The organism is Bowmanella sp. JS7-9 (assembly GCF_004329715.1).
GTDB lineage: Bacteria > Pseudomonadota > Gammaproteobacteria > Enterobacterales > Alteromonadaceae > Pseudobowmanella > Pseudobowmanella zhangzhouensis.
On the sequence record NZ_JXSY01000018.1, the window covers coordinates 229,131 to 344,473 of the forward strand.

At 48.9% G+C, this 115,343-nt stretch carries 87 protein-coding genes (2 of these 87 cut by a window edge); 56 read left to right on the top strand and 31 right to left on the bottom strand.

The features are described 5' to 3' along the window. Both TK45_RS10615 and TK45_RS10620 read left to right on the top strand, forming a co-directional pair. A protein-coding gene (locus TK45_RS10615; RefSeq protein ID WP_131258630.1) for a hypothetical protein crosses the window boundary here: on the top strand, positions 1 to 431 show its end. Its footprint begins 961 nt before the window's first position; the window shows 431 of its 1,392 coding nt (coding positions 962-1,392); the start codon falls outside the window, past its left edge; its stop codon occupies positions 429 to 431. Positions 432 to 447: 16 nt separating this feature from the next. Further along, on the top strand, positions 448 to 13,953 hold the full coding sequence (locus tag TK45_RS10620) for a PLxRFG domain-containing protein (RefSeq protein WP_131258631.1): 13,506 nt from the start codon (positions 448 to 450) through the stop codon (positions 13,951 to 13,953). Here the strand turns inward: TK45_RS10620 and TK45_RS10625 are convergent. From TK45_RS10625 to TK45_RS10650, 6 genes are all read right to left on the bottom strand, one after another. Continuing rightward, entirely contained in the window at positions 13,950 to 15,302 is a 1,353-nt protein-coding gene (locus TK45_RS10625; protein ID WP_131258632.1) for a tyrosine-type recombinase/integrase, read from the bottom strand. The genes TK45_RS10620 and TK45_RS10625 overlap by 4 nt on opposite strands. 15 nt (positions 15,303 to 15,317) lie before the next feature. After that, complete coding sequence (locus TK45_RS10630; protein WP_131258633.1) at positions 15,318 to 16,076, bottom strand: hypothetical protein; 759 nt, start codon at positions 16,074 to 16,076, stop codon at positions 15,318 to 15,320. Between the two features lie 14 nt (positions 16,077 to 16,090). Further along, positions 16,091 to 16,498, bottom strand: coding sequence for a hypothetical protein (locus TK45_RS10635; RefSeq protein WP_131258634.1), 408 nt, complete (start codon positions 16,496 to 16,498; stop codon positions 16,091 to 16,093). 267 nt (positions 16,499 to 16,765) lie between these two features. Then, a complete protein-coding gene (locus TK45_RS10640; protein ID WP_131258635.1) occupies positions 16,766 to 17,077 on the bottom strand; it encodes a hypothetical protein in 312 nt (103 codons plus the stop codon). 5 nt (positions 17,078 to 17,082) lie between these two features. Next, the gene (locus TK45_RS10645; RefSeq protein WP_131258636.1) at positions 17,083 to 19,209 is read right to left on the bottom strand and encodes an AAA family ATPase; all 2,127 of its coding nucleotides are present in this window, start codon (positions 19,207 to 19,209) and stop codon (positions 17,083 to 17,085) included. A gap of 17 nt (positions 19,210 to 19,226) precedes the next feature. Beyond that, the gene (locus TK45_RS10650; protein ID WP_131258637.1) at positions 19,227 to 19,469 is read right to left on the bottom strand and encodes a hypothetical protein; all 243 of its coding nucleotides are present in this window, start codon (positions 19,467 to 19,469) and stop codon (positions 19,227 to 19,229) included. Between the two features lie 260 nt (positions 19,470 to 19,729). Here TK45_RS10650 and TK45_RS10655 point away from each other — a divergent pair, with 260 nt between their 5' ends. From TK45_RS10655 to TK45_RS10700, 10 genes are all read left to right on the top strand, one after another. Next, positions 19,730 to 20,485 carry a hypothetical protein gene (locus TK45_RS10655; protein WP_131258638.1) on the top strand — a complete coding sequence of 252 codons (756 nt, stop codon included), beginning with the start codon at positions 19,730 to 19,732 and terminating at the stop codon, positions 20,483 to 20,485. A gap of 309 nt (positions 20,486 to 20,794) precedes the next feature. Then, positions 20,795 to 21,256 carry a hypothetical protein gene (locus tag TK45_RS10660; RefSeq protein WP_131258639.1) on the top strand — a complete coding sequence of 154 codons (462 nt, stop codon included), beginning with the start codon at positions 20,795 to 20,797 and terminating at the stop codon, positions 21,254 to 21,256. A 27-nt stretch (positions 21,257 to 21,283) separates the two neighbouring features. Then, on the top strand, positions 21,284 to 22,078 hold the full coding sequence (locus tag TK45_RS10665) for an ATP-binding protein (protein WP_131258640.1): 795 nt from the start codon (positions 21,284 to 21,286) through the stop codon (positions 22,076 to 22,078). A gap of 5 nt (positions 22,079 to 22,083) precedes the next feature. Continuing rightward, positions 22,084 to 22,635 (top strand): hypothetical protein, encoded by a 552-nt coding sequence (locus TK45_RS10670; protein ID WP_131258641.1) that lies wholly within the window; start codon positions 22,084 to 22,086, stop codon positions 22,633 to 22,635. 51 nt (positions 22,636 to 22,686) lie between these two features. Further along, positions 22,687 to 23,271 (top strand): hypothetical protein, encoded by a 585-nt coding sequence (locus tag TK45_RS10675; RefSeq protein WP_131258642.1) that lies wholly within the window; start codon positions 22,687 to 22,689, stop codon positions 23,269 to 23,271. Further along, complete coding sequence (locus tag TK45_RS10680) at positions 23,264 to 24,337, top strand: hypothetical protein (RefSeq protein ID WP_131258643.1); 1,074 nt, start codon at positions 23,264 to 23,266, stop codon at positions 24,335 to 24,337. Before TK45_RS10675 ends, TK45_RS10680 begins: the two co-directional genes overlap by 8 nt. A 250-nt stretch (positions 24,338 to 24,587) precedes the next feature. Further along, on the top strand, positions 24,588 to 26,213 hold the full coding sequence (locus TK45_RS10685; RefSeq protein ID WP_131258644.1) for a DEAD/DEAH box helicase: 1,626 nt from the start codon (positions 24,588 to 24,590) through the stop codon (positions 26,211 to 26,213). Next, on the top strand, positions 26,194 to 26,478 hold the full coding sequence (locus TK45_RS10690; protein WP_131258645.1) for a hypothetical protein: 285 nt from the start codon (positions 26,194 to 26,196) through the stop codon (positions 26,476 to 26,478). The genes TK45_RS10685 and TK45_RS10690 overlap by 20 nt, the downstream gene beginning before the upstream one ends. Next, positions 26,471 to 26,992, top strand: coding sequence for a phage N-6-adenine-methyltransferase (locus tag TK45_RS10695; RefSeq protein ID WP_131258646.1), 522 nt, complete (start codon positions 26,471 to 26,473; stop codon positions 26,990 to 26,992). Before TK45_RS10690 ends, TK45_RS10695 begins: the two co-directional genes overlap by 8 nt. Next, positions 26,989 to 27,306: an AlpA family transcriptional regulator gene (locus TK45_RS10700; protein WP_131258647.1), complete on the top strand. Its 318-nt coding sequence runs from the start codon at positions 26,989 to 26,991 to the stop codon at positions 27,304 to 27,306. Before TK45_RS10695 ends, TK45_RS10700 begins: the two co-directional genes overlap by 4 nt. A 308-nt stretch (positions 27,307 to 27,614) precedes the next feature. Here TK45_RS10700 and TK45_RS10705 read toward each other — a convergent pair whose 3' ends face one another. After that, positions 27,615 to 28,529 carry an AraC family transcriptional regulator gene (locus tag TK45_RS10705; RefSeq protein WP_131258648.1) on the bottom strand — a complete coding sequence of 305 codons (915 nt, stop codon included), beginning with the start codon at positions 28,527 to 28,529 and terminating at the stop codon, positions 27,615 to 27,617. Positions 28,530 to 28,708: 179 nt separating this feature from the next. Between TK45_RS10705 and TK45_RS10710 the strand changes: the two genes are divergently transcribed. The 9 genes from TK45_RS10710 (at position 28,709) to TK45_RS10750 (ending at position 44,486) form a co-directional block, all read left to right on the top strand. Then, positions 28,709 to 30,229 (top strand): aldehyde dehydrogenase family protein, encoded by a 1,521-nt coding sequence (locus TK45_RS10710; protein WP_131258649.1) that lies wholly within the window; start codon positions 28,709 to 28,711, stop codon positions 30,227 to 30,229. Positions 30,230 to 30,472: 243 nt separating this feature from the next. Continuing rightward, a complete protein-coding gene (locus tag TK45_RS10715; protein ID WP_131258650.1) occupies positions 30,473 to 32,176 on the top strand; it encodes a bifunctional diguanylate cyclase/phosphodiesterase in 1,704 nt (567 codons plus the stop codon). Between the two features lie 220 nt (positions 32,177 to 32,396). Then, complete coding sequence (malQ, locus tag TK45_RS10720) at positions 32,397 to 34,454, top strand: 4-alpha-glucanotransferase (RefSeq protein ID WP_131258651.1); 2,058 nt, start codon at positions 32,397 to 32,399, stop codon at positions 34,452 to 34,454. Beyond that, positions 34,447 to 36,654 carry a 1,4-alpha-glucan branching protein GlgB gene (gene glgB / locus TK45_RS10725; protein WP_131258652.1) on the top strand — a complete coding sequence of 736 codons (2,208 nt, stop codon included), beginning with the start codon at positions 34,447 to 34,449 and terminating at the stop codon, positions 36,652 to 36,654. Before malQ ends, glgB begins: the two co-directional genes overlap by 8 nt. Next, complete coding sequence (gene glgX / locus TK45_RS10730) at positions 36,641 to 38,725, top strand: glycogen debranching protein GlgX (protein WP_131258653.1); 2,085 nt, start codon at positions 36,641 to 36,643, stop codon at positions 38,723 to 38,725. Before glgB ends, glgX begins: the two co-directional genes overlap by 14 nt. After that, complete coding sequence (locus TK45_RS10735; RefSeq protein WP_131258654.1) at positions 38,718 to 41,165, top strand: glycogen/starch/alpha-glucan phosphorylase; 2,448 nt, start codon at positions 38,718 to 38,720, stop codon at positions 41,163 to 41,165. Before glgX ends, TK45_RS10735 begins: the two co-directional genes overlap by 8 nt. 40 nt (positions 41,166 to 41,205) lie before the next feature. After that, a complete protein-coding gene (gene glgC, locus TK45_RS10740) occupies positions 41,206 to 42,474 on the top strand; it encodes a glucose-1-phosphate adenylyltransferase (RefSeq protein ID WP_131258655.1) in 1,269 nt (422 codons plus the stop codon). Next, positions 42,474 to 44,054 carry a glycogen synthase gene (locus TK45_RS10745; RefSeq protein ID WP_131258656.1) on the top strand — a complete coding sequence of 527 codons (1,581 nt, stop codon included), beginning with the start codon at positions 42,474 to 42,476 and terminating at the stop codon, positions 44,052 to 44,054. The genes glgC and TK45_RS10745 overlap by 1 nt, the downstream gene beginning before the upstream one ends. Positions 44,055 to 44,072: 18 nt before the next feature. Beyond that, the gene (locus TK45_RS10750; protein WP_131258657.1) at positions 44,073 to 44,486 is read left to right on the top strand and encodes a TIGR01244 family sulfur transferase; all 414 of its coding nucleotides are present in this window, start codon (positions 44,073 to 44,075) and stop codon (positions 44,484 to 44,486) included. Here the strand turns inward: TK45_RS10750 and yacG are convergent. The 8 genes from yacG to TK45_RS10790 form a co-directional block, all read right to left on the bottom strand. Beyond that, entirely contained in the window at positions 44,483 to 44,725 is a 243-nt protein-coding gene (gene yacG / locus TK45_RS10755) for a DNA gyrase inhibitor YacG (protein ID WP_131258658.1), read from the bottom strand. The two genes, TK45_RS10750 and yacG, sit on opposite strands and share 4 nt — an antisense overlap. Before the next feature lie 9 nt (positions 44,726 to 44,734). After that, the gene (zapD, locus tag TK45_RS10760; protein WP_131258659.1) at positions 44,735 to 45,487 is read right to left on the bottom strand and encodes a cell division protein ZapD; all 753 of its coding nucleotides are present in this window, start codon (positions 45,485 to 45,487) and stop codon (positions 44,735 to 44,737) included. A 41-nt stretch (positions 45,488 to 45,528) separates the two neighbouring features. After that, a complete protein-coding gene (coaE, locus tag TK45_RS10765; protein ID WP_131258660.1) occupies positions 45,529 to 46,149 on the bottom strand; it encodes a dephospho-CoA kinase in 621 nt (206 codons plus the stop codon). After that, positions 46,146 to 47,021, bottom strand: a complete 876-nt coding sequence (locus TK45_RS10770; protein ID WP_131258661.1) for an A24 family peptidase — start codon at positions 47,019 to 47,021, stop codon at positions 46,146 to 46,148. Before TK45_RS10770 ends, coaE begins: the two co-directional genes overlap by 4 nt. A 64-nt stretch (positions 47,022 to 47,085) precedes the next feature. After that, the gene (locus TK45_RS10775; protein ID WP_131258662.1) at positions 47,086 to 48,303 is read right to left on the bottom strand and encodes a type II secretion system F family protein; all 1,218 of its coding nucleotides are present in this window, start codon (positions 48,301 to 48,303) and stop codon (positions 47,086 to 47,088) included. Positions 48,304 to 48,398: 95 nt separating this feature from the next. After that, positions 48,399 to 48,818 carry a prepilin-type N-terminal cleavage/methylation domain-containing protein gene (locus TK45_RS10780; RefSeq protein ID WP_131258663.1) on the bottom strand — a complete coding sequence of 140 codons (420 nt, stop codon included), beginning with the start codon at positions 48,816 to 48,818 and terminating at the stop codon, positions 48,399 to 48,401. A 236-nt stretch (positions 48,819 to 49,054) separates the two neighbouring features. Further along, positions 49,055 to 49,897 carry a carboxylating nicotinate-nucleotide diphosphorylase gene (nadC, locus tag TK45_RS10785; protein ID WP_131258664.1) on the bottom strand — a complete coding sequence of 281 codons (843 nt, stop codon included), beginning with the start codon at positions 49,895 to 49,897 and terminating at the stop codon, positions 49,055 to 49,057. Continuing rightward, positions 49,875 to 50,414, bottom strand: coding sequence for a TIGR02281 family clan AA aspartic protease (locus TK45_RS10790; RefSeq protein WP_131258665.1), 540 nt, complete (start codon positions 50,412 to 50,414; stop codon positions 49,875 to 49,877). Before TK45_RS10790 ends, nadC begins: the two co-directional genes overlap by 23 nt. Positions 50,415 to 50,488: 74 nt before the next feature. On the opposite strand from TK45_RS10790, the gene ampD reads away from it, so the two are divergent. From ampD to TK45_RS10835, 9 genes are all read left to right on the top strand, one after another. Continuing rightward, positions 50,489 to 51,043: a 1,6-anhydro-N-acetylmuramyl-L-alanine amidase AmpD gene (gene ampD, locus TK45_RS10795; protein WP_217350829.1), complete on the top strand. Its 555-nt coding sequence runs from the start codon at positions 50,489 to 50,491 to the stop codon at positions 51,041 to 51,043. Next, positions 51,040 to 51,861: a beta-lactamase regulator AmpE gene (gene ampE / locus TK45_RS10800; protein ID WP_131258667.1), complete on the top strand. Its 822-nt coding sequence runs from the start codon at positions 51,040 to 51,042 to the stop codon at positions 51,859 to 51,861. Before ampD ends, ampE begins: the two co-directional genes overlap by 4 nt. A gap of 157 nt (positions 51,862 to 52,018) precedes the next feature. Continuing rightward, the gene (locus tag TK45_RS10805; protein WP_131258668.1) at positions 52,019 to 52,765 is read left to right on the top strand and encodes a GntR family transcriptional regulator; all 747 of its coding nucleotides are present in this window, start codon (positions 52,019 to 52,021) and stop codon (positions 52,763 to 52,765) included. An 89-nt stretch (positions 52,766 to 52,854) separates the two neighbouring features. Then, entirely contained in the window at positions 52,855 to 55,527 is a 2,673-nt protein-coding gene (gene aceE, locus TK45_RS10810; protein ID WP_131258669.1) for a pyruvate dehydrogenase (acetyl-transferring), homodimeric type, read from the top strand. A gap of 21 nt (positions 55,528 to 55,548) precedes the next feature. Further along, on the top strand, positions 55,549 to 57,489 hold the full coding sequence (aceF, locus tag TK45_RS10815; RefSeq protein WP_131258670.1) for a dihydrolipoyllysine-residue acetyltransferase: 1,941 nt from the start codon (positions 55,549 to 55,551) through the stop codon (positions 57,487 to 57,489). Between the two features lie 114 nt (positions 57,490 to 57,603). Then, a complete protein-coding gene (lpdA, locus tag TK45_RS10820) occupies positions 57,604 to 59,025 on the top strand; it encodes a dihydrolipoyl dehydrogenase (protein WP_131258671.1) in 1,422 nt (473 codons plus the stop codon). A 298-nt stretch (positions 59,026 to 59,323) separates the two neighbouring features. Then, positions 59,324 to 61,714, top strand: coding sequence for a S8 family serine peptidase (locus TK45_RS10825; RefSeq protein WP_131258672.1), 2,391 nt, complete (start codon positions 59,324 to 59,326; stop codon positions 61,712 to 61,714). A 149-nt stretch (positions 61,715 to 61,863) separates the two neighbouring features. Then, positions 61,864 to 65,031: a DEAD/DEAH box helicase gene (locus TK45_RS10830; protein ID WP_131258673.1), complete on the top strand. Its 3,168-nt coding sequence runs from the start codon at positions 61,864 to 61,866 to the stop codon at positions 65,029 to 65,031. Between the two features lie 224 nt (positions 65,032 to 65,255). Continuing rightward, complete coding sequence (locus TK45_RS10835) at positions 65,256 to 65,462, top strand: cold-shock protein (protein WP_131258674.1); 207 nt, start codon at positions 65,256 to 65,258, stop codon at positions 65,460 to 65,462. A 72-nt stretch (positions 65,463 to 65,534) separates the two neighbouring features. Here TK45_RS10835 and TK45_RS10840 read toward each other — a convergent pair whose 3' ends face one another. Then, positions 65,535 to 66,818 (bottom strand): DUF3300 domain-containing protein, encoded by a 1,284-nt coding sequence (locus TK45_RS10840; RefSeq protein WP_131258675.1) that lies wholly within the window; start codon positions 66,816 to 66,818, stop codon positions 65,535 to 65,537. Between the two features lie 131 nt (positions 66,819 to 66,949). Between TK45_RS10840 and TK45_RS10845 the strand changes: the two genes are divergently transcribed. The 12 genes from TK45_RS10845 (at position 66,950) to TK45_RS10900 (ending at position 81,060) form a co-directional block, all read left to right on the top strand. Further along, on the top strand, positions 66,950 to 67,795 hold the full coding sequence (locus tag TK45_RS10845) for an HDOD domain-containing protein (protein ID WP_131258676.1): 846 nt from the start codon (positions 66,950 to 66,952) through the stop codon (positions 67,793 to 67,795). 176 nt (positions 67,796 to 67,971) lie between these two features. Then, positions 67,972 to 70,584 (top strand): bifunctional aconitate hydratase 2/2-methylisocitrate dehydratase, encoded by a 2,613-nt coding sequence (gene acnB, locus TK45_RS10850; protein WP_131258677.1) that lies wholly within the window; start codon positions 67,972 to 67,974, stop codon positions 70,582 to 70,584. A gap of 218 nt (positions 70,585 to 70,802) precedes the next feature. Then, positions 70,803 to 72,002, top strand: coding sequence for a saccharopine dehydrogenase family protein (locus TK45_RS10855; RefSeq protein WP_131258678.1), 1,200 nt, complete (start codon positions 70,803 to 70,805; stop codon positions 72,000 to 72,002). A gap of 60 nt (positions 72,003 to 72,062) precedes the next feature. Further along, a complete protein-coding gene (nspC, locus tag TK45_RS10860) occupies positions 72,063 to 73,199 on the top strand; it encodes a carboxynorspermidine decarboxylase (protein ID WP_131258679.1) in 1,137 nt (378 codons plus the stop codon). A 111-nt stretch (positions 73,200 to 73,310) separates the two neighbouring features. After that, on the top strand, positions 73,311 to 74,309 hold the full coding sequence (msrP, locus tag TK45_RS10865; protein ID WP_131258680.1) for a protein-methionine-sulfoxide reductase catalytic subunit MsrP: 999 nt from the start codon (positions 73,311 to 73,313) through the stop codon (positions 74,307 to 74,309). After that, positions 74,309 to 74,923 (top strand): protein-methionine-sulfoxide reductase heme-binding subunit MsrQ, encoded by a 615-nt coding sequence (msrQ, locus tag TK45_RS10870; protein WP_131258681.1) that lies wholly within the window; start codon positions 74,309 to 74,311, stop codon positions 74,921 to 74,923. Before msrP ends, msrQ begins: the two co-directional genes overlap by 1 nt. A gap of 79 nt (positions 74,924 to 75,002) precedes the next feature. After that, positions 75,003 to 76,166, top strand: coding sequence for a tetratricopeptide repeat protein (locus tag TK45_RS10875; protein WP_131258682.1), 1,164 nt, complete (start codon positions 75,003 to 75,005; stop codon positions 76,164 to 76,166). Between the two features lie 82 nt (positions 76,167 to 76,248). Continuing rightward, positions 76,249 to 77,046, top strand: a complete 798-nt coding sequence (locus TK45_RS10880; protein WP_165490762.1) for a M28 family peptidase — start codon at positions 76,249 to 76,251, stop codon at positions 77,044 to 77,046. Positions 77,047 to 77,230: 184 nt separating this feature from the next. Next, a complete protein-coding gene (glnK, locus tag TK45_RS10885; protein ID WP_131258684.1) occupies positions 77,231 to 77,569 on the top strand; it encodes a P-II family nitrogen regulator in 339 nt (112 codons plus the stop codon). A gap of 14 nt (positions 77,570 to 77,583) precedes the next feature. Next, positions 77,584 to 78,837, top strand: a complete 1,254-nt coding sequence (locus tag TK45_RS10890; protein WP_131258685.1) for an ammonium transporter — start codon at positions 77,584 to 77,586, stop codon at positions 78,835 to 78,837. Between the two features lie 112 nt (positions 78,838 to 78,949). Continuing rightward, positions 78,950 to 79,864, top strand: a complete 915-nt coding sequence (locus TK45_RS10895) for a Dyp-type peroxidase (RefSeq protein WP_131258686.1) — start codon at positions 78,950 to 78,952, stop codon at positions 79,862 to 79,864. Between the two features lie 14 nt (positions 79,865 to 79,878). Beyond that, the gene (locus TK45_RS10900; RefSeq protein WP_131258687.1) at positions 79,879 to 81,060 is read left to right on the top strand and encodes a dipeptidase; all 1,182 of its coding nucleotides are present in this window, start codon (positions 79,879 to 79,881) and stop codon (positions 81,058 to 81,060) included. Positions 81,061 to 81,101: 41 nt separating this feature from the next. On the opposite strand, the gene TK45_RS10905 is transcribed toward TK45_RS10900, so the two are convergent. From TK45_RS10905 to udk, 4 genes are all read right to left on the bottom strand, one after another. Next, positions 81,102 to 82,730: an alkaline phosphatase family protein gene (locus tag TK45_RS10905; RefSeq protein ID WP_165490763.1), complete on the bottom strand. Its 1,629-nt coding sequence runs from the start codon at positions 82,728 to 82,730 to the stop codon at positions 81,102 to 81,104. Between the two features lie 90 nt (positions 82,731 to 82,820). Beyond that, positions 82,821 to 83,660 carry an isopenicillin N synthase family oxygenase gene (locus TK45_RS10910; RefSeq protein ID WP_131258689.1) on the bottom strand — a complete coding sequence of 280 codons (840 nt, stop codon included), beginning with the start codon at positions 83,658 to 83,660 and terminating at the stop codon, positions 82,821 to 82,823. A 100-nt stretch (positions 83,661 to 83,760) separates the two neighbouring features. Then, the gene (locus TK45_RS10915; RefSeq protein ID WP_131258690.1) at positions 83,761 to 84,969 is read right to left on the bottom strand and encodes a NupC/NupG family nucleoside CNT transporter; all 1,209 of its coding nucleotides are present in this window, start codon (positions 84,967 to 84,969) and stop codon (positions 83,761 to 83,763) included. A 9-nt stretch (positions 84,970 to 84,978) separates the two neighbouring features. Beyond that, positions 84,979 to 85,608, bottom strand: a complete 630-nt coding sequence (gene udk, locus TK45_RS10920; RefSeq protein ID WP_131258691.1) for a uridine kinase — start codon at positions 85,606 to 85,608, stop codon at positions 84,979 to 84,981. A 298-nt stretch (positions 85,609 to 85,906) separates the two neighbouring features. Here udk and TK45_RS10925 point away from each other — a divergent pair, with 298 nt between their 5' ends. Further along, positions 85,907 to 89,107: a TonB-dependent receptor gene (locus TK45_RS10925; RefSeq protein ID WP_131258692.1), complete on the top strand. Its 3,201-nt coding sequence runs from the start codon at positions 85,907 to 85,909 to the stop codon at positions 89,105 to 89,107. Positions 89,108 to 89,211: 104 nt separating this feature from the next. Further along, on the top strand, positions 89,212 to 90,342 hold the full coding sequence (locus TK45_RS10930; protein WP_254426591.1) for an endonuclease/exonuclease/phosphatase family protein: 1,131 nt from the start codon (positions 89,212 to 89,214) through the stop codon (positions 90,340 to 90,342). On the opposite strand, the gene argR is transcribed toward TK45_RS10930, so the two are convergent. Continuing rightward, entirely contained in the window at positions 90,339 to 90,803 is a 465-nt protein-coding gene (gene argR, locus TK45_RS10935; RefSeq protein WP_131258694.1) for a transcriptional regulator ArgR, read from the bottom strand. The genes TK45_RS10930 and argR overlap by 4 nt on opposite strands. Positions 90,804 to 91,008: 205 nt before the next feature. On the opposite strand from argR, the gene mdh reads away from it, so the two are divergent. Further along, positions 91,009 to 91,944 (top strand): malate dehydrogenase, encoded by a 936-nt coding sequence (gene mdh, locus TK45_RS10940; RefSeq protein ID WP_131258695.1) that lies wholly within the window; start codon positions 91,009 to 91,011, stop codon positions 91,942 to 91,944. Positions 91,945 to 92,009: 65 nt separating this feature from the next. Here the strand turns inward: mdh and ispB are convergent, their stop codons facing one another. Beyond that, positions 92,010 to 92,981 carry an octaprenyl diphosphate synthase gene (gene ispB / locus TK45_RS10945; RefSeq protein WP_131258696.1) on the bottom strand — a complete coding sequence of 324 codons (972 nt, stop codon included), beginning with the start codon at positions 92,979 to 92,981 and terminating at the stop codon, positions 92,010 to 92,012. A gap of 201 nt (positions 92,982 to 93,182) precedes the next feature. On the opposite strand from ispB, the gene rplU reads away from it, so the two are divergent. The 6 genes from rplU (at position 93,183) to TK45_RS10975 (ending at position 100,906) form a co-directional block, all read left to right on the top strand. After that, a complete protein-coding gene (gene rplU, locus TK45_RS10950) occupies positions 93,183 to 93,494 on the top strand; it encodes a 50S ribosomal protein L21 (RefSeq protein ID WP_131258697.1) in 312 nt (103 codons plus the stop codon). 17 nt (positions 93,495 to 93,511) lie between these two features. Further along, positions 93,512 to 93,769: a 50S ribosomal protein L27 gene (rpmA, locus tag TK45_RS10955; protein WP_131258698.1), complete on the top strand. Its 258-nt coding sequence runs from the start codon at positions 93,512 to 93,514 to the stop codon at positions 93,767 to 93,769. A 141-nt stretch (positions 93,770 to 93,910) separates the two neighbouring features. Next, on the top strand, positions 93,911 to 95,077 hold the full coding sequence (gene cgtA / locus TK45_RS10960) for an Obg family GTPase CgtA (protein ID WP_131258699.1): 1,167 nt from the start codon (positions 93,911 to 93,913) through the stop codon (positions 95,075 to 95,077). Between the two features lie 14 nt (positions 95,078 to 95,091). Beyond that, a complete protein-coding gene (gene folA, locus TK45_RS10965) occupies positions 95,092 to 95,586 on the top strand; it encodes a type 3 dihydrofolate reductase (RefSeq protein WP_131258700.1) in 495 nt (164 codons plus the stop codon). 162 nt (positions 95,587 to 95,748) lie between these two features. After that, the gene (locus tag TK45_RS10970; RefSeq protein WP_131258701.1) at positions 95,749 to 98,916 is read left to right on the top strand and encodes a TonB-dependent receptor domain-containing protein; all 3,168 of its coding nucleotides are present in this window, start codon (positions 95,749 to 95,751) and stop codon (positions 98,914 to 98,916) included. A 76-nt stretch (positions 98,917 to 98,992) separates the two neighbouring features. Next, a complete protein-coding gene (locus tag TK45_RS10975) occupies positions 98,993 to 100,906 on the top strand; it encodes a S9 family peptidase (RefSeq protein ID WP_131258702.1) in 1,914 nt (637 codons plus the stop codon). Positions 100,907 to 100,957: 51 nt separating this feature from the next. Here TK45_RS10975 and TK45_RS10980 read toward each other — a convergent pair whose 3' ends face one another. The 7 genes from TK45_RS10980 to TK45_RS11010 all read right to left on the bottom strand — a co-directional run bounded on the left by TK45_RS10980 (position 100,958) and on the right by TK45_RS11010 (position 109,606). Then, the gene (locus tag TK45_RS10980; protein WP_131258703.1) at positions 100,958 to 102,979 is read right to left on the bottom strand and encodes a methyl-accepting chemotaxis protein; all 2,022 of its coding nucleotides are present in this window, start codon (positions 102,977 to 102,979) and stop codon (positions 100,958 to 100,960) included. A 173-nt stretch (positions 102,980 to 103,152) separates the two neighbouring features. Continuing rightward, complete coding sequence (locus TK45_RS10985; protein ID WP_131258704.1) at positions 103,153 to 103,959, bottom strand: symmetrical bis(5'-nucleosyl)-tetraphosphatase; 807 nt, start codon at positions 103,957 to 103,959, stop codon at positions 103,153 to 103,155. Then, on the bottom strand, positions 103,959 to 104,321 hold the full coding sequence (gene apaG / locus TK45_RS10990; RefSeq protein ID WP_131258705.1) for a Co2+/Mg2+ efflux protein ApaG: 363 nt from the start codon (positions 104,319 to 104,321) through the stop codon (positions 103,959 to 103,961). The genes TK45_RS10985 and apaG overlap by 1 nt, the downstream gene beginning before the upstream one ends. Then, positions 104,318 to 105,133, bottom strand: coding sequence for a 16S rRNA (adenine(1518)-N(6)/adenine(1519)-N(6))-dimethyltransferase RsmA (gene rsmA, locus TK45_RS10995; RefSeq protein WP_131258706.1), 816 nt, complete (start codon positions 105,131 to 105,133; stop codon positions 104,318 to 104,320). The genes apaG and rsmA overlap by 4 nt, the downstream gene beginning before the upstream one ends. Beyond that, a complete protein-coding gene (gene pdxA / locus TK45_RS11000; protein WP_131258707.1) occupies positions 105,130 to 106,107 on the bottom strand; it encodes a 4-hydroxythreonine-4-phosphate dehydrogenase PdxA in 978 nt (325 codons plus the stop codon). The genes rsmA and pdxA overlap by 4 nt, the downstream gene beginning before the upstream one ends. 3 nt (positions 106,108 to 106,110) lie before the next feature. Next, a complete protein-coding gene (gene surA / locus TK45_RS11005) occupies positions 106,111 to 107,394 on the bottom strand; it encodes a peptidylprolyl isomerase SurA (protein ID WP_131258708.1) in 1,284 nt (427 codons plus the stop codon). A 7-nt stretch (positions 107,395 to 107,401) separates the two neighbouring features. Then, complete coding sequence (locus TK45_RS11010) at positions 107,402 to 109,606, bottom strand: LPS-assembly protein LptD (protein ID WP_254426592.1); 2,205 nt, start codon at positions 109,604 to 109,606, stop codon at positions 107,402 to 107,404. A gap of 160 nt (positions 109,607 to 109,766) precedes the next feature. Between TK45_RS11010 and djlA the strand changes: the two genes are divergently transcribed. Continuing rightward, positions 109,767 to 110,588, top strand: coding sequence for a co-chaperone DjlA (djlA, locus tag TK45_RS11015; protein WP_131258709.1), 822 nt, complete (start codon positions 109,767 to 109,769; stop codon positions 110,586 to 110,588). Between the two features lie 2 nt (positions 110,589 to 110,590). Here djlA and TK45_RS11020 read toward each other — a convergent pair whose 3' ends face one another. After that, complete coding sequence (locus tag TK45_RS11020) at positions 110,591 to 111,187, bottom strand: peptidylprolyl isomerase (protein WP_131258710.1); 597 nt, start codon at positions 111,185 to 111,187, stop codon at positions 110,591 to 110,593. A gap of 14 nt (positions 111,188 to 111,201) precedes the next feature. Further along, positions 111,202 to 112,338 carry a methyltransferase gene (locus TK45_RS11025; protein ID WP_131258711.1) on the bottom strand — a complete coding sequence of 379 codons (1,137 nt, stop codon included), beginning with the start codon at positions 112,336 to 112,338 and terminating at the stop codon, positions 111,202 to 111,204. 10 nt (positions 112,339 to 112,348) lie between these two features. Here TK45_RS11025 and TK45_RS11030 point away from each other — a divergent pair, with 10 nt between their 5' ends. From TK45_RS11030 to TK45_RS11045, 4 genes are all read left to right on the top strand, one after another. Then, the gene (locus TK45_RS11030) at positions 112,349 to 112,948 is read left to right on the top strand and encodes an alpha-ketoglutarate-dependent dioxygenase AlkB (RefSeq protein WP_131258712.1); all 600 of its coding nucleotides are present in this window, start codon (positions 112,349 to 112,351) and stop codon (positions 112,946 to 112,948) included. 178 nt (positions 112,949 to 113,126) lie between these two features. Next, positions 113,127 to 113,450, top strand: coding sequence for a BolA/IbaG family iron-sulfur metabolism protein (locus TK45_RS11035; RefSeq protein ID WP_131258713.1), 324 nt, complete (start codon positions 113,127 to 113,129; stop codon positions 113,448 to 113,450). Positions 113,451 to 113,650: 200 nt separating this feature from the next. Further along, on the top strand, positions 113,651 to 114,103 hold the full coding sequence (locus TK45_RS11040) for a TRAP transporter small permease subunit (protein ID WP_254426593.1): 453 nt from the start codon (positions 113,651 to 113,653) through the stop codon (positions 114,101 to 114,103). Next, positions 114,103 to 115,343, top strand: the 5' portion of a protein-coding gene (locus TK45_RS11045) for a TRAP transporter large permease subunit (protein ID WP_131258714.1). Its footprint extends 130 nt past the window's final position; 1,241 of the gene's 1,371 nt are visible here — the first part of the coding sequence; it begins with the start codon at positions 114,103 to 114,105; its stop codon lies off the right edge, out of view. Before TK45_RS11040 ends, TK45_RS11045 begins: the two co-directional genes overlap by 1 nt.

Consider the following 115,343-nt stretch of genomic DNA (forward strand, 5'->3'; position numbering starts at 1 on the left):
AGTTTGGTACAGCAATTCAGGGTATTCGTACCCGTGAACAGGCCGCACTTAGCCGCAGCAGCGCCGTACCAAGTCAGGTGCGCTCGATGCAGATGCTATCGACCTTATCAAACATCCCGATTGAAGATTTGGTAAGGGCTAAATATCTGGTCGGCAAAGCACCTAACCCGCAAACCATACATACACAGGCTGTCAAAATGGCGCAAACCGATATGCGATGGATGCGCGCCGATGAAGCGCAACAGCAAGCCTTAATTGATGGTTATAAATCGTTCCTGATGCAAGGCGATAGCACAGGCTATGGCCTGACGGGTGGCGAAAACCCGAATGGGGCAAGCCCAGATCAGCGTGAACTTATCGAAGCGTGGCTTAAAGGCATTCAAGACGCCAATAAAAGCAAACCTACCAGCGCCACTCAACAACCAGAATAAACAGGGTTAACCGCACATGCCGAACAAAGCCAATCCGTTTAAAGATTACGATTTGACTAACCCTTACGACATTATTGCGTCTGGGCGAAAACTGGGGTTAAGCGACGAGTTGATGCAACAGCTTGCGCCTGAAATCTGGGCCGCTGCAAACCCAGATAACGGGGGCTTTCTGGAAACGAAAGCACGCAACCTGGGGAATGCGGCAACTGACTTCGTAGGTAACTTATCCAAGATTACCGGTAATGCGTTGGGCGGGGCTATTCGAGCGTTGCCAGAATCGTTAGGCGGCGGCGATGAGCGTGCGGATCGGGTATCTGCCAGCCTGAACCGTTGGGGTGATAAGGCCCGTGATTTGGTGGACTACCAGCCTGAATACTCTCCTGAATTGCTCGAATCAAAAGGTGGGGTAACGTTTGGCAACGTTTACGGCTTTATCAATGAGCAGATGATTCAGTCACTGCCTGAAATGGCCGCTGCCGTCTATGCCCCTCATGCGTTTGCCGCGTCAACCGAACAGCGATTGGCAGAAGATCGGGCGAGAAATAACAACCGTGTCAATCCGACTGGGGAAGATTACTTGTCGGTTGCGCCGTTTACCGCTGGTGTCATGGCACTGGAACGCTTGGGCGCACATAAAGCCTTTGGATTGGACGATGGACTTCGCGCATCCGATATTGCCCGTGTCACAGACGACTTGGTTGACGGTGGTTCTAAGCTGGCAATTGCGAAAAACGCGAGTCATAAAGTTGGCGCGGCGGCGAGTGTCGAAGCGGGAACGGAATTCTTGCAAGAGGGCTTAGAATACACTGCCGGTACTTTGGGAACCGTAGAGGGCTTTGACGGGTGGGACGCATTTAAGCAAGGCGGCTATGGTGCGTTAGGTGGTGCCGGTACGGGTGCGCAGCTACGCGGTGCAGCTAACGTGTGGCAAGGTGTTCAGCACAAGCGCACGTTGGACAAACTGGCTGACGAGGGTTTAGCGTTTGATTTGCTGACCTTGCAGAACGAAGAAAAGCGTCTTGCGAAGTTGCAGGATGATGTGGCGAACATTAACCAGCCACAACACGATCCTGCCACCCAAGCCCTGCTACAGCGTTACGACCGACTGAATGCGGAAATTGAATCGCTGTTGAATCCTGTTCAAATGCGTGACCCGATGGGTGCGGCCAATGATCCAATGTGGGCAACAGAGGGGGAGCAGACCAGCACTTTGAATATCACGGTGCCAGCTTCGCAACCTAGTGCAGATATGGATCAGTTGGTTGAGCAGGCCACCTTACTTGATCCTGAATATACCGCGCAGGTAATGAAAGATGCAGAGTCCATGCGTGGCAATGTCACTGACGATATGGTGGACGATTACCTGCTTGAAAAATTGACAGGTATTGTTGACCAGTCACCCGCCTATAAATATTCACGCGGCTTGCTGAATATTGAATCCGATCCGGTATTGGACGAGTCCACGCAAGCAAACCAAGCACCACAGCCAGAAGCAAACGCCACTACCACACTACCGGAACAGAACTTTGCACCGTCAGACAGTGACGTTGACACGACTATTACCGATCCGCTGGTTAAAGGGTTGGCAGAGTGGAATACACAAAATGACGTGGATTACATACAGAAAGATCCGGCACATACTGTCCTGCACGGCTTACGCTCTCATTCAAAACAGGGCAGGTCGTTTGATGAAGCGATCAATTTTGATGAAGAAACACAGGCATTTTTTGGTGGATTGACGCCAGATGCGCAACAACAATTGCGTGAGCGCTACGAACAAGGCGCAGATGCAATCAACAGTCTGTATAAACTTTACAATCAGCAAGTGTCTAAACCTGGGCAGCAAAAAGCGCAACGTGCGCTGGATGAAAAACGCTACAGCAAAGATTATCTGGACTACAGCGAACATTACCAGAATCACCCAGAAGAAATCCCTGAACAGGATTCAGCCGGTTGGCAGTTCTTGGCAACCAGCACACAGATGAGTAAACAAGAAGTCGCTCTGTTGCAAAAACAGTTGTACGGCGAAACACCGGCACCGGCCAAAACCCCACCTAAAGCCAAAAAGCTGAAAGAAAACGACACGGAATTTCGCAGCCATACCGGCAATACGTTTAATTCAGTGTCCGAAGCGGAAAAAGCGCGCAAGGAAAACGGCTTAGAAAAAACAACGTTTGTAAGTAAATCGGGTCGTAAATCGTTTGTACTGAAAAAGGTCACGCCTTGGTCTGGTAAGCAGCAGGTTACGGTAGACGATTACACCGATTACAAAGGCACGTTGGGCGCTATCTTCATTCCTGAAAACCAAGCTGCAACGCAACAGCTTTGGGATATTGCGCGCACAGTTGACCCGCAGGCCCGTTTATTGAAAGTCAGCCCAAGCGATAATCGGCAAGGGGTGGTTTTCAGTAGCCAAGAGAAAGCCGAAGCGGCGATAAAGATGCACGGGATTAGTGTCAATGGCGGTGCCATGATAATGCCTAATCTCGATACGAAGTTACCGGCCACTACTGCGAAAACTGAAACCGAGCAAGAAAAGTCAGCGCCTGCCGAAGAAACAAAACCGTTTAACTTTGGCAGTAAGACACAAAATAAATTCGACAGTGAAGCCGACGCTGAAAAAGCCAGGTCAAAACATGATCTGCAAAAGGTGTCGTTTGTCGAGAAGATAAAAGGGAAGCTGCACAAGTGGAAGTTGACCAAAGTGCGCGCATGGAATCCGAAACGTGTTGTGGTGATGCGGGATTTGTTTGAAAAAGGGCATGGTCAGCAACAAGGTGATAAACCGCCCCGCGCTATCTTCTACGTTAAAGACGACAGCATTAAGCATCAAGATCACTTGTGGGAAATTGCTAAAACAGTTGACCCTCAAGCAGAAAAAATCGTTAAAACAGATGCTAAAGATCAGCTTTCTACCGAAAAATATTATGGTGTTGGCTTTAGTTCTCAGGCGCTGGCCGAGAAAGCAATGAAGTTACATGGCATTACCATTGAGGGTGAATCAGATCACTACCCGAACTTTGATGCCAGCCCAGAACTAAGCAACGAACAGGCGGCAGCCAATACAGCCAGTGACTTACTGCACCCGTCAGACCCGCGCAATAAGTTGGTAATTAGTAACTTTTCAGGCAACAACGTTGTACTTTCAGCCAAGGGAAAACCGTTTCCATCCCGTGAAATCGCTTGGAAAGCGCTTGTTGATAATGGGCTGGTTGGTATTGCAGCGGTCATAAAATCAAAGGATGGGTCAAGCGGTAAGCCTATTTACCAATTGCGTTTAGTTAAACCCCTTGAACCACACGAAAATGTGACAGTCCATCGTTTTGATGATCAATACGGTGCAAGTGTTCATTACCTGAAAACGCGCCATCCCTCAGTATCTGATGCACTGGTGTTAGCTGCCCATACCGCAGGGTTAAAAGACGTGCGGATTGGCAAGGCACCTGATGGTAGCCGTACCGTCTTTATTTATACCGCTGATTTTTTAGAACGGTTGATTGCGGTGTCAGGCATTAACGTTCATGTTGGAAATGATGTTCACCACTTAGCGGCTAAAGTTGCCAACGCTGCAACAAGGGAACAGGCCGATCAAAACTATGAACGCCTGTTAGCAAGATGGGAAGCAGTTAAAAACCATAATGAAAACAGCAGAAAATCTGGTAAGAAATCTGTAGCTAAAAAAACCGATAAAGTCAGCACTTTTGGCAAGTTGCAGAAGCTGAAAAATTACTACTTTAGAAATCCTGACTTCAAATTACAGCCGGTTAAAGAATCTGACCAATTAACCCCTGCGGAAGAAGCGGAATTGGCAGAGTATGTTAAGGAACAAAACTACCATTTCCTACTTGAAACGACCCACCCAGATTCAACAACTAATAGCGTAGTAAATGACCTGTTTTCAACCGGTGAACTAAACGGTATTCATGCACTGATAAGTAAGTTGCGCGAGGCATTTAACGACCAAGTAACCGTGTTGGATGACATACTGCAAGACAGTGGCCCTCACCAGCAGGCATTTGAAAATCTTACCGAAGTATCAAAGGATTTTATTCGTGAAAAACTGCAAGAGGGGTCACTTAAAACCTTTTTGATTGCCGCTAAACAACGCCAAAAAGAAGATATTGACAATCAAACCCGTGCGGGACGCCCCCGCTTCGGTACGCGGCCTGAACCAAGAACGGAACTGTTTAACGGCGATAACAATAAAATCTTCACTAAAGATAAGGCGGAAGAAGCCAAGGCGAAGATCCGCGCGATTATGGCTGGTCGCGCCAATAGTGGTATTGACCCTGAACTGTTTACGGCGGGTATGACGCTAACCGGCTACTACGTGGAAGCGGGTATGCGTAACTTTAAAGATTACGCCGCGCAGATGGTGAAAGATTTTGGCGAAAACATTAAGCCTTATCTGTTGTCTTTCTGGGAAGGGACGCGCGCCTATCCTGGGTTAGATACAGCGGATATGACGAAATCTGACGACGCTAAACAGATCCTGACTGATCTGGACTCGATGCTGGAAGATGAAGCTGATGTGGACGGGGAACCTGAAACCGTTGACGACAGTTCAGTGGATAAGCCAGCGATGGAACAGGCGCTGTTTATGAGCCTGTTTGATGATGCCGTCGATACTATGCACGAATCTGCTAAAAGTTTCCTACCGCATGATGCGCTTAGTTTCAAAATGTATATCGCCAAGAAAATGGGTATTAAGTCGAAAGACGTTACCTATGAAATGGAAAAATACGCGCAGGAAATTTTAGAACGGGCCATGTATAAAGCGCTTCGCCTGCAAGTCGTTGGTTCAGGCTGGAACCGTGCAGCGTTTGATGAAGTGATGGAAAAGGCGAAGAACCTTTATAATGCACAACCAAAGTTGAATGTACGCACCGGCAAAAGTCAGCGCCTACAGGCATTCTCAACCCCTCTGCCGCTATCACTTTTGATTAACCGTGCGTTGGGCATGTGGACAGAAGAATTTGGCGGCAAGGTTGAATTTGGTGATGCTGTCAATGAAGAAAAGGTACTGGAGCCGACAGCGGGTAACGGGCTGTTGTTGCCGCTGGTGGAATTGGGTAACAACCTGACCATTAACGAGATCATGCCCGATAGAGTCAATCAGATTGGCAAGGCTGGTCTGAGTGCTGGACGACGCACAGGGGCCACTAACGTACTGTCCAAGGATGCGGTTACTGAGGACTTGGTAGAAGCAGAGTCGCAAGACGTTGTAATTATGAATCCGCCGTTTGGCCCGTCTGATACATCGTACACGGTGACTGGGGTTGATGGACTGGATTACACGTTAACTGATATGGATCACATTATCGCAGCGCGTCAGTTACAGGCGATGGCAGATTCTGGTCGGGCAGCGTTAATCCTGGGCAGTTCGCGCGACGGGAAAATTAAGGGTAAAGGCCGCGTTTTCTTGAACTGGCTCTACAATAATTATATTGTTGCCGACCACTTTGACGTTGACGGTAAAGTTTACGAGCGCCAAGGGGCCGCATGGCCGATTCAGGTCGTGATTATTTCTGGGCGTCGTACTACTGACAACGATAATTATGCCCCCACCAAACTTGACCGCGTAAAGGGCGAAACTGCTAATGATATTTTCAACGCCGTTGAACAGCGACTGGACGATAACGGATTTCTGGATTCCCACGAGTGGGATCACCGAGCCGTCGAAGCTGACTATGTTAGCGATGGAAATGCCAGTATCAGCCCCAATATCGCGCCAGATGATAATGCAGGGACTATTCAGAAAGTTGGAAAAGGAAATAAAGGAAATAAATCCACAAAAGAATCTGGCGTACCTGATACCGGAAGAAATGGAAATGATGGGGCCAATGGAACTGGCGTGGTCGATAGCAGCGGAGATAGAACGGACACTGGTGCCGGAACTGGATCTGTTGCAGGAAACACAAAACTGGATAAACGGGATAACCCCGATTCACAAAAACCTGATAAAGAACCAACTAAAGGCGGTTCCCACCTTGATTCTATTCTTAGAAACCTGCAATCCGTCGAGCGTCTAAACGACTATCAGGCCGCATATAAAACCGGCTCACGCGGTAGCAATAATGGGGTACTCATCCCGTTCAATATGGCAAAACAGAATCAGGCTGCGTTAGCTTCTCTGATTTCCCGCGTAGGCGATCTGGACGAATATGTTGCCTACCACCTTGGCTACAAAGACGTGGACGATATGTTTGCCAAAGCTAATTTCATGGGCTTGCAGGTAGACTCACTCGCACTGGCAATCGACAAATATTTTAACGGCGGCAAAGCCATTATCATTGCTGACCAGACGGGGGTAGGTAAGGGCCGTCAGGCTGCGGGTATGATTCGCTTCGCCATGCAACAGGGATTGTTACCGGTATTTATCACCGCCAAGCCAAACCTGTTTACCGATATGTATTTTGACTTGCTGGAAATCGGCTTAGAACCGAATGAAATCAACGCATACATAATGAACAGCGGTCAACGTATCACCTCTGAAACAGACGGCGGCAAGACGGTTACACACCAAGAATCACCGAAACAGAAAGAACATCAAACCTACCTGAAACGTATGAATGCAGGTCAGGCTGAAATTGGCAGCAGTGCTTTCCCATTCAATATGATCATGGCTACCTACTCCCAGTTTGCAATGCAGTCGGCACGTAAAGGGGCATTGCTTGGCGTGATGGAGAATGCCTTTTTAATTTTGGATGAAGCGCATGAAGCGTCAGGCGAATCGTCTGAAACCGGCAATTATTTCAGACAGGTAGTGCGGGATGCCAAAGGCATTACCTACTTGTCGGCTACGTTTGCCAAACGCCCCGATAACCTGGGCTTGTATTTCCGTACTTCGTTAGGGGATGCGGCTAACTCAATTCAGGAATTGCAAGATGCGTTGTCAGCAGGTGGCATCCAGATGCAAACCCTGTTGGCGGCCATGCTTACCGAATCCGGCGAATTATTGCGCCGTGAACGTTCTTTCGAGGGGATCACGATTGAAGATCGCTTTGATAAGAAAAACCGCGATACGCACGTCAAGCTGTACGACAGTTCAGCCAGAATCCTGCAAGAACTGATTGCCTTTTCTAATAAGTTTAAGGATTTTATCAAAGACGAAAATGACAAGATTAAGGCAGGCGCACAACTCATCGGCACCAGCAACATTGAACAGCTAAACCCCTATAGTTTTGCGTCGGTGGTGCATAATTATATCCGCAACCTGACCATGGCAATTAAAGCGGAAACCGTGGCACAGCGCGCAATTGATATGGTTAACACAATTGACCCGAAAAGCGGTAAACCCTATTCACCGGTTATTGCGCTTGACTCCACGATGGAGTCAATAATGAAAGCGTACATGGACGACAACATGATTTCATCGGGCGAAAGTATTGAGGGCTACAGCTTTTCAACGTTGTTTGAACACGCGCTGCGTTCAACTATGTCAGTGACGGAAAGAAAACCTAACGGCGATACAGAAAAAATCTACTATCACGTTGACGACCTGCCTTATCACTTGCAGGTTCATGTTGAAAAGATCAGGGATATGGTGGCCGCAACAGACTTTGATGCACTGCCGGTTTCGCCTATTGATTATATCCGTAAACGCCTAACTGACGCCGGTATTTCCAGTGGTGAATTAACTGGCCGGACTAATGTGTTGGATTTAGACAAAATGGTGTTTAACACCAAGGCCAACGTATATGGTGATAAGCCGCGCCGTGAAATCGTGGACGACTTTAACAAAGGTAAGATTGGTGTACTCATTCTTAACCGTGCTGGCTCCACCGGTTTGTCGATTCATGCGTCAGAAAAAGAATCCGTTACCAACAAAAACCCCCGCCACATGATTGTGGCGCAACCGTCGCTTGATATTAACGTATTCATGCAGATGCTTGGACGGATCAACCGTACCGGACAGGTGGTGTTACCCAGTTACGAATTATTGTGGCTGGACTTACCCAGTGAAAAGCGTCCCGCTGCGGTACTGCGCGGCAAAAGCCGTTCCCTGAATGCGAACACCAGTGCTAATACCGATTCTGCAACCTCTGTGGATGGGTTGGATATGCTCAACCATTACGGTGATGAAATCATGCGTATGTACCTATCCGAAAACCCAGATATTTTGATTAAGTTGGGGTTAAGTGCCACTGGACTGAATGAACGGGAAGAATTGGCCCGATACATTACGGGCAAGATGGCGGTATTGCCTACAGAAGAACAGGAAGAATTATTTGCCGCAGTGGAACCCATGTATGAAGAATATGTGGCGCAGTTAAAACAAACCGGCAACTTCCAGTTGGAAACAACTGAAATGGATCTGGATGCAACGATTGATGAGCAACAGATACTGGAAGAAGGGGATAACACCAATGCCTTTGACCGTGACATAAAGCTAAACAATGCCGATGTGAAAACACAGGGTAAGCCAATGTCCGGTGAAGAAATGCAGCAGCTTCGCTCGTCACTGGATAGGATAGCAGGGGCTGAACTGTTTGATAGTTTTGCCAACGCATTCCAAACCTATATCTACGAGCGCTATGCACAGCGCATTGCTGATGCGACTAAGGCGATTGAACGCGCACACGGGCAGCCGGATAAGAAAATTAAGGAATTACAGGACGCCTTACGGGAAATCGAAGCGCGCAAGGCTAAAGAAATGAATGCCGCACAGGAACTAAAACACCTGTTACATAACCGTTTGCGCCTTGGCTCTGCGATTAAGCTGGAAATCGACGGTGAAATGGTACATGGGATGGTTACGGATATTAAGCATTCCAATGACGGCAAAGGCAATCCGTATGCCCCTGGTAAATTCAAAATCAAACTGGCACTGGCACACCCTCTGCGCCATGTGAACATTAACGCAAGCCAAGTTATGACAGGCAGCGGCACGTTCAAAGTGGTGGATATGAACCACGTACCGCCAGAGGGCTTGCGAAATATTTTTGATACTGAACACATGAAGCCGCAACGGGGTCAGCGTTACATTCTGACCGGCAACCTGATCAAAGCATTCTCTAAAATCGACGGTGGCAAGGTAATTAACTTCACCACCCAAAAGGGACAGAACGAGACTGGCATTTTGCTGCCAAAAGACTTTGACCCCGCTAATGGCATCAAAGATAAGTTGTACGTCACCGATGCGCCTAGCATGTTCCGTTATCTGAACGAAACTAAAGACGCGACCTTACGTTCCTTTGGTATTCGCAACGCTGATAACTTCGGCTTTGCACGGGTTGAAAAAAGCGGTAGCACACAGTTGGTCATGGTGGTGCCAGTTAGTAACGCGGCATTGCGTAAGCGCTATGCGTCGGAAGAAGTGAGCGCCATTCTCGGACGGGAAGTAGCGTGGCGTAACGGACAGAAAGCCGTATCAATTGAAGTGACCGAAGAACAGGCCACCAAAATCTTTGATTTGTTCCAAGAGCAAACCCCGTTTGCGTTGACTGGCAGTGCGCTCGAAGAATTTGCCCGTATTAACGGTATTGAAGCGCGCGGGGATGATTGGAATACCGAAAACCTATTCTGGGATAAGAATGAGGAAGTAGACCATCAACGCCGCGAAATACTGGGGATGATTGGTCGATTATCACTAATATCGACTGGCTTAATCGGGGCGGGGGTTGGTTCAAAAGCGTTAATACCGGCTGATAATACAAAAACAGGCGAAGTAACACCGCTATCTGTTGACGCGCTGCACGCCAAATTACCTAAAGAAGTGGAAGCGATTTTGCGTGGTGAAGGGAAATTAAAACCCGCCTTACAAGCGCTCATAAAATTAGCCCCACCAGAAATAAAAGCGTTAGTGCAAAAACTTAATTCATTAGTCACATCAAAAAGTAACGCAAACGTGATTATTGATGATGATGGTCACTGGAATGCGAATGGCGCAGTAGACATTAAAGATGGTGAAATTCGTATGCGCCTTTTTAATGCCAAGCTGAATGACGGGACACAGCTAAGAGGGTTGAGTTATGGCACGTTCTTGCATGAAGCGCTGCACACTGTTGTTCTTTCACGATATGCGAAACTTTCAGTTGCCGCGTACCCTGAAAATTTTGGCAAGTTAGGCCAGGGAGATCCTAAAGCGGCGGCAGCGCTGCAACAGTTTACGAATTTGTGGCGGGAATTTAGCCTAGCGTTTGGAACCGTCAAAGATAAGCCAATCTGGCTAAAAGAGGCTTTAAACACTCCAGACGAGTTATTTGTCAGGGCGCTGACCGACCCTAATCTGCAACACCTTATGGCGCAAAAGAAATACAAAGGCCGGACGCTGTTGCAGCGGTTTAAAGACTGGGTGAAACGAATGTTGTTCAGCTTAGAGGGTACGCATCCATCATGGCTGGACGCCGCGCTTGTTGGTGCGAATGACTTGCTGGATGCCATGGCTAACGACCCAGATAACTTGGCTATGATTGAAAACTATATCGCCTTAACGAGTAAGAGTAGTGGCGGCAGCGCGCATTATGATCTTAACGAAAACCCATCAGAGCAGTCCAAGGGTGGCCGCAAACGCTCTAATCATTTGTCCCGTCTAAGTAGCGAAGTGAAATCCTACTTTAAAAAGCTGATGGATAAATACGGGCGTGAAAAGGTACTCAAAGTATTACCGCTTTCTGAAATGGCGGATCTATACGACCACATGACTAACGGTGCATTGCAACGTTATTACGACCTGACAGAAGCCTATGCGGCATACAAAGCCAAGGCATTGCAGTATGCCGAAAAGCACGTAGAAGAACGTTGGGCTGACCTGCAAAAAACCAATCCCGATGAAGAACGCCGTATGTCTCATATTATGCTAAACGCGACTATGAGCCAGTTGTCACCGGATGTTGCATTTGTTGATCAGAAAATCGTTCAGTCGCTAAAGGCACGGATCGCACAAATTGAACTGGATATGCAGGCCCACCCGAAAGGGGGCAGCTTGGGTCAACGTGAATATAAGGGCGATCTTGAACAGAAACTGATTGACCTGAAACGGGTCTACAGGGATTTGCATAAAGAGTGGAAAACACTTGCCAAGAATTCACCGCAAGCGCAGCAGCTTTACCTTGATGTGCGTGAACACTACAAAGTGATGTGGAATAAGACGAAAGAATACCTGATTAAACGCATTACTGAATTAGAGGGTGACAACAAACATAAAACCGCACTGATTGATAAGGTGAAACTTCAGTTTGAAAAAGCGGTGCAATACGGTGATTACTTCCCGCTTTTCCGTACCGGCAATTACATTGTGACTTCGACCAAGGATAAGGGCCGTGACTTTATGGTGACGCGCCACGAAACACTGGAAGAAGCCGAAGCCGAAGTAAAGGCCATGGAAAAAGAGGGGTGGAATTCATCATACAAAGTTGAAGCGAAAGTAAAATCCAGCGGCCAAACGTCAGTATGGCAAAGCGGTAAAGAAATCCTGGGGGCAGTGGAAAGCATAAATTCCCGTGCGCGCTTGGGGCAGTTACCGGAGCATAGCGGTGGACTGGTGTATGAATTCAATGAAATGGAAACGCTGTTTGAAAAACTGTCAGATGGGGCCGCGAAGAATGCGCTTATCGACCAGATTTATCAGGTGATGTTGGATTCATTGCCGGAAGCGTCAGCGGCTAAACACTTTATACACCGTAACCGCGTCAAAGGTGCCAGCGCTGACCAGCGCCGTGCCTACGCGCACACGATTTACCATAGCGTACAACGTGCCGCCAAAATCCAGTACCAACACAAACTGGAAGCGGAGATCATTAACATGCGCAAGTTGGCTGATGATGTGACTGGCCGCGATAATATTCTGTTGCAGCAAGTAGCTGACTCTGTGCAAGAACGTCATGATAAGACAATGAACCCTAATGGCTCTGCGATCTCTGCGTGGCTAAGTGGGTTTGGTTTCCACTACCTGCTAGGTGGCAGTGTGGCCGCTGCCACTGTGAACATGACCCAAGTGCCGTTGGTTTCCGTGCCGTATCTGGGTTCTATCTATGGCTACCGCAATACCAAAAATGCCATGTTTAAAGCCTACGCTGACGCACTGGGGTCTAGCCTGAATTTGGCACAAGGCAAAGGTGTGAAGCGGATATGGAAAACGGTGTCGCAGGTTGACTCGATTATTGATGTGACCAACAACAATAAGAACCTGTCAGAAATGGAAGTGAAGATGATCAAGCTATTGCAGGATCGGGGCAAAATTGACGTAACCCAATCACTGACCATCGGGCAGACAGCCGACACAGACACCAAGGATTACACATGGCACAACCGCCAGCGTGGGCAAGCCATTTTGCGTGCGTGGGGTTCGATGTTCCACAACGCCGAAGTGTTAAACCGCCAAGTAACCGCGTTAATGACTATTCGATTAGAACTGGCGCGCAACCCCAGAGTGTCAGAAGAACGCTTGTATAAAATTGCTGCCAAAGCGATTGATAGCACACAGTTCAATTATGCGGCTCATAACCGTGGCATGTGGACGCGCGGGGATTACAGCAAACTTATCTTCATGTTTAAAACCTACTCGGTGAACATGATTAGTTTGATGGTGAAAAATACCATGCGCGCGCGTAGAGGGGATGAGCAAGCTAAAAAATTCCTGATTGGATTTATTGGTATGCACGCGCTTGGCGCGGGGGTGTTTGGCATCCCGTTGGTCGGTATGTTCTTTGAACTATTATTCGGCCTGTACGATGCTCTGGATGATGATGATGATCCAGACAACTATGTGCGTTTTGTGGATGAATTGATCATGACAGTGGCTAAAGAACTGGGCATGAATGATTACTTTGCGGATAAAACCAGCGTGGCACTACGCAAAGGCATTATTAACGCGACACTCGGCATAGATATGGCAAGTCGCGTCGGGCTGGATTCGATGCTTTGGCGTGCAGAGACTGACCCAGAAGATACCGCATTTGAGCGAATCGCCAAGCAGCTTGCCAGCCTGACACCACTGACCAATATCTTTGGCAATATCGTTGAGGGTGGCTCTATGTTACACGAAGCCATTTGGTATAAAGGTGGCGATCCTGAATTGGCAATGAAAGGGGTAGAAAAATTCCTGCCAAACGGCGCTGGCGATTTGTTTAAGCCAATCCGCCATGGTGTGTATGGGCAGACGACTCGCGCTGGCAACATGGTTATTCCCGCAGACGAGTTTCAGGATTTCACCGGTATTCTTTCACTGATGGTCGAAGCTGGCGGCTTTAATACTGAACGTATGCGCGATGTGTATGAACGCCGGTCGATTCAGTTTAAAGAAAACAAATACCGTGAAAAGCGTCGGGCCTTGTTGATGGATTTAGCGAAGTTTGAAATGCGTCGTAATGATGTTGTGTCGGACGGCACCCTGACTCTGATTGACCGCTTTAACCGTGATAACCCAGATATGAAAATCATTACATCGTCTATTACTAACAGCCTAAAGGCACAGCAGGCTTATGAACAACAAACTGTTGATGGTATTCGCTTGCAGAAGAAACAGGAGTGGCGCAGAGATCGCCGTCAATACTTTGGTAAGGATGAAAAGCAGGACTAATCGAATAGTCCCGCGACTTTACTAAGCAAACCGGTATCAAGTTGGGATTCGTTAGCTGGCACCAGTGCGCGCGGGTCGCGCTCTACGGCGGCTAACAGTTCCTGCCATTTCTCGATCCACTCTTTTTTCAGGTGGTAGAGCGTCCCAAACTGATAACTTTGGTTCACGCCTACCGCCAGTTTGTGATTCAAAATGGCGTCTGTCACCTCTTTGCTTGCCCCCTGGTTCTGCAAATGCGTGGCGATAGTTTTACGGAACATTTTAGCTGTGAAGTGCATCCACCCATGCGCCTTTTGAAACTCTTTTGCGGTCAAGCTGCCACGTAGCGGCAACGGCGTGTAAGGGTCTACATCGAAAAACAGATACATATCCGGTGTGAGTTTGCCGACCTGCTCTTTTATCCGCTGAATATGGATTAACAGCAGTTCGACCACATTCTGCGGTAAATGCGTCCAAGCCGGTTCTTTGTTTTTCATGCACGCGGCAGGATGTTCTATTCGCATCATTTGCCAATTGATATGTTGCATTTGCACGCGCGTCCATTCGTCAGAGCGCACGCCAACCCGTAACATAACTTCGGCCAATACTTTCACCCATGGCTTGAGCCTGTCTTGCTGATGAAGTTCGTTCAGAAAGGTATGCAGTTGCGTCGAGCCAAGATAGTGCTTGGTGGGGTGTAACCGCACTTCGTTTAATACTTTTTTGCGACCGAATGCCGGATTGGCGTTGATAATGTTTAGTTCCACTGCGTAACTGAACACCACGCGCCCCGCTTTATGGGCATTAAGCGCTGCGCCCTTTTTCTTCTGATTATTGGCAATATCCATGATCAGGTTATCCCACATGACCGGTGTAATCAGGTTGATAGGATGGGTGCCATAAACAGGGAATACATGGTTAGTCAGTGCTGCGCTGTAGTCTGCTAGTGTGTCAGGATTGCGACCGGCGTTTTGCCAATCATCCTTAAACCGTTCAAATACGCTGAATAGGCTGTTCTTACTGCTTTTCAGTAATGCCATATTGGTGACGCGGCTTGCAATCAGGCGCTGTTCTAATTGCTCGACTTGTGGATCAACCCCGCTTTTAAGCTGGTTGATGAATGACTTGTAGCGTTGTTCGATTTCAGACAACGGCAGATCAGGGTATTGGCCTATGCGAATAACATTGCGCCCACTGGAAACGGGACGCTGATACCGCAGTTGAAAATGGCGGGACACATTGCCGTCAGCTTTTCGGCTCAATTGCAGTTGCAGACCTGCGAAATTATCAAAGGTATACACCACTTTTTTTGCCAGTTTGGGTAGTAACACCCGGCTAACTTCACTCTCGCTAAATGCTATTTTGGGCATGTGTCCCCCCCTCGATTACATAACGCGCAATGCCTCTAGGTCTTGTCCTGAGTCGCGTAGAAACTTCTTAAATGAAGCAGGCGCGTTACCCTCACCATCCCAATCTGTACCATTCAAACGATACAACGGACGGCTTTTGCTTTTCATGATTGCTTTGTTTTCTTCCTCGGCCTGAACCATCTTTACAAACTTTTCAATTTCAGCGCCCATGTGTGGAATACTAACACCTTGTTGGCGAGAAGTATAAATGTCACGGGCCGTTTTCATCAAGATTGCATTCTTGTTCGCTTCTTTCTCGCGTTCTTCTTTGGTGATCTCGTTGGCGTAGTCCAAACCACGTTGAAGATTCTCGATAACCTGTTCAAAACCATGGAAAGCAATTGCTGATTTAATCGCTACACGTAGCTTTGCCATATCGTTGATGTAGTTAGCCGCCGCACTAGAGCCAACCCTTTCTTTGTTGGCAGCTTGTGAGCCAACATAAGTGGTGCGCTCACCGCCGATTAGATCCATGCGCCCACGCATTTTCAAAAAATCTTCCATTGTAGGCGGTAGCTGCGCTGGCTCCACGTTAAAATCTTTGGCTAGTTCTGTGTTGAAACCATTTACTATGGCCCACGCTTTTTTCAGGTCGGGTACTTTATCCAGACTGATTTGACGTGACCGGTGCATCTTGGTGCCTTTTTTCAAAGACTCGACAGCTTGCACTTGAATGCAGCGACCGTTTGACGCTGAATTGACGATTGATAGTTTAATTTGAATCTTGTTGTTCATGGTGTTAAGTCCCTCTATTTATGGTTAGGTAGTGTTACTTTAATTGCCGTGCATCCATCTTCCCCAACAGCGGGTAAGGTCTTGCCGTCCCACTCTTTGAGAAATAACGAAGCAAAGGCTTTTGAAACAAAACAAATTCGACCGCGTTGGCCTGTATGGTCTAGATCGATAAAAACGCCGTGAGTAAATAGCATTCGCATGGTGCCGCACCACATGCCATTAACTTTGCGCAAGTCCTCGTAGCCTTGTTCCATAAGATAGGCAGCAAGACGCAATTCCTTATCGCAATAACCCTCGGTGAACAGCTTTTTCGCTTCATCCAGATATTGTTCTGAGCGTTGCATAGACTTGTTTAATTGCTCGATTGCTCCGTCGATTAAAGTTAGCAATGGATCTGGCATAAAGGTATGTTCGTTACTCATGTTTTTACCTAGTTAACCCCTCAATTTAATGGGCGCTATGATCCGGCAATTCAGCATTCAGCGGTATGGGGTCGTACAAATTGATACCTTTCCCATAAAGCCCGTTTTGAATGTCATCAAAGATGCCCTGGTCACAGTGTCTGAACGCATCAATCCACTGCAAAGCGCGTCGATGCGTTTCGTAAAATTTCAGGTGGTAGTACATATTTGTAATATCGTGTGGTAGATAGTCAGCGTGCTTGCTGCCACACTCGATGCACCGTTCCATTAGTGCATACCACCTGTAAACGGAACCACGTTATCGTCGATTTCCACGTCTGATTCCTCATGCACCGATTCAAACGCACCCGCACCAGACATAGCAGCCACGCCAGCCATTAGCAGCATAAGCGTGTCACCGCGACCGCCAGCGTTAGACAGTGACAACAACGTGTCCTTTTGATCTGAACCTTCTTCCGTCGCAGCGCCAATAACCAACGAAAAACTAGCGTCCGATAGGCCCAGTTCATGTGCCAATAAAGATTCAATTTCTTTAACCGCGCGGTGTAGATTGATTTTGTTTTCATACTTCATTGTCATTGGCGTTACTCCTTGTTGTCTTTTTTAGTGTTATGCCGTCTTAACCAAACCACGACATCATTGTTAATAATCTGGTACTTGGTGTGCCGGTTGCGCCCCATTTTTTTAATCACGTTTTCAGCGGTTAACTTTCCAATCGACCGGTTAATGTTCTTGCGCAACGTGTTTTCGTTTGCTTCTGGGTTGAATCGGTACAAGAGGTTGTTTAGTTCAGTCGATTCAACGATGGGTGGGCAGAATCTGGATGCAGCAAATTGCTGTGCTAACAGGTTATCGAATGCGATCAGAATCTGGGCTTCCATGGTTTTGCCCTTGTTAATTTCTGCAATCCAGTCTTTTGACTTCACCGGTTCAGACGGCACCAGCACAACAGACGTTTGCGGATCGCCGTCCTCATCTTCGCCCACGGTCACTACTTGACGATGGAATAACATCGGTTGCATAGGTTCGCCGTCTTTCATTTTGGTATTAACTACCTTGATCACCGGTTGCAGCGTCGGGTCACGCTCCATTTCCGCTTTGTTTTCGACGAACACTTTGAATTCAACATCAACGGCACCTTTGAGTGCTGACGAACCACGGGCGCGGTCTGATTCGCTGTTGCCGCTGTGGTGTACCGGAATCACCATGCAATTGTATTTGCTGTAGACGTATTTCAGATTGTCAATGAAGCGGGTCATATCGCTGGTGGAGTTTTCATCACCGTCACCAAAGTTACGGTTGAGCGTATCTAGCACAATGACTTCTGGTGCTTCGTCCATGCTGGCAATTGCTTTGTCCATAAGGGCATTGATAGCTTGCAGGTCGAGAAATGGCACCGGCTCATTGGTGGTATAGATCGTTGTGCCTTTGCGGCCATGGTGCTTACACCACGCGCGCAAACGCTTGTGTACGCCTGATTGGCCCTCACCGCAGACGTACAGTGTGCGGATTGGTCTTGAAACGCGATGGCCGTGCCAGTCCATGCCGTTTGCCATGTGGCAAAGCATATCCAGCGTGACAAACGATTTGAAATCCCCAGGCGCACCGAAAATCAGACCAATTCGTTCAAACGGTAAGACACCTTTGATAAGCCAGCTTGGCTTGACCGGCGGTTTGTCATATTCAAACTGGGTAACTTCCAAGGATGGGTACGGATCAAAATGACCGTCAGTAAAATTCAATGCTTTACGAATGCGGTTGTGGTCGCGCAAGTCGTTGAAATCGGTTACGCCTGCTTCGACAGGTGGGGCAAAGTAAGGGACGTTAAAATCATCCAGAATACGTTTTGCCACTTCGATGCCAGCATTCTTTTTGCCTTGTGCTTCTTTTTCGTGATCATTGTCAGCGGCCACCACTAAAGCAATGCCTGTTGCGGTCAGCTTTGGCAACATACCTTTGACGATTTCATAAAGGTTATTGGCGTTTCGGCAAACCATGACAGGAACCCGCGTGGCTTCATGTACGCTGGCAGCAGTAGAGTAACCCTCGGCGGCATAGACAAGACGGGTAGTGTGGTCAATGCGGCCTATTAAGTGATATGCGCCTTTGACCTGCCCGTCAGTGTGAACCCACTTTTGCCCAGATGGTGCGATAAACTCTAGTGAACAAAGGTTGCCGTCAAAATCGTGCAGCGGCATAACAATATTGCCTTTGGCATCAACTCGGATGCCATACGCGCCAACCCCTTTTTTAACCAAATAGGGCAAGGCATCAGTATTTATAGGTGAGGGCAGGGATTCAAACAGTTGCCGTGCACTATCGGCGGCGTCTTTTTGGGCTTTGGCTTGGGCCGCTTCACGGATTGCTTTTTGTGCATCCAGTTTAACTTTAATGTCAGCTTTTTCTTGCGCAGAGAGTGGTGAACCCCCCTCTTTTTGTGAAAAGGTATGGGTGACACCCTCGCGCCAATCCCCCCAGGCTCCGTAGCCAAATTCCCGATCTTCTTCATACGAATACCAAAGCGGCGTGTCTTTGCGGTGTTCTGTGCAATAGCAACGCTTTACGTCTGTAAGGCCGGTGATTTCAACATGGTCTATGTCAAAGCCATTGTCTTTTAACAGGCTAAGAAACGACTCGCGCGGCGATTCGACGGGGGTAGACTGCTTGCGATTGGCGTAGGCAATCGGATCGAAGAATGATGATGTGGTCATAAGTCAGGGCTACATAATCATTCTTTAATGAAAAAGTGATCAACAATGTCATTCAGGGAAAAGTTGCCACCCAGTTCATTAAGTGCGGCCTGCACTTCGGCTAATCGTGGGCGGCTGAGTGTCGGACGTTTTTCGATGCGTTTAGCGAAATATCCACCGGACAGGCGCGTATAGCTAACTCCCAGACGTGCAGCCAGTTGCAGCTTTTTATCATGTTCCAGCGACCTGTAGAATTCGCGTGGCGTCACCGACACTTTCATTAACTGTTCCCTTTGTCATTTGATTTACCCTGCAATAGATACTAAATACACACTATCAACAAAATCAATAACTTTTTTGTTGATATTGTGTACTACTGTTGAATAATGCGCGGGAAGATATGCAAATTTATTCATCTATGTGCATAAATTGTGTTTGCGTAACGACTAAATATCTTGCTAGGATTGACGATAAATAGTCACCAACGCTATATAACTTGCTGATTTCAAAGGATTGAATCTTAAAAGGTGAACCAACGAGCATGGTTTTAGACATAAAAAATGTGCGTCACAAAAATGCCAGGTTATTGCTGGCAGAAAAATGCGACGGCGTTTACAAAAACTTCGCTGCCACGATTGACCGGTCGCTTTCGCAAACGTCTGCGTTTCTGAAAGAAGATGCCAAGGTCGGGATCGGCTCTGCGCTTGCGCGCAATATTGAGCGTGGTTTTAACTTGCCTGAACGCTGGCTGGATAAGCCGCAAGCATCGAGCAAAGCGGTTAGTGGTGGTGGCATTGAAGATTATTTGAAGTCAGTCCACGAAGCCTTAGCGGAGCAGAATGTCACCTTTATGGTGAAAAAGTTTTCCGCGTTGAGTAAGTACACTGCGCAGTTTATGAACGCTAAGTCGTTGGTGTCGTTTTCGATTGATAGCACGCTAAAGCAGGCGCTAAGTAATTTCTACTTAATGGCCGAGGGAAAGCAGGAAGCCAAGATCATTACCTGTTTTCTGGACGGTACGATTAGCAGTGGCACTGTTGACGCAATTGTTGCTGACAACTTTGACGCGCTGTTTCGCAATAGCCGAAAGGTTAAGCCAAAAGACTTTTGGTATATGACTGAAAACGACCAACGCCAAATGGTGCTGGTGGCGTTATCTGACGAGTTTAAGACGGATTATCTGGCAACGCGGCCCCAGTCGGTCACGCTGAGTTACCTCAAAGGTAAGCCGGTAATGTGCATGAATGATAAACAATACAAGGTAGCGAATGACGTAGTAGTCGAATCAGCTATTTAAAAAAAGCTGCACCCCGCAGCCTGTTTAGCGTTTCACCGTTCTGGTGAAGCGCCCGTTTTCTTCCCCCCAAAAAAAACTATTGCAATCATATTTTTACGATCTTAATCTAATTCTTCACTGATGTTGATTTCTTGTTGATTTGATGTTTTTCAGCATGAACGTCGGTCGGCTGCACTGCCATGCGGCCAAAAGAAAAGGCCGATAGTTTTACCTATCGGCCCATCACACCAGCAAAGCTGGACAAGTATTAATCAGAATATCAACTACCGGTCTGCCAACCGTGGTTGTAATTGATAGGAGTTCCTGATCGTGTCGATCTTAGATCAGGTTGTTGTTAACGCGCAAGTTAAAAACGTTGCCGTGAACCGCGACCATCCCGAAATGTTATACGGTTCGATAGATTATCTATCCGATTCCATTCTATCCCTGTCCCAACAGATAGCCACGCTTAATGATATGAAGTCCCAACTACAGCGCGAATTGCTTGTCGCGTTGGAAGCGTCAGGCGCTGGTTCACTGGATGCAAATTCCAGTTCCGTGAAAGCTGATACTGGTAAGTACAAAGTGACTGTACGCCAAAATGCTACACGCAAAATCCTCGATGCTGCCGAATTAAGCCGCGTGGCCCCAGAAGTCGTGAAGAACGAACCCAAACTGGACGCACGCAAACTGAATGGCTTGGCGATTAACGCGCCTGAACGCTATCAGCAGGCTTTGAGATACATCGAAACGTCCTATTCAAAACCCAGTTATTTAATCGAAAAACAATAAGGCGGAAACGCCTTTTAAGGATTGACTATGTTTGATCTTGCTTCGCAAGTTATCAAAGGGTCGTCGTCTAACCTGAAAATGCCGATCATGTGTATTCATGGGATCGGCGGGGTCGGTAAATCGACCTTTGGTGCGAGCGCCCCTAACAACTTATTTATCCCCATCGAAGATGGTTTAGGAATGCTTGCGGCTAATCCTAACGTGACTATGACGCCGGTTCCGCAAAGCTATGCCGAAGTTGACCATATCATCGACGCGCTACTGACACAGCAGCACAGCTACAAATGGCTGGTGATTGACTCGATCACCTCGCTGGAAAAGAAGCTGTGGCAAGACCTGTGCAAAAAGTACAACCACGAAAGCATTGAAGCCTTTGGCTATGGCAAGGGATTCAACATGGCACTTGAGATTATGAGCAAGTTTATTCTCAAATTGCGCCAGCTACGTGACCTTAAAGGCATGGGCGTGATCATCATTGCGCACAGCAATGTGACCACCGTTAACAAACCAGACAAAGACCCTTATGACCTGTACGGCATTCAGGTGAACAAGAAGCTGGCGGATTTCATTCATTCGCAATGTGATCTGGTGGGCTTTGCTGAAAAAGAAGTGTGCATTCGCACCGAAGATAACGGATTCAGCCAGCGCGGCAAAGCCATTGAAACCGGTCAGCGCTTGTTGCACTGCTACTCAACTGAGAAGTACAGCAGCAAAAACCGCTACGGCATGGAAGATATGCGCCCAATCCCACTCGACTTTAACGCTCTGATGCAGGCAATCGCATCAAAAATCCCACAACAACCTAAATCAGTACAGGAATAACAATCATGGCATTTTTTGACCCAACTAAATTCGACCCGCAAGCCGCCAAACAGGCAATGTTCAGCGCTATTCCAGAGGGCGAATATCGAATAATCATCACTAAAGCTGAACCAACACGCGGCCAAACCGGCGATATGAGCAAATATCCTGGTCGTTGGTATGACTACCTGCAATTTGAATGTGACGTGTTGATGCCTGACGGCGGTGCGCGTAGCTACTCTGAACGCTTTATGACCAATCACGAAATGGCCGATCACGACTCTTTCAAAGGATTGGTGGCCGGTGGTCAAACGCGCATGTTTGAACTGTATCAGGCGCTTGGTTTGGCTGGCACGGTTGTTCCAGATGATCAGATCAACAGTCGATTGTCAGGCCAAATGCTCATGGCACGAATTGGCTTGAAGAAGAAAGAGACAAACTACCCGAACTACATTGCCCAATTAAAAGCCATGCCCAATACCGGCCACGTTGGCGGTACAACGCCAGCACAACCGGCTATGCAACCTCAACCAGATGCGGGGCTGGCAGCGAATCAAAACCCTTACGGTAATTACTAACTGAAACGGCAGGCCGGATCAGCGCTCCGGCCTTGTCTTGAGGAACCACAAATGAACAACACGGCAAATTACGCTGAAATGATTTTTCAGCGCTTATCAATCATTGAGCAACAGAATAAACAGTTACAACAATCGCTGAATAAGCTGGTGAATCAACTAGCCAGCAATGATGCACAAGACCAACTGAATGCGCAGTTGGCCCTTTTGCCAAAAGTGACGCCTGCGGTAAATGTCACGAAAGCTATCCAAGCGTATGAGCAGATAGAAGCGGCTAACGATGCGGTGTTCGATGAACCCGCCAACGATGAAGTCTTTATGACCGATGAACGCCGTGCCGACTACTTGGTACGGTACGCACACCGCGAAGAATGTTTAATGAACAACCCTAAGATCCTGGTCACGATATGCCGGTTAATTAAAGAGGGTTACACGCAAGAGGATATTGCAAAGCGGATTAACCAGAATTTTCATCCGTTCACGGTGGCGAATGTGGTGCATTCTCTACTGTGGGCAAGGGCTAAGGATTACATTCACGTTGACGATCCGTACAGATGCAAACTGACACCGCAAGCTGACTTCCACATTACACAAAAGTATTTCCTCGATGTGATTTCTAAGAGGAAAGATTATGAATAATAAACTGACCGATCTGATTTACGGGCGCTACGCTGCTAACGATGAATCATTCCGGCCCCATCACGGGGCATCACAAGGCGGTGAACCCTGCCTGCGAAAACAATGGTATTCATTCCGGCATGTGTCCAAAGTCGTGTTTGATGGACGAATGCTGCGACTGTTCGCGCGGGGGCATCGTGAAGAACAGTTTTTCGTGGATGATTTGCGCAGTATTGGACTGGACGTGCAAAACGTTGACCGTGCCGGTAATCAGTTCCGGCTTGTTTGTCCTGACAACAAGCACATAGGCGGTAGTTGTGACGGCTACTTTCGGGCCGGATTCGATATTGATGTTATACCCCGTGGCACGATTGGCCTGTGCGAATTTAAAACATTTAATGCTAAGTCATTTAAAAAGCTGGTGGACGCGCAATCGGTGGCAGATGTGAAGCCATTGCATTACGCACAGATGCAGCTTTACATGGGCTGGTCAAAACTGGGCTGGTGCATTTATCTGGCTGTCTGCAAAGACAATGACGAGCTGTATTGCGAAATTGTCAGGTTTAACCAGTCCGATTTCATGTACCACGAAAACAATATGATTCGCGTGGTTGCAGCGAATGAGCCGCCAGAACGCATCACGGAAAATAAATCAGATTTCTCTTGCCGGTATTGCGACCGCAGCGATGTTTGTTGGGAAGAACAGTTTACACTGAACATTAGTTGCCGGACGTGTGTGTATGCCATGGCGGCTAATGATGGTTCATGGCGCTGCCAGCATGAAGCCGGTGATCCGATTATCGGTGACTTGGGGCATGAGACAACCAAAGGCTGTGACAATCATTTAATCATTCCAGCGCTACTTGCGAAAGTGGCAACGCCAATTGGCAGCGACGTTGAAACCAACTCAATTACTTATGAAACACGGCAAGGTAATCACTTTGCTAACGCACGCGCAGGCGGGTTTACGAGTTGGGAATTGGCAAAGATTATCAGCGTGAATCCATCGCTGCTTGATGCCGGTTCACTGGTCGCAATCAAAGCGGCCTTTGATGCAGAAATTAAAGACGTGCAGGGGGCAGCATGAATTACTTTGTTGCTGTATGTGTGTCATACCTGTTTATTTTTCTGCGTGCGGGTCAGCAAATAAATGTGATTCGTGGCTATTACCGTCGCATACCTCTTTATTCATTCGCTATCGCTTTTTGTGAAGTCACAGCGGTTCACCTGATTGTGCAAGACACGGTTTGGATCGCAATCCCGCTTGGTGCTGGTGGGTGCCTGGGCGCGTGGCACGCAATGAAAATGAATAAAGTTGTCCGGGGGGATCGCACGATATGAAGTTACGCGATTACCAAGATGAAGCGGTGACAGCAATCAATCATTACTTTATTGGTAAGCGCGGTGATAATCCGCTGGTGGTCGTGCCGACCGCTGGCGGCAAGTCGCTTATCATCGGTGAATACATAAAGCGTTGCGTGCAGAAATGGCCGGACACGCGCTTTATGATGATTACCCATCAAAAAGAACTGATTGAACAAAACTTTGAAAAGCTACTTGCGCTGCACAATGAGATCGACGCGGGTATTTATAGTGCAGGGATTGGCCGCAAAGAAACAGATAACCAAGTTTTGTTTGCCGGTATTCAGTCCGTTCATGCCAAGGCGAATGCAATTGGCCGCGTGGATGCCCTGCTTATAGATGAATGCCACCTTGTACCGAAACAAGGTACGGGCCGGTATCTGAAGTTTATCAACGATATGCGCCAAATTAACCCGCGTTTAAAAGTGATTGGCTTCAGTGCTACCCCCTACAGAATGCAAGGTGGGTTGCTGTGGGAAGGAAAAAATGCCTTGTTTGACGGTATAGCCTATGAAGTTCCTGTCAAAAAGTTATTGAATGACGGGTATATCACCCCCCTGGTTACGCCAACGGGCGGAATTAACACTCGCATTGATTTGACCGGTGTTGACGTAAGCAACTTTACCGGCGATTACAAACAATCACAAATGGCAGAACGGTTTAACCGGCCACACTTGGTAGTCGCTGCCTGTCGTGAACTGGTATCGCTCGGCCATGACCGGAAATCATGGATGATCTTCGCTGCCAGCGTTGACCATGGCATTGCGCTGACAAATGAATTGTGTGAACGCGGTATCGACGCGCGATTCGTGGACGGCACCACCCCTAAGCGGCAGCGTGAAGAACTGTTGGAATCATTTAAGGCCGGTCGCTTCCGTGCGATTGTGAATGTTGGTGTATTAACTACTGGTTTTGATGCGCCAAACGTTGATCTGATTGCGCTGTTGCGTGGCACCAAGTCCACAAGTTTGTATATACAAATGTGTGGTCGTGGCGTCAGGTTGTTTGACGGCAAACAAGATACCCTCGTATGTGATTTCGCAGATAACATTCTCACGCACGGGCCTTTCGATGCGCCCCGCGTGTTCAGTCAGCGTGAAAGCACAACGGTTGGTAAGACGCCGACCAAGCAATGTCCCGATTGCGACTTTGCCTGCGCAATTCAGTTATCCACTTGTCCCAATTGCCAATACATTTTCCCGCGTAAGGAACGCGAAGTCAGTCACCATGACCAAGCGGCCAAGGTGTCTATTATGTCGTCGGAAAACAGCACGCAAATTGCGGCTATCAGCCATATAGAAGCGTGTGTGTACCAGAAAAAGGGTAGCCCGCAGTGCATACGCATTGATTACATGAATAGCATTTTCAAAGTGGCAACTGAGTTTGTGGCACCTAACGGCCATGATTTCGCCAAGCGCAAAGCCATGCAGTTTTGGAATGCGCTAATTCCTGAACGCATCATGCCTACTGACATAGCGACCGCTGTTGAACTGTTGAATTTGTATGGCCGCTACAGGGTGCAATCAATCGAAATAACAACCAACACCAAATACCCGCAAATTGTCAGCAGGAGATTAAACAATGACGCTCGCAGTGCATGACCAAGCGATCAATAACATGATCGATATGCTGAAAGACCATGTAGCCAAAGAACAGCTAATGACCTATGTAGGGCTGTACTTTAAGTATGGCCCCGTGCTGAACGAAAAAGATATTTGTGATTTTTTCGGGCTGACCCCGCGTGTAATGAAATACCAAGTCAAACAAAACCAATTCCCGATCCGTGTCGTGCGTCGTGGGCATCAACTGTTTGCGCCTACCGCATCACTAATTGGATTTTTATACCAAGGAACAGACAATGACTGATTATTTAGGCAGTAACACAGCGCTTGAATTGCGCGATTCATACGGCACCCCGCAATGGTTATTTAACGCTGCAAATGATGAATTCTTTTTTGATTTAGACGCGGCAGCCAACGATGAAAACCACAAGGTAGATAAATACCTGACAAAAGAAGTGGACGCATTAAGCATAAGTTGGGTAAACGATATTGGTGCCAAGCGGATATGGATTAACCCGCCATATTCCGATATTGGCCCGTGGACTGAAAAAGCGCTAATTGAAAGTGAATTAGGTGCAACAATTGTTATGCTAATTCCGGCTACCCCTGACGTGCGCTGGTGGCCTAAACGGGTCAGTGAAATACGTTTTATTTCGCCTGGGCGAATCAACTTTATTGATCCTGCCACTGGCCTTGAAAAGAAAGGCAACACTAAACCGTCTGCTTTTTTAATCTGGCGTCCATATTTAAACGACCAAACATTCACCCGATATGTGCCAAAAACACAATTGCAGCGATTAGGTGGGTACAAAAAATGAGCGCAGAACAACAAGTTTATACAATTGATGATTTACGCAAATTGTTTGGGAAAAGTACGCACGGCATTGAAAACATGATCGCGCGTGGTGAATTACCCAAAACGTTAAAGCGTAGGGGATCGCGTTCACCGCGTCAGTGGCGAAAAGTAGATATTGATAAACTGCTCGGTTTGAATTCCCAGACGGCAGCAAACGACCCGTTTTTTAATGGTAGACCGTTTACCATTGAGCAGGAACGGGCGCTAAAAATGATTGTCAGGGAAGCGCTTTTGGCGGTATTATCCGACCCGCATTGGACGCACCAACAACAATAAAAAGTCTACAGAATGGTAGACATCTACCATTGGTCGGTCGTGAAGCCCCTTAGAATGCGGGCTTCGGGCCACCGTCAGCGGATTCAAAATCCGCCGGTGGCGACACCTTGCCGGTTCAAGTCCGGCCTCTGGTACCAAATCTTTTTTTCTTGGTCAGAAAAATGATTTTATAAACCTGCTTCGGCAGGTTTTATTGTTTCTGGGGCAATGGATTCTCTTTTTCAAGCCAGATCTGTAAATCAAGGCACACTCAATAACGTTGGGTGCCCATTTGATGTGAATCAATACAGGATGCTACTTCTTAAGGGTCAGTTTACCCGTAGCAAAAACTGACTGGGACAAGCGCCAAAGTGTAGGTGGAAACGGCGGGTAAAGTGGGCCAGATTAACGAATCCGGCATTCATGCAGGCTTGTGTCACCGACTGGCCGCTTTGTAATAGCGTGCGGGCGCGTTCCAGACGACGGCGCTGAATAAATTCCATCGGGCTGCAGCCGGCCAGATTAGCAAATTGCTGATACAACTTGCTGCGACTCATGCAGGCCAGTTTGCACAAGGTGTCGATGGCAATTGGGTTATGCAGATTATCCTCAATATGTGCCAGCACCGCGGTAAGTGGCGTCTGCTCGCGATTCTGCCGCGCCATGGTTTGTAACGCGTTTACGCCATAATGGCGCATCATGCGCAGTAATAATTCATTTAAACCAAAATTCAGCACAAGATCCCGATCATTGTCACCATGCACGAATGCCTCGACGATGCGCATCAGCAAGTTTTGCGTGGCCTGTGAGTGGCGGGTGTGTAAATAGTCACTGGGTGCGTGCTGCCATACATCCTGCTGGCCAAGCAGCGGAGCCTGTTGCTCCAGACGTTCGCTCATTTGAGTCAGTTGCCGCGGGCTGAACGCTAAAGTTAAACAGGTAGTCGGGGCTTGTTCGGTGGCCTCAGGAAAGTCGATCTCCACCACATCGCCCGGCGACATCACGAATGATTCATTGGGTAAAAACGCACTGTGGTAGTCACCTTTACCATGCAGGACTTTTTTGCCGGTCAGCATGCCGCAATATAACACCTGCTCGGCATCCAGACGCACACGCTGGGCCTGCTCGTAGGTATCATAAATCGCCAGATCCACATTATGCGACTCGTACAGGGTACGGTTTTCCACCAACTGACGAACCGGACGTCCGGCGGTGCTGATCAGCGCAAGGTGTGACATTGCCATGCTGAGTTTCCAACTTGAATTTTGGCCAGTTTATGAGCATTCGCCTGCGCTGGCAAATTGTGAAGAAAATGTAAATTGTGGACGCTCAGCAAACAACTTAAGACGCACAGCAAAGCGCACTCAACGGTGCTGACGTAGTCTGCTCCCCGACAACGCGAAAATTAATCAGGAGAAAAACAATGATTTACGCAAATCCGGGTGAAGCAAATGCCAAAGTGTCGTTTAAATCCCAATATCAGAACTACATCGGTGGCAAATGGGTTGCACCGGTCAATGGCCGCTATATGGACAATGTCAGTCCGGTTAACGGCAAGGTGTTTTGTCAGGTGCCACGCTCTGATGCGGCGGATATCGATCTGGCGTTAGATGCGGCTCATGCCGCGGCGGCGGACTGGGGCAATACCTCGGTGCAGGAGCGCAGTAATATTTTGCTGCGTATCGCCGATCGCATCGAACAGAATCTGGAAATGCTGGCGGTGGCAGAAACCTGGGACAACGGTAAAGCCGTGCGTGAGACACTGGCGGCGGATATCCCGTTAAGTGCCGACCATTTCCGCTATTTTGCCGGGTGCATCCGCGCTCAGGAAGGCAGTATGGCGGAAATCGATGCCACTACGGTGGCCTATCATATCCACGAGCCGCTTGGCGTGGTGGGGCAGATCATTCCATGGAATTTCCCTATTTTGATGGCGGCGTGGAAGCTGGGCCCGGCCTTAGCGGCAGGGAATTGCGTGGTGCTTAAGCCAGCTGAGCAAACCCCTGCATCCATATTGGTGTTGATGGAACTGATTGGCGATTTACTGCCGGCAGGGGTGGTGAATATTGTCAACGGTGTCGGCGAAGAAGCCGGTCAGGCACTAGCCACCAGTAAACGTATTGCCAAAATTGCTTTTACCGGCTCAACCCCGGTTGGTCAGCATATTCTGCGCTGCGCAGCGGATTCATTGATCCCCAGCACAGTGGAGTTGGGCGGCAAGTCGCCAAACGTTTACTTTGCTGACGTGATGCAGCATGAAGATGATTACCTGAGTAAATGTGTGGAAGGATTGGTGCTGGCGTTTTTCAATCAGGGTGAAGTCTGTACCTGTCCGTCCCGCGCGCTGATCCAGGAGTCGATTTATGACGACTTTATTAAGCTGGTGGTTGAGCGGGCAAAGACTATCGTTCGTGGCAATCCGCTGGATACCGATACCCAGGTTGGCGCGCAGGCTTCGCTGGAGCAATATGAGCGGATTATGGGCTACCTGGATTTAGGCAAAAAAGAAGGCGTAGAAATGCTGATTGGCGGCGATGCCTGCCAGTTAAGCGGTGACTTACAGCAGGGCTATTACATTCAACCCACACTGATGCGCGGCAGCAATAATATGCGGGTGTTTCAGGAGGAAATCTTTGGCCCGGTTGTCGGCGTTACCACTTTCAAGGATGAGGCTGAAGCGCTGGCGATTGCCAACGACACCGAATTTGGCCTGGGGGCTGGTGTATGGACGCGGGATATGAACTTAGCTTATCGCATGGGCCGCAGCATTAATGCGGGCCGGGTGTGGACTAACTGTTACCATGCCTATCCGGCTCACGCAGCATTTGGTGGCTATAAGAAGTCAGGCATTGGCCGCGAGACTCACAAACTGGCGCTCGGCCACTATCAGCAAACTAAAAACTTGCTGGTCAGTTACAGCACCAGTCCACTGGGATTCTTCTAATCTTCTGAGCCCCGGTTGCCTGACCGGGGCTGTTCCCCGCGGATAATCCGCTTGCAAGCTGATGTGATTGTGATAAAAAGGATATCTGTTTGGTGTTAATGCACTGATTTAACAAGAAAATCAGCACGAATTGGCACCGGTTAAAGGCAATAATAATAAATAGAATGTCGCCTATGTTGTTGAGCAAGATGTGTTCTCATCGGCTGTGCAGTGTATCGTTGTTAAACAACGGGCAGGTGCACTATGTCTGATTCTGCAGTAATTCAAATTCTGTCCGCACAGGCAGCGGTCATTACCGTCATGCGGGATGCCTGTCTGTCGTTTGGTCACTGTGTTACCGATACTCAGTTGTGCCGTGATGCCGCACTATTTGTGGTGGATGACGCCTGCGTGGTTGACGGTCAAAAAGCACTGAACTGGTTACAGTCAAACACTCAGTATCAGGGGCAACCGATCCTGTGGCTCAATAATGAAGATCCCATTGCACCATGGCCGGAGTCATTGGTGGGGGAAAACGCCGATTTTATTTGTGGGCATGTTGAGCCGTTGGATGTGTCCCGTCGCCTACGCCATTTGCTTACCCAGAGTAAATCCCGCCAACTGGCCGAACGGGATCCGTTAACCGGTTTATTGTCGCGCCAACATTACGCGCAACAAATTCAAAATAGTTTACGCCGTCGCCCGCGCAACCCTGATGGTGGCGCCGTGTTGATGATTGATCTGGATAATTTCAACCGGGTTAACAGTCACTTCAGCTATGACGATGGCGACCGGGTGTTACAGCTAATAAGTAATCGCCTGGCCAGTGGCTTGCGTGCCTCTGATGTGCTGTTAAAAGGCTGTAGCGCCGTCAGTCAGGATCGGCATCTGGCAAGGGTTGGCGGCGATGAATTCACCCTGTTCCTGGATGGTATTGAAGATCAGGCCGATGCTATTCGTGTGGCACAACGCTGTATGGAGCTAATTGCCGCACCACTGGAGATTCAGGGCCAGCAAATCGTGTTGCAGGCCAGCGTCGGTATCGCCTGTTATCCGCTGCATGGAGATAATGTTAACAGTCTGCTGCGTAATGCCGAGCGAGCCATGTATGTGGCGAAGAAAAGCGGCGGCAATGTGTACACCTTGCACGACAGCGCACTGCATCCCCATGAGCAGGATCATTTTAGTCTCGAACAGGCGCTGCGCAGTGCCCTCAGTGATGATCAGTTATATCTATTGTTCCAGCCACAGCTGGACACGCAAACAGGCAAGGTAATCAGCCTGGAGGCACTGTGCCGCTGGCAACATCCTGAGTTAGGGCAGATTTCCCCCGCGCGTTTTATTCCGCTGGCAGAACAAAGCGGCCTGATCGTTCCGATTGGCGAATGGGTATTACGCTCCGCTTGTCGCCAGGCGGCCGACTGGCTCGAGACTGGCCTGGATTTCAAACGGGTGGCGGTTAATGTGTCGGCTTATCAGTTTAACCGCGCTGACTTTGTGCAGAGTGTCCGCGATGTGCTGTTACACACCGGCCTGCCGGCCCGCTGTCTGGAGCTGGAGTTGACCGAGTCGATCATCATGAGCGATGTAGAAGAAAACATCAGCAAACTTGAGCAATTGCGGGTGCTGGGCGTGCATTTAGCGGTGGATGATTTTGGTACCGGTTATTCCTCACTAAGTTATTTGAAACGTCTGCCTATCAATACCCTGAAAATTGACCGTACCTTTGTTACCAATATCGGCAAGGATTACGTGGATAGCGCCATCGTCAGTGCGATTTTAGCGCTGGCACGTCAGTTGGGCCTGCAAGTGATTGCCGAAGGGGTAGAGAATGTGCAGCAACTGAACTTCTTTAAAAAGCATCAGTGTGCCATGGTACAAGGGTACTATTTTAGCCAGGCGGTGGATCCTGTGGCGATTGAAGCCATGTTAAGGGATGACCAGCCGTTGTTGGCTGCACAGCCCTGAGTCACTGCACCAAAATAGTGAAATACATCAATCGAAAGGGCGCGCCAGCGCCCTTTTTTATTGCTCCGCCCAAATTCAACAGAAATAACTAAGCATCTGTTTTAAATAACAAAATCGTATTAAAGAACGGGTTAAAAAATGTGTCATGATGCTGTTACATTAGGCTGGCACGCTCTCTGCTGCTAGTGTTAATCACCGGGATCACCACAGGAGTACCATCTTGTCATTGGATAAACTGCTGTATTTACAGGGCGTGGGTGCAGAGTTTATCGACTGCGATGGGCAACATGTGCACATCAGCTGGCAAGACCGCCTGGGTATATTGCAGAGCATGTGCCGTGATCGGGTGAATACCCCACAACAAGTTCTCGAAGATCCCTTTGTTAGCCGCCGAATTGAAGAATTGGACGCCAGACAATGGACTTTGCCCATATCGGGTTTTATCCATGGCGTCACCGACAATTGCGGTATTTCCGTGTATTTTCCTGCCGGTATTGCCTACCAATTTGAGCTGCAGTTCATCTCAGAACAGCAAACTATCACTGGCCTTGCGGCCAGCACGGTTGAGTTGTCGGTCACCGGGGATTACCGTATTGCTGACCGAGGCTATTTGCGTTATTGGCTGCCACTACAAGCTCTGCAACTGGTAAGTGGTTATTACCAACTGAGCCTGCAATGTGAACTGGGTGAATTTACCGCGACCCTGCTGGTGTCTGAAGGTCGCGCCTATTTACCCGCCAATGCGCAGCAAAAGCATTGGGGCGTGTCTATGCAGCTGTATGCGCTGCGCTCCTCAGGTAAATGGCAGATCGGTGATTTTATTGATTTGTATGAATACACCCAATGGCTGGCCAGCAAAGGCGCCGGGTTTATTTTGCTCAACCCGTTACACGCATTGAGTATTGATAAACCGGATTATCCAAGCCCTTATAGTCCCAGTGACCGTCGCTATATTAATCCCCTGTACATTCGCCCGGAGTCCATCGAGGAGGCAAAAGATATCCCTGAGCTAAGCGCTTTATCCGCGCAATTAAGTGATGGCAACTGGCTGGATTATCCGGCGATATTTAGCGCAAAGTACCAGGCACTGCGCTTGATTTACCAGCAGTTTCTGGAACAGGCCAGTGAACAACGGAATATGCAATGGCAGGCTTATTTACAACGTGAAGGGGCAGCACTGGAGGCATTTTGTGCCTATGAATTGCAGCATGCCCCGGATTATTTGCAGGATGCCGGGAGCGGATTTTTTGCGTGGTGTCAGTTTGTTGCCGATGAGCAACTGGCCGCTTGTCAGGCGTTGGCCAAGGGACAGGGCATGCCGATTGGCTTGGTGCGTGATTTAGCCGTCGGGGCGATTCCCGGCAGCAGTGAAGTCAGTCGTAATCCTGCCGCCTTTTTGCATCATTGCAGCGTGGGGGCGCCACCGGATCCCTTTGCGCCGCAGGGGCAGGATTGGGGACTGGTACCACCGGATCCTATTGCCATGCGCCAGCAAGGTTTTAAAGGTTTTATCGGGTTGGTCAGGGCTAACTTACGTCACTGTGGGGCATTACGTATTGATCATGTCATGGCGCTGCTACGCTTGTGGTGCAGCCCGTTGGATAAGGCGTTTGGGCAGGGCGCTTACATTTATTATCCACTGGATACGCTATTAGCCATTTTGACTCACGAAAGTCAGCGCGCTAAAGCGATGGTGATAGGGGAAGACCTTGGCGTCGTCCCACCGGAAATGCCGACACGTTTGGCCGATGCTCAGATCCTCTCCAACCAGTTATTCTATTTTAATCGTGATGCCCATGGCTTTTTTGCCCCGGAAGCCCAGAAGGTTTTCAGTCAGTTTATGCTGGCCAATCATGATGTACCCACCTGGTCTGCGTGGTGGCAGGAAGCGGATTTAGATATTCGTGAAAAGTTGACCCTTGATCCGCCCGCACAGCAGCAAAAGGCACGCAGCGAGAGACGGCAACATAAGCAGCAATTGCTGGATTGGCTGGCTTACCACGGCAATATAGCGTTAAGTATGCAGGCAGATAGTCGCGAGGTACTGTTGGCGGTAACACGCGTATCGGCGGGAGGTACTGCAACCCTGCTCAGTTTGGCTCTAAGTGATCTCAGTGGACAGATTGAGCCGGTTAATATCCCCGGTACCTGGAAAGAATATCCGAACTGGCGGCGGCGGGATGATTGCTCGCTGGCCCAATTACAACAGCATCCATTCGCAAATGACATGCTGGAAACGTTGCAACAAGCGCGCACAGGGAGACCGTCAAATGAATGAGATGGCTGAATTTAGCCCGGTACAACTGGCGACGATTCCGGTTGGCGAGTATGCCGATTTGTTCTCGGTGTTGGGCATGCATGAAGTAAACGGCAAATTGGTAGTGCGCTGTTATTTACCCGGTGCACTGGCAGTACGCGTGTGTGTACGGAATGACGAGACGGTTCTGGTCAATTTGCAGGACTATGGCAACGGCCTGTTTGCTGCAGTTGTGCCGAGACGACGTAAACGATTCCACTATGTACTGCAGGTCGATTATCCACAGTTAAGCACCACGCTTTACGATCCCTACCAGTACGGTAGCCTGCTAAGCGGCGAAGATATTTATTTGTTTGCAGAAGGCAAGCAGGAACAGGCCTATCGGTTTTTGGGCGCAAACTGGCGTGAAGTAGATGGTGTCGAAGGGGTTTGGTTTGGTGTGTGGGCACCCAATGCCCGTCAGGTATCCCTGCTGGGGGATTTTAATCACTGGAATGGTTCGGTGCATGGATTACGTTTTCATCCGGGGGCAGGGATCTGGGAAATATTTATTCCCGGCGTCGCGCCCGGCGCCCACTACAAATTCCGCATTGTGGGTCAGGATGGCGTGGTGCGCCTCAAAGCCGATCCTTATGCTAAGGCCATGCAACCGGCACCGGATAATGCGTCCCTTGTGCCATCGCCACAGCAATTCGATTGGCAAGACGCCAATTGGCTGGCACAACGCCGCACAACGCCCTGGCACGTCAGTGCGATGTCAATTTATGAAGTGCATCTGCCATCCTGGCGGCGCGGCGACAGTAACCGCTATCTAAATTACGCAGAATTGGCCGATACGCTGATCCCTTATGCATTGGAGATGGGCTTCACCCATTTACAATTTATGCCTATCAGTGAGTACCCCTTCGACGGCTCTTGGGGCTATCAACCGGTAGGTTTGTATGCACCTACTTACCGGCTAGGTGAAGCTAATCAGCTCAAATACTTTATTAATGCCTGCCATCAGGCCGGACTAGGGGTGTTACTGGACTGGGTTCCCGCACACTTTCCTACCGACGAACATGGGCTGGTGCGCTTCGATGGCAGTTGCCTGTATGAGCATGAAGATCCGAGGCTGGGTTATCACCCTGACTGGAATACACTCATCTACAACTATGGGCGTCCTGAAGTATTAAGTTTTCTGTTCAGCAATGCCCGCTACTGGTTGGAAGAATTTCATTTCGACGGATTACGCATCGACGCGGTGTCATCCATGTTATATCTGGACTACAGTCGCGAACCCGGACAGTGGCTGCCCAATGAGTTTGGGGGCCGCGAGAACTTACTGGCGATTCACTTCCTGCGTGAACTGAACGCGCGCTTGTATTGTTCGGTACCGGGCATCTGCATGATTGCCGAAGAATCCACCGCCTGGCCGGGTGTGACGCGCCCAACCAATGAAAACGGACTGGGTTTTGGCTTTAAATGGAATATGGGCTGGATGAATGACAGCCTTAATTACCTGCAAAAAGATCCTATCTATCGCAAGTTTCATCACCACCAGATTACCTTCAGTCTGATGTACTGTTTCAGCGAGCAATTTATTTTGTCGCTCAGTCACGATGAGGTGGTGCATGGTAAAGGCTCGCTGATCAATAAGATTCCCGGTGATCGCTGGCAAAAAATGGCGACATTACGTGCCTTCTATGGGCTGATGTGGGGGCATCCGGGTAAGAAGCTGTTGTTTATGGGCAATGAATTTGCCCAATGGCGCGAGTGGAACCATGACCAAAGCCTCGACTGGCATCTGACCGGTGAGGACGATCATACCGGCATGCAACGCTGGATTGCTGATTTAAACCGATTGTATCGCCAGCATCCGGCCCTGACCGAGCGGGATGACAGCCCGGGCAGTTTCGGCTGGCTGGATTGTGACAATGCCGAACAGAGCATTTTCGTGTTTATCCGTTACGCCCAGGAGTATCAGCAGCATCTTATTTTCGTGGTGAATATGACTCCGCAAACTCACCATGGCTACCGGGTTGGTGTGCCGCTAAATGGCGCGTATCGTGAAGTGCTCAATAGTGACAGTCATTTTTATGGTGGCAGCAATCAGGGCGTCGGGACGGCACTGGAGAGCGAGCCTCATCATTGGCAGGGCATGGCTAACAGCGTGGTGATGGTCGTACCGCCGTTGGGTTGTGTGGTACTGGCACCGGAGTGTGAGCATGCAAGTCGCTGATGGCAAGCCCTACCCACTTGGCGCGACGCTGCAACCCGGCGGCGTCAATTTCGCGCTGTTTTCTGCCCATGCTCAGCAGGTGTGGCTGGTGCTGTTCGATGAGCAGGACTACCAAATTTCCCGCATCGCCCTGCCGCAGCGAACCCGACAGATCTGGCATGGGCTGGTGGAAGGCATCGGGGTAGGGCAACGCTATGGCTTTGAGGTGGAAGGACCTTATCAGCCGCAACTGGGACACAGATTCAACCCGGCCAAATTGCTGCTCGACCCTTATGCACGACAATTAACCGGTGCTCCGGATTACCATCCTGCGTTGTTTGGTTATCCCCGCGAGCAGGGCGATGACCGCCTGCTGTGTGACATGCCAAGTGCCTCCCATATGCCCAAATGCGTGGTGTGCGCACCCCTTGATCGACGCGAACCTCGCCCACCCAGACCGACAACCAGCTTACGGGAGTTGGTGATCTATGAGTGCCATGTGAAAGGCATGACCGCTAACCGGGAAGATATTCCGCCTCATCAGCGCGGTACCTTTGCCGGGTTAGCCAGCCGTCCGGTGCTGGATTATTTGTGCGATCTTGGCGTTAACTGCGTTGAGTTGTTGCCGGTACAGGCGTTTTTTACCGAGGCCTTTTTGCACGACAAGGGGCTGACGAACTATTGGGGTTACAACAGCATCGGTTATTTTGCGCCGCACAATGCGTACTTGAGCGACGGCGATATCCGTGAATTTCGCCATATGGTCGATGCGTTTCATGCCCGCGGCATCAAAGTGATACTGGATGTGGTGTATAACCACAGTGCTGAAGGGGACCATCTGGGGCCAACTTACAGTTTCCGTGGCATCGACAACGCCAGCTATTACCGACTGCATCCCAATGATGGGCGCTTTTATATCAATGACACCGGATGTGGTAACACCCTGAATCTGTCTCATCCACGGGTACTGCAGATGGTGATGGACTCGCTGCGCTACTGGTATCAGGAAATGGGCGTGGATGGTTTCCGTTTCGATTTGGCGGTGTGTCTGGGGCGAGAGTCGGCAGGTTATGATCCGCGCAGTGGATTATTCGACGCCATCTTGCAGGACCCTAACCTGCAGGATGCGATTTTGATCGCCGAGCCATGGGACATAGGCCCGGGCGGTTACCAGCTGGGTAATTTTCCGGTCAATTTTTCTGAATGGAATGACAGGTACCGGGATGTGATCCGGCGTTTTTGGCGCGGAGACAGTGCGATGCTGGCCGAGTTTGCGCGACGCTTTCACGGCTCTGGTGACATTTTCGAACACGCGGGCCGGCCGCCGGCCTCCAGTATTAATTATGTGTGCAGCCATGACGGATTTACCCTGTGGGATTTGGTCAGTTATGAAACGCGCCACAACGAGGCCAATGGCGAGCATAATCAGGATGGCCATAGTGAAAACATCAGTGCCAATTATGGGGTAGAGGGGGTCACCGATGATCCGGCAATCCTCGCTGTGCGGCGGCGACAAGTGCGCAATATGTTGACGACCTTATTGTTCTCCCAAGGGGTGCCCATGCTGCTGGCCGGTGATGAACGGCTCAATTCTCAGCAGGGTAACAACAATGCCTACTGTCAGGATAATCCGCTTGGATGGCTAAACTGGCAGGAAAGCGGCGATGAAGAATTGTATGGCTTTGTACAACGCCTGATCGCAATACGTAAATCGTTTCCGTTGCTGTGTCACTCCCGCTATATCCACACGCCACAAAACCCCAATGACCCAGGTTTGTTCTGGTTTAACGTGCAAGGCCAGCCGATGACTAAGTCGGATTGGGGCGCGGCAAATTCTGCCACGCTGAGTTTACTGTTGAGCGGCGATCTGCGTAACAACGGCCAACGTGGTGCGCTATTGTTAATGCTTAATGCCGATAGCCGGGAAAGGAATTTCCAGTTACCACAATTATCCGGGGTAACCCAATGGCAGACGCTGTTGAGTACCCAACCTGCACCGCTGGCCCAAGTCAGCGCAGGCAGACATATTACCTTAATCGATCGCAGCCTGTGGTTAATGACTGCTAATTTTTCCGGAGAGAGTCATGAGTAGCGAAAGTGCGCCAATTCGCCAGGGCAATTGTGAACCCTGTGAGTCGTTAGCCGCCAATTTTGAGCGCCATATTCGTAACTGGCTGAGTCGTGATGAGAAAGTGCCGGGCGATTTGTATTATGCGTTGGCTTTGAGCGTGAAAGAGCAGCTGTTTGAGCACTGGCGTAGCACCCGGCGCCAGGATCTGAGTTATCAGAAGAAACAGGTGGCCTATTTGTCACTGGAGTTTCTGATGGGTAGAGCGTTGGGCAATATGTTGCTGTGTCTGGATCTGACCGATGAATGTCGCCAATCACTTAATCAATTGGCTATCGATCTGGAAGAGATTCAGGAGCAGGAACATGACGCAGGCCTGGGTAATGGTGGCTTGGGTCGCCTGGCTGCGTGTTTTATGGACAGTTGCGCGACTATGGATATTGCCGCGACAGGCTATGGGATCCGCTATGAGTACGGCATGTTTATGCAACGCATCGCGGATGGTTATCAGCAGGAAATGCCGGATAAATGGTTGCGCATGGGCAATCCGTGGGAGGTACGGGTTAACAGCCATAATGTGAATGTACCGTTTTATGGTCGTACCGAAACCTATCTGGATAAAAAAGGCCGGCGACATATTGCCTGGGTAGATACTCAGGATGTGCTCGCGGTGGCTTACGATATGCCGATACCCGGCTACCGGAATCAGCGGGTTAACACCCTGCGTTTGTGGAAAGCCGAAGCCACCGATGATTTCGATTTAAGCGAATTTAACCAGGGCGACTATGCCGAGGCGGTGGCGCGTAAAAATCTGGCAGAGCAGATCACCATGGTGCTGTACCCCAACGACGCCAGTGAAAACGGCAAAGAGTTGCGTCTGCGTCAGCAGTACTTTCTGTCATCTGCCAGCTTACAGGACCTGTTAAAAAACTGGGTTAATGCATTCGGGGAAGATTTCAGCCGTTTCGCCGAATATAACGTGATGCAGCTAAACGATACCCACCCGAGCATTGCCGTGCCTGAACTGATGCGCTTGCTGGTGGATGTGCATGGGCTGGAGTGGGATGAGGCATGGGACATTACTACGTCCTGTATGGCCTACACCAATCACACCCTGTTACCTGAGGCACTGGAGCGTTGGCCGGTGCGGATGTTAGGTAATATTTTGCCGAGAATTCTCGAAATCATTTATGAGATCAATGCGCGCTATCTGGATAAGGTGGCGCAGTTGTGGCCGGGTGATCATCACAAGTTACGTACTCTGTCGATTATTGAGGAAGGCCATGAACAGTATGTACGTATGGCTTATCTGGCGATTGTCGGCAGTTTTAGTGTGAATGGCGTGGCAGGATTACACACCGAACTCCTCAAACAGGGGCTGTTCAAGGACTTTTATCAACTGTGGCCGGAGAAGTTTAATAACCGTACCAATGGTGTAACGCCCCGCCGTTGGCTGGCCATGTGTAATCCGGGATTGAGTGAGTTGATCACGCAGAAAATCGGCGACCAGTGGGTGACGGATTTGCCACAGCTTAGCCAGCTGCGTCAGTTCGCCGATGATGTGGCATTTGTAAAGCAATGGGCGGCGATCAAGCGTCAGAATAAGGCGCGGCTTGCGCGTCTGATTAAGCGTGAAACCGGTGTGGAATTCGATAACAGTATGTTATTCGATGTGCAGGTAAAGCGGATTCACGAATATAAACGCCAGTTGCTGAATATCCTGCATGTGATTCATCTGTATGACCGCATCTGCCGTGGCGATACGGACGGCATGGTACCGCGCTGTGTATTGATTGGCGGCAAGGCTGCGCCGGGGTACGCCATGGCAAAGCAAATTATTAAGCTGGCCAACAATGTCGCGCACATGGTCAATAGTGATAAAAATATGGCGCCTTGGTTACGTATGGTGTTTTTACCCAACTATAACGTCAGTGCTATGGAAAAGATTGCGCCGGGTACCGACTTGTCCGAGCAGATATCTACCGCTGGTAAAGAGGCCTCGGGTACTGGCAATATGAAGTTTATGATGAACGGGGCGTTGACCATTGGCACACTGGATGGTGCCAATATTGAAATGCTCGAAGAAGTGGGTGAAGAGAACTTCTTCCTGTTTGGGTTAACCGCAGCCGAAGTGGCTGAGCAGCGCAAAGATTACCGTCCCAACGAGATAATAAATAATTCGGCGGCGTTATCAGGCGTAATGCAATTGCTGGAAAGTGGCCATTTTAATTTGCTCGAGCCGGGCATTTTTGACCACATCATCGGAGCCATTCGTGATCCATACGATCAATGGATGACTGCCGCGGATTTTGATGCCTATTGCTCTGCACAGCAGGCGGTGGCTGCGGCATATCAGCAACCCGCCCACTGGTATCGGATGAGTATTCTGAATACCGCTGCCAGTGGTCGTTTTTCCAGCGATGTCACTATTGCCGGATACCGTGATGAGATTTGGCGTGCCTAGCGCGCCACCAAGTTAAGTCAGTAACCAGGGATCGAACTCTATGTCTGCACAATCGCCACGTTATATCAGTAACTTAACCCGTGATACCTATGCGCTAATCCTGGCCGGAGGGCGGGGATCGCGTTTGCATGAATTAACCGATTGGCGGGCTAAACCCGCGCTGTATTTCGGTGGCAAGTTTCGCATCATCGATTTTCCGCTGTCTAATTGCGTAAACAGTGGTATTCGCCGGATTGGGGTGGTGACCCAATACAAGTCTCACTCATTGATTCGCCATATCATGCGGGGCTGGGGACATTTCAAAAAGGAACTGGGCGAGTCCGTGGAGATATTGCCCGCCTCACAACGTTATTCGGACAACTGGTATCAGGGCACGGCTGATGCGGTGTTTCAGAATATCGATATTATCCGCCATGAAATCCCTAAATTTGTCATGGTGTTATCCGGTGACCATGTTTACCGCATGGATTATGGCCATATGCTGGCTGCCCATGAGCAATCCGGTGCGGATATGACGGTGTCCTGTTTAGAAGTACCGCTAGCAGAGGCCGCTGGCGCATTTGGTGTAATGGAAGTTGACGAGAACAATAAGGTGATTGGTTTTGAAGAAAAACCAGCCAATCCCAAGCCGCTCCCGAATAATCCGGGCATGTGCCTGGCGTCCATGGGGAACTATGTGTTCAACACTGAGTTTCTGTTTGACCAGTTGAAAAAAGATGCGGCAAAAGCCGGTTCGGAGCGGGATTTCGGCAAGGACATTATTCCGTCGATTATCAAAACGCACGAAGTCTACGCTTATCCGTTCAGAAGCACGCTGGCTAACGAACAAGCCTACTGGCGCGATGTGGGCACGCTGGATTCTTTCTGGCTGGCAAATATGGAACTGCTGGCGCCATTACCAGCGTTAAATATGTATGATCAACGCTGGCCAATCTGGACCTATCAGGCGCAACTACCGCCGGCCAAGTTTGTGTTTAACGATGATGGCCGTCGCGGTATGGCGACCGACTCCATGGTGTCGGGTGGCTGTATTATTTCAGGCTCGCGGGTCAACCACAGTGTGTTGTTTAATAACGTTGAAGTCTGTTCCTACAGCGATGTGGAAGACTCAGTGATTTTGCCGGACGTAACAGTACTTAGGCACTGCAAAATTAAAAAGGCCATCTTGGATCGCGGCTGCGTGATCCCGGAAGGCACCACCATCGGTTATGACCACGATCACGATCGTGCACGCGGCTTCCGGGTAACCGATAAAGGCGTGGTATTGGTCACCCGTGAAATGCTTGGTCTGCCAGTAGGATACGATTAATGACGAAAAGGGTACTGATGCTGGCCGCTGAAAACGGCGCACTGAAAGGTGCAAAGGTCGGCGGCATGGCAGATGTTATCAGGGATTTACCCGGTGCATTATTGACTCAGAATGTTTGTGCGGACGTGGCGATGCCAGGCTATGGGCATCTGGTGGCGCAGACTCATGCAAAATTGCTGGCAACGCTGTCCGTACCCTTTGCTGGTGGCGTGACCGAAGTCAGTTTGTTCCGGGCACCGCACCCTGCCCATAGTGAGTGTTGGCTCTATTTGTTCGAACATCCAAGCTGGGATGATCCAGAGCAGAAAATCTATACCGACGGTGGGGATCAGCCTTTCGCCGCCGATGCCTCACGTTTTGCACTGTTTTGCGCCGCAAGCGCAGAAGCATTACTGCAGCAGGTCATTCCGTTACCGGATGTGTTGCATTTACACGACTGGCATACCGGCTTTTTTGCCATGCTACGCAGCTGTCAGCGCCGTTACGCGCCGCTACAACTCATCCCGGCGGTATACAGCATCCATAACCTAGCCTTGCAGGGCATTCGCCCCATCAGTGGTGATAGCTCTTCACTGGCTGGCTGGTATCCGGATTTACTCAATGAATTAAGTAGTGAGCAATATCAGCAAATTTGCGACCCGCGCTATCCCAATTGTGTAAACCCCATGCGTGCCGGCATTGTACTGAGTGATCGGGTGCATCTGGTGTCACCGACCTATGCCAAAGAGGTACTGCTGGCCTCACGTCCGGAGCAAGGCTTTTTTGGTGGCGAGGGGCTGGAGGCTGATCTGCAGGCAAAGGCACGTAAACGCAGTCTGTTTGGTATTTTGAATGGTTGTGAATACCCGGGTAAAGATGCGCCGTTGGACGCCTGCTTCGCCGCATTTTTACGATTAGCGGATAGCGTGCTGATCGGCTGGCAGGGCAATAAAGTGCATACGCCATCGCAAGATTTTATCGCCAGCCGGCGCATCAGTGCCATGCAGCAGCAAAGCCTGCAACCTGACTTTTTATTGACCTCGGTGGGGCGTCTGACTGATCAGAAAATGTTATTACTGCGTCAACCCATGCCACAAGGTGGCTTGTTGATCGATGCTGTGCTGAGCAGATTAGCCACGCACTCTGCTTCGGCGCGGTTGATGTTGCTGGGCAGCGGTGATCCGCATCTGGCTGAGGTATTTCGCAAGGTGGCGGCCAGACATGAGAATCTATTGTTCTTAAATGGATATGACGAAGAGCTTTCCGCCTGGTTGTATCAGCATGGGCAATTATTCCTGATGCCCAGCTCATTTGAACCCTGCGGCATCAGTCAGATGCTGGCGATGCGTGCCGGTCAGCCCTGCCTGGTGCATGGCGTGGGTGGCTTACAAGACACGGTTGAACACGCTAAGTCTGGCTTTGTGTTTGGCGGCGACGATCTCGCAGAGCAAGCGGCCGACTTGCTGGTTAAACTGGACGAGGCGTTACGTCTGTATGGCACATCAGGCTGGCAGAAAATTGCCAAAGCGGCCAGGGCCAAGCGATTTTCATGGGCCAAAAGTGCTGCACAATATACTAAAAAGCTATATAAATTCAGCTAGTTATCGGGAGTCAGGCACATGGAACTAAAACAATTAGACGATTTTGTGTATGTGAGTGGACAGATCAACAAAGAGCATGTGGCGCGCCTGGCGGAAATGGGCTTTGGGCACATAGTGTGTAATCGCCCGGATGGTGAAGTTGAAGACCAACCCGGCTACGAACAGATTGCCAGTGAGGCAGATAAGTATGGGATGTCATGCCTGTATGTGCCGATCGTGAGCAGCGATATAACAGCCACTCACATCCGCACCATGAGCCACGCACTTAAAACTTCCAAACTGACCCTGATTTACTGTCGTAGTGGCAATCGCTCTACCATTATGTGGGCGCTTTGCTCGGTGGCGGCCGGCGAGCCTGTGGATGAGGTGATAAAACGCGCCCGCAACGCAGGCTTTGATGTCTCGAAGGCGCTGTCACCTTTTTCCAGTTAAGACTTAAAGAAGTCCTGTTCCTGTTTGGCGAGCAGGGCTTCAATATCTTCGATATCAATATTCGGCAGTTCGCTGGTTTCGGCATCCTGATTAGCACCACAGGGAATGGCCTTTTCTTCAGCGGCCCATTCGCCCAAATCAATCAATTGACAACGCTTACTACAAAACGGACGAAACGGGCTTTGAGCGCTCCACTCAACCGCTTTTTTACATTGCGGACATTGGACAGTTAACGGCATGCAGACCTCCTAACAACAAGCGAGGCGGAAGTTTACATCCTGTTCCTGTGTAACAACACCCTCTTGCTGCGGGGCGAAGCGGAAAAAGCGAATGGCGTAGCGGTATTTGTTACCGCTTAATGTGGGGTAATAACCCTGATCGGTGTGGCACTCAATACGGATTAATTCATTTTTGCTGTCTGCCACCCCCTGAAAAAATCCTTTTTCAGCACTGGTGTCGACAAACCGGCCGCGTTCGCGCAAAAACGACAGGGTAATGCTGATGGCGTCACGGATCAGGGTAAATTCGTTAAGCCATTTTTGTACGTCCTGATGCAGCTGCTGCAATGGTTGCTTTAACCAGAAGTGCAGGCTTGGCAGATCGAAACTACAGGTCGCGCCGGGGATCGAGAAGCGTTGGCGAATGGACGCCAAAAACTTGTCTTCTTTGAGGCTGGTACCCAGTTTGCGTGCCGCTTTGAGCTTGTCACGCAGGTTGACGATTTGTTTTAGCGTGGCCTGCAATGCGTCGTTGTCGATGTTGGGGTGGCGAGACCAGTGCACCAGATTACGTTCGTGGATCTCGATATCACGCAGGATATCGGTGCGGATATCCACCCGTTCGAGCAAGTCTAAAAGGGTAAATAGTGATTCGAAAAAACCGATAAACTGCCAGTCCTGCTGCATCTGTTCGCATTGGAACAACTGATTGAATGACTGCTCTAAGCGCAAATAGGTGCGCACTTTTTCATTGAGCGGAAATTCATAAACAGCCAGTGACATAAGACTCTCAGGTTAACGGTACTGCGCAACTACAGCGCAACTTAACAGGATTTGCAAGTTTTCTGCTCCGCATAGTGACAATATTGCCGATGTAATTCAATAACTTGCTGTGAAACTTCGGTCAATGGTTGACTATTGTCGATGATATCGTCTGCCTGCTGCAAACGAGCCTGACGTGACAGTTGAGCCTGCATAATCGCATCTATCTGGCTATCTGTAGCATTGTCCCTTGCCATCGCCCGTTGGCGCTGAATGTCTTCGGGAACATCGACCACCAATATGCGATCGAGTAACTGATGCAAACCATTTTCAATCAACAGTGGCACCATCAACACAACGTAAGGTGATTGGGCCTGTCGGCACTGATTAAACATTTCCTCGCGGATTAAAGGATGGAGCAGGGCATTTAGCCAGGCTTTGTCTTGTGCATGGCTAAATACGCGCTCACGCAATGCGCGCCTGTCCAGTTCACCATTGGCGAGAATAAATTCTGCGCCAAAGTAATCAATGATTTGGGCAAGAGCGGGGGTGCCCGGCGCGACCACATCACGCGCGACCTGATCGGCATCTATGACATCAATGCCTTCGGCGGCAAATAGAGTGGCAATACTGGATTTACCGCTGCCGATGCCGCCGGTCAGACCGACGATGTAACGACTCATGCTAACAACCAGCGCCAATAGGCCTCGGTGATGACGTCTCCATACAACAGGGTTAACCAACCAGCGATGGCAAGATAGGGACCAAATGGAATCGGATTACTCTGGCTCTGTTTACTTAGTTTCAGATAGGCCGTACCCACAATCGCCCCAACAACGGAAGACAATAAAATAACCACGGTCAGATGCTGCCAACCTACGAAGGCACCGATGGCAGCAAGCAATTTGAAATCGCCATAGCCCATACCTTCTTTGCCTGTGAGTAATTTAAAACCCCAGAAAATGCTCCAAAGCACCAGATAGCCTGCTGCGGCACCTATCAGTGCGGATGCACTGTCGACGAAATAGCCGGGAATACTGGCGAGCAAACCGACCCAAAGTAACGGCAAGACGATATTGTCTGGTAACAGCATCTTATCCATATCGATGGCAGTCAGCGCGACCATACACCAGGTAAACAGCAGCGCCACTGCTGCGGCTGGAGTCGGCCCGAAGTGCCAGGCGACCAGCAACGAAGCGATGCCGGTTAACAACTCCACGGCCGGATACCTTGCCGAAATTGGGGTTCGGCAGTTACCGCATTTACGTCCCAAGATAAGCCAGCTCACAACCGGAATATTCTGCCAGGCTTTGATCTCATGCTGGCATTTAGGGCAGCGCGAGCCAGGAAACATCAGATTAAAGCGTTCCTGCTCCGCTGCGGTTTGGTCTGGGTGGAAATATTGCTGATACTGCTGCTGCCAGTCACGCTCCAGCATGATGGGTAATCGATAGATCACCACGTTTAAAAAACTCCCCACCACTAAGCCAAGCATGGTTACAAGGGAGTAGAAAAACCACGGCAGTTGTTCGAATAAAGCCAATACATCTTGCATCAGACGAGTCCATGTAAAAAAAGCGCCCGTAAAAACGGGCGTCTATTGAATTGAGTTGACGTTATCACACCACACTGGCCATCTGGAAGATAGGCAGGTACATGGCGATAATCAGGCCGCCGATTATGACCCCTAACACCGCCATAATCAGTGGCTCAATCAGGGCGGTTAAGCCATCAACCATATCATCCACTTCGCGCTCGTAGACGTTGGCGATTTTATCCAGCATTTCATCCACCGCACCGGATTCTTCACCAATGGCAACCATCTGCGTCACCATATCCGGAAAGACAGTGGTAGCGCGCATCGCAGTGTGCATTTGGGTACCTGCGGATACTTCGCTACGCATAAACATAATGGCCTTGCGATACACCGCATTGCCCGCAGCCCCTGCCGCCGACTCCAGCGCACTAATCAGTGGCACACCTGCGGAAAAGGTGGTGGATAGGGTACGGGTAAAGCGCGCAATCGCGGCTTTTTTCAAGATCTCGCCAATGACCGGTGCTTTGAGCAGCTTGGCGTCCAGTCCATCGCGCAATTTTGCTGAGCGCTTGTACTGGCGAATAAACATAAATATCCCCACGCCCAGGCCCGCACCAATAAAGGCACCGTAATCCTGTAAGAATCGCGACAAGCCGATCACCATCTGGGTAAAGGCCGGTAGCTCGGCACCGAAGTTACCGAAAATTTCTTCAAATTGAGGCACTACAAAAATAAGCAGAATAGTGGTGACGATAAAGGCCACCACCAATACCGCAATGGGGTAGAACATGGCCTTTTTGATTTTGGATTTGAGTGCTTCGGATTTTTCCTGATAGGTAGCGAGGCGGTCGTAGATAGTTTCCAGCGCACCGGATTGCTCACCGGTAGCGACCAAATCGCAATACAAATCATCAAATTGCATGGGATGTTTGCGCAGCGCACTGGCAAAGGGATTACCGGCTTTTACATCGGCGCCAATTTCGGTCAACATCTTGCGCACACTTTGCTTGGCATGGCCATCGGCGATCATATCGATGGTTTGAATCAAGCTCACCCCGGCCGCCAGCATCGTGGCGATTTGGCGCGACATGACACAAATATCTTCAGCGGTGACTTTGTCATTTTTGCCAAATAACGGTTTGGCGTATTTTTTAATTTTCGTGGTCGACACACCCTGACGTCGCAGCAGGTTTTTCGCCTCGATAATACTCGATGCAGAAATCTGGCCTTTCACTGCCTGACCCTGACGGTTTTTACCTGCCCAATCAAAGGTATCCAGTTTTTTAGATGCGGTCGCCATCGTTACTCTCCCGTGTGCTGCGTTACTTAGTTATAACTCTTTTTGGCAGAGAAAAAAAAACCCAGCCGAAACTGGGTTTTTGTTTAATTCTAGAATTAGCACATTGTGGCTGGGGTACAAGTTGGGGTCCAGGTGATTTTACCAGTACCGTCAACAGCTGGAGTCAGCACATAGCTAGCACCTGCCATAGTGCCTGTTGCATCAGTTGGTGCAGAGATAGTCACTACACCGTCAGCCGTTGCCAGACCGACTACGCCAGCAGCAGCTGCTACGTCAGCAGGGATACCTTGTGCACCGCCGTCACAAGTGGTGATGTCGCCAGTTACCTGAGTACAAATTTCGACAGAGGTTTTCAGACCCGCAGATGCATTGGTCAGCTCGCTGAATTTAGCTTTATCAGTGAAGTTTTGGTAAGCAGGCAGAGCGATTACCGCCAGAATACCGATGATGGCTACTACGATCATCAATTCGATCAGAGTAAAACCTTTGCTGTTGGTCATTTGAGTAGATTTCATGTCAGTCTCCTGTTGCATCACCGATGCAGTCTCTTGGTCAGAAAGTAATTAGGTTGTCAGTCAAGTGGCGATGATAGGTCGTTTATCAGCGGCCTCTCTCCTTCGCACAGTTCCAGTATAGATGGGTTGCTATTCTGAACAAGTATGCAAAAGAATACTCAGGTGTATGCTTTTCCGATCTATCGACAACCAGCCGTCAAAACATTAGTAAAAACATGTGCTTAATACAATGTTATTTACAAAATACGTAATGATAGGTCGATGGCTCTGACATGTTTGGTCAGTGCACCTGAGGAGACATAGTCCACGCCAAGCCCCGCTAGCTCGCGCAATCGGTCGGCCTCAACATTACCCGATACCTCTAATTTCGCTCGTCCCGCGTTGATAGCCACGGCTTGTTCAATCATCGGATTACTGAAGTTATCCAGCATAATAATGTCAGCACCCGCATCAATGGCCTGGGCAAGCTCATCCATATTTTCTACTTCCACTTCGACTTGCTTGTCGCTATGTAGTTGACGTGCAGTAAAAACAGCCTGTTCGATTGAGCCACAGGCGGCAATGTGATTCTCTTTAATCAGAAAGGCATCGTACAAGCCGATGCGATGATTTAAGCCACCTCCGCAGCGTACGGCATATTTTTGTGCCTGACGCATACCAGGAAGTGTCTTACGGGTGTCCAACAGACGCGTTTTACTGCCGGCCAAAATCGCGACATACTCTGCGGTGACCGTCGCAGTAGCCGAGAGGGTTTGCAAAAAATTCAGCGCCGTGCGCTCGCCAGTAAGGATAGTGCGGGCTGGCCCGGTCAGAGTAACAATCGGCGCATTTGCCTGCAGGTGGTCACCATCCTGACATAACCAGTTTAATTGCACCTCACCGCCCATTTGATGAAACACTTCATCCACCCAGGGCCGGCCGGCGATAACACAGGACTCCCGGGTAATAATGGTGGCTGTCGCCGTTTTATCAGCTGGGATTAAACTGGCAGTGATATCGGCATCATGAAAATCGGCACAGCCAAGATCTTCCAGCAGGGCGTGGTGTACGCCGGTTTTAATATGTTGTTGTAGAGTCATAGGGTCGTGGTTGTTTAAGTAAAAGCGTGCGATCACGTTGTTCAAAGTCAAGTTGACGCAACACGCTCATGCCCAGCAGTATTTCGTCACTGCGAAAGCCGGGATTCAAATGTGCGTCAACGTTATGCAGAGTAATGTTACCCAGAGTCAAAACCGGAATCTGAGTATCGTAAACCCGAATATTGCCATTGGCGGTGGACACCGTCGCGGAATAACCCGCCTGCAACTGCAGCTTTTCTTGTAAATGCGCCGGAATGGACACTTCAGTGGCACCTGTGTCCAATAAAAACGTGACTGCTACGCCATTTATCGTGCCGCTGGCCACGTAATGTCCCTGACGGTTTTGTTTAAGCTGCACTTCGATATAGTCACGACTGACACTGGATTGCGGTTGCTGGTTGGGATTAAATTTTTCTGCCAGAAAATCGTCAAAATACAGGGTTAATAAACCCAGGGCGCAGATCCAGCCAATTGCCAACATCCATTTACCGGTTTTCTGGTTTGGATCATGATTCATAATATCTGGTCGTAGTTGCGTCGACGATGAATTGGCAGATAATACCCTAAATTCAAGGACTTTTAAGAATGACAATGCAAATTCGCGGCGGATGGCTGGAGAATGCCCGTCAGATTATCTCGCCTTTTAGTGATGCGAGACCGGTGGCGACGGAGATTTCGTTGCTGGTTGTTCATAATATTTCCTTACCACCCCGGCAATTCGGTGGCCCACATATATTCGAATTATTTACCGGCCAGCTAGACCCTCAGGCGCATCCGTATTTTGCTGATATTTATCAACTGGAAGTGTCGGCCCATGGGTTAATTCGTAGAGACGGGGAGTTCGTCCAGTTTGTTAATTTCGGGCAGCGTGCCTGGCACGCGGGTAAATCAGTGTTTCAGGGCAGGTCGCGCTGTAATGACTATTCGATCGGCATTGAGTTGGAAGGGGCGGATGATGTGCCTTACACTGAAGAACAATATAAACAATTGATTTTATTGAGCAAATGTTTGCAAGGCAGCTTCCCAGCCATCACCATGGGCAGGATTGTCGGGCATGAGGATATCGCCCCGGGGCGTAAAACAGACCCAGGTGTGGCATTTGACTGGGCCAAATTTCGCACAGGACTAACAGAGGCGTCGTTATGATTTTATTGAGTTTATTGCTGGCATTGGCGCTGGAACGGGTCGTGGATAAACCGCGTCTTTGGCAGGCGCGCACCTACATGGGTATGTATGTGCGGGGATTCAGCCAGTATTTGGGTAAAGACGAAAAAAGTTCACTCGGTATGGTATGGGTATGGATTGCCCTACCGGCGCTGCTGACAGCATTAGTAATCTGGCTACTTCCGGGTATTTTTCTGGAGTTTTTATTTTCTCTGGCGGTGCTGTTTGTATGCTTAGGGTGTCCTGAAGAGCGGCAGGAGTATCGTCAATATCTGCAGGCGGTAAACCGGGGCGATACCGAAGCCTGTTGCTTACACGCGGACCAAATGGGCCATGACGAAAATCGTGGGATGAGTTTTGGGCAGACCCTGATGTGGATAAATTATCGTCACTACGCGGCCGTGATTTTGTGGTTCGCTGCATGCGGTGCGACGGGGGCGGTGTTGTACGTAGTGGCAAGGAATTTATTGCAAATTTTCGAACACATAGAGCATCCATATACGCGTCAGTGTCATGACATTGTAAAAATACTCGATTGGATCCCCGTGCGTATCGTGGCGCTGGGCTATGTGTTGATGGGCAATTTTTCCCGCGCGTTTCCGGTGTGGCTTGGCTATTTGGGTGATACGAAAACCAGTGCGTTAACGCTGCTATGTGCAGTAGGTCGCGCGGCGGAAGATCACGTCTCCCCACAAGACACAAGCGTTGAACCGGTTACAATGCTGCAACTGGCTAAACGTACCATGCTTTTTTTACTGGTGTTCATCTCTATTTTGACCATTTCCGGGCTCTTGGGATAATTGGTAAGACCAATTATGTTGGTGATTGTTAATCAATCGTAGAAATATTTGGCGATAAATTCGCCAGATATTTCGCTTTTGGTGGTCGGATTGGATCTTTTTCTTAACATGCCGTAAGCTATAAGGCTAATTGGTAAGACCAATGTAACGCGAGCGCATGGCAAACTTAATCAAACCGCAAAAACTTTCTGATGTGATTCTGCAAAAGCTGGAAGAAATGCTGGCGGCAGGCACATGGCGTGCGGGACAAAAATTGCCATCTGAACGGGAATTGGCAGTACGCTTTGATGTGTCTCGACCGTCGGTACGTGAAGCGATTCAAAAGCTGGAAGCAAAGGGCATGGTGGTGCGTCGCCAGGGCGGCGGTACGTATGTGCAGGAGTCTCAGACGTCGCCGGATAGCCCGTTGCTCCCTCTTCTAAATATGGATCCTGAAACCCAGTTTGACCTGCTTGAGTTTCGTCATACGCTGGAAGGCATGGCGGCCTATTACGCCGCGCTACGGGCGGAAAAAAGTGAAATTGACGCCATAGAGCATGCTTTCGATCAGATGCAGCTTGCCCGGGAAAAGGACTATTGTGCACAGGCTCGGGCGCTGGCGGATTTTTATATGCGCTTAGCCGAAGCGGCACACAATCAGGTATTACTGGGCGTGTTTAAAAGCTTAAAGGCGGCGCTGCAGGACAACATTGAACGTAACTTGCGCATGTTGGAAGCAGAACCTGCCAGTCAGGCCCGGATTGGTAGTCAACGTAAACAGATTTTACTTGCCGTGAAACAGGGGGACCCTGAGGCAGCCCGCGAGGCGAGCAATGCTCACCTGGCATTTATTGAACAAACATTACTGGACATCAACCGCCAGGATTCGCGCATGCAACGTGCATTGCGCCGAATCGAAGTGTGAATATGAAAAGCGCTGGTGCGACAAAGAGAATAACGACGCAATCGACTATCTTTACTGCCAGCAAGCATTAATCAACATAGGAAAGCAACATGTCAGAAATGATGCAAACAGACCTGGATCCACAAGAAACCCAGGAATGGATCGACGCGTTAGAAGCGGTTCTTGACGAAGAAGGACCCGAGCGCGCGCATTTTCTGCTGGAAAGTCTGATTGAAAAAGCGCGCCGCAGTGGCGCGCATTTGCCGTATGACGCCACTACCGCATATGTAAATACCATTCCTGCCGGTCAGGAACCTACGATGCCGGGCGACCAGAGCATCGAAGCACGTATCCGTAGCGCGATTCGCTGGAATGCCATGATGATGGTGGTGCGTGGTTCTAAAAAAGAACTGGACTTGGGTGGTCATATTTCCAGTTTCGCGTCTTCTGCCATGTTGTACGATGTGGGCTTCAACCACTTTTTCCGTGCGCCGAATGATAAAGATGGCGGCGATTTCCTGTTTGTACAGGGCCATGTCTCCCCAGGTATCTATTCACGCGCGTTCGTGGAAGGTCGTCTGAGCAGTGCGCAGCTGGACAAATTCCGTCAGGAAGCCGATGGCCAAGGCTTGTCTTCTTACCCACACCCGCGATTGATGCCTGACTTCTGGCAATTCCCGACTGTGTCTATGGGCCTAGGCCCGATGCAGGCGATTTATTTGGCCCGTTTCCTGAAGTACCTGACCGATCGCGGCATTAAAGATTGTTCCGAACAGCGTGTCTGGTGCTTTATGGGTGACGGCGAGGTGGACGAACCTGAATCATTGGGTGCCATCGGTTTGGCCAGCCGTGAAGGTCTGGATAACCTGACATTTGTGATTAACTGTAACCTGCAGCGTTTGGATGGGCCGGTACGTGGTAACGGCAAAATCATTCAGGAGCTGGAAGGCACCTTCCGTGGCGCTGGCTGGGAAGTGATTAAAGTGGTGTGGGGACGTTATTGGGATCCATTATTTGCCCGCGATACCTCCGGCAAACTGATTGAACTGATGAACGAAACCGTTGACGGTGAATATCAGAACTACAAAGCCAAAGGCGGCAAATACACCCGCGATAACTTCTTCGGTAAGTATCCGGAGTTGAAAGAAATGGTCGCTAATATGTCTGACGAAGACATCTGGCGTTTAAACCGTGGTGGTCACGATCCAGTGAAAGTGTACGCCGCTTATCATAAGGCGAAGAATACTCAGGGTCGTCCACAGGTCATTCTGGCAAAAACCGTAAAAGGTTATGGCATGGGCGCTGCGGGTGAAGGTAAGAACATCGCCCACAACGTTAAGAAAATGGATTTGGAAGCGGTCAAACACTACCGTGATCGTTTTAACATTCCTGTTTCAGATGAAGCGCTGAAGGACTTCCCTTACTTCCGTTTCGATGACGACAGCGTAGAAATGAAATATCTGCGCGAGCGTCGTGATGCGCTGCATGGCTTTATGCCGCGCCGTTTGCCGCAAAGTACCAAGCATTTTGACACGCCAGATTTAAAAGCCTTCGAAGCTATTACTAACGGTTCGGGCGAGCGTGAAATCTCGACCACGATGGCTTTCGTGCGGGTACTGACGGCGATGCTCAAAGACAAAAAGATTGGTTCACGGGTTGTACCAATCATTCCGGATGAGGCGCGTACCTTTGGTATGGAAGGCTTGTTCCGTCAGGTTGGGATCTATTCCAGTCAGGGTCAGAAGTATGAGCCGCAAGACTCAGATCAAGTGGCGTATTATCGCGAAGATAAGAAAGGCCAGGTATTGCAGGAAGGCATCAACGAACTGGGTGCTATGTCATCCTGGTTAGCTGCCGGTACTTCATACTCGACCAACGACGAGCCGATGATCCCGGTCTACATCTATTACTCTATGTTTGGTTTCCAGCGCGTGGGCGATTTAGCCTGGGCAGCAGGTGATAGTCAGGCGCGAGGCTTCCTGGTTGGTGGTACGGCAGGTCGTACAACGTTAAATGGCGAAGGCTTGCAGCATCAGGATGGTCATTCGCATATTCAGGCTAATCTGATCCCGAACTGCATTACTTATGATCCAACCTATGGCTATGAAGTAGCAGTGATAGTGCAAGACGGTATCCGTCGTATGTTTGGCGAACAGGAAAACGTCTTTTATTACCTGACAGTGATGAACGAAAACTATGTTCAACCAGCGATGCCTGAAGGCAGTCAGGAAGGCATTATTAAAGGGATCTACAAGCTGGATACCTTGACCGCCAGCAAAGCCAAACACAAAGTGAAGTTACTGGGTTCCGGTACCATTTTGCGTCAGGTACGCGATGCGGCCGAGATCCTGAAAAACGATTTCAACATCAGTTCTGAAGTTTACAGCGTGACCTCGTTCAATGAACTGGGCCGTGATGGTCTGGATGCGGAGCGTTACAACATGCTGCACCCAACAGCCAAACCACGTAAGGCATATATCACTGAAGTGCTGGAAAAAGGCTTTGATGGCCCAACGATTGCGGCGACTGACTATGTCAAAGCCTATGCAGATCAGGTTCGAGCCTTTGTTCCAGGTCAGTACAAAGTGTTAGGTACGGACGGGTTTGGACGCTCCGACAGCCGCGCTAACCTGCGTCGTCACTTTGAAGTGGACGCACAGTTTATTGTTGTGGCCACACTGCATGAGTTGGTTAAGGCCGGTGAGTTTGATGGCAAAGCGTTGGCAAAAGTCATCAAAGACTATGGCATTGATGCTGACAAGCTCAATCCACTTTACGCCTAACGGACACGAGGAGTTATTAATATGGCTGAATTAAAAGACGTATTAGTCCCGGATGTCGGTGGCGAAGCGGTTGAAGTGATCGAAATCTGTGTTGCGGTTGGCGACACAGTGGATGCAGAAGCGTCTCTGATTACGGTAGAAAGCGATAAAGCAAGCATGGATATCCCGGCACCGTTTGCCGGTAAGGTTGCTGAGATTCTGGTCAAGGTTGGCGACAAAGTCAGCCAGGATACGCTGATCATTAAGATGGAAGCGGGTCAAAGCGCTGCAACGGCAGCCAGTGAAGTAACTGAGCCGGCTGCATCTTCGCCAGCTCCTGCTTCTGCACCTGCTGCCAGCCCAGCTGCATCGCAGGTGATTGAAGTGACCGTGCCAGACATCGGTGATGCAGAAAATGTCGATGTCATCGAAGTGCTGGTCGCCGAAGGCGATCGCATTGAGGCCGAACAGGGTCTTATCACCCTGGAAACCGATAAAGCGACCATGGACGTGCCGGCGCCACAAGCCGGTGTGGTGAAATCGATTAACGTAAAAGTGGGTGACAAAGTGTCGAAAGGCTCACTGGTGCTGATGCTGGAAACCGCTGCAAATGGTGAGACAACCAGTACTGCACCTGCTGCACCCGCAGAGCCCGCTGAGGCCGGTCAGGTAGTCGGTGATGAAGTGATTGAGGTAACTGTGCCGGATATTGGTGATGCTGCCGATGTGGATGTCATCGAGGTATTAGTTGCCTCAGGTGATGAGATCGCAGCTGAGCAGGGCCTGATTACTCTGGAAACCGATAAAGCGACCATGGATGTCCCTGCGCCGAAGGCCGGTAAAGTGGTCGATGTTAAAGTAAAAGTGGGTGACAAAGTGTCCAAAGGCTCACTGGTTCTGACCATGCAGGTCAGTGGCAGTAAACCGGCTGCACCGGCTGCACCAGCGCCGGCGGCAAAGAGCAACGATACGGTGACCGCATCCGTTGCCCCATCTGCACCGAAAGCACCACCAGTACCTCATCATCCGTCCGCGGGTGACAAACCGCATAGCGGCAAAGTGCATGCATCGCCTTCAGTGCGTCGCATTGCACGGGAATTTGGCGTGGATTTAACCCAGGTTAAAGGTACAGGTCGCAAAGGGCGTATTCAGCCAGAAGACGTGAAGTCCTACGTGAAATATGAACTGTCGCGTCCGAAGATGACCGCCAGTTCGTCCGTGGCAGCGGGCAGTGGTGGCTTGCAGGTATTGCCACCACCGAAAGTGGATTTCAGTAAGTTCGGTGAAGTGGAAGAAGTGCCACTGACACGTATTCAGAAGATTTCCGGTCCTAACCTGCATCGCAACTGGGTGACTATCCCTCATGTGACGCAGTTTGAAGAAGCGGATATCACTGAACTTGAGGCATTCCGCAAAGAGCAGAATGATCTTGCTGCGAAGAAAAAGCTGGATGTGAAGATCACCCCGCTGGTATTTATGATGAAAGCGGTGGCCGACGCGTTGAGAGCCTATCCGGTATTCAACTCTTCGCTGTCTGAAAGTGGTGAAAGCCTGATCCAGAAGAAGTTCTGCCACATCGGGATCGCAGTTGATACGCCAGCCGGTCTGGTCGTGCCGGTAGTGCGCGACGTGGATAAGAAAGGTATTCACGAATTATCCCGTGAACTGATGGAAATCAGTGTCAAAGCCCGCGACGGTAAATTAAAAGCCGCGGATATGCAGGGCAGCAGTATGACGATTTCAAGCCTTGGTGGGATCGGTGGAACCAAGTTCACCCCTATTGTAAATGCACCTGATGTCGCCATATTGGGTGTATCGCGCAGCGATATTAAACCGGTATGGAATGGTAAAGAGTTTGAACCACGTCTGATGGTGCCATTATCACTGTCTTATGATCACCGGGTGATCGATGGCGCGGTAGCGGCTCGATTTGCTGTGCATTTACGTAACGTACTGGGCGATATTCGCCAATTATTGCTGTAACTGATACTGGCCGGTGAGATTCACCGGCTTTGTTATATTATTGATTTTACTAATACAGGTGCGCTTGGGTAGAATTTGCGCGTCTGGTTACTCTACAAAATATTGAGGTCACTCATGAGCGAAATTAAAACACAACTGGTGGTATTGGGAGCAGGTCCCGGTGGATATTCTGCTGCTTTCCGTGCCGCTGATCTGGGCATCGATACGGTACTGGTCGATGCGCGCGACACCCTGGGTGGGGTGTGTCTGAACGTGGGTTGTATCCCGTCAAAAGCATTATTGCATGTGGCAAAAGTGATCGACGATGCCAAAGAAATGGCACACCACGGTGTTGTGTTTGGCGAGCCTCAAATTGATTTAGACAAGATCCGTGGTTGGAAAGACAGCGTGATTGGCCAGCTGACTAAAGGTCTGGCGGGCATGTCAAAAATGCGTAAAGTTCAGCATGTACAGGGCTATGGTAAGTTCACTGGTTCTAACACGCTGGAAGTGGACGGCAAAGACGGCAAAACCAAAATCACTTTTGATAATGCCATTATTGCAGCGGGTTCTGAGCCTGTTTCTCTGCCTTTCATTCCGCAAAATGACCCACGTGTTATTGACTCAACTGGTGCGTTGGAACTGAAAGATGTGCCAGCCAAAATGCTGGTGCTGGGAGGTGGTATCATCGGTCTGGAAATGGGCACAGTGTACAAAGCACTGGGTAGCGAGATTGATGTCGTTGAGTTCCTGGACCAATTAGTACCTGCTGCGGATAAAGACATTATCAAGGTTTACCAGAAATACGTTAAAGATAAGTTTAACGTGATGCTGGAAACCAAAGTGACTGCAGTCGAAGCTAAAGACGACGGTCTGTATGTGAGCTTTGAAGGCAAGCAAGCGCCTGCTGAGCCAGTGCGTTATGACAAAGTATTGGTGGCTGTGGGTCGTAAACCAAACGGTAAATTGCTGGATGCAGATAAGGCCGGTGTGGCGGTTGATGACCGTGGTTTCATCGCGGTAGACAAGCAAATGCGCACGAATGTGAATCACATTTTTGCCATTGGCGATTTGGTTGGTCAGCCAATGCTGGCGCACAAAGCCGTGCATGAAGGCCATGTGGCTGCTGAGGTTATCGCCGGTAAGAAACATTACTTTGATCCTAAGTGTATTCCTTCAGTTGCGTACACTGACCCTGAAATTGCGTGGGTTGGTGTGACAGAGAAGGAAGCGAAAGACAAAGGCATTGCTTACGAGACGGCAACCTTCCCATGGGCAGCTTCAGGCCGTGCCATCGCCTCTGGCCGTACCGAAGGTATGACCAAGTTAATCTTCGATAAAGATAATGGCCGCGTGATTGGTGGTGCCATGGTAGGTATCAATGCCGGTGAGATGCTGGGTGAAATTGGTCTGGCAGTCGAAATGGGCGCGGATGCAGAGGATGTGGCATTGACTATTCATGCTCACCCAACGCTTAACGAGTCTATTGGTCTGGCGGCAGAAATTTTTGAAGGCAGCATCACGGATCTGCCAAACCCGAAAGCGAAGAAAAAATAATCTGGTCAGATGACTGATTTAAAAAGGCCCCGCATTCTGCGGGGCTTTTTATTTGCCCAATAAAATTCGGCAGGTAAGCGCTTTCAGAAATTATTGTTCGAGTCTGAGATGTTATTGCTAATTCTTTTTGGGAATATGTTATGTAAAAAAGTAATTATGTTATGTTAAAAGATTGCGTAGTGTGTCCGATGTCTTATCGGTCATATACATCAAATGGAAGATGGAAGTTATTGATAGACAAGGAGAAAAAGTGCTGCTTTGCGGCAGTTAATTAAAATAATAACTAAGTAGAAATAATATGAATAAAAATAAATTGAGTCAGTTCCAGGGCCTGACCAAAACCGCCATAGCCGTTATCACGGCGTGTTCACTATCGGCAGCAGCATCTGCAGGTGAACTCAAAGAAGTCGAACAAATCAAACGAGGTGACTCTGCCGCGGACCAGCATTTCAATGCGTGGTTACAAGCGCAACGTCAACAAGCAGCGGAAATCGAGTCTGACCAATATATTATTGAATTTGACTCGACCAAAGAAGCAAAAAAAGAAACCAAACGTTTGGCCAAAGAGCTTAAAAAAGCTATGCGCTATGAGCGCAAGCTGGCCAAGGGTAAACATGTTCTGAAACTGGAAGAGAAACTCAGTAAAGACGAGAAAAAGGCACTTCTTAACAGCCTGCGAGCAGACAAAAACGTTAAGTTTGTTGAGGAAGATCCCGTACGTTTCCTGATGGCGCAAAGCACACCTTGGGGATACACAGCTGTGCAGGCTGCGCAATTAAGTGATTCAGCTGCAGGTGCATTAACCGTCTGTATTATCGATTCTGGCTATGATGCATCGAATCCGGATCTCAGTGCCAACAATGCCACAGGTACTAACGACTCAGGCACAGGTAACTGGTATCAGGCTGGAGGGTCACATGGATCTCACGTGGCCGGGACGATTGCTGCGGTGAACAATAGCATTGGTGTTAAAGGCGTATTGCCAAATACACAGGTAAATCTGCATATCGTAAAAGTGTTTAACGAATCAGGTTGGGGATATTCTTCAGATTTGGTTACGGCAGTAAACACCTGCGTCAACAATGGTGCCGACGTGGTTAATATGAGTTTAGGTGGCCCGTCTTCAAGCACTTCAGAAAAAAATGGTCTGGAAGCAGCAACCGCAGCAGGCGTTTTATTGATTGCCGCATCGGGTAACGATGGTGACGCCAGCCTGTCTTATCCTGCGTCTTATGACACCGTTATGGCGGTAGCTGCGGTGGATGAAAATGGTCAGCACGCCGAGTTTTCGCAATACACGCCGCAGGTTGAAATCTCAGGTCCTGGTGAGGCTATCCTGTCTACCGTGGCGGGAGACGGTCGTCTTGGTAGTTTAACTGTAGGCACAACCTCATACACAGAACAGGGTGTCGTACCGCAGTCCCGGTATGTACAAAGCGGCAGCAGCTATGTTGTCAGTGATATTAATGGCACCGTGTCAGGCACGTTAGCCTCTTGTAGTCGTTCAGGCAGTACATATAGCTGCGGCAGCATGACTGGCAAGATCTGTGTAGCTGAGCGTAATGCTAATCAAGGTACCAGTTATCCTGAAGTGAATGCAGCGAAGGCGTGTGCCGATGCGGGTGCGGCAGGTGTCGTAGTGTACAGCAATACGGAACGTCCGGGCTTGCAGAATCCTTTCCTTGTGGATGCGACAGGCGCTGTTGATGTGCCCACCGTATCGGTTAACCGCACAGTAGGTCAGGCTTTATTGGCCAAGGCTGGTCAGAGTGCGACTCTGTCTGTGACCGGTAATCAGGATTACGCCTATTACAATGGTACCTCAATGGCGACGCCACACGTGACTGCTGTGGCTGCACTTGCATGGAGTAATAATCTGGATTGTACCGCTGCACAGGTGCGTACTGCACTTAAAGCAACGGCTATGGATCTTGATGTCGCTGGTCGTGATGACCGCACAGGATACGGTTTGGTACAAGCCAAGGCCGCATCTGATTATATGGCGTTAAACTGTGGCTCTGGTGGCGGCAGCGGCGGTGGCTCTGATAATTCACTGGAAAACGGTGTGGCTAAAACCGGCTTATCAGGTAGCCAAAACGAGCAACTACTCTTTACTCTGGATGTACCTGCTGGGGCGACTGGCCTGAGCTTCAATATGTCTGGCGGTAGCGGTGATGCGGATCTATATGTGAAGTTTGGTTCAGAGCCAACCACCAGTAGTTATGACTGTCGCCCTTATAAGAGTGGAAATAGCGAGAGTTGTCCGATTAGCACTGCTCAGGCAGGAACATACTACGTTAAGCTGATCGGCTACAGCGCATTCAGTGGTGTAAGTCTGGTGGGAAGTTTCACGGAAGGTAGCACTGGTGGCGGCGGTGGAGCCACAGGTTACACCACAACCATCAATGATATCGCAGCCAGCAAGGGTACCTGGAAATATTACACTCTCGATGTGCCCGCGGGTATGTCGACGTTTAGTGTAAACACAGCGAACGGTAGTGGAGATGCTGATCTGTATGTGCGTTTTGGTGCGCAGCCTACAACCAGTAGCTATGATTGCCGTCCATATAAGAGTGGTAACACGGAAAGTTGTAGCTTCACAAACCCAACTGCCGGTACATGGCACATTGGTGTTCGTGCCTATAGCACATTCTCCGGTCTGGATATGACGGTATCTTACCAACCATAACGGTGATGTTTGTCGTCGAGGCGCCTTAGAGGCGCCTTTTCTATTTCCAGGGGCGAAAAGTAGTAAAACCCAGTTCCACTATGCTGGTAGACTAGCGAGTTTTGGAAGAAAAGCACGCCAGCTTGGCACGCGAGTAGGATTATCGATACATGTTACAACAAGCACGTCTGGCCAAATTATTTACTCAGCGCAACTGGCAGCGTGGTCAGGCTATTTTTGAAGCCGGACTGGTGACCCATGTATCACTTGACGACCAGCGTCAGGAACTGACCGGACTGGTTACTAATGAACAGGGTGATCGGGAATATGACGTTGCCATCACTGCCCGCGATAAAAAATTACAGTGTTTGTGCAGTTGCCCCGTTGGGCAATTTTGTCAACATGCTGCCGCGATTGTGCATGCAGCCTGGCAAGACTCTACCGAAACGATTGCTGTTTCTGATCAACAGCTGTCTGTTTGGTTGGAACAGCCGACTATTGCCCCTCAACCGACGACAGATTCAGCTAAATGCCTGATGTTCGTGTTGTCGACACGGCCTGGTTTAGCTGGATTGGGCTATGCCGTAAGCGTGTTTGTCAGCCAGTTCAAAAAAAATGGTGAGTTGAGTGAGGCGTCGCGACCTGTGCATTTACCCGAGAGCGGCTTACATTTTGATTGGATGAGTCAGCAAGAGCGTTATTTGTGCGCAGATATCGCCCATTTCCGCCACACGGATGGGTGTTTGTATCATGCTGATTTATTGCAGCGTATTGTCGCCAGTGGGCGAGCATATTGGCAGCAACCCCATACACAGGAGCTCATCTGGAGCGAGGCGCAACCACTTGATTTTCGGTGGGAGGTCACCGAAAACCATTTTATCCAATTGAAACCTGTTTGTGAGGACGTGACACAGATTCTTGCCACGTGTCCGCCCTCCTACTTACGCACAGATGGCAGCATGGGACTATTGCAGTCTGACGTTGCCGCGCAGGCTGCACAATGGTTGGTGAGTTTCCCTCTGATTGAAGCGGCGCAATTAAGTTGGATTCTGCCCAAACTGGCTCAGCGTTTGGGCCAGGACCATCCCCTATTAGCGAAGACGCCTACCTTAGAAACCTCCAGGGTACCCGAGCCTAATGTCTGTTTAAGTATATTTGGTCAGGCAACCAAGCCTAAGCTTGGCGTAGTCAGGGTAGAGTTTGATTATGACGGAATTAGAGTAAACCCTACCGATCCCTCACCAACGTATAAATCACTTGATGGCAAACTAATCTATCGACATACCGATGCTGAACAATCCGCATTGCAGGAACTTAATCGCTGGGGACTGCGGGCGTACGCGCCCGTGAGCAGTCAATGGAAGGTATTGCAGCATTTTCAGATGCATTTACCTGCTGGTGATTGGTTTCGCCTGTTGGCGGAGGCGCTGCCACTATGGAGAAATGCCGGTTGGCAAATCGAGGTAGCGAAAGGTTTTTATTACCGGGTTATCGATACGATCGATGATATTGACCTGACTATTAGTGAGCAAAGTAACCGTTACTTTTCCGTGGCAATGCAGGTAGAGGTGGAAGGACAAAAAATCGCCCTGTTACCTTTGTTACAGGGGGCGTTGCAACAAACCGATATAGCTGACTGGCTGGGTATTTCGCAGACTATCCCTGACAATATTTATGTGCAGTTAGCTCCGGGGCAGGCCATTGCGTTATCGTCTGCAACGCTAAGGCCACTGGTTCAGCAGTTTCTTGAGTTGCAGCTGCCCAACAGCATTGATAAGCATGGTCAGTTAAATTTGCCCGCACATCGGCTTGCCGCGGCGCTGCCTGCCATCGAATCATTGGCTGGCCGTAGCGAAAAAAACAGCAAAATAGAGAAAAAGCTGCAGGCGTTGCAAACCATCCCTGAGGTTGTGTTGCCAACCAAATTGCAAGCCACATTACGCCCCTATCAGAGGGAAGGACTACGCTGGATGCAGTTCCTGTATCAGGCAGGGGTGGGCGGCTTACTGGCAGATGATATGGGATTGGGTAAAACCCTGCAGGTACTGGCCCATTTACTGGCGCTCAAAGAGCAGAATAAATTGACTCAACCGGCACTGGTGCTGGCGCCAACTAGCGTCATATTTAACTGGAAAGCGGAAATTAAACGCTTTGCGCCGGCTCTGAACGTCCAATTGTTGCATGGCCCCAAGCGCGGTGCCGATGCCGATTCGTTGCAAAACAGCGATGTGATTGTGACAAGCTACCCGCTGCTTTTGAGGGATTGGAATGTGTACCAACAACAGCTATTCAGTCTGCTGGTGCTGGATGAGGCACAATCCCTGAAAAATCCATCAACTAAATTGTATCGGGTACTGCAAAGTCTGCGTTTCGAACAAATTATTGCGTTAAGTGGCACACCTATTGAAAACCATCTTGGCGAACTGTGGGCACAGTTTAATTTGTTACAGCCCGGATTGCTGGGCTCGCAAAGCCAGTTTAATCGATTATTCCGTGCACCGATTGAACGACAACGTAATGAAGCCCGCCGCGCGTTGCTGGTTGAGCGAGTCCGTCCATTCATTCTGCGTCGCCAAAAACAACAGATTGCCACTGAATTACCGGGTAAAACCGAAATTTTGCAAAGTATTCCATTGGAAGAAAAGCAAGCTCAGTTATATGAGTCAGTGCGTGTAAGCATTGACGCCTCACTGAACAAAATTATTGCGGCAAAAGGGTTTAAACATAGCCAGATTGAAATTCTGGATGCGATGCTCAAGTTACGCCAGATTTGCTGCCATCCTCAGCTGTTGAATCAGGTTGGCGCCAAGCGATTGTCACAATCGGCCAAGTTAGACTGGTTAGTAAGCCAGTTGCCGGGATTGTTGGAAGATGGTCGTAACATTCTGATTTTCTCCCAATTCAGCAGCATGTTGGGTTTAATCGCTACCACGCTGGACGACATGGGCATTGCCTACAGTAAACTCACCGGCGAAACTCTGGATAGAGAAGCTCAAATCGCGCGCTTTAAGCAGGGTAAAAATCGGGTGTTCCTCATTAGCCTCAAGGCAGGGGGAACGGGTCTGAATTTAACTGAAGCGGATACGGTGATTCATTTTGATCCCTGGTGGAATCCGGCAGCACAGGCGCAAGCCACCGACCGGGCGTATCGCATTGGCCAGGATAAACCCGTGTTTGTATACCGTCTAATAGCGCAAGGTTCTATTGAAGAGAAGATTGTAGAGTTGCAGCAAAGCAAACAGGCACTGGCAGCGGGTATTCTGGACGGTAGTATGGATGCAACGGAAACGCGTCTAAATGAGCAAATGTTGCAGAGTTTATTGGCACCGCTGGAGTGAATTGCAGATTTTTTCTGCAATTCACTATCTAATTAGCATAATTCTGATATAGTGCTCGGGGGCTGGAAAGCTGCCTATTGTTAAGTAAGATCCTTAGTTCGACCGTAAGACCGATTAGGTGAAGGTTATCTTCACCGAATAAGTGATAACTCTCTGATTAATAGCGCTATTTCTTGACCTTTACGAGGGAGCGATCCCTACAACTTATTAATCAGGAGATATTTATGTCTAAAATGACTGGCACAGTTAAATGGTTCAACCAAGACAAAGGTTACGGTTTCATCACTCCAGCAGACGGCGGTAAAGACGTATTCGTACACTTCCGCGCTATCGCTGGCGACGGCTTCAAGACTCTGGCTGAAGGTCAAAAAGTTTCTTTTGACGTTGAGCAAGGTCAAAAAGGTCCACAAGCTGCAAACGTTGTTCTGTAAGACGTTTTCACTTGAGAAAAAGGCGGTTTAATCACCGCCTTTTTTGTTGCCTGAAAAGGTGCTTCCCTGCACTTATTGGCGTTCCCTCTTTGCTTTTCCCTGGTCTCGGGAAGTGTGTCGGCTGACATGTTCTGTTCTATTCGCCCGCTCAGAGGATGGACGTGATTTTATTTCTTTCTTTGGTGTGTCAGATATTTGCCGAGCCCTTTGCTGCTCGTCGCTTTTCACGGAATAACCTTTACTGATCTTGTGTGATGGGTTGGTCACTTCTCTGCGCTCATTCTGGATCCGGCTGTCTTTGTATTGATGTTCGCTAGCATTATCGCGAGCGGTTACCCGAGATTGCGCTGACTTATCATCCATTCTTTTGTGCAGGGCCTGCTGCCAATCTCTCTGTTTAAATTCTTTGCGTTCAGACTTACGTTCATGCATGACCGGTTGGCGATCTCGATGGTGTGCGGTGTTATCGCGTTGTACATTGACTACACGGGGCTTGTTAGCGGTATGTCGCTGATATGCATGGGACGTGCTGGCATAGCGCGCGCCACGGCGGTGCTGGGTGGCGTGTTGCCAGCGGCTGTACTCGGTCACACGAACTTTTTTGTCTCTGGTGTGGTGGCGTGGATAATGATAGACATCGTAATTTACGACTACGTGGCGACGGTGCCAGTGAAAACCACTGAACCAGAAGCGAGGTAGTAACTCGATACCAACGCCCCAGTGGGCATTATGGTGCCAGACAGATATGGCCGGTGAATGCCAATAAACGGGTTCATAGTGATGCCAGTAGTCGTGCCCATAAATCACACGGGTGTCGTAATATGGCACATACACCACACGCTCAATCGGGGTGGCAATTTCTATTTCCTTATCTGCGCTGGTGGTGACGGTCTGATATTCATTGCTATTGATATTACCCAGCGCGACGGCTTTTGTCCGTAGCGATTGAATTCGTTCCAGAACCAGCGTTTCATCGCTTAACACGGCATCGCCCAGTTGTTGCAACCAGTTCAGATCATCCACCAGGCGATCGAGTAGGTCATTAAATGCCACCAGAGCCACCACGCTGGGATCCCAATCGAACTTTTCTGCTTGATCCAGCGCTTGTTGGGGAGTGAGATTTGTATTTTGCTCTCGCCAGCGTTGTGCCTGAACTAACTCCAGAGGATAGGTGCTGGCAACCAGAATATGAGAAAGTAAAGAGTCCGGATACAAGGCAATAGGCGATAGCACGCTATCCAATTGTTCCTGCTCAAGGGTAGTCACGATCTGATTGTCATCATTGTCCGCGGCGAAAGCCGGTGTGATTGGTAATGCAATCAGGCAAACACTTAAAATTAATGGATATAAACGCATGACGCTCTTCCTGATGTTGTGTCGTACTGTCAGGTATACGCGTGCTTTTGTTAACTCAAACTGAATAGCAAGTTTGCCATGTAGTTAAGCTTGGCTATATTCAGATCAGTGGGCTGGAGGAGATGTGAACGATGCAAGCCATAGACTACGCTAAAAGTGTGACTGAATCCTTTGCTTTGCCTGATACCTGCTCGCGGATCCGCGAGATGCTGGATGATGATTACTCTAATATCGACGACATCGCAGAAGTCATTGCTGTCGATCCGTCTCTGGCTGCGAGTTTAATTAAGCTTGCCAACAGCGCCCTGTATAACTTCCCTAACAAGGTCACGACTATTGGTAAGGCTGTTAACGTCATCGGTGGTGAATCGGTTTATTCACTGGTCATGACTGAGACAGCCAGCAGTGTGTTTAAACAGTTTGATGACGTCTCTATTAATCTTGAACGTTTCTGGCAGCAATCGGTGTTTACCAGTCTGATTGCACGTGAATTAGGCAAATTAGCCAAATGCAAGCATGCAGAGCAGCTTTTCCTGACCGGATTGGTAGCTAATTTCGGGGAATTAGCCGTTGCCAGACAAGCGCCCGAACTGGCAGCTAATTGTGAGGATTATCACGCAAAACTCGTGCCCTGGCAGGTGCAAAAGCGGGTGATGGGTTTTACCTACGCCGATGTCAGCTACCACATCATGCGTTTGTGGGGTGTGCCAGAGGAAATATACAGTCCGATCAGACAAAGTTTTAATATTCAGCAAGCATTGGAAATTAAAGAAGCGGCGATTATTAACGGGGCGATTCGCGGTGCACTGACGCTGATTCATCCGGAATTTTATTCGCTGCCGACCCTGATCAATCTGGAGATCCTCAAATCCCACAATATCAGTGAGGAGATGATGGTCGATGCCGTTGCCTTCGCTCGTCAGGAGGCACAAAGCATCCTGTTCCTGATGAACCCGGATTTGTTTTTGGTGTTTTAATTATTCGAATAAATAATGAACAGGGCGTTTGAAATTCATCAAATTTATGCTGGCTATAAACAAATCTGAGCCCTGTTCGTTGTTAATTTTTCCTTTCAGCCTTTATACTTAGGCGGTTTCATTCCTAAACTGTGCGCTCGTTCTGAGTAGTCGCAGATAACAAAGAGGATTTCATAGTGTTAGAAGCATATCGTCAACATGTTGCCGAGCGTGCAGAGCAAGGTGTACCGCCTAAGCCGCTAAGTGCAGAGCAAACTGCCGAGTTGATTGAATTACTGAAAAATCCGCCAGCTGGCGAAGAAGATTTCTTGTTGGAGTTAATCTCTGACCGCGTTCCTCCTGGTGTGGATGAAGCTGCCTATGTGAAGGCAGGCTTCCTGAGCGCAATCGTAAAAGGTGAAACTAATTCGCCGCTGATTTCTAAAGATGCTGCGGTGCAGTTACTGGGTAACATGCACGGTGGTTATAACATCGAAACACTGGTTTCATTATTAGACGACGGCGACCTGGCTGAGTTAGCTGCAGAAGAACTGAAGCATACCTTGCTGATGTTTGATGCCTTCCACGACGTGGAAGAAAAAGCCAAAGCGGGTAACGCTCACGCGAAGGAAGTGTTACAAAGCTGGGCGGATGCCGAATGGTTTACCTCGCGTCCTGAAATCCCTGAGTCGATTAAAGCCACTGTTTTCAAAGTGACGGGTGAAACCAACACGGATGATCTGTCACCCGCACCGGATGCCTGGTCTCGTCCGGATATCCCTCTGCACGCATTAGCCATGTACAAAATGAAGCGCGACGGTCTGGAACCAGATGCGCCGGGCGAAATCGGCCCAATGAAACAGATTGAAGACATCAAAGCCAAAGGCTTGCCAGTCGCCTTCGTTGGTGACGTAGTGGGCACGGGCTCTTCACGTAAATCTGCGACTAACTCTGTACTGTGGTTCTTCGGTGAAGATCTGCCGGGCGTACCAAACAAGCGCGGTGGTGGTATCTGTATTGGTGGCAAAGTGGCACCCATTTTCTTCAATACAATGGAAGATGCCGGTGCACTGGTATTTGAAGCTGACGTCGACAAGATGGAGATGGGCGATACCATCGAAATTCGTCCACTGGATGGTGTTATTAAGAACGCAGACAGCGGCGAAGTGCTGGCGGAGTACAGCTACAAATCTAAAGTGCTGCTGGATGAAGTACGTGCCGGTGGCCGTATTAACCTGATTATCGGTCGCGGTCTGACTGAGCGTGCACGCGAAGCCTTAGGTATGGGCACCAGTGATGTATTCCGCAAACCAGAGCAACCAGTTGACTCAGGCAAAGGTTACACCCTGGCCCAGAAAATGGTCGGCAAGGCGTGCGGCATGCAGGGTGTTCGCCCGGGTATGTATGTAGAGCCAAAAATGACAACGGTTGGCTCTCAGGACACCACAGGTCCTATGACTCGTGATGAACTGAAAGATCTGGCGTGTCTGGGCTTTACTGCTGACCTGACCATGCAGTCATTCTGTCATACCGCGGCTTATCCTAAGCCGGTCGATATCGATACACAGCACACGTTGCCAGACTTCATTATGAACCGTGGTGGTGTGTCACTGCGCCCTGGCGACGGTATCATTCACAGCTGGCTGAACCGTATGCTGTTGCCTGACACCGTTGGTACTGGTGGTGACTCACACACTCGTTTCCCACTGGGTATTTCTTTCCCGGCTGGTTCTGGATTGGTGGCGTTCGCTGCTGCGACCGGTGTGATGCCATTGGATATGCCAGAGTCAGTATTAGTGCGCTTTAAAGGTGAAATGCAGCCGGGTATCACGCTGCGTGACCTGGTGCATGCTATTCCTCTGTATGCAATTAAAGAAGGTCTGCTGACAGTTGAGAAGAAAGGTAAGAAAAACATCTTCTCGGGTAACATTCTGGAAATCGAAGGTCTGGAAAACCTGACTGTTGAGCAGGCGTTTGAATTGTCTGATGCCTCTGCAGAGCGTTCTGCCGCGGGCTGTACAATCAATCTGTCTGAGGAGTCAGTAGCTGAATATCTGCGTTCCAACATCGTCATGTTGCGCTGGATGATCAACGAAGGTTACGGTGATGCGCGTACGCTTGAGCGTCGTGCCCGTAAGATGGAAGAATGGCTGGCCAACCCAAGCCTGATGCGCGCAGATAAAGACGCTGAATATGCCGCTGTGATTGAAATCGATCTGGCCGATATCAACGAACCAATCGTGTGTGCACCAAACGATCCGGATGACGCGCGCACTCTGTCTGATGTGGCAGGCGACAGTGTCGATGAAGTGTTTATCGGTTCATGCATGACTAACATTGGTCACTTCCGTGCGGCAGGTAAACTGCTTGAGCAAACCAAAGGTGAATTGTCTACTCGTCTGTGGATCTCTCCACCGACTAAGATGGACAAAGCTCAGTTGATGGAAGAAGGCTATTACAACATCTACGGCCGCGCCGGTGTGCGTACGGAAATGCCAGGATGTTCACTGTGTATGGGTAACCAGGCTCGTGTGAAAGCGGGAACCACAGTGCTGTCGACTTCAACGCGTAACTTCCCGAATCGTCTGGGTGATGGCGCCAATGTTTACCTGACATCTGCCGAGCTGGCAGCGGTTGGTGCAATCATGGGCAAAATCCCAACGCGTGAAGAGTATATGGAATACGCCAGTAAGATTCAGACCATGAGCGGTGATATCTTCCGTTACCTGAATTTCGACAAAATGGATGAGTTCCTCAAAGCATCTGACAAAGCGAAAGAAACGATTATCCCCACCTTGAGCGTGGCATAATCACTCTTAACTGAAGAAGCCGGGTTTAACCCGGCTTTTTTGTGTCTGCAAGATTGGAAGATTGATCACATGTTGGCGAATATTCGTGTTTCCAAACAGTTGCCTGCGTAATTTGCTACACTGCTTTTTTCGGGTTAAGTCTGTGAAACTATTGCCAAGTTTTGCAATGGTGATAGCATGCAGCGTTTTTTTCATTTGCTAACCGTTGAGGAATATCTATGTCCCGCGTTCTGATTATTGGTGCTGGTGGTGTCAGTACTGTAACTGTTAAAAAATGTGCGCGTTTGCCAGAGTTTTTTGATGAAATTTACTTGGCTAGCCGTACCCTGTCTAAGTGTGAAGCGTTGCAACAAGAATGTGGCGTGGATCGTATTAAAGGGGTTTTTGCAGTCGATGCTGATAACGCTGATGAAGTCATCAAGTTAATCGAACAAGTGAAGCCTGATCTGGTGGTTAACCTGGCATTACCTTATCAGGATCTGCCGATTATGGATGCGTGTCTGGCAACCAAGACACACTACCTGGACACCGCTAACTACGAGCCAAAAGACGAAGCCAAATTCGAATATAGCTGGCAGTGGGCGTATCAGGATAAATTCAAAGACGCCGGTATCATGGCCCTGCTGGGCAGCGGTTTCGATCCGGGTGTTACCAACGTGTATACCGCGTACGCAGCTAAGCACTATTTTGATGAAATTCACTATCTGGATATCGTCGATTGTAATGGTGGTGACCACGGCAAGGCGTTTGCGACCAATTTCAACCCGGAAATTAATATCCGTGAGATTACTCAGCGTGGTCGTTTCTGGGAAAACGGTGAGTGGAAAGAAACCGATCCACTGAGCGTGCGTGAAGATCTGGATTATCAGAACATTGGTGTTCGTGCCTCTTACCTGATGTTCCATGAAGAACTGGAATCCCTGGTTAAGCACTTCCCAACGCTGAAGCGTGCCCGTTTCTGGATGACTTTCGGCGAAGCGTACCTGACCCACCTGCGTGTGTTGGAAGGTATCGGTATGACCAGCATTGAGCCAATCAACTTCCAGGGTCAGCAAATTGTGCCTTTGGAGTTCCTCAAGGCTGTATTACCTAACCCTGGCTCTTTGTCTGATGGTTATCAGGGACAAACCTGTATCGGTACTTACATTACCGGTATCAAAGATGGTAAAGAGAAGACCATCTTTATCTATAACAACTGTGACCACGCTGCCTGCCACGCAGAAGTCGGTGCTCAGGCTGTTTCATACACTACCGGTGTTCCGGCGATGATCGGGGCCGCGCTGATGTTAAAAGGTACCTGGATGAAACCGGGCGTATGGAATATGGAGCAATTCGATCCGGATCCATTTATGGAGCTGTTGAACGTGCATGGCTTGCCATGGCATGTGATTGAATGTGACTCTCCGTTCGCGAAGTAATAAGACACACGCCACCTCCAGGGTGGCGTTTTTCACTCTGTTTATTTGGAGTTATTTGCTGTGACTGATCCGATTTTACATCCTGCCATTCCATCGCCTTGCTATGTATGTGAAGAGAGCCGTCTGGAGGCTAACCTGCAGATTATGCAGCGGGTTCAACAGGAAGCCGGTGTTGATATTATCCTTGCGCTGAAAGGTTTCTCCATGTGGTCGACCTTTCCGCTGGTCAAACAGTATCTGAAAGGCTGTACCGCCAGCTCTGTTTGGGAAGCTAAACTGGCCAAATTTGAATTCGGTAAGGAAGTACACGCTTACGCACCAGCCTATAAGCCACAGGATATAGACGAATTAGTCCAGTTGGTTAACCATATCTCGTTTAACAGTGTTGGTCAGTGGCAGCGTTATCAACAGCAGGTTGCCGATGCTGGTATCTCAATGGGGCTGCGAATTAACCCGGAACATCGAGAAGCGGAAACTGAGTTATATGACCCCAGTGCACCGGGCTCACGTTTAGGTGTTCGTGCGTCGCAACTAGAAGGGTTGGATCTAAGCGGCATCGATGGCTTCCATGTACACAACCTGTGTGAATGTGACTCGTTTGCCGCCGAGCGCACATTGGAGGCAGTCGAAAAGCGCTTTGCCAAATGGTTGCCGCAAATGAAATGGTTAAACCTGGGCGGTGGTCACCTGATGACGCGCAAAGGTTACGATGTAGACCACCTGATTAAGACCTTGAAAGCCTTCCGCGAAAAATATGATCTGCATATTATTCTGGAGCCAGGCTCTGCGGTGGCTTGGCAAACCGGGCCGCTGGTGGCCGAAGTCGTGGATATCGTTGAAAATCGCGACAAAATCGCCATTCTGGATATTTCTGCCACGGCACATATGCCAGATGTACTGGAGATGCCTTATCGCCCAGTCGTGCGCGGTACAGGTGAAGCCGGCGAGAAAGGCCATGATTATAAGCTGGGCGGGAACTCCTGTCTGGCCGGTGATGTGATTGACACCTACAGTTTTGATAAGCCTTTAGCCATTGGTGACCGCATTATCTTTGAAGATATGATTCACTACACTATGGTGAAAACTACCTTCTTTAATGGTGTGCAACATCCGGATATCGGAATTTTACGTAAAAATGGTGAGTTCGATTTGATACGTCACTTTGAATACGAAGATTTCAGGGACCGCCTGTCCTGATTTAGAAAAGGAGCCTCATGGCTCCTTTTTTATTGGCTGATTGAAAGCAAATTGGGCTTATCACTGTCTTTATGCGTAGATGGAAAAGGGTTTAATTGCCGGGGATGTGAATTGTTTACTTTTAAGCGAAAGCAGGATGTAAGTGAAAATCAGGTGACCGACGAATCAGTTTACCGGGGGCGGCGTCAGTTGTTGAAACAGCTCGGCTTTGTCGGTAGCACCGGATTATTGGCGCCCTATGCCACAGCAGGTGTTTTGGACTGGTTTGGTGATAACCAGACCATAGCGCTAAAGCCACTTAGCTATGTAGCCGATGCCAATCGCTCGGAACCCGACCTGACGCCAGAGTCAAAAGTGACCAGCTACAACAATTTTTATGAGTTCGGCACCCAAAAAGACCAACCCGCGGAGAACGCGAAAGACTTTAATCCGGATCCCTGGACCTTGCTGGTGTCTGGTATGGTCAACAAGCCGATAACTCTGGGTTATGAAGACCTGATTAAGCGACGAGATCTGCAGGAACGTATTTATCGACTGCGCTGTGTCGAAGCCTGGTCAATGGTCATCCCTTGGATTGGCTTCCCCTTAGCTTCCTTACTTAAACAGGCTGACCCACAAGGCAGTGCTAAATATGTCGCGTTTGAGTCTTTGGCAGATAAATCCAGGATGCCGGGGGTCGGTAACTACTTTCTCGGTGGCGGTATAGATTATCCCTATGTGGAGGGCCTGCGCATGGATGAAGCGATGCACCCGTTAACCATCTTAGCGGTGGGTTTGTACGGTAAAACCTTGCCAGGGCAAAATGGTGCGCCAGTGAGATTGGTTGTGCCGTGGAAATATGGGTTTAAAAGCATCAAATCTATCGTGTCCATCCGTCTGACGGATAAACAGCCACCTACCACCTGGAATAAGCTTGCTCCTCAGGAATATGGGTTTTACGCCAATGTGAATCCAGCGGTGGATCATCCGCGATGGAGTCAGGCACGAGAGCGACGGATCCTCAGTGGAGGCCTGTTCAATCAAACCTATATCGATACCCAACCGTTTAACGGTTACGCCGAACAGGTGGCCTCTTTATATAAGGGCATGGATTTGAGGCGTAATTATTAATGCTTTCTGCTGGTAAAAAAGTACTGCTGCTAAAGTACCTTATTCATCTGGGTTGCCTGGGAAGCATTGGCTGGCTGTATCAAGCTGCCTGGCAAGATACGCTGGGGCCGGATCCTGTCGAGCGTGTCATTCACTTTTGCGGTATCGCCAGCTTAAACATGCTGCTGTTAACCCTTTGTGTTTCACCATTGGCAAAGCACTTTAAAGCAGGCTGGTTAATGCAAACCAGGCGATTACTCGGCTTGTATGCAGCATTTTTTGCACTACTGCATGTGGTTAATTACTGGGTGTTCGAGCTGGCGCTTAGTGTCGATATGTTTGTTAGTGAGTTAATTAAACGGCCATACATATGGGTGGGCATGCTGGCGCTGAGTATATTCAGTGCGCTATCGGTCACCTCAATAAACAATATTCGCAGACGTATGGGTAGAAACTGGCAGCGCCTGCATAATCTTATTTATCCTCTGCTGCTGCTGGTTATTTGGCACTTTTACTGGTCAGTTAAAGCGAATGTCTCGGAACCCATATTTTATGGGCTTTTTGCGCTTGTGCTTATGCTGATTCGGATTCCAAACAGACTTAACTTTTCGTTGGTAAAGCGACCGAACAAGTAATTTTCAGGATTAGTCTCTGGTGCGATTGTGAAAATATCTGTAATAGTTATCAATAAGCCAAACCAAGGGTGGGTCAATCATGAAACTAAGAGCTCTTCTGGTGTTGCCACTATTATTATTGGGTGCTTGCCAAACAACTCAGGTATCCCGGTTACATGTTGATGAAGTATTGCGAGATGACTTGTTTCCAGATGCATCATCCATTCCCATCGAGTCAGTTGAAGACATATTTGCACTCAATCCAGCCATTATTGAGAAACTCAAACCGATTATTGCAAAGACACCCAATCTAGCAGTAAGACGGGATGCCCTGATTGATGAACTATTCGACCAGTCAGTGTTGAATTTACGTTATGAGAACAGTGCAAATACCACTGCAAGTGAAACTTCGGAGCAGAAACAGGCAAATTGCCTGTCAATGTCTATTCTGGCTTATTCAATGGCTCAGTACATTGGCTTAGAACCAGTTTTTCAAGAAGTTCACATTCCGGAGGCTTGGGTGAGGCGTGATGGGTATTCCATGCTCAATGGTCACGTTAATCTAAAACTCAAAATGCAGGCAGAAAAGAAAAATGTCGATCTGATGATTGTCAATGGTAAAGAAATTGTCATCGATTTTGACCCAGAGATATCTCGCTATCATTTCCCGACCAATAAGATCGATAAAAGTCGAATCGTTGCCATGTTTTACAATAACAAAGGGGCTGATGCGTTAGTTCAAAATAATATATTAGCCGCCTACGCCTATTTCCGTGCAGCAATTCGGGCCGATAGTTCGTTTGTACCAACGTATGGAAATATTGGCATTGCATATAGAATGTCAGGACACTATGACGCTGCTCGTGATAGTTACGAAGCAGGTTTAGTTTATGCACCTAATCATACAAATCTATTGGAAAACCTCGCCGTCTATTACAGTCATATTGGTCAGCCTCAAAAGGCAGAGGCGCTCTATGAAAAGGTTGTACTGAGACGAATTAATAATCCCTATTATCATTTTATTCTCGGCGAAGAAGCGATGAGTAAAGGACGTTATGATGAGGCTCTGGACTTTTATCGGAGGGCAAATAGCTTGAATAACAAAAATCATGCTTTCCATTTCGGTTTAGCAAAGGCATGGGCTATGTTGGGAGACTACGACCGCAGTGAACGGGAATTATTGCGGGCGAGAAGATACGCAGATAACGTAGAAGACGAACAGAAATACACATCTAAATTGCAGTTATTCGCGGGTATACGTTGAGGTGCTGTCAGTTTATTTAATGGTCTCTTTACTGACGGCGATACCAACACAGTTGGACGATAGCTTGTGGCATGATATTGAGATGCTGAGCAGTCCAGCATTTTCAGGTCGGCGGATTGGCCACAATGAAATGGCTATTGAATATATAGCCCATCGATATTCTCAGATTGGTCTCGCTCCAATCAACAGCAATAATTACTTAAAAGCATTTGAATTCCGTGGCAAAGCCGGAGCAAATATTGTCGGTGAGATAAGAGGTAAAAAAAAACCGGAACAGTATTTCGTGCTAACGGCACATTTTGACCATTTAGGTGGGTCTTTACATGATTATTTTCCCGGCGCAGATGACAATGCGTCAGGGGTTGCGGTTATGTTGGCTCTGGCAGACTATTTCGTTATTCATGCACCCGACTATTCGATATTGTTTGTGGCGACCGATGGTGAAGAATCTGGCTTGTATGGCTCCTACGCCTTTTTGCAAAACAGTCCGATTCCGGTGGAAAAAATAAAACTTAATATCAATCTGGACATGCTAGGTGAGCCAGAGCGGGGTTGTCGCTTAGCTGTGTTTCATCGCTTACTAGGCAAAGAACAGCAGCAGGTGATTGAGCAGTACGTGCAACCACAGACGGAATGTGCGCTGCGGGTGCAAGGGCGTATGTTTCGCACGCAGCAAGGACAACAGTTTGATTGGCTTCGAGCAAGCGATCATTACCCATTTTACCGACAAAATATCCCGGTGATCTTTTTCGGCGGTAGCGCACATGAGCGTTATCACACTCCACGCGACAATGCGGCAAACCTTTCCCGGACGTTCGTAATGAACAGCGCAGAATTGGTTTTACAGATTATTCAGCGTCTCGACCAACTTCCTGATTAACTCTGCACGGCTTTAATGCGCGAAGATAATGCGCCGCCCCAAAATGGTGCGTTAGTTTTCTGTAAATTCATTTGTCTATAGCTAACATGCTGAAATTTAAAGACTATTTCTTTTGGCATGGCACTTGTTTAGTTACTGATAAATCTAACCAAAATCAACATCAGTTCCGACAGGAGTGCCACGTATGAAACTAGTCAGTGCCATCATCAAGCCATTTAAGCTTGATGATGTTCGGGAAGCCATCTCAGAGATTGGCATCGACGGGTTGACCGTCACAGAAGTGAAAGGCTTTGGGCGTCAGAAAGGACACACTGAACTCTATCGTGGTGCAGAGTACCAGGTAGATTTTCTACCCAAAGTGAAACTGGAAATTGCCATCGGTGATGATCAGGTAGATCGCTTAGTCGAGGCCATTATGGGTGCAGCGCGCACCGGTAAAATTGGTGATGGCAAAATTTTTGTGTATGACCTGCAGCACGCGGTACGCATTCGTACTGGCGAAACTGACGACGAAGCAGTGTAAGGGGAGGCTGTCTCATGGAAACAACATTTGAATTAAGTTACGCACTCGATACCTTCTATTTCTTGGTTTGTGGTGCATTGGTAATGTGGATGGCGGCAGGCTTTGCCATGTTGGAAGCGGGTTTAGTTCGCGCCAAAAACACTACAGAAATTCTGACCAAGAACGTCGCCTTGTATGCGATCGCCTGTACCATGTATATGATTTGTGGCTACAGCATTATGTATGGCGGCGCGGATTTTGCTTGGTTCTTAGATGGCATTATGGCTGACGGTGCAACCGGTGCTGAAGAGCCTGCAACTTATGCTCCTTCTGCAGATTTCTTCTTCCAGGTTGTGTTCGTTGCCACCGCAATGTCCATTGTGTCTGGTGCAGTGGCGGAACGAATGAAGCTGTGGACTTTCCTGGCATTCTCAGTGGTGATGACTGCATTTATTTACCCGATGGAAGGACGCTGGACATGGGGTGGTGAAGCGGTATTTGGCATGTATACCCTTGGCGATTTAGGTTTCTCCGATTTCGCTGGCTCAGGTATCGTGCATATGGCTGGCGCCGCGGCTGCATTGTCTGGTGTACTGCTGTTAGGTGCGCGTAAAGGTAAATACGCAGCTGATGGCCGTGTAAACGCGATTCCGGGGGCTAACCTGCCATTGGCCACATTGGGTACCTTCATCCTGTGGATGGGCTGGTTTGGCTTTAACGGTGGTTCTGTATTAGCCACAGCCAGCGTCGAAAGTGCCAACTCTGTTGCCGTGGTATTTATGAATACCAACGCTGCCGCAGCGGGTGGTTTGATTGCTGCGCTGCTACTGGCTCGTGTGATGTTTGGTAAAGCAGATTTAACCATGGCGCTTAACGGTGCACTGGCCGGTCTGGTTGCGATTACGGCTGAGCCTTCAACGCCGACACCACTGCAGGCGACGCTGTTTGGTGCTATCGGTGGCGTACTGGTGGTGTTCTCCATCATTACCCTGGATAAGCTGAAAATTGACGATCCAGTGGGTGCGATTTCTGTACACGGTGTTGTTGGTTTGCTGGGTCTGTTACTGGTACCAGTAACCAATCCGTTGACTGAAGACGGCGGCGCGTCGTTCAGCGGACAATTGATTGGTGCATTAACGATATTTGTATGGGTATTTGTTGTCTCGGCTATCGTCTGGCTGATCCTGAAAGCTACCATTGGTCTGCGCGTTAGTGAAGAAGAAGAGTACGAAGGCGTGGATATCAGTGAATGTGGTCTGGAAGCCTACCCGGATTTCACTAAGTCCTAATCAACCAAGCTATTTGAAAGCCTCGCACTCGCGAGGCTTTTTTGTTGCTAACGGCTTTTAGCCAATTCGTGCTAATTTATTTTCTATAACGAAAACAAATGATTACTTAACCATGGCACAACCTCAAAAAGGCATTTGCGCCGAGCCCAATCTGCACAGTCTGTATCTGATGTTTAACGTGGTCGATGATGACTACGCGGCGTTGCGTGAGCGTTTAGCGATGCTGTTAGATCTGTTTTATTACAATGAGCAAGAATATTTTGAGGCGATGTTGTCGGGCATGATTGCTATCGGCAGTAACTTTTGGTCAGAGATTTATCCGCACAACACGCCTGCTGAACTCGCGCCATTTCCTGACACCGGAAAGCGTGAACCGCGTATGCCGGTTATCCCATTCGATTTATTTATTCAAATCAGAGCCGATCGCGCCGATGTCTGTCATCAACTGGGCGTTGAGGTGTGCCGTTTGCTCAGCCCATATACGGAATTGGTTGAACAGATTAAAGGATTCCGCTTTTTAGATGGTCGTGATTTGACTGGCTTTGTGATGGGGTATGACAACCCCAGAGGGATGGCAAAGTTAGATGTGGCGTTGGTGGGTGAGGAAGATCCGGAATTTGCCGGAGGCAGTTATATCCATGTTCAACGCTACCAGCATAACTTAGCCCAATGGGAGCGGTTATCGGTCGCTGAGCAGGAATATATTATGGGGCGTAGCAAAGACACTAATTCAGAGCTGGATGACCATGCCAGAAGTCCGGCTTGCCATGCGACGCGCATCTCTGTAGATAAATTTGGCGAGCCGATAAAATTACTTCAGCAGGGCATGCCCTATGGAGATATGCACGAGCAGGGCATGTATTTGGTTACCTGTGCGCGAACGGTGAAGCCATTTCGGCATATGCTGGAAAATCTGGTCGCGCTGGATAGGGAAGGGCAATACGACCGGCTGCTGGATTTCACCACAGTGCAAACCGGTTGCGCATTCTTTGCCCCTTCAATCAGTTTCATTAAAAAATACGTTTAAATTAAAGGATTAACATGAAAAAGGCATTACTGGCCGTCGTTGTTGCGACCGCCTGCTCAATGGCTGTTCACAGCCAGGAACCGTCAGCAAAAGCCCATCAATTGGCGCAAAAACATATTCTGGTCGATACCCATATCGATGTGCCAATTCGCTTAGTTGAAGGCTGGGAAGATGTGACTAAAGCGACTGCGAAAGGGGATTTCGATTATCCACGCGCATTGGCTGGTGGTCTGAATGCGCCTTTTATGTCGATTTATATCCCAGCCCGTTATGAACAAAGTGGTGGCGGCGATCAATTAGCTAATATGATGATTGATTTAACTGAGGCGATTGTTGCCCGGGCGCCACAAAAGTTTACCATGGCTGCGTCCGTGGATGAGGTAGAGCGCGCCTTCGCTGACGGCAAAATAGCGCTGGCTATGGGAATGGAGAATGGTACTCCCATCGCGGGTGATTTCGCGAAATTGCAGCATTTCTATGATCGTGGCATCCGCTACATTACGTTGGCACACTCAGAGAGTAATCATATCGCTGATTCATCTTATGATTTGCGTCGTCAGTGGAAAGGCTTGAGTCCGTTCGGAAAAGAACTGGTAGCCGAGATGAATCGATTGGGCATGATGGTGGATATTTCCCATGTGTCTGATCAGGCGTTTTACCAGGCTATCGAAATCTCTAAAGCCCCGGTCATTGCCTCGCACAGTTCGTTGCGTAAATTTACCCCCGGATTCGAGCGTAATATGGATGATGATATGCTCAGGGCGTTGGCCAAAAATGGGGGTGTAATTCAGATAAATTTTGGCTCCAGTTTTATCAACCAAACGGCTCGGGACTGGTATAGCAAACGCGATAAAGTGCGTGACAGTGCAGAAGGTGACGCGGCAAAACAGGCGGTTGAGGATTATAAAGCGACCAATCCATTCCCGTTTGCTACTTTGGAAGATGTGCTGAATCATATTGATTATGTGGTGAAGCTGATTGGTATCGATCACGTCGGTATCGGCTCGGACTTTGACGGGGTAGGTGATTCCTTGCCAGAGAATCTCAAAGATGTGTCGTATTATCCTTATTTAATTCAGGGCTTGCTCGACCGCGGTTACAAGGACGAAGAGATTGCACAAATCATGGGGGGGAACACCCTGCGATTATGGCGTCAGGTAGAGCAAATAGCAGAAAACCTGCAGAAATCTTCATAAAAAAGGTCGGCATGTGCCGACCTTTTTGTTTTTACTTTCTGTTAGCGGATGACGATTTCATTTAGCACCTGACCCGTAGCCCGATCCGGTTGCGTGATACCCAATACCGCGGATAGGGTAACTGCCAGATCTTCCGGCGATACCGGACGGGTGTACTCTTTGGCTTTTACTTTCCAGCCAGTGAAGTACAACGGCACGTAAGTATCGTAATTGTATGGAGAACCGTGAGTCGCCGCTGAATAGCTTTGTAGCATGGTAGAACGCTTCTGCACCACGACCACGTCACCTGCGCGACTGGCCACGTAAGAGTTTTGCACTTTTGCTTTGATCGGATCGTATTGCAGATTCTGCTCGGTTAACTCTTTAGCCGTCAGAGCTAATGCGACGCCATTTACCTGCGCCACTTTCTCTGCCAGCTTTTGTGCGACTGTTTCGATGGATGAGGTCGAGGCGGTTATTGTGCTGTAGTTTAGGTAGATATCCGGCAAAGCGATTTTCTCAATCAGCTCTCCTTTAATGCCCAAATCGGCGGCAACTGACAGGGCGGCAGCATTGATATCCTCGACGGCTTTGGCACGCAGTGCCGGGCTGCCACGCAGGGCTTTGTATTCCGGAATCGCGTCCACACCATGGTCGGCGGACAGTGCAATCAGCACATGCTCCAGGCCGATTTTTTTATCCAGATAACTGAACAGATTGGCGAGGGTTTTATCCAGACGAACCAGATTATCTTCTGCTTCCAGGCTGTAAGGACCAAAACGATGGCCTACATAGTCGTTTACTGAGAAACTGATGGATAAGTAATCCGTAATATCATCTGCACCCAATTGTTGGGTTTCCACCACATGTTGTGCGAATTTCGCCGTTAATTCATCACCATAGGGGGTGTAAGTTAGCATGTCATAGTAGGTGGCGGACGCGTCAGCCGGCATGCCATGTGGGAAGCCCAGATTAAAGCCCTTAGGTGGCATCTGATAGGGGCGGTTGCTGGCATCATTATGATACTGACTTTCCTTCAGTGAAAGTGACCAGCTTGCGCCCAGGTAGGCATCTTTGGCATCGCTCTGATTAAACTGTTCAGCAAAGGCAGGCAATTCGGGGTAGTAATAGGTACTGGTCACCATATTGCCGGTCTTTTTATCAAACCAGAATGCTTTGCCATGGTGGCCTCCGGTTAATACCGCCCCGCGATCTTTAATCGAGACTGCATATATTTTTGCCTGACCATTGGTTGCCTGAAACAACTCATCTGAGAAGGTTGAAGCCAGCAAGTTGGCAGCAGAAGAACTGTAGCCCTTGGCACCTAGCAGAGTATTACTGGCATCTGCCACGCAGTACATGGACTTGCCTGTGCTGCGATCATACCAGTCATTGGAAACCAGCCCATGTTGAGATGGAATTGCACCCGTCGCCAGCGTCGCATGGCCTACCGCTGTGAGGGTGGTGGCATGGCGATAATGGGCGTTAGTGTATAGGGTGCCGTCGTCTAAAAAGCGTTTAAAACCTTTGCTTTTACCTGATGCGACGAAATGATCTGCATAGCGTTTGAGTAAATCACCACGTAACTGGTCTACGGTGATCTGCACTATTAGTTTGGGTTGCTCGGTTGCAACAGCGTCCACTGCGGGTAAGGCGCTGAGCAACAGGCTGGTCATGAGAAACTTGTTCATGGCATTCTTCAAAATAACGGGTACAAAAAAGGACCTAACCATAACGGAAAGGTCCTCGCTTAACAATTCACCTTCGATGAATCTGCGCTTTTAGATGACACCTAACTCGCGCAGACGCTCTTGCAGATAGGTACCTGCAGTATGACGCTCAGAGAGTTTAACGTCAGGACGAGGGTGCAGGAATAAAGGCAGTGAAATCCGGCCGCGTGACTGATCCTGACCTTCCGGGTTAATCACACGATGCGTGGTCGATGGGAAATAACCACCAGATGCTTCTTGCAACATATCACCAATGTTTACGATCAGGTTACCAAAGTCGCATGGCACGTCCAGCCAGGTATCTTCTTTAGTCTTAACCTGTAAGCCAGGTTCATTGGCGGCAGGCAAAATGGTGATCAGGTTGATATCTTCATGGGCCGCGGCACGAATTGCCCCTGGCTCTTCATCACCTTTAAACGGCGGGTAATGCAGCACGCGCAACAGGGTCTGATCAGAGTCTTTAACCATGTTTGACAGCGGCTCCGAGTAGTTGGCCGCGACAGCTTCCGGCGAATATTGCTCAATCCAGTTCAGCAATTCTTTGGCCAGATTCATGGCATGCTCGTAATAGCTAGACAGATAAGGCTTAAGCTCTTCCGGGCACTGACCCCACGGGTAGTAATGGAAGTATTCCTTGATATCTTTAACAGTGTGGCCTTTGGCGACTTCCGATACATCTGGTGGGAAGTAGCCATCCTGAGTGCCGACGTTATAGCGGTAATCATATTTTTCGTCTTTGGCGAAAAACGCTTTAGCCGCTTCATAAATGGTATCGACCATTTTCTGTTGAATCGGGTGGTTTTTTAATACACCAAAACCAGTTTGGTGCAGTGACTCAACAAAGTCTTTGGCTGCGTTGTCTGATGCGTAATCAACAGCGACAAGTTTCATATTCAATGTGTCCTAAATATATCTGGTGTAACAATACACGTCGTATTAAGTCTACCGAAAAGCTGCGTGGGCAAATTTGTCCACGATCAGCTTTTTAGTTTTAAATTGATAAAAACAATCCGGCCAGTGCCGCGCTCATCAGGTTTGCCAGTGTTGCAGCTAAAACTGCACGCAGACCAAGTTGAGCAATCTCTGAGCGTCGGTTTGGTGCCAACGCACCAATGCCGCCCATCAGTATGGCAATGGATGAGAAGTTAGCAAAACCACACAAAGCGAAAGTAATAATGGCCTGAGTGGATGCAGATAACTGTGATTGGGCGTCAACAAAGCTCAAATACGCCACGAATTCGTTGACCACCAGTTTCTGACCAATAAAGCTGCCGGCGATATTGGCTTCTTCCCATGGTACGCCCAGTGCCCAAGCCAGTGGTTGAAACACATAACCCAGAATCAGTTCGAACGTCAGGTCCGGCATACCAAACCATGCGCCTACCCCGCCGATGATGCCGTTTAATAAGGCGATCAATGCCACGAAGGCCAACAACATAGCGCCTACGTTCAGGGCAAGTTGCATCCCCGATGCCGCACCGCTTGCAGCAGCTTCAAAAATGTTCGCGTATTTGTCTTCACTGCCCTGCAGTTCGCTAACTTCGTTTTTAGCCTGTTCGGTTTCCGGCATAATGATTTTTGCCATCAACAGGCCAGCGGGTGCCGCCATAAAGCTTGCTGCCAGCAGGTATTTCAGTTCAACACCCATACCGGCATAGCCTGCCATTACGGAGCCAGCGATGGACGCCAGACCGCCGACCATAACCGCGAATAATTCTGAGCGGGTCATGTGTGGAATAAAAGGTTTGACGACCAGCGGTGCCTCAGTCTGACCAACAAATATATTTGCCGCCGCCGACATAGATTCCGGGCGACTGGTGCGTAATACCAATTGCAGGAAACCACCGATAAGACGAATGATCCAGGACATGATGCCCAGGTGATATAGCACGGTGATTAACGCCGAGAAAAATACAATCACGGGTAACACGTTAAATGCGAACATAAAGCCGATGGATTTGTCACCGACCGGGCCGAACATAAATTCGATACCCTTATTGCTGTAGCTAATGATGTTAGCTACGAACCCGGTTAACGAATCCAGTACGCGGGCACCTGCAGGAACATAAAGTACAAATGCGCCTACACAGGCCTGAATAGCAAACGCACCGCCAACGGTGCGCCAGTTAATGTTTTTGCGGTTTGCGGACAGCAGGTAAGCTAAAGCCAGAATAACGGCTATACCGATAATGCTTGTCATGCGTTTTCCTTATTGTTGTTTTAACGCTTGGTGGATGTGCGCTTTAATCACATCCAGTGCAGGGCGATTTTTACCGCCTTGCGTCACCACAATATTAGCTTTGTGGCGGCAGGGTTGGATGAACTGGTGATACATGGGTTTGACTGTTTTTTTGTATTGTTCAGCCACTGACTCAATGGTGCGACCACGGCTAATGATGTCACGCTGAATTCGACGCAGCAGACAAATGTCTAACTCGGTATCCATAAATACCGTTAAATCGAATAGCGGTAACAACTGTTCGCTGGCCAACAACATAATGCCTTCCACGATAATCACCGGTTTGCCACTAATGCGCGTGGTCTCACTCAGGCGAGTATGAGTTTTGTAACAGTAATTCGGGTACTCAATCGCATTGCCTTTTTTAAGCTCATGCAGATGCTTGGCTAACAGGCTGTGCTCAAACGCATCAGGGTGGTCGTAATTGGTTTTTTCACGCTCATCCATCGGCATATTTGATTGGTCGCGGTAATAGTGATCCTCACACAGTACCAACACGTCAGCGCCTGATTCCTTCAGCTCTTGTTGCAACGTTGCAGTGAAAAGTGATTTGCCGGAACCGGATGCGCCGGAGATGGCGATAATATGCGAATGACTCATATACCTGACTACATAAAAAAACCGGCGCTAAGGGTATCAGCGAAGGCCAAAAAAGTCAGTTATTAAATGCGAAAATTTGCGCCCAAACGCCTATATGTAATTGAAATGTAACGGCGTTGTAAAGAGTTTATCTGTCACTTTTTAAACAAAGGGTTTTGGTTTGACATAAAAATGTAATAAAATTCGGGGAAAATTTACCCTATGTAAGTTTTGTAGCATTTAGTAACGTTGCCTTTTAATAAGAGCACGCATTTGCAAAACCGAAGAATAATTCTACTCAAACTAGGAAACACAAAACATGATACACAAGGCTAAGTTAACTCGCGTAGCCGCCGCTGTCGCATTGTCAGTAGGCCTGGCTTCAAGCGCAGTAGCTCAGGAAACTTCTTCCAGCATTACAGGTTCAATCGTTGGCCCTCAAGGCAACGCTGCCGCTGGTACAGTTTTAACTATTCGTCACGTACCTTCTGGTACGGTAAAAGTTGTCGTTGTTAACGACGCAGGTCAGTTCAGCGCTAAAGGTTTGCGCGTTGGCGGTCCTTACACTATCGAAGTTGACTCTGATAAGTTTGAAGACAAGACCATTACTGATGTGTTCCTGACTTTGGGTGAAGCTCTGCCTCTTAACCTGACTCTGGATCCAGAAGCGAATGTAGAGCGTATTGCTGTAACAGCATCACAAATCAGCAATGTTGATTTCGGTAACACCAGCCCGGGTTCTACTTTTAGCCTTGAAGATCTGGAAACTGCGCCATCTTCTGATCGCGATATCAAAGATCTGGTTCGTATCGACCCGCGTGTCAGCATTTCTGAAGACAATGGTGACGAGTCTATTATCTGTGCTGGTAGCCACCCGCGTTTCTCTAGTTTAACTGTTGATGGCGTTCGCATGAACGATAGCTTCGGTCTGAACTACAATGGCTACCCAACTACTCGTATGCCATTTTCTTTCGATGCTATCGACCAGGTGGCTATCGAGGTAGCACCTTTTGACGTTCAGTATGGTGGTTTCACTGGCTGTAATATCAACGCTGTAACTAAGTCTGGTACCAACGAAATTCACGGCGGTGTTTTCTACGATTACACCAACGATAGCCTGGCTGGTGATAAGATCGAAGGCAATAAGATCGCACGCGGTGATTACTCAATTAAGCGTTATGGTTTTAATGTAGGCTTCCCAATTCTGAAAGATACCCTGTTCGGTTTCGTTTCTTACGAGAAATTAGACGGCGTTCAGGTATTTACCTATGACGCACTGGAAAACGGTCGAGTATCAATTGACGAAGTTAACCGTGCAATTCAAATCGCGCGTGACGTATACGGCTACGATGCAGGCGGAATGCCAACTTCTGCACCAGTTGAAGACGAAAAATTACTGGTTAAATTTGACTGGAACATCAACGACCGTCACCGTGCATCGGTTGTTTACAACTACAACGATGGTTACCTGATTGATCAGTCTGATGAGAGCAGCAGCACACTGACTCTGTCAAACCACTTCTACAAGAAAGGGGCAACTTTAGACTCACTGGTTGCGTCTTTGTACTCTGACTGGACTGATAATTTCTCAACTGAAGTTCGCGTTGGTCATATCAAATTGGATAACCTGCAACGTTCTGTTGATGCAGACAGCGGCTTCGGTGAAGTACAAATCAGCTCACTTGCTAACGGTGGTTCAATTTTCTTAGGTCCGGATGACTCTCGTCAATCTAACGATCTTGACTGGGAAAACACCACGTTCAAGGTTGCAGGTACTTATTACCTGGATGACCATACAATCACTGCTGGTTTTGAAACTGAAAAACTGGACATCTATAACCTGTTTATGCAGCACACGATCGGTGAATACCGTTTCGGTGGTGACTCTCGCCATAACGTAAATGGTGTGTCTGGTCTGGACGACTTCGAGAATGGTTGGGTAGATGATATCTACTACAACAACTCAGCCGGTACTAATAACCCAATCGATGCAGCTGCTAACTTCTCTTATTCAACTTACTCTGCCTATGTGCAGGATGAGTGGATGATGGATGACTTCACTTTCATGTTGGGTCTGCGTTATGACTGGATCAGCAGTTCTGACAAGCCTAACTACAACTCTCTGTTCGAAGAGCGTTATGGTTTTGCTAACACTGCGACGTTTGACGGTAAAAACCTGCTGCAACCGCGTTTCGGTTTCAACTGGGCGATGGCTGACAACATGGAATTGCGTGGTGGTATCGGCCTGTACTCAGGTGGTAACCCTAACGTGTGGCTGTCAAACAGCTTCTCTAATGATGGTGTAACCAACATCGATACTTATCGTGCAAACGTAAGCAATTTGTTCGACCGTGATCTGGTTGACTCATCTCTGGGTTATATCTACTCACCTTTACAAGAGATGTATGACCAAGTTACCACTGGTGATGCCCCTCTGGGTCAAGAGCCATCTACGAATGCTATCGATCCAGATTTCGAAATCCCTGCAGAGTGGAAATATAACATTGGTTTCACTTTAGAAACTGAAGACAGCTATGTGTTCTCAGCAGACGTGTTGTATACCAAGAAAGTAAACTCAGCTTACATCCGTAACTTGGCAATTTACGATACAGGTGCCGACGCGGTTGATGGTCGTACTATTTACGACAACATCATTCTGGGTTACGACGAATCAAATGGCCGTGCAATCACTCGTAACAGCCGTTACAGTGACCTACTGCTGACCAATGCACCAGATGATGGTTCTGCAACTACTATCTCTTTGGCTGTTAAGAAAGAGTTCGACTTTGGTCTGGACGCACAGTTTGGTTATGCTTATAACCGTGCAAAAGAATTCAGCCCAATGACCAGCTCAGTGGCGTATTCAAACTTCACTAACTTCTCAGTAGTGGATCAGAATAACCCTGGTGTGACGACTTCTAACTATGAAATCCCACACAACTTTACTCTGAATCTGCGTTACTCAACTGAGCTGTTTGACGGTTACAAAACTCGTTTCTCTCTGTTTGGTTCACGCAAATCAGGTCGTAACTACTCATACACGTTCAACAGTTTTGAACCAGGTACTGACCTGAACGATTTCCGCTCACTGATGTATGTACCTTCACACGATCAGTACGGTGTTGATGTGTTCTTCAGCACTCCTGAAGTTCAAGCACAGTTTGACGAGTTCGTTCAAGAAGCCGGTCTGGAAAAATATCGTGGTCAAATCGTTCCTCGTAACTCAGCGTCTTCTAGCTGGAATACGCGTTTCGACCTGCGAATCGACCAAGATATTCCAGGTTTCATGGATGGTCACAAAGGTAATGCTTACCTGATCATCAAGAACCTGGGTAACTTCCTGAATGACGATTGGGGTATCTACAACAAAGGTCCATTCAATAATGACTCTGTTGTTCGCGCATCTTTGAACGACGACGGTACTTATTATATTGACCGTGTTTATTCTCGTGCAGAAGAAACTCCATACACTAACGGTTCTCTTTGGGAAATTCGTGTAGGTGTTAAATACAAGTTCTAATTTGACTTGTATCTGAACATAAAAAGCCAGCTCTTGTAGCTGGCTTTTTTTATGCCAGATTGGTTACTGTTGCTGGAATAATAAAACAGATGTTAAGTGAGTTGATGTTGAGCAATCGAACACACAGCATGGTGCGAGTGGCCTGCTTTAATGCCAGCCTAGAAGCCGGCAGATTGGCGGGGAAAAAATCACAATTAAATGGTGATGAGCTGAGCATGGCATTAGCGACACCGGAGCATCCGCTGCTAAAAAACACTGCGGCGATCATTCAGGCCGTGCGGCCGGATATCCTGTTAATTAATGAATTTGATTTTGCTGCGGACTACCACAGGCGTATTGCTGACTTTCAGCGCCATTATTTATCGGTACCACAATGTAACAAGCCGCCGATTGAATACCCATTTTCTTTCACCGCGCCGGTTAATACCGGGTTGGCGACCGGTTTTAACGTGGCTGCGGATAAAAATAGCCGGTTGGCGAATACATATGGCCACGGTGCGTTCGCCGGGCACTACGGCATGTTGCTGCTGAGCCGGTTTCCGGTTATTGATGGACAAGTACGCACGTTCCAAAAGTTTTTGTGGCGGGACATGCCGGGTAATCTGTTACAAAGTGTACGTTTGCCGGACGGCAGCGCATTTTACTCTGATGACGCACAGCAACGGCTGCGTTTAAGTTCGAAATCTCACTGGGATATTCCACTGGATATCAACGGCGAGACATTACATGTGTTAGCCAGCCACCCAACGCCACCGGTATTTGATGGGACAGAGCGACGTAATCGTGCCAGGAACCATGATGAAATCCGTTTTTGGCTGGATTACCTCGATCCCGGCTCTCCCCATTATCATTATGACGATTGCGGTCAAGCCGGCGGATTTGACGGAAAGCGTTTTGTGCTTCTTGGTGATTTAAATAGCTCACCGGATGAAGGAGACAGCGATAAACATGCGATTACACGGTTACTGGCCCATTCGGCGATAAACAGTGAGTTGTTACCTGTGAGTGACGGCGGCCTGCAGCATTCGCCAAATAATCCCTATGCGAAGTCACATACGGCAATCTGGCGTATGCGTGCCGATTATGTATTGCCTTCCAAATGCGGCATCAGACCGTATCAAGCCGGGTTATTTTGGCCGTCAGCAGGGCAGGTTGATTGTGAATTGTTTGCTGACGAGCAAGCGGTGTCAGATCACCGCCTGGTATGGATCGACTTAGAACTAACTCGTTCTTAGACGTTATCGAACAGGGCTTCTACCCGGCGCATTGTGACGTCAATTTGCTGCACATCTGCCGGGGCAATAAAGATGGTATCGTCTCCCGCTATCGTGCCCAATACGCCATCGGATGGATTCAGGGAGTCCAGCAGGCGTGCGATCAGTTGAGCCGCACCGGGGCTGGTGCGAATAATGATCATCACATTGTTATGTACTATATCCAGCACCAACTGCTTCAATGGGCTCTTGGCAGTGGGCATTCCCAATTCGGGTGGTAAGCAATAGACCATTTCGCCTTTAACGTTACGGGTACGCACGGCGCCATACTTACTTAATAAACGCGACACTTTGGATTGGCTGATGTTATCAAAGCCCTGTTCTTTTAACGCATCGACGATTTCCCCTTGGGATCCAAGGTTTTCGCCTTTCAGCAGATCTTTGAAAGCTTTGATCAAATTGTCTTGTTTATTGCCGGACATGAAATTACTCAGTTAAAAAAGCGCGCGCATTTTGCAACAGGATGAATTTTTAGGCAATTATTCTAAGAATTTATGCATAAAAAGTGAATGGTTTGCTGTAAATATATCTGCAACTTTAGTCTGTAAGCTGTTGTATTTATTCTATCATTGCACTAGTGTTGCAACCCGCAAAAATGTCGCGATTCACCATTAATAGGAGAATGAAATGAAAGTAGCGGTCCTTGGTGCTGCAGGTGGGATAGGTCAGGCGCTGTCTCTTCTTTTAAAAACTCAGTTACCGGCAGGTTCTGCGCTTGCTTTGTACGACGTTGCACCGGTTGTGCCGGGCGTTGCCGTCGATTTAAGCCACATTCCTACGGATGTAAAAGTGTCAGGTCACGGTAAAGACGATCTGGCGGATGCGTTACAGGGCGCAAATATCGTATTAATCCCTGCTGGTGTACCGCGTAAACCAGGTATGGATCGTTCTGATCTGTTCAACATCAACGCGGGCATCGTGAAAAATCTGATTGAAGCTATCGCAGACAACTGTCCTGATGCGTGCATCGGTATCATCACGAACCCGGTGAATACTACGGTTGCGATTGCAGCAGAGACGCTCAAAGCGAAAGGCGTTTACAACAAGAACAAACTGTTCGGTGTGACAACTCTGGACGTAATCCGTGCCGAGACATTTGTTGCTGAAGCGAAAGGTCTGAATGTTGCCAGCGTACACGTACCCGTCATTGGTGGTCACTCAGGTACCACGATTCTGCCTCTGCTGTCTCAGGTTGAGGGTGTGGAATTCTCTGATGAAGAAGTTGCCAGCTTAACTCACCGTATCCAAAACGCAGGTACCGAAGTGGTTGAAGCCAAAGCGGGTGGCGGTTCTGCGACCTTGTCTATGGGCCAGGCGGCGGCACGTTTCTGCTTGTCTCTGGTGGCGGCAATGCGTGGTGACAACGTAGTGGAATACACTTACGTACAGGTTGATAGTGACGATGCAGTGTTCTTTGCGCATCCGGTACGTTTAGGTGCCAATGGCGTGGAAGAGATCCTGCCATACGGTAAACTGAGCGCTTACGAGCAAAAAGCGAAAGAAGACATGCTGGGCGGTTTACGTGGCGACATCCAAATGGGTGTGGACTTCGTTAACGGCTAATTCAGCAGTCACGGAAACAAAAAAACCAGTCGAATCGACTGGTTTTTTTATATCTACGAATTGTCTTAATTGCTGCGATTGATTGACAAATGCGCCAATCCAATCAGTGCCTGTTTGTAGTCGGAATCCGGAATGACAGCGAGGGCATTGATCGCCTGTTCAGCGGCTTTCTCTGCTTGTTGACGGGTATAGTCCAGAGAGCCGGTTTGTTGCATGGCGGCGAGGATCTCATCCAGATGCTCCATGCCATCGCCGTTTTTAATCGCAGAGTGGATCAGGGCTTTTTGCTCTTCGCTGCCATGCCACATGGCATAAAGCAGTGGTAAGGTCGGCTTACCTTCCGCTAAGTCATCACCGACATTTTTACCCATATCATCGGCCTCAGAGGTGTAGTCCATCACATCATCAATGAGCTGGAATGCGGTGCCCAGATATTTACCATAGTCCTGCATGGCTAATTCGACAGTCTCTGGCTGTTCGGTCAACACCGCTGCCAATTGTGTCGCCGCTTCAAACAGGCGGGCGGTTTTGCTGTAGATGACCTGCATGTAGCGGGCTTCGGTGGTGTCAGGGTCGTTACAGTTCATTAACTGCAGAACTTCGCCTTCCGCAATAACATTGGTGGCGTTGGATAAGATATCCATTACACGCATTGAATTAAGCGACACCATCATCTGAAAAGAGCGGGTATAAAGGAAGTCACCCACCAGTACACTGGCCTGGTTGCCGAACAAGGCATTGGCGGTTTCACGCCCGCGACGTAGGGTGGACTCGTCCACCACATCGTCATGTAATAGGGTAGCGGTATGAATAAATTCAATGATCGCAGCGAGAGTGTGGTGTTGATTACTCTGAATATTCAAGGCTCTGGCTGCCAGCACGGCGAGCAGCGGGCGCAATCTTTTTCCACCGCTGTTAACGATGTAAAATCCCAGTTGATTTATCAGGGCGACGTCAGAACTCAATTGATGTTGAATCAACTGATTCACCGAGGTCATGTCTGCGTCGCTGAGTTGTTTTATTTGTGCTAGCTGCATTGTATTGATTGGTAACCTGTTTTCCCGCGGGGATTTTTACAAATTTCGACCGACTATACCAGTGACATACGAAAGCTGTGTGGTTGTACGAAATAAATGCAAATTTAGTCTTGCGGCAAAAAAGCCTTTCACGTAGAATTCGCGCCCTGTTTTAAGAATCTTATAACGCCTCAATTGGGCGTTTCATGAGCGGAGTTATATATGTACGCGGTTTTCCAAAGTGGTGGTAAACAACACCGTGTGACTGAAGGTCAAACCGTTCGTTTGGAGAAGCTGGAAGTTGCACCTGGCGAAGCTATCGAGTTCGATAACGTACTGATGGTTAGCAATGGTGATGACGTTAAAATCGGCGCTCCATACGTAGCTGGTGGTAAAATTAAAGCTGAAGTGGTAACGCACGGTCGTGGTGACAAAGTCACTATCGTTAAATTCCGTCGCCGTAAGCACCACCGTAAGCAAGCGGGACATCGTCAGTGGTTCACAGAAGTGAAAATCACTGGTATTAGCGCATAATTTAGGAGCAACGACACATGGCACACAAAAAGGCTGGTGGTAGTACTAAGAACGGTCGTGATTCCGAAAGCAAACGCTTAGGTGTTAAGCGTTTCGGTGGCGAATCAGTTTTAGCCGGTAACATCATTGTTCGTCAGCGCGGCACTAAGTTCCACGCTGGAGACAACGTTGGTCTGGGTCGTGACCACACTTTGTTTGCTTTGTCTGACGGCAAAGTAAAATTCGAAGTTAAAGGTCCTCAGAACCGTAAATTCGTGAGCATCGTAGCTGAATAAGCTCGTCTCCAACGAAATTACAAAAGGCCCCGCAACTGCGGGGCTTTTTTTTAGAATTCAAACTCGCGCTTACACAAAACTGTCTCTAAGGTACAATGTAGGTGCAAGTTCAATATCAGTGTTTATATCAGGTAATTCGCAATGAAATTTGTTGATGAAGCGGAAATCCGTGTTGAGGCGGGTGACGGTGGTAACGGGACCGTTAGTTTCCGTCGCGAGAAATATGTGCCAAAAGGTGGTCCCGATGGTGGTGACGGCGGTGATGGCGGTAGCGTTTACCTGGTGGCTGATGAAAACCTCAACACCCTGATCGATTTCCGTTTCGAGCGCTTCCATCGCGCCGAACGTGGTCAAAATGGTCAAAGCTCAGACTGTACCGGTAAAGGCGGCGCAGACTTAGAGCTCAAAGTACCAGTTGGAACCCGTGCGACAGACGTCGACACCCATGAAATTCTGGGTGACTTAACCCGTCATGGTCAGCGTTTACTCGTTGCCAAAGGTGGCTTCCATGGCTTAGGTAATGCACGGTTTAAAACCAGTACTAACCGTGCCCCACGCCAAAAAACAAACGGTACACCGGGCGATATCCGTAACCTGAAATTAGAGTTGATGCTGTTAGCCGACGTTGGGTTGTTGGGTATGCCAAATGCCGGTAAGTCGACCTTTATTCGCAGCGTGTCGGCGGCCAAACCGAAAGTGGCCGATTATCCGTTCACTACACTCGTACCTAACTTAGGTGTGGTGCGATTGGATCAGCAGCGCAGTTTTGTTATTGCGGATATACCGGGGCTGATTGAAGGTGCTGCTGAAGGTGCAGGGCTGGGTATCCGTTTCCTTAAGCATCTGGAACGTTGTCGTATCCTGTTGCACATGATTGATTTACTCCCGATGGATCAATCAGATCCAGCTGAGAATGCGCGTAAAATTGTGCAGGAACTGGAAAAATACAGTCCGAAGCTGGCTGGTAAGCCGCGCTGGCTGGTATTCAATAAAGTTGACCTGTTGCTGCCAGAAGAGGCGGACGAAGTCTGTCAGCGTATTTTGCAAGAGTTAGAGTGGGACGGTCCGTATTTCCAGATATCCGGTTATCAGCAGCACAACACCCAGCACTTGTGTGAAGAAATCATGAACTACATTTCTTCATTGCCGGTTGAACAGGAAGAAGAGCAGAAGCCTGAAGTGTCATTTAAATGGGGTAATTACCATGATGAGGCACTGGATATGGTTGATGACTTCGAAGACGAAGACGATGACGACGATGATTTTGATGACGACGATTACGACGTCGAAGTGATTTATCAGCGCTAACACAAGGACGTAGTATGCGAATTTCCATGATTGCCGCCATGGCGCACAATCGGGTTATCGGCAAAGATAATCAGATGCCATGGCATTTACCGGCGGATTTAAAGCACTTTAAAGCCGTGACACTAGGTAAACCTGTCATCATGGGACGCAAGACCTACGAGTCGATTGGCAAGGCGCTGCCAGGGCGCCTGAATATCGTCATCACCCGAGATAGTACTTATAAGCTTGACGAGGCCGTTGTAGTTAACAATCCTGAAGAGGCGTTAACCGCAGCAGGTGATTGTGAAGAAGTAATGGTGATCGGTGGTGGGAATATTTATCAAACTTTCCTGCCCCGATGCGACCGCTTGTATCTCACCTTTATTGACGCAAATATCGACGGTGACACCCAATTCCCGAATTATCAACAGCATTACCAATGGACTTTGGTCAATTCTGAGCAATATGTTGCTGACGATAAAAATTGTTACAATTTGACTTTTGCTACATACTCCAAGCTAACTTACTGATTTTAAAGAATTTAATTTTTATATTCTTTTTTTGAATAATCTAATTCTGCAAAGCTATTGTAAAGAGAGTGTCATCCTCATATGGTGGGAAGATGCGGCTAATATTCACTCAAAAAAAGTCGCATTCATTACCTAACAACAATTCCCCCAGGGAGACACACAATGCTAGACAAGAGCAAAATCGCTAAAGCGGTTCAATACTCACTCCTATGCGGATCGATCGCTGTATCATCTGCAGCTTGGTCTCAGGAAGCTCAGGATGCGCTTGATGAAGACGAAGTGAAAGAAGACGTAGAAAAAGTCGTCGTTACAGGTTCACGTTTACGTAAACAGGAATTCTCCAGTGCGTCACCAATTCAAATTATCGATGGTGATTTATCGCGTGAATTAGGCTTGTTCGATGCAGGTGAAATGCTGCAACAATCCAGTCAGAGTGCTGGTACTCAGATCGACAATACTTTTAATGGCTTTGTATTAGACAATGGTCCAGGAGCCCAAACCATTGGTTATCGCGGTCTGGGAGCAGAGCGTACTCTGGTTCTGATCAACGGTCGCCGGATTGCACCCGCTGGTGTAGGTGGTGCCCCTGTCGCTGCTGACCTTGCTTTGATTCCAGGCGTAATGATTCAGCGCGTTGAGAGCCTGTTAGATGGTGCCTCGACTGTTTACGGCTCAGATGCGGTAGCCGGTGTTGCTAACGTTATTCTGAAGAAAGACGTAGAAGGTTTTGAAGTAGAAGCGTCCTTCTCGAATCCGATGTCTGGCGGTGGCGATCGTAAAGTACTCTCTATGATGTACGGTACTTCCAGCGATAATGGCTTTATCAGCGCTGGTCTGGAATACAACGAAGTTGATGCTATGTCATTCGCCCAGAGCGAATTCTTCAGCGACTGTGAAGGTTTCTACTACGAGTCAAACATTCCGGGTGAAATCCTGAGTGGTAACCGTGGATTGGGCCCATTAAAGTCTAACTTCACGAACTGCGATATTTTCCCGTTGACTAACCGAATCAGTATCCCATGGTTTGGTAGCGTATATTACACCCCGGGTTCTTCTAACATTGGCGTGCCAAATTACAGTGAGTCTTCTATCCCAACTTCATTGATTGGTTTGTTGCCTAGCTGGGTGGCTGGAGACAGTAACGGTGATGGCATCGATGATATGGGCTTCATCGATGGCGATGGTGACGGATATCTGGATTTTGATTTCCAAGATCCGTTCTACAACTATCAGCGTTCAGCCTATTACAACAGTGGAGACTTCGTTCGTCAGAACCGCCGTATCAGTGCCATCGTCAATGGTGAATACGACTTGGGTGGCGAGAGCAACACCAAACTGTTCTTTGAAGGCTTGTACGCAACTCGTAACTCAGATGGCTTCAGTCCTGGTGGTCAGTTCTTCCCATTTGTGCCAGCGTCGAACCCATATAACCCATGTGGTACAGATGCCATTAACGCGGTTGACTGTCGTGCAGGAATTGGATTCCCTTACGGTCCTCAAGGCGTAACACCGATTGTTAATATCCGTGGTGACCGCGATTACGAAACTGTAGACGTATCTCAATATCGTGCAGTTGCGGGTCTGACCGGCGACGTACGTTTCATGGACGACGTTGGTGCGGGTAACTGGATTTATGAAGCATACGTTTCTTTAAGTGGCTCTAAAGGTGAAAACTCAACGTGGGGTATCCATGAAGACCGTTTAGCCGAATCATTGGCCGCTGTTCGTCTGGATGATGGCACTATCAGCTGTGGTGAAGGCTGCGTTCCTGTGAATTTGTTTGCTTCGAATATCTTCCAGGAAGGCGGTGGTAGCTTCACTGCAGAAGAGGCGGCATTCCTGTTCGCAGAGCGTTACATGGAAACCAAAATCACCCAACGTCTGGCCAGTGCATACATTGCAGGTGACCTGATGCAATTACCATGGAACGATGAAGTTGTTCCTGCGGTATTTGGTGTTGAGTTCCGTCGAGACGAAATCATTTCCAATCCAAATGACGTCACATCACAGGGTCTGTTAATGCACTTCTTTGCTGACCAGGGTGCTGACGGTAGCCGTACTCTGCGTGAGTTTTTCACAGAGATGGAATTCCCATTGCTGAAAGGTCATGAACTCGCTGAAGAACTGACTGTTTCTGCATCTGGTCGTTGGACAGATGAGAGCTACTATGCCCCAGCAACGACATACAACGTGAAAGCTATTTACCGTCCTAACGAATGGTTAACTTTCCGTGGAACACAGGGCTCCTCATATCGTGCACCAAACCTTCGTGAACGTTTCTTAAACGGTACAACTGGGTTTAACAACGTATTTGACCCGTGTGTAGTACCTGAAGGTGCTCGCGCTCCATCAGATCCGAGCGATGTAGATTCAGCACAAATCTATGTTGCTAGCGAAGATACTCGTCTGCAACGTGTATTGGATTCCTGTACTGCTAATGGTGTAGACCCAACGACACTTGGTTTGGGTGATCCAACCAACCGTTTCGCTTCAAGTGTTAACGTTGAAATCAGTACTGGTGGTTCACTGACTCTGACCGAAGAGCGCTCTAAAGCGAAAACGTATGGTGTTATCTTCGAACAGCCATTCACCGATGAATTCGAATTGACCTTGTCGATGACGCGTTTCAGCATCGAAGTATCTGACAGCATCAGCGAGCCAAGCAATCAGTTCATCGTTAACCAGTGTTTCAACAACCCTGAAGTTCCGGATGGTTCCAGTGGTTTCTGTAGCCGTATCACCCGTGGTGATGATGGCTCAATTGAACTGCTTGATGCGTCTTTCATCAACGTGGGTTTGATTACGTCTAAAGGTGTGGATTACAACATCTACTATAAGCAAGACTTTGTAGTAGGTGACAATAATCTGGGTGTAACGTTTGATATGACGGCGACCAACCTGAAAGAACAGTACTTCCAAATTCTGGACACTGAAGATGACAATGCGGGTGAACCTGCTTATCCAGACTGGCGTGCGGATGCTCGTTTGTCGTTGGAATACAGCGATTTCCGTTTAACATGGCGTACCCAGTTCATCGGTGGCGGTGAAGCTGATAATCCGGGTGAATTCGACCCAGATGGTACTCCGTGTGACGGTCTGGCACAGTCTTGCCGTCCGGTTTACTGGACTGAAGACTACTTCCGTCACGACGTGGCACTGAGCTACAACTTCGACAACATGTTTGTTGCTGTTGGTGTACGTAACGTGTTCAACGATGCGCCAAATAAAGTTGATGGTGGTGGTGTGTTCTCAGTGCGTAACTTCCCTCTGGGTGTAGGTTACGATGTCTTTGGCCGCACTGCGTATATGAACTTCGGTGCGAAGTTCTAATTGACCAATTAGGTTAGTAATCAGGGGCTCTTCTGTAATTCAGGAGAGCCCTTTTTACTTTACATTTGGAGGTAAAATGAAAAAGCAACTTATGGTGTCATTGTTCTCCCTGTCGGTAGTTATTTCTGGCGAACTCGTAGCGCAAGACGCCCCCACGCCGATGCCGGAAGTTGAAGCCTTTGCTGTGCTGCCTGCGATGACTCAGGCAAGCGTATCGCCCGATGGCAAAAAATTATTGATCCGCCGTGCGACAAGCAAGAACGGTGATTACATATTAGAAGTGCACGATACCGCAAATTTAAAGGCGGAACCGATTCGCTTTGGCGCTTCTCGCATGGAAATGATGAATGGTGCCTGGCTGAATAACGACAAGATTTACGTCAGCTTTCGCCAGAATATTCAAGATGGCAACAGTAACTATTGGGTTAACAAAGGCGCAATCGTTAATGCAAATGGCAAAGGAGATTGGTTAGTCCCTTTTCCCAGAGACAACGCAGCCTATTTCTCAATTACCAGTCAGTTGCCCAACGACCCTGACCATATCCTGTTGACCTACGACGTGAACAATAACTGGATACCTGATGTAGTAAAATTCAACATTAACAATGGTCGTACCCAGACAGTTATGCGTGGCAATGACAAAGTCAGTAGCGGCTTTGTGGTGGACTGGGATGGTGAAGTTCGTGCGGGTGCAGGATATGACGCTGCGACAAACTCTATCCGCACCTATGCTCGTCTCAAGGGTGATGATGAATGGCGATTGGTGAATGTTAATACACCGGAAGATCGATCAAATTTCTCTTTTGCTGGTTTTTCCCGCGAGAATCCTGATGAGATATATGTAAACGCGAATCGAGGTGAAGATACAACTGGCATATATCTTTACAACATCCGTACCGGTGAATATTCCGAGCGTTTATTCGGGCTTGCCGGTGTCGATGCTGGCAGTGTTATTACGAGTTCAAAACAAGGTGAAGCTGGTCGATTATTAGGTTTTAGCTACACGGCAAAATGGCCTACGTTGTATTTCACTGATGCAGAAGCTGAAGCGTTGCAGAAAGCGGTAGAAGGTTTATTTGACGGCGAGTACGTGCGATTGATGAGTCGTTCTCAAGACGATAATCAAATCGTGATTTATACCGAGTCGGACAAAAATCCGGGAAAATATTATCTGCTGTCCGATAAAAAGAATCTCGCTTTCCTTGGTGAAAAATCTCCCCTGTTAAAGCCCGAACAATTGGGTAGCGTAAAGTACGTCAAATACACGGCGCGTGATGGTCGGAAGGTTCCCGCTTATGTCACCATGCCAGCGGTTGGCAAAAAGCCATATCCAACGGTGGTATTGCCGCATGGTGGACCTTGGGCCCGTGACGTAGTTATATATGACGAATGGTCACAATTGCTTGCAAGTCACGGTTATCTGGTGATTCAGCCGCAATATCGTGGTTCCGAAGGTTTCGGCATGGATCATTGGAAAGCGGGCGATAAAAAATGGGGCTTCGAGATGCAGGATGACCTGGATGATGCAGCCTTGTATCTGGTGGAGAAAGGCCTTGCAGACAAACAGCGTCTGATGATGTTCGGCTGGAGCTATGGCGGTTATGCTGCGTTTGCTGGATCAATGCGTGAGAATAATTTGTATACCTGTACCGTTGCTGGCGCTGGGGTGAGTGATTTAGACCGGATTGGTGCCAGTATTAACGGCAGTCGCTTCGGACGAATCCTGCAGGGACCGACAGTGAAAGGCGTTTCGCCGATTGAGCATGTAGATAAAGTTAATGTCCCGATATTGGTGGTGCATGGTGATATCGATCAACGTGTTCCTGTTGAGCACAGTCGTTTGTTCGTAGACAAGTTGAAAGAATTGAACAAAGACTATAAGTATCTGGAGCTCAAAGGTGCTGACCACTTCTCAAATACCTTGTATTACGAGCACAAAACTGAGTTTTACAATGCATTACTGGATTGGTTAGATAACAAATGTCAGTAGTTTGAACAGACAAAAAAGGGCGCCTTAGGCGCCCTTTTTAATTGGTTATCATCATACTCTAAACTGCTGAATAGAGGCTTGTAACTCCTCTGCCAGTTTGGCCACTTCCTGGCTGCTATCTGCTGTTTGCTCAGCGCCTGTAGCAGTTTCTTCTGCAATGGAGACAATATTCTCCAGTCGCTCACTAATCTCTTGCGATACACGATGTTGCTCTTGGGCCGATTGCTCAATCTGGGCACTGACATCGTAAGCGTGATGTACAGCGTCTGTAATCGAGTTCAGTGCGAGTGTGGCATTTTCTGTTTGGGTTACGCACACTTCGGCCTGACGTTGTCCCTGTTGCATTACAGAAACGGCTTTTTCGGCGCCAACCTGCAGCATTTCAATCATGGATTGAATTTCCTGCGTGCTTTGTTGGGTGCGGCTGGCAAGGGTGCGTACTTCATCTGCTACCACAGCAAAACCTCGGCCTTGTTCGCCAGCCCTGGCAGCCTCAATCGCGGCGTTTAACGCCAGCAGGTTAGTTTGATCGGCAACGCCGCGGATAACATCCAGAATGCCACCGATGCTGGCACTGTCCTGATGTAATTTATTGATGACCTGCGCCGCCGCTTCTACTTCTTTGGCCAGGCTTAGGATGGTGTCTTTATTTTCGATTGAGATGGATTTGACCCGCTCAGCTTCGGCGTCTGCCTGTTTAATTTGCTGCAGCGTATCGATGGCATTGCGCGAGACAATCTCTGACGTGCTGTTCATCTCAGTCGTAGCCGTAGCGACCTGAGCAACCTGAGATTTTTGTTCCTGAATTGATACTGTCGTTTGTGCGGTTACTGCCGAGGTCTGTTCAGAGGCAGCAGCCAACTGTGCGGCGCGGCTACTGATACCGGCAATCAGGTTTTTCAGACTATCGATCAGGTTGTTACAGTTGCGTGCCAGATCACCAAATTCATCCTGTTTTGAGTCATCCAGCTTGCGGGTCAGATCGCCGGCGGCAACCACGTTGAGCAGCTCGTTGACATTATTCAACGGCACAATAATGGCTCGCACTACGCGCCAGCCAATTAGCATGGCTGCAACGACAGCGATTACCATTACGATCAAGGTGATGGTTAAACCTTTGGATACTGAACTGTCGACACTGCCGGCAATTTGCTTGGCAAGGGTGTCCGATTGCTGCAGTAATAAATTCAGTTTTTCTGTCGCATCAGCAATATTTTGCTCTGATCTCACCAGAGCTTGTTGCGCGTCGGCTTGTTGCTTTAAGCGCAGTTTTTGTAACGCAATCAATCCTGTTGCGCCGCTAATATCCTGCTCGATGACTTTTAGTTTTTCATCCACATCAGCGAGCATTCCTGTAGGGTCGTTACCCGCCTGGCTGAGCATTTGTGCAAACCCTTCGGTAGCGCGGGTTAAGGTCAATCCGACTTCGTTACCCAGGGTTTCTGCACGGGTCGGGGTCGTAGTTTTGGCAAACTCATTTGAGACCGACACCAACGCCATCAATGCAGATTCAATATCAGAGCCGATCGAGGCAGCTTTGGTCAATTTAGCGCTATCGGCAACTTCATCGGCATCTGAAAAATCCAATAACAGGGTTGAAGTGTCATCGGCATTTTCTTCCAGAGAGTCCAGTTTATCGCGAATTTTCTTGGCACCGCTCAATACGTTCTCACGCAGGGAGAACATCTGCTTGACGTTGTTTTGGTACTGACCGTAGCTATCTTCTATGCCTGCAACGTTCTGCAACATTTGTGGCTGATTGCGCAGCACGGTTTTTAATTGGCTTAGGCTACTTTCAAAGGTTTGTTGCACATTGGCAAAACGATTCAGGTGCTTATTTAATTCTGCTGATTCTTGCTCATAGTAGCCTTCAATGGTCAGCTTACTCATGGTTTGAAAGCTGGTTTTCAGATTCCCAGAATTATCCATAGTCGGAATGGCTATGGTATTGGCACGCTCATTATCCGAGGAAATGGAGTTAAAATTGATTAAGGCGGAAATTCCAACCAGAAAGAGAGCAAGGATGATAACTGCGAAGCCGCCAATTACCCGAGTTGCGACAGTCAATTTCATGTTTAATCCGTCCTGTAAGTGCTAAGGGCAACAATAGAGTTATTATCCGGTTCTATTTATGTCGTAGCGCGCAAGGCTACGTAAACTCTATCGTTGAGGTTCAGGTTGAACCGTCTCGTCCTTGTATCGGTCACGCTTTAGGATACTTTATACCAAACTTGATGGATAAGAAATCAGGCTTTCACGCTCATGTATTTCATTCTGCCTAATTTTATCATAGTCAGTTTGCCGCCCCATACACAGCCTGTATCTAATCCCACATATTGTCTGTGATGGGTTTGGGTCTGCAGCGCTGCCCAATGTCCGAATAAAACGGTTTGGTGTTTTTTTAGCTGCTGGCCAGGGTGACGAAACCAGGGTACCAACGGGGCTGGAGCCTTTTCCGCTTGTGACGTCCATTTAAAGTCCAGTTCACCGTTTGGGTAAACGAAGCGCATACGGGTCATAGCGTTGATAATAAAGCGAGCGCGCTCTATGCCGCTGAGGTCCTCGTGCCAGGAAGCTGGCCCCGGGTCATACATGCCAGATAAAAGGGAATGGTAGTTATCGCTTTGTAGCCAGTCAGACACTTCCTCACCAAGCGCAAGTGCCTGTTTAATCGACCAGCCGGGATACAGGCCTGCGTGCGTCAATAAAGTGCTTTTAACCGGTTTGAGCGCCAAAGGCTGCTGTCGCAACCACTGCACATATTCGCTGAGATAGGGGCTATCCAGAAGCTGGTCAAAGTGATCACTTTTTTTAGCGGGACGCACGCCAGCAGTAACGGCGAGAAAGTGTAAGTCGTGATTACCCAGTACGGTCTGAAAGCTATGGCCCAGTGAGATCAGATAATCCAAGGTTTTTAGTGGCTGGGTACCTCGACCAATCAGATCACCACACGCCCAGAGCTGGTCTTTTTTCGGGTTGAAATCAGCCTTTGCCAACAATCGTCGTAGTGGCTTGTAGCATCCCTGAATATCACCGACGACGTATACAGCCATTAATTCAGAAACTTCTCCGCGCGCAGGCTAAACACATTAATCGGCGCTTCGAAAGCCTTACCCTGTGGGTCCTGCATTTCATAAAAGCCCTGCATACTGCCGACCGGAGTATCTAAAATTGCGCCACTGTTGTATTCGTAGCTTTCGCCTGGCTGAATCAGTGGTTGGTTGCCGACGACACCCGGGCCGCGCACTTCTGTTTGTTTGCCGTTTCCATCAGTGATTAGCCAATAGCGATTCAATAATTGCATAGGCTGATCAAAATGATTGGTGATAGTTACAAAATATACAAAGGCAAACTTACCTTCGCCAGCCACCGGGTGCTCCGGCAGATGTTTTGATACCACCGCCACATCAATCATGCTTGTTCACCTATCGGCCCATGTTCAGCAACATAATTCGCAATCGAAATAAATTGTGTCAGGCTCAGATTTTCTGCCCGCTCGGTTGGGTTTATCTCCAGCTTTTGCAATCCAGCTTCATCAATATAATTGGCCAAACTGTTACGTAAGGTTTTACGACGCTGACCGAATGCTGCGCTGCACACGGCGTTTAACAGGGATACGTCTTTCGCTAACAATTGGTCCGCAGGCTTCGGGATGAGTCTGACTACCGCAGAGTCAACCTTGGGGGCCGGTTTAAACGCACCGGGCGGGACCTGCAATACCGGCATCACTTTACAAAAATATTGAGCCATCACAGATAAGCGTCCATAGGCTTTACTGCCAGGACCCGCGGCCAGACGATCCACGACTTCTTTTTGCAACATGAAATGCATATCGCTGACCGTATCGTGGAACGAGAACAAGTGAAACATCAGTGGTGTGGAGATGTTGTACGGCAGGTTACCGAATATACGCAATGTCCCTTTTTCCTGCAAAGAGGCGAAGTCAAACTTCATCGCATCGGTTTCGATGACAGTCAGTTTATTTTGCAAGAATGGATGGCTGCGCAGGCGTTCAGCCAGATCCCGGTCTAATTCGACCACAGTTAACTGATCAACTTGCTCACACACAGGCTCAGTCAGTGCGCCCAAGCCCGGACCGATTTCAATCAGATTTTCACCATTTTTCGGATTAATCGCCGAAACGATCTGATCGATAACATAGGGATCGTGTAAAAAGTTCTGACCAAAGCGCTTTCGCGCCGTGTGACCTAGATGGGTTTTACTCATTGACGTTTTTTCACTAATTCAATTGCTTGTTCAATCGCACAAAGCAGGCTGCCGGGATCAGCAGTACCACTGCCGGCAATATCCAGCGCGGTGCCGTGGTCGACTGACGTACGGATAAATGGTAGCCCCAGCGTTATATTCACTGAACGACCAAAACCTTTGTATTTTAATACAGGTAAGCCCTGATCATGATACATCGCCAGTACAACATCCGCATTTTGCAGATATTTAGGCTGAAACAGGCTGTCTGCTGGCAATGGACCAGTTAAAAGTAAGCCTTCGGAGCGCAGTTGTTCCAGAGTAGGAATAATGACATCCAGTTCTTCACGCCCCAGATGGCCGTCCTCTCCGGCATGAGGGTTAAGCCCACACACCAGAATATGAGGCTGTTCGATACCAAATTTACTGCGCATATCCTGATGTACAATGCGCAGAATACTGGTTAACCGCTCCGGTGTAATGGCTCTGGAAACGTAGGCAAGGGGTATATGGGTAGTGGCAAGGGTAACCCGCAGACCCTCTGTGGCCAGCATCATTACCACCTGAGCGGTATTGGACTCAGTGGCAAAAAATTCAGTGTGCCCACTAAAGGAAATGCCGCCTTTGTTAATGATGCCTTTGTGCACAGGCCCGGTAACAACAGCCTGATATTCATCTCGCATATTAGCGTTGCAGGCCTGGCGGAGTGTTTCCACCACATAAGTACCGTTTGCCGCGTCTAACTGGCCAGCGGTGACGCTGGCGGCAGCCGGAATATGCTGAACAAATAGCTCCCCTTGCTTGGCTAAACGGTTGCCGACCTGCTCTATATCGGTCAGGCTAACATTAAGGCCGAGCACCTGAGCACGTTCGGCGAGCATGTTACGGTCTGCAAACATCACAAGCTGCACCGGCCAGGTTTGCCCGGCCAGCTGCAAGCAAAGGTCCGGGCCGATGCCAGCTGGCTCGCCCGGGGTTACCGCGATTCTTATCACAGATTACTCGCTAACGATTTCGACATAGGCTTCGTCACGCATTTCACGCAACCAGGCATCGCTTTCTTCAGCAAATTTACGCTTGAATAACATCTCGTAAGCCTGATCCTGTTTCAGTTTTTCACTGCCATCCTGCATGCGGCGGTCAAGCAGTTGGATCAAGTGCCAGCCAAATTGACTGCGAACCGGTTGAGAGTATTCGCCTTTGTCCAACGTGGCTAAAGCTTTGGAGAACTCAGGTACAAAGACTTTCGGTTCGGTCCAACCCAGATCGCCACCTTTTAATGCTGAGCCGGTATCTTCGGAATGTTCTTTGGCCAGCGTGGCAAAGTCTGCTTCACCGGCAATGAGTTTGGCGCGGAAGTCCAGCAGCATATCCTGGGCTTTTTTGTCGCTTAAGATTACAGACGGTTTAATCAGAATATGGCGCGCATTTACCTGCTCGACGTCAACGGTTTGTTGCCCACGCAGGTCGAGAATTTTCAGAATGTGGAAACCTGCACCGCTGCGAATAGGACCAATCAAATCACCGGCTTTCTTGCCCTGCACAGCTTCGGCAAACAGAGTCGGCATTTCATTGATATTCATCCAGCCCATGTCACCGCCATCCAGCGCTTTAGAGCCCGCAGAGGAAGCAACGGCAATTTTTGCAAAATCGGAACCGTTGTTCAGTAATTCAATAACTTTACCTGCACGTTCACGTTCTGCTTCAATTTCCTCAGTACTTGGCTGTGACGGCAACCCAATCAGAATGTGACCTAAATGATACTCAACCTGACTATCACCCTGTTCACTGATAAGTTTTACCAGCCCTTCGACTTCTTGTGGCGTGATGTATATCCGTCGACGCACGTTCGCCCGTCGTACTTCACCGGTGATCATCTGGGTGCGAATTTCTTCGCGATACTCATCATAGCTAATGCCCTGACTCGCCAGTGCCTCAACTAACTGTTCCAGAGAAATACCTTGTTCTTGCGCCAGTCCGCTTATGGTTTGATCTAACTGTGGATCGCTGACCTGAATGCCCATGCGCTCAGCCATTTGCATTTGCAGACTATTCAGAATCAGGCGTTCGATGGCCTGGGTGCGCAGCACGGTGTCAGATGGCAGTTGCTGATTCTGTTGCTCAGCGTTGCGTTTAACATCGTCGACCAAAGCCTGAATCTGGCTTTCCAGTACAACACCCTGATTAACGATAACGGCGATTTTGTCCAGTTCCACCGGTTTGGCCAGTGAGAGGAAAGTTGTCGCCGCCATGGCAAGTGTAAGTAATATTTTTGTTTTCATAATTCGATTATTTATTCAGGAAATAGGGTTGGCGATAGCCAAATAAACCATCGTTTAACAGGTCGCGGCGGCTCTTACTTTGCCCCATACCTTTAAACACAAACTTCAGGGAAATACCCGATTCAAACTCATTGGTACTTTGCTGGCCGAGGGCATCGAAGCGGTTGTTTAAGTAACGCTCAACCACAAATTGCAGTGCCCAGCAGCAGGATTCGTATTGTATCCCAGCGTAGGATTCAATAGTACGATGTCTGCGTGCATCTTTAAACCACCGACCGACAGCATACCAGCTTCCCTGTATCGGCCACGAGGCAGTTACTCCCCATTGGTCAATTTTTTCTTCTGATAGTTCCCGCACATAGCGATGGGAAACCTGAATCAATTGCTCTTCGTTTTTCCGATATTCCAGCGTGATATGACTTTTGCTGACCTGATTGTTATCACTGTTAAGTTGCAATCCAGAAGTAAAAAACCAGCGGCGTGAAGCGCGCCAATCAAGCTCAGCAGCCAGTTCGGAACGGTCACCCTGTGTTTCTAAGTCAGTGACCTGATTCTCCGACAGGTAAAAGATTTGTGCGAGGCTCACGCGCAGAAATTCAGCGTTATTTTCATCCAGCCAGCGGCTGGTAATCCCCATTGTGAGCTGATTGGAGTCGGAAAATCGATCCGGTCCGGTAAACTCGTGCCCGCGGAACAGACCCTGATAGTCAGTCAATAATCGCGCGGTATCATAAAAGCCTATGCCGGACTGATCATCATAACTGGTGTACAAATACTGCAGCCGAGGCTCGAGGGTTTGTTTGCCGTTGGCGCCGAACAGGTTTGAGTCGCGTTCGAAATTTAACGCGCCGTATAAGCGCAACCGGCCTAAGGTGCGGCTGACTTTATCGTCTAACCCGCTGATATCCGTCTGTTCCTGCCAGTAATTGGTTTGCAGCACGCTGGCCTTGGCAGAAAACTCCCCCCAAGGGGCCCAGTAATTCCACAGCAATGCCGGAACAACGTGTAAACGCGTGGCTGCAGGGCTTAATTCATTGCGACTATCAAAGCGGGCCAGTTCAGTCTGCCAGTCCAGTTCAAACCCTGCGCTTAATGGGTAATTGTAACCCAAACGCAGTTCCGGCATGGCGCGATAGCTATCAGGGTGGGCACCAATAATCGCAAAATCCCGCAGAGCCGCACTAAAGGTAAAATTATCATCCAGATAACGTACGGTCAGGCTTCGGTCTAAATGGGTATCTGCACGGTTATAGAAATCGCTGCCCAGATCGACAATATAGTTATCATCACTCAAACCATTCAGATCCAGTGATGCCCGCCAGTTGTCATTTAATTTGCTAAATTGCTGCCAACGATAAAAATAGCGGACTTCATCGGAGTCGTAGGTCGTGTCGCTGGGCAGATATTCAAGGTCCATTTGTCCTGCATGCTGACGGGTCAGATAGCGGAATTCTGTTTGTAATTGGGTACCCCGTTTACTCATCATACGAGGTGTGAGGGTCATGTCGTAGTTATCTGCAAGATTCCAGTAAAATGGCTGCAAATAGCTGAAGCCGATACTGTCATTGCTTTTAAAGCGAGGTGTCAGCAAGCCCGATTGGCGACGGTCTGTAACGGGAAAGGTGAAGTAAGGCAAATACAGCACAGGTACATCAAACAGATAAAAGCGGGTGTGCCACGCCTCACCCCAGATCTTGCCGGGGCGTAAACTGATTTCACTGGCAACCATGCGCCAATCTTCACCGCCGGCCGGGCAGGTGGTAAAGCTCACATCACTAAGCTCAATTCCTTGTTGCTTGTTAAGGGCGATTTGGCCGGCTTCGCCTCGCCCGGTGAAACTCAGCATCTGATACTGGGTGTCATCCAGCTGTAATTCACCTGATTGCAGATTCACTACAACGCCATCACTGCTGACCAGAATCTTGTTGTCTTCGAACGTGATATTGCCATTGGCTTGCAGGCTTTGTTGCTCTTTATCCAGACTGGCAGCCTCTGCTTTGATCAGGCTGGAGTCAGTCAGAATTTCGACATTGCCACTGAATGAGGCGAGCTGATCACGGATCACCTCGGTTTGATTGGCTTTCACTTCGATACCGCTGTTTTTCGCCCTGAATTCAACTGCTTCAGGGGGCGGGGCTTCACACTGCGCCTGCGCCGCAACCTGCGTGCTGAACAGGGACAAGATTGCCAGTGTGTAAAACGGTTTTTGCAAAGTGATTCCTAACCAATATCTGATGAAATTAACTGGTGGCAGATTGTAAGGGTTACGCCGTGAATTACCAACACTTATCCGGCCTTGTGCTTTGGTGGTTTACCCGGTTATTCCCATCACGGCATAATGATGTCGCATTACAGGCTATGGGACGTTAATTATGTGGGGAAAGCTATTCGGGGCGATGTTTGGTTTTATGTTCGCCAAAATTCCCGGATTGATCCTGGGGGTCATCGTTGGGCACATGTTCGACCGCGGCTATGCGGCGGACTTTAATCGTGCGGGTGGATTTGGCCGATTATTTGGTGAGCAGGATGAATTGAAATCCCAGGCGATTTTTTTCCACGCATTGTTTGCTGTGATGGGGCATGTGGCCAAGGCCAGTGGACGGGTAACCGAACAGGAAATTCGCATGGCCACTAGTCTGATGGACCAAATGCAGTTGTTTGGTGAAAAACGCCGTGAAGCGCAGCAGGCCTTCAAAGAAGGTAAGGGCAGCGACTTTCCACTTAAGCAAATATTACGGGAGTTTCGTACATCCTGTTTTGGTCGTCATGATGTGATGCAGATCTTTCTGGAGATTTTGATCCAGGCTGCGTTTGCGGATGGTGAATTACACCCAAAAGAAGTGCAGGTATTAGAAACGGCCGCAGGCGAACTTGGGTTTTCGGTAACCCAACTGCGCCACTTGCTGAATATGTATGAAGCGGAACTGCGTTTTCGCCAGCATCAGGGTCAGCAACGCCAGCGTACACAGGCGTACAGTGCGCAACAACAACTGAGCGATGCGTACAAAATATTAGGCTGTCAAAGTAATAGCAGTGACGCGGAGATCAAAAAAGCTTATCGGAAGCTCATGGCGCAGCACCATCCGGACAAACTGGCGTCGAAAGGTCTGCCACCTGAAGCCCTGGAAATGGCTAAAATCAAAACCCAGGACATTCAGGCTGCCTATGAGCGGGTCAGACAAACCCGCAATTGACGTTAGTTACTTTTTACCACCCGCGCTTTTATCAGCATGACGGGTTGCACCGGCACATCGTTCCAGCCCAGTGTGTCATCAAAACGGGTTTCCACCTGGGCCATTTTGTCGACTACATCCATGCCTTCGACAACACTACCGAATACCGCGTAACCCCATGTGCGGCCCGGATCAAGGCTGTCGTTATCCGCCACATTGATAAAAAACTGTCGGCCCGCCGAATGAGGTTGATTCTGGCGTGCCATGGCAATGGTATAAAGCGTGTTTTTTTCGCCGTTGCCAGACTCGTTAAAAATACTTTCATACACAGGTAGTTCTTTCATCTCGGCATCATAGCCGCCACCTTGCACCACAAAGTCGGGAATGATGCGGTGAAACACCGTGTTGTCATAGGCGCTGTTGGCCACATAACGCAAAAAGTTGTTGGTGGTGATCGGAGCCTTGTAGCGATTCAACTCGACAACGATGACGCCCATGCTGGTCTCCAACCGTACCTTCGGGTACAGGTTGTCCGCATCAACCCGTGCGCCGTCTTTAACTTCGACGGCACCAACCAGACTACTAAACAATAGTGAAACAAGTACGAGTAGTTTTTTCATGGCGTCTCTCCTTTTTATTTTTTAACGGCCGACAAAATACTGAATTTATTGTTGGCCGCAACGACCTGATAACCACCGAACAGGCGTTTCAATTTTTGTGGATAGTCCAGATGGCGGTTCCCGACAATACGCAGTTCACCGCCTTTGCTCAGACGGTCAAAACTGTCGGTAAACATTTGCCAGGCAATGTGATCGGTAATGGTATTTTGCTGATGAAAGGGGGGGTTACACACTACGGTGTCGGCACGCTGTTGCACTTGCTCCAAACAGTTACTCCAGATGAACTGACATACTGAGGCCTGATCAGGTAGGTTCGTTTCGATATTCAGGCGCGCAGATTCAACTGCCATGTAGGACTCGTCTACCAATGTCAGCGAGCCTGGCTGACTGTTATGCAACAACGACAGGCCCAGTACGCCATTACCACACCCCAGGTCGATAACCTGCTTGCCGCTTACTTCGGGCAGATGTTCCAGAAAGAAGCGCGCACCAATATCCAACTGATTACGGGCGAATACGTTAGCATGATGGCGTAAGGTAAATGGGGTATTTTCAAGCGGCCAACTGAGTAAATCTGCCCGCGCTTCTATACAAGGCGCCGTCGCACGACTGAAAATTAAACGGGACTTTTTCACCGCCAGTGAAGTTTTCGTTTCACCAATATATTTTTCAAACAAAGCCAGGATCGATGAGGTCACCTGATTGACCTTACCTGCGGCAATAATTTGCGTATCCGGGCTGGCAAGCTGGCGGATTTGCTGCAACTGATATTCCAGCATGGCGACGCTTTTGGGTAACTTCAGCAGCACCAGCGGCGCATAGGGCAAGGGTGACAGACTGTTCACCTGCGTTATGCCCTCCAATGGCAGACCGTTGCGCGCCAGATTCTGTTCCAGAGCCAGTTGCGCAACTTTTGAATCGGTGACCCAAACCGGTTGCTGCGTCGCCAAAAAACAGCCTAACGCACCAAACTCGTCATTGAAAATCAGCGGTTGGTTTACAGCGATTAAGCCGCTTTCATGTAAGTGGTTGATCAAGTATTGATCTGCCGCGTCCCAGGCTTGCAAGGATTTATGCTGCAATCGCGCCGGATAGCGCAACAGTTCCATTGTCTGGTTATTCAGGGTTAAACTGGTGTTCGCTTGATTCATGGTAGGACTAATGACTCACTCACTGTTTGCACAACCTCAAACCTGGTGTTTACCGGATGCTGATTTGAGTTATTGGCCGGGATTTCTCAGTGCCCAGGAAGCCGATTTTTATCTGCATACTCTGCAAAGCAGCCTGGCCTGGCAGCAGGATTCTATCAGACTGTTTGGCGAATTTCGCAAAATTCCGCGCCTGCAAGCCTGGTATGGCGATCAGGGGGTGGCGTACAGCTATTCTGGTACCCGCCTGACGGCGAGCCACTGGACACCTGCATTAGAAAGTTTGCGCGACAGAATAGAACAAGCCACCGGTCACAGGTTTAATTCTGTGCTGGCCAATTTGTATCGGGATGGCAATGACAGCATGGGTTGGCATGCCGATGACGAGCCAGAACTGGGAGACAATCCGGTCATAGTGTCATTGACGCTGGGCGAGACCAGAGACTTTAAATTGCGTCACAAAACCAGCAAAGATCAGGTAAAAATTGCATTGAGTTCCGGAAGCCTGTTGATTATGGCCGGGGCGACCCAACATTGCTGGCAGCACAGTATTGCTAAATCCCGTAAGCCCTGTGGCGTGCGTATCAATTTGACCTTTCGCAGGGTGTTCTGACGTTATAGAAGCGCAGAATTGGATAGCAAAAAAATATAACTTTTCCGTACAAAGGCTTAGGGCAAACCGACAAAAATGCGCGTTTTAAAAGCCGTTCTAAAGGACTAGATTTAGCGAATGGGCGTTGAAGTTTGGCGGCTGACCAGCCCGGGTCCAGCCATTAAGCGAGGGAATTTGGATGAATATTCAAATAGAAATTGAAAAAAAACTCACAGAGCATTTCCAACCAGCACATCTGGAAGTGATTAACGAAAGTCACCAGCATAACGTGGCACCTGGCTCCGAAACGCACTTTAAAGTGGTACTTGTCACACCAAAATTCAGCGGAGAGCGTCTGATTAACCGTCACCGTGCGGTCAATGCGGTGTTGAAAGAAGAATTGGCCAACAAAATCCACGCGCTGGCATTACACACCTATACCGACTCTGAATGGCAGGGGTTGTACGGTGGTGCGCCGGATTCGCCGGCTTGTTTGGGCGGCATGAAGCGCCGCGTGAGTTAAATTCCAGGCCCGGTTATCTGACCGGGCTTTTTGTTTCTGCGAAAAATACGTTAAGCATTTGTAATTAAAATGTAATTTCCTGCTTTTCATCACTGTGCTTTTTAGTAATCATGTCTCTACTTGTTGGTAAAGAGACATAAGTGGTTGTGAAGAGTTGGGTTGCCCTGATTGACAGGTTGAGTTTGCGGCTGAGCCAGATTGTGAGCTGGTTTGGACTGGTAATGGTGCTGTTGACCCTCGCTGTGGTTGTATTGCGATACGGATTTGATCTTGGCTGGGTTGCCATGCAGGAAACCGTGATGTATCTGCATGCCTGTGTATTCATGCTCGGCGCATCCTATACCTTTAGCGTGGATAAACATGTTCGGGTTGACGTGTTTTACAGCAAAATGTCCGCTAACAGGCAGCATTGGGTCAATCTGTGCGGTGGGATCTTTTTGTTAATACCTGTCTGCCTGTTTATCTTCATTGCCAGCTGGGAGTATGTCATCGCCGCCTGGCAGACCATGGAACGTTCTAACGAAGCCGGTGGTTTACCGCTGGTTTACGCACTTAAAACCCTGATATTACTCTTCTCCGGCCTGATGTTATTGCAGGGGCTGGCTGATGTGCTTCGACATGCCATCGCCATTGGTCAGCGGGAGGCTCGCTGATGGAATGGTTATCACTAGTGATGTTCGCGCTGGTTTGTGTGGTGCTGTTATTTGGTTACCCGGTGGCATTCTCGCTGGCCGGTACCGCGTTGTTATTTGCGGGCCTGGGTTATCTGACCGGTACGTTTGATGGCGCGTTTTTACAGGCCATGCCCAATCGTTTGTATGGGATTATGACCAACCAAACACTGCTGGCGGTGCCTCTGTTCGTGTTTATGGGCGTGGTATTGGAAAAAGCCAAAATCGCCGAACAATTACTCCTGACTATGTCAGGAGTATTCGGACGTCTGCGCGGTGGCTTGGCGATATCCGTGATTTTGGTGGGAATGTTGCTCGCAGCCAGTACCGGTATCGTCGGCGCGACCGTGGTCACGATGGGGCTGTTGTCATTGCCCAGCATGCTCAAACAGGGCTATCACCCTGCGTTCGCCACAGGCAGTATTTGCGCGACCGGCACACTGGGGCAGATTATTCCGCCATCCATTGCGCTGGTATTACTGGGGGATGTGTTGTCCAGTTCCTATCAGCAGGCGCAATTAAAACAGGGTATTTTCTCACCTGAATCAGTGTCGGTTGGTGATCTGTTTATTGGCGCATTGTTGCCGGGCTTAATGCTGGTGTTGCTGTATATGCTTTACACCGTGCTGGTGGCGATATTCAAACCGGATTGGTTGCCGGCACCTGCCAAGCAGCAGCAGTCCATAAAACTGGCCGATGTTGCGCAGTCCCTGTTGCCGCCGCTGTTACTTATTTTTGCCGTACTGGGCTCTATTTTACTCGGCTATGCCACGCCGACAGAGGCGGCGGGGGTTGGGGCGAGCGGTGCATTGCTCATTGCGCTGTTGAAACGTCAGCTTACTCTGGCTCGCTTACAGGAGATTTTGCTCAACACGCTGACTGTGACCAGTATGGTCTTCCTGATCCTGATTGGCGCGGCGTTGTTTTCGTTGGTGTTTCGTGGGTTTGGCGGTGAATCACTGATTCATCATCTGTTTGATAATTTGCCAGGTGGCGTGTTGACCGCCATGTTTGTGGTCATGCTGGTGATTTTTCTGCTCGGCTTTATTCTGGATTTTATTGAAATCACCTTTATCGTAGTACCGCTGGTGGGCCCGGTTTTACTGATGATGGGGGTCGATCCTATCTGGTTGGGGATCATGATTGCACTTAACCTGCAAACCTCATTCCTGACCCCGCCATTTGGTTTTGCCCTGTTTTATCTGCGCGGCGTAGCGCCGCC

Coding starts and splice junctions, on each gene's coding strand:
- TK45_RS10620 (WP_131258631.1), top strand. CDS start 448: ATGCCGAACAAAGCCAATCCGTTTAAAGATTACGATTTGACTAACCCT.
- TK45_RS10625 (WP_131258632.1), bottom strand. CDS start 15,302: ATGCCCAAAATAGCATTTAGCGAGAGTGAAGTTAGCCGGGTGTTACTA.
- TK45_RS10630 (WP_131258633.1), bottom strand. CDS start 16,076: ATGAACAACAAGATTCAAATTAAACTATCAATCGTCAATTCAGCGTCA.
- TK45_RS10635 (WP_131258634.1), bottom strand. CDS start 16,498: ATGAGTAACGAACATACCTTTATGCCAGATCCATTGCTAACTTTAATC.
- TK45_RS10640 (WP_131258635.1), bottom strand. CDS start 17,077: ATGACAATGAAGTATGAAAACAAAATCAATCTACACCGCGCGGTTAAA.
- TK45_RS10645 (WP_131258636.1), bottom strand. CDS start 19,209: ATGACCACATCATCATTCTTCGATCCGATTGCCTACGCCAATCGCAAG.
- TK45_RS10650 (WP_131258637.1), bottom strand. CDS start 19,469: ATGAAAGTGTCGGTGACGCCACGCGAATTCTACAGGTCGCTGGAACAT.
- TK45_RS10655 (WP_131258638.1), top strand. CDS start 19,730: ATGGTTTTAGACATAAAAAATGTGCGTCACAAAAATGCCAGGTTATTG.
- TK45_RS10665 (WP_131258640.1), top strand. CDS start 21,284: ATGTTTGATCTTGCTTCGCAAGTTATCAAAGGGTCGTCGTCTAACCTG.
- TK45_RS10670 (WP_131258641.1), top strand. CDS start 22,084: ATGGCATTTTTTGACCCAACTAAATTCGACCCGCAAGCCGCCAAACAG.
- TK45_RS10675 (WP_131258642.1), top strand. CDS start 22,687: ATGAACAACACGGCAAATTACGCTGAAATGATTTTTCAGCGCTTATCA.
- TK45_RS10680 (WP_131258643.1), top strand. CDS start 23,264: ATGAATAATAAACTGACCGATCTGATTTACGGGCGCTACGCTGCTAAC.
- TK45_RS10685 (WP_131258644.1), top strand. CDS start 24,588: ATGAAGTTACGCGATTACCAAGATGAAGCGGTGACAGCAATCAATCAT.
- TK45_RS10690 (WP_131258645.1), top strand. CDS start 26,194: ATGACGCTCGCAGTGCATGACCAAGCGATCAATAACATGATCGATATG.
- TK45_RS10695 (WP_131258646.1), top strand. CDS start 26,471: ATGACTGATTATTTAGGCAGTAACACAGCGCTTGAATTGCGCGATTCA.
- TK45_RS10700 (WP_131258647.1), top strand. CDS start 26,989: ATGAGCGCAGAACAACAAGTTTATACAATTGATGATTTACGCAAATTG.
- TK45_RS10705 (WP_131258648.1), bottom strand. CDS start 28,529: ATGGCAATGTCACACCTTGCGCTGATCAGCACCGCCGGACGTCCGGTT.
- TK45_RS10710 (WP_131258649.1), top strand. CDS start 28,709: ATGATTTACGCAAATCCGGGTGAAGCAAATGCCAAAGTGTCGTTTAAA.
- TK45_RS10715 (WP_131258650.1), top strand. CDS start 30,473: ATGTCTGATTCTGCAGTAATTCAAATTCTGTCCGCACAGGCAGCGGTC.
- glgB (WP_131258652.1), top strand. CDS start 34,447: ATGAATGAGATGGCTGAATTTAGCCCGGTACAACTGGCGACGATTCCG.
- glgX (WP_131258653.1), top strand. CDS start 36,641: ATGCAAGTCGCTGATGGCAAGCCCTACCCACTTGGCGCGACGCTGCAA.
- TK45_RS10735 (WP_131258654.1), top strand. CDS start 38,718: ATGAGTAGCGAAAGTGCGCCAATTCGCCAGGGCAATTGTGAACCCTGT.
- glgC (WP_131258655.1), top strand. CDS start 41,206: ATGTCTGCACAATCGCCACGTTATATCAGTAACTTAACCCGTGATACC.
- TK45_RS10745 (WP_131258656.1), top strand. CDS start 42,474: ATGACGAAAAGGGTACTGATGCTGGCCGCTGAAAACGGCGCACTGAAA.
- TK45_RS10750 (WP_131258657.1), top strand. CDS start 44,073: ATGGAACTAAAACAATTAGACGATTTTGTGTATGTGAGTGGACAGATC.
- yacG (WP_131258658.1), bottom strand. CDS start 44,725: ATGCCGTTAACTGTCCAATGTCCGCAATGTAAAAAAGCGGTTGAGTGG.
- zapD (WP_131258659.1), bottom strand. CDS start 45,487: ATGTCACTGGCTGTTTATGAATTTCCGCTCAATGAAAAAGTGCGCACC.
- coaE (WP_131258660.1), bottom strand. CDS start 46,149: ATGAGTCGTTACATCGTCGGTCTGACCGGCGGCATCGGCAGCGGTAAA.
- TK45_RS10770 (WP_131258661.1), bottom strand. CDS start 47,021: ATGCAAGATGTATTGGCTTTATTCGAACAACTGCCGTGGTTTTTCTAC.
- TK45_RS10775 (WP_131258662.1), bottom strand. CDS start 48,303: ATGGCGACCGCATCTAAAAAACTGGATACCTTTGATTGGGCAGGTAAA.
- TK45_RS10780 (WP_131258663.1), bottom strand. CDS start 48,818: ATGAAATCTACTCAAATGACCAACAGCAAAGGTTTTACTCTGATCGAA.
- nadC (WP_131258664.1), bottom strand. CDS start 49,897: ATGACTCTACAACAACATATTAAAACCGGCGTACACCACGCCCTGCTG.
- TK45_RS10790 (WP_131258665.1), bottom strand. CDS start 50,414: ATGAATCATGATCCAAACCAGAAAACCGGTAAATGGATGTTGGCAATT.
- ampD (WP_217350829.1), top strand. CDS start 50,489: ATGCAAATTCGCGGCGGATGGCTGGAGAATGCCCGTCAGATTATCTCG.
- ampE (WP_131258667.1), top strand. CDS start 51,040: ATGATTTTATTGAGTTTATTGCTGGCATTGGCGCTGGAACGGGTCGTG.
- TK45_RS10805 (WP_131258668.1), top strand. CDS start 52,019: ATGGCAAACTTAATCAAACCGCAAAAACTTTCTGATGTGATTCTGCAA.
- aceE (WP_131258669.1), top strand. CDS start 52,855: ATGTCAGAAATGATGCAAACAGACCTGGATCCACAAGAAACCCAGGAA.
- aceF (WP_131258670.1), top strand. CDS start 55,549: ATGGCTGAATTAAAAGACGTATTAGTCCCGGATGTCGGTGGCGAAGCG.
- lpdA (WP_131258671.1), top strand. CDS start 57,604: ATGAGCGAAATTAAAACACAACTGGTGGTATTGGGAGCAGGTCCCGGT.
- TK45_RS10825 (WP_131258672.1), top strand. CDS start 59,324: ATGAATAAAAATAAATTGAGTCAGTTCCAGGGCCTGACCAAAACCGCC.
- TK45_RS10830 (WP_131258673.1), top strand. CDS start 61,864: ATGTTACAACAAGCACGTCTGGCCAAATTATTTACTCAGCGCAACTGG.
- TK45_RS10835 (WP_131258674.1), top strand. CDS start 65,256: ATGTCTAAAATGACTGGCACAGTTAAATGGTTCAACCAAGACAAAGGT.
- TK45_RS10840 (WP_131258675.1), bottom strand. CDS start 66,818: ATGCGTTTATATCCATTAATTTTAAGTGTTTGCCTGATTGCATTACCA.
- TK45_RS10845 (WP_131258676.1), top strand. CDS start 66,950: ATGCAAGCCATAGACTACGCTAAAAGTGTGACTGAATCCTTTGCTTTG.
- TK45_RS10855 (WP_131258678.1), top strand. CDS start 70,803: ATGTCCCGCGTTCTGATTATTGGTGCTGGTGGTGTCAGTACTGTAACT.
- msrQ (WP_131258681.1), top strand. CDS start 74,309: ATGCTTTCTGCTGGTAAAAAAGTACTGCTGCTAAAGTACCTTATTCAT.
- TK45_RS10875 (WP_131258682.1), top strand. CDS start 75,003: ATGAAACTAAGAGCTCTTCTGGTGTTGCCACTATTATTATTGGGTGCT.
- TK45_RS10880 (WP_165490762.1), top strand. CDS start 76,249: ATGCTGAGCAGTCCAGCATTTTCAGGTCGGCGGATTGGCCACAATGAA.
- glnK (WP_131258684.1), top strand. CDS start 77,231: ATGAAACTAGTCAGTGCCATCATCAAGCCATTTAAGCTTGATGATGTT.
- TK45_RS10890 (WP_131258685.1), top strand. CDS start 77,584: ATGGAAACAACATTTGAATTAAGTTACGCACTCGATACCTTCTATTTC.
- TK45_RS10895 (WP_131258686.1), top strand. CDS start 78,950: ATGGCACAACCTCAAAAAGGCATTTGCGCCGAGCCCAATCTGCACAGT.
- TK45_RS10900 (WP_131258687.1), top strand. CDS start 79,879: ATGAAAAAGGCATTACTGGCCGTCGTTGTTGCGACCGCCTGCTCAATG.
- TK45_RS10905 (WP_165490763.1), bottom strand. CDS start 82,730: ATGAACAAGTTTCTCATGACCAGCCTGTTGCTCAGCGCCTTACCCGCA.
- TK45_RS10910 (WP_131258689.1), bottom strand. CDS start 83,660: ATGAAACTTGTCGCTGTTGATTACGCATCAGACAACGCAGCCAAAGAC.
- TK45_RS10915 (WP_131258690.1), bottom strand. CDS start 84,969: ATGACAAGCATTATCGGTATAGCCGTTATTCTGGCTTTAGCTTACCTG.
- udk (WP_131258691.1), bottom strand. CDS start 85,608: ATGAGTCATTCGCATATTATCGCCATCTCCGGCGCATCCGGTTCCGGC.
- TK45_RS10925 (WP_131258692.1), top strand. CDS start 85,907: ATGATACACAAGGCTAAGTTAACTCGCGTAGCCGCCGCTGTCGCATTG.
- TK45_RS10930 (WP_254426591.1), top strand. CDS start 89,212: ATGTTGAGCAATCGAACACACAGCATGGTGCGAGTGGCCTGCTTTAAT.
- argR (WP_131258694.1), bottom strand. CDS start 90,803: ATGTCCGGCAATAAACAAGACAATTTGATCAAAGCTTTCAAAGATCTG.
- mdh (WP_131258695.1), top strand. CDS start 91,009: ATGAAAGTAGCGGTCCTTGGTGCTGCAGGTGGGATAGGTCAGGCGCTG.
- ispB (WP_131258696.1), bottom strand. CDS start 92,981: ATGCAGCTAGCACAAATAAAACAACTCAGCGACGCAGACATGACCTCG.
- rplU (WP_131258697.1), top strand. CDS start 93,183: ATGTACGCGGTTTTCCAAAGTGGTGGTAAACAACACCGTGTGACTGAA.
- rpmA (WP_131258698.1), top strand. CDS start 93,512: ATGGCACACAAAAAGGCTGGTGGTAGTACTAAGAACGGTCGTGATTCC.
- cgtA (WP_131258699.1), top strand. CDS start 93,911: ATGAAATTTGTTGATGAAGCGGAAATCCGTGTTGAGGCGGGTGACGGT.
- folA (WP_131258700.1), top strand. CDS start 95,092: ATGCGAATTTCCATGATTGCCGCCATGGCGCACAATCGGGTTATCGGC.
- TK45_RS10970 (WP_131258701.1), top strand. CDS start 95,749: ATGCTAGACAAGAGCAAAATCGCTAAAGCGGTTCAATACTCACTCCTA.
- TK45_RS10975 (WP_131258702.1), top strand. CDS start 98,993: ATGAAAAAGCAACTTATGGTGTCATTGTTCTCCCTGTCGGTAGTTATT.
- TK45_RS10980 (WP_131258703.1), bottom strand. CDS start 102,979: ATGAAATTGACTGTCGCAACTCGGGTAATTGGCGGCTTCGCAGTTATC.
- TK45_RS10985 (WP_131258704.1), bottom strand. CDS start 103,959: ATGGCTGTATACGTCGTCGGTGATATTCAGGGATGCTACAAGCCACTA.
- apaG (WP_131258705.1), bottom strand. CDS start 104,321: ATGATTGATGTGGCGGTGGTATCAAAACATCTGCCGGAGCACCCGGTG.
- rsmA (WP_131258706.1), bottom strand. CDS start 105,133: ATGAGTAAAACCCATCTAGGTCACACGGCGCGAAAGCGCTTTGGTCAG.
- surA (WP_131258708.1), bottom strand. CDS start 107,394: ATGAAAACAAAAATATTACTTACACTTGCCATGGCGGCGACAACTTTC.
- djlA (WP_131258709.1), top strand. CDS start 109,767: ATGTGGGGAAAGCTATTCGGGGCGATGTTTGGTTTTATGTTCGCCAAA.
- TK45_RS11020 (WP_131258710.1), bottom strand. CDS start 111,187: ATGAAAAAACTACTCGTACTTGTTTCACTATTGTTTAGTAGTCTGGTT.
- TK45_RS11025 (WP_131258711.1), bottom strand. CDS start 112,338: ATGAATCAAGCGAACACCAGTTTAACCCTGAATAACCAGACAATGGAA.
- TK45_RS11030 (WP_131258712.1), top strand. CDS start 112,349: ATGACTCACTCACTGTTTGCACAACCTCAAACCTGGTGTTTACCGGAT.
- TK45_RS11035 (WP_131258713.1), top strand. CDS start 113,127: ATGAATATTCAAATAGAAATTGAAAAAAAACTCACAGAGCATTTCCAA.